The following is a 114,402-nucleotide window of genomic DNA, read 5'->3' on the forward strand; positions in this document are numbered from 1 at the left end:
GCAAGCCGATCTTCCGACCGTAGGCGGTGGTACCCGTGTCGCAGCTCTCTTCCTTTCCGCGTCCATTGGGCACGGACGTGCCCGTCACGTGTGAGGTGCCGCACTTCGCTCCTGTGCGAGTGCGTGGTGGGCGATACCAGCTGCGCCGGCTCGTACGGCATCGAAGGCGGGCCTTGGCAGCGGGGCTGGCGGTGACCGCGGCAGCGCTCGTCGCGGCGGGGCCGAGGGATACGGTCGCACGGGACACAGGGCCGCCGCGGGCCCGACCAGTGGTCGATCCGGTGCGGGAGCGGCGGCCGGTCGAGATGGTGACGGCTCCGGTGCGGATCGCCGACGGCGCGACGGTGCGGCTGCTCAGGCCCGGCGACCGGGTCGACGTCGTCGCGGCGGAGCAGTCGGCGGCGGGCCCTGGCGACGCGCACGTGGTCGCGCGTGGGGCGCGGGTGACGAAGGTGCCCGAATCCCTGGACGGCGTGTCCGAGGGCGGGGCGCTGGTCGTCCTGTCCGTGCCACGCCGGACGGCGACGCGGCTGGCCGGGGCGGGTGCGACCTCACGACTGGCGGTGACACTGTGCTGAACCTGGTCAAGATGGTCACCATCAGGGTGTCAAGTCCCTCGTTGGAGATGGGGCATTGGACAGGGCTGCCACGCCCTGCCGTAGGTTGCGGAGCTGTTCGTTCCACAGTTTGTGCGGCTGAAGAGGGGCTCCCTGGTGAGCGAGAAGAAGAAGGATCCGGGCGTCTGGGAGGGCTTCAAGGTCTTTCTGATGCGTGGGAACGTCGTCGATCTGGCTGTCGCGGTGGTCATCGGCGCCGCCTTCACCAACATCGTCAACTCCATGGTGAAGGGCGTGATCAACCCACTGGTCGGCGCCTTCGGCACCAAGGACCTCGACAGGTACAGCTCGTGCCTGAAGGACCCCTGCAGGTTCGACGAGGCGACGGGAACCGCGACGAGCGGTATCCCGATCATGTGGGGCACTGTCCTCAGCGCGATGCTGACCTTCGTGATCACCGCGGCCGTCGTCTACTTCCTGATGGTGCTGCCGATGTCCAAGTACCTCGCCAGGCAGGCGGCCCGCCAGAAGGCGAAGGAGGGTGCGCACGAGGTGATCGAGGTGACCGAGCTGGCGGTCCTGAAGGAGATCCGCGACGCCCTGGTGGCACAGCGCGGCTCGGGGCACAACGAACAGTAGGGGTCGTTACGGCGGCCGCTGTCGTCGTCTGCTGGGTTCGCGGGGCGACCGCCGTCTGTTGGGCTCGCACGGCGGCTGTCGTCCGTCGAGCCAGTGCGGTTCGAGGGCCGCGCGTGGCTCGGGCGTGGGCCAGGGCTCAGATGTGGTGGGGCGGTTTCTCGTCGAGGAAGCGGGCCAGGTCCGCGGCGCTGTCGCCGGCGGGTCGCTCGCCCCATCCGCGGTCCGTGTCGTCCGCGGACGGCTGGCTCAGCGGGTCGTCGAAGACCAGCGCGGCCTTGGGGTCACGCGGTTCGGCGTCGGGGGCAGGGGCGGTGCTCATGCGTCCAGGGTACGGGCACGGGGGCAGGCCGGATTCGGAACGCGGTGCGGGTGTCGCTCGACCGGCGGCGGGGACTTGGCATCCCGCACCCGGCACCGCGCGGTCGACGGTCACGGCCCGGCGCCCGGCCGGCGGGACCGCACGGCCGACAGCTCTCCGATCCGTACCGCCGCGCCTGCCCTTCCCGCTTCGTCTGACCTGGCCCTTCTCACTGCCTGTCGGGCCTCCGTATGCTTCTGATTTTTCGGCTGATTTCTGCTGTGCTTGGCCGTATGACGTCCAGTCCCGCTTCCGAATCAGCTCCGCGCCCCTCCGGAGCCCCCGCCGCCCATCGCCCGCTGCGCAGGATGACCGCGCGCAGTCGCGACGAGAAACACCGGGCCGCATCACCCCTGGAGCTCTTCTTCGATCTGTGTTTCGTCGTGGCCATCGCCCAGGCGGGAGTGCAGTTGGTGCACTCCGTCGCGGAGGCGCACGCGGCCGAGGGCATCGTGAGCTACGCGATGGTGTTCTTCGCCATCTGGTGGGCGTGGATGAACTTCACCTGGTTCGCGTCGGCGTACGACAACGACGACGTGCTGTACCGGGTCGTCACACTGGTCCAGATCGCCGGGGTGCTGGTGCTGGCCGCCGGGGTGTCCCGGGCGTTCGAGGACCACGAGTTCCTGGTCGTCGTGGCGGGGTACGTGATCATGCGACTGGCGCTGACCGCCCAGTGGCTGCGGGCGGCCCGGACGGCCGAGGACGCCGAGCGGCGGATGACGCTGAGGTACGCGGGCGGGGTGCTGCTCTGCCAGGTCGGCTGGCTGGGGCTGCTGTTCCTGCCGGAGTCGGTCCGGCCCTGGGTGTTCCTGGTGATGGCGATCGCCGAGATGTGCGTGCCGGTGCTCGCGGAGAAGGAGATCAACACGTCCTGGCATCCGCACCACATCTCCGAGCGGTACGGGCTGTTCACCATCATCGTTCTCGGCGAGACGATCGCCGCGGCGACGATCGCGGTGAAGTCGGGCGTCGACGAGAACGACGCGTTGGGCGAGCTCCTCCCGATCGCCTCGGGCGGGCTGCTGATCATCTTCGCGGCCTGGTGGATCTACTTCGCCGTGCCGATCCACGGTCATCTGCGCTCCAACAAGCAGGCGTTCCTGTGGGGGTACGGCCACTACCTGATCTTCGCGTCGGCGGCGGCGATCGGGGCCGGCCTGGAGGTCGCGGTGGAGCAGGCGGTCGGCAAGGCGCACATCTCCACGCTGTCGGCTTCGGCCGCGGTGACGCTGCCGACAGCGTTGTTCCTCCTCACGGTCTGGGCGTTGCACGCCCGTCACTTCAAGGTGGGCACGGGGCAGCAACTGGTGCTGCCGACCGCGGCGTTGGCGGTGATCCTGTGCACGTTCCTGGGTGACTGGGCGGTGCTGACGACGGGGATCGTGTCGGCGCTGGGGGTGGCAGTGGGGGTGACGCTGACCGCCCGGATGGTCGCTCAGGAGGAGCGGGAGAAGGTGGCGGGCGCATCGGCCGTGTGAGCCGGGTCGACACTGGGCGTATGACAGTTGACGCTCTGACGGATGTGGCCGGACTGCGCGTGGGGCACGCCACGCGGATCGGCGACGGTTGGCTCACCGGTACCACGGTCGTCCTCGCCCCGGAGGGCGGCGCGGTCGCGGCCGTGGACGTGCGCGGCGGCGGGCCCGGCACCAAGGAGACCGACGCGCTCGATCCGCGCAACGTGGTGCGGAAGTTCGAGGCGCTCGTGCTGACCGGGGGCAGCGCGTACGGGCTGGACTCGGCGGCCGGCGTGATGGCCTGGTTGGAGGAGCGCGGGCGCGGGGTGCGGGTCGGGCCCGATCCGCGGCATGTGGTGCCGGTCGTGCCCGCGGCCTGCGTCTTCGATCTCGGCCGCGGCGGTGACTTCCGGGCCCGGCCGGACGCGATGCTCGGCCGCGAGGCGGTGGAGGCCGCGGCGGCGAGCGAGCCGGGCTCGCCGGTTGAGGAGGGGTGCGTGGGCGCCGGTACGGGGGCGGCGGTCGGACGGATGAAGGGAGGGGTGGGCAGCGCGAGTGTCGTACTCGACTCGGGGTTCACGGTGGCGGCGCTCGTGGTGGCCAACGCGGCGGGGTCGGCGGTGGATCCGCTGACGGGGGCGTTGTACGGGGAGTTGCTCCAGGGGCGGATCACGTATCCGGCGGCTGAGGTGCACGAGGTGGCCCAGGCTCGGCTGGCCGAGGCCGCGGCGAAGAGCAGCACTCCCCCGCTGAACACCACCCTCGCCGTGGTCGCCACCGACGCGGAGTTGTCCAAGGCGCAGGCGCAGAAGCTGGCGGGGACGGCACACGACGGGATCGCACGTGCCGTACGGCCGGTCCATCTGCTCAACGACGGGGACACGGTGTTCGCCCTCGCCACGGGTGCGCGTCAGCTGGCGGAGGACAACCCTCTCGCGCTCAACGAGATCCTGGCGGCCGGCGCGGACGCGGTGACCCGGGCGATCGTACGGGCGGTGCGGGCCGCCGAGTCGGTGGAGGGGCCTGGCGGGGTGTGGCCGGCGTACGGGGAGTTGTACGGCGACCGGTAGGCCGGGGGCGCCGGCTCTGTGAGCGATTGTCCCGACTCTGTCACGTGATGCTGTGCAGGGCGGGCTGCGGGAACCCAGGCGGTCGTTGTTTCCCTCCTTGTCCATGGACCTTCTCCACGGACCGGAGCGGATCGCCCACAATCGCGAGAATCTGGAGCAGCCCGTGACAACGCCGGACACAGCAGCGAGGCGCGCGCTGGTGGCCTGTGCCGCCCTGATCGTCGGCGCCCTGACCCTCACCGCGTGCGGCGGCGACGCCAGCGCCGACAACAAGTCCGACGACAAGGACGGCGGAACCAAGAACTCCACGGCGGAGATCGTCATCTCGGCGAAGGACGGTTCGACGGGGGCGTCGATCAACTCGACCGGGGTGAAGGTCAGTGACGGGAAGCTGACCGAGGTGAGGATGACGGAGTCGGCGACGGGGGCGGCCGTACCGGGGGCGATCACGGCGGACGGGAAGAGCTGGAAGCCGAAGGAGCAGTTGGAGCGGGGGACGAAGTACCAGATATCCGCCACCGCGAAGGGTGAGAACGGGAAGCCCGCGGCGGCCAACTCCATCTTCACGACGGTGTCCACGGACAACAGCTTCATCGGGACGTACACGCCCGACGGCGGTACGACGGTCGGGGTCGGGATGCCGGTGTCCTTCACGTTCGACAAGGCGATCAGCGACAAGAAGGCCGTGCAGTCGCACATCGAGGTCACGTCGAGCAGCGGGCAGAAGGTGGTCGGGCACTGGTTCGGCACGCAGCGGCTGGACTTCCGGCCCGAGGCGTACTGGAAGTCCGGTTCCAAGGTCACGATGAAGATCGACCTGGACGGGGTCGAGGGCGCGAACGGTGTCTACGGGGTGCAGGACAAGACGGTCACCTTCACGGTCGGCCGCTCCCAGGTGTCCACGGTCGACGTCAACACGCAGACGATGACGGTCGTACGCGACGGGAAGACCGTCAAGACGATCCCGATCTCGGCGGGCAGCCCGGAGAACAGTACGTACAACGGGCAGATGGTGATCTCGGAGAAGTTCACGCAGACGCGGATGAACGGGTCGACGGTGGGCTACGGCGGCGAGTACGACATCGCGGATGTGCCGAACGCGATGCGGCTGACGACGTCGGGGACGTTCATCCACGGCAACTACTGGTACGACAAGGGCAATCCGCCCTTCGGGAAGCAGGGCACCAGCCACGGCTGCGTCGGGCTCGCGGACGTGCAGGGCGCGAAGGGGGACACGACCGCCAAGTGGTTCTTCGACAACTCGCTCGTCGGGGACGTCGTGACGGTCAAGAACTCCCCCGACAAGACAGTCGCGCCGGACAACGGTCTCAACGGCTGGAACATGGCATGGAGTGCCTGGACCGCGGGAAGTGCCCTCTGACCAAAGGTTTTTGAGGATTCGCAGGGGCCGTGCGGGAACATCTCACACGGCCCCTGCGTTTTCTGTGCGTACGTTTTCTCGGTTCCCGGACATGATGTCCGACCGAGGGGCTACGGTATGCACCCACAAGGTGACATGCAGCAACGCCGGGAGAAGCCTTGAGCGTTCCGTACGAGACGGCAGCGTACGAGCCACCCGAGTCGCCCGAGTCTCCGGAGGAGCATCTCGCGCGACTCCTCGGCCGTGCCCTGAACTCCTTCGAGCTGCCGGACGAGACGATACGGCGGCTCGACCTGGCGCTGGCCCACGACAGTTCGCTGCACTCCGCGCACCACAGCGCGGGGCTGCACCGCGAGACGTACCGGCACACGTGGCTGCTCGCCGATGGGAGCGCGCTCACGCTCTGGGAGCTCGTCCACAACACCGCGCCGGGCGGCGACACACAGCACGAGGTGTACGAGGACCAGGAGGAGCTGCGCATCGCGACCGCGCGCCTGCCGCTGCCGGCGGACGCGCCCGACTTCGAACTGCCCGTTCTGATGCGGGTGTCGGCCGTCCCCGAGCCGCTGCACGCCTACGTTCTTGAAGACTCGGCGGACCACGGGCGGCGGCTGCTGCGCCGCGCGGAGAACTCGGACCGGCCGGGCGAGGACATGGCCGGGCTGCTGCGGACGGCGTTCGCGCACCAGATCACACAGGCCTTCGGGCGGCCGTGCCGGGCCGGCGACAGGGCGCTGTGCTTCTCGCTCTACGAGCACGCGTTCCTGCTCCACGACGGTCGCGAGCTGTCCCTCTGGGAGGTCGAGCACACGGCCACGGCTGATGGGCGCCACATGTGCGAGGTGTATTCCTCGGAGGAGGATGCTCGCGAAGCCATGGAGCGGCGGGCCTCCGGTGAGTAGGCGGGATTCGGCCGGTTCGTAGTCTGCGGGTTCGTTGTGGCTGGTCGCGCCCGCGCGGCGGAGCCGCATATGTCACAGCCCCGCGCCCCTAGAGGGGCGCGACTGTGGGCCGGGACTTGGAGTCCCGGCCCACAGTGTTTGTCGCTCTGTTTGTCGCTCTCAGCGGAGCGTTCAGGCCGCTATCGGCTCCTTCGGCTGCGTTGCCGTCGGGGCCTCGGGGGCCTTGTCCGTGCCGCCCTCGGGGGTGGTCTTGCGCATGCCCTTCAGGACGATGACCAGGCCGGCCGTGACCGCCGTACCGACCGCGATGGCCAGCAGGTAGAGGAACGGCTTGCCGATCAGGAAGGTGACCCAGATGCCGCCGTGCGGGGCGCGCAGGGTCGAGCCGAAGGACATGGTCAGCGCGCCGGTGACCGCGCCGCCCGCCATCGAGGCGGGGATGACCCGCAGCGGGTCTGCGGCCGCGAACGGGATCGCACCCTCCGAGATGAAGGACGCACCGAGGACCCAGGCGGCCTTGCCGTTCTCCCGCTCGGCCGTGGTGAACAGCTTCTTGCGGATCGTGGTGGCGAGGGCCATGCCAAGCGGCGGGACCATGCCCGCGGCCATCACGGCGGCCATGATCTTCATCGCGGAGTCGCTGGGCGCCGCGACCGAGATACCGGCCGTCGCGAAGGTGTACGCGACCTTGTTGACCGGGCCGCCCAGGTCGAAGCACATCATCAGGCCGAGCAGCACGCCGAGCAGGACGGCGTTGGTGCCGGTGAGCCCGTTCAGCCAGTCGGTCAGGGCCTCCTGGGCCTCGGCGATCGGCTTGCCGATGACCACGAACATCAGGAACCCGACCACCGCCGAGGAGATCAGCGGGATCACCACCACCGGCATGATGCCGCGCAACGGCTTGGGGATGTTCACCCGCTGGATTCCGAGCACGACGCCACCGGCGATCAGACCGGCCACCAGACCGCCGAGGAAGCCCGCGCCGATCGTGATCGAGATCGCACCGCCGACGAAGCCGGGCACGAGACCTGGCCGGTCCGCCATGCCGTACGCGATGTAGCCGGCCAGCACCGGGACGAGGAACCCGAAGGCCGCCGCGCCGATCTGGAACAGCAGCGCGCCCCAGCTGTCGACCTGGCCCCAGTCGAAGTGCTCGGTGACCGACTTGGCCTCGTTGATCTGGTAGCCGCCGATCGCGAACCCGAGGGCGATCAGCAGACCGCCCGCGGCCACGAACGGAACCATGTAACTCACGCCGGACATCAGCCACTTGCGCAGCTTCGTGCCGTAGCCCTCGCCGGGTTCTCCGGCCCGCTGCACCGGCGTACCGCCGGTACCGCCGGGCCTGGCGGCCGCGGTGACCTCGCCGCGCTCGGCCCTGCCGCGCACGTCGGCGATCAGCTCGGCGGGCTTGTTGATGCCCGCCTTCACACCGACGTCGACCGTCGGCTTGCCGGCGAACCGCTCCTTCTCCCGTACGGGCACGTCGTGGGCGAAGATCACGCCGTCCGCGGCGGCGATGACGGCCGGGTCGAGCCGGGTGAAGCCGGCCGAACCCTGTGTCTCGACGACGACCTCGACGTCACCGGCCTCGCGGCCCGCGTTCTCCAGCGACTCGGCCGCCATGTAGGTGTGCGCGATACCGGTGGGGCAGGAGGTGACGGCGACGATCCGGAAGGGCCGGCCGCCCTTCCCGGCCGCGGCACCCTCGTCCGCCGCGCCCTCGTCGTCCGTGGCGCCCGGCGCCGGGGCGGAGTCGTCCTCGACCGCGCCCGGCGCCGGGGCCGTACCGTCCGCGGCGGCGTCGGCGGAGGCCGTTCCGGACGCCGCCGCGGAGCTCTCGGAGCCGCCTGCGCTCGGCTCGGCAGCCGCAGCCGCAGCCTCAACCTCGGCCTCGGCCGCGGGCTTCTCCCCACGGATCAGGGCGGCGGCTCCCGCCGCGTCGTCCACCGACCGCAGCGCGGAGGTGAACTCGGCGTTCATCAGCTGGCGGGCCAGTGACGACAGGATCGTGAGGTGGGCATCGTCCGCGCCGGCCGGCGCGGCGATCAGGAAGATCAGGTCGGCGGGCCCGTCCGCCGCGCCGAAGTCGATCCCGGCGGCGCTGCGCCCGAAGGCCAGCGTCGGCTCGGTGACGTGTTCGCTGCGGCAGTGCGGGATCCCGATGCCGCCGTCGAGGCCGGTCGGCATCTGCGCCTCACGGGCGGCCACGTCGGCGAGGAAGCCGTCCAGGTCGGTCACCCGGCCCAGGGACACCATGCGCTGGGCGAGGGCGCGCGCCGCAGCTTCCTTCGTATCGGCGGACAGGTCGAGATCGACCAGGTCCGCGGTGATCATCTCGCTCATCGCGGGCTCCTTCGCACGCGTATCGCCCGGGGAGAGTTGTGGGCGAGGGTGGGGACGGGGGTGCTGCAGTCGGGGACTGCGGCGAGTACGGGAACTACGGGGAGTGCGGGTACTACCGGGAGGGTGGAGGCGGGGCCGGGGGAACCCCGCCTCCGGTCGCCCGCGGCTGCGGCGGGTAAGGGGAGTCCCCGCCGCATCAGGGCCGGTCCAGTGGCCGTACGGGAGGCGCCCGTACGGAGAGTCGTACGAGGCGTACGAGGCGTACGAGAAACAGTCGTGCCCGGGGAAGCGGCACGAGAGGCAGTCGTGCCCAGGGGCGTACGGAGAATCCGGCGGCACGTCATGACACCGGCTCCCTCAGTGCGCGGTCCACGGGGATCTCCGACGTGACGGTCACCGCGGACGGGTCGAGGTCCTCCGGGCTCGGCATCACGCTGCCCGGCAGCTGGACGGCGGCGGCACCGTGGGCCACGGCCGAGGCGAGGGCACGGGGCCCGCTGCCGCCGGCGATGAGGAACCCGGCGAGCGAGGAGTCGCCCGCGCCCACGTTGCTCCGTACGACGTCGACGCGTGCGCCCGCGAACCACGCGCCCTGCTCGCTGACGAGCAGTTGGCCGTCCGCGCCGAGGGAGGCGAGCACGGCACGCGCGCCCAACTCCCGGAGTTCCTCGGCGGCCTTGACGGCGTCGCCGATCGTGGCGAGGGGGCGGCCCACCGCCTCGGAGAGCTCCTCGGCGTTCGGCTTGACGACGTCGGGCCGTTCGCGGAGGGCCGCGAGCAGCGCCGGGCCCGAGGTGTCGAGCGCGATGCGGGCGCCCGCCCGGTGGGCGCGGGCGACCAGTTCGGCGTACCAGGAAGGGGCGAGGCCGCGCGGGAGGCTGCCGCAGCAGGCGATCCAGTCGGCGTCGCGGGACTGCAGGCGCACCGTCTCCAGGAGCAACTCCTCCTCCGCGGAGGAGAGTTCGGGCCCGGGTGCGTTGATCTTCGTCAGGACCCCGTCCGCCTCGGCGAGCGCGATGTTCGAGCGGGTGGCCCCGGCGACCGGGACCGGCGCGACCTCGATGCCCTGCGCGTCGAGCAGGTCGGCGACCAGCGCGCCGGGCGCTCCGCCGAGCGGCAGCACGGCGACGGTTCGCCGGCCGGCCGCGGCGACCGCCCGCGAGACGTTGACGCCCTTGCCGCCCGGGTCCATGCGTTCGCCGGTGGCCCGGATGACCTCGCCGCGGTCGAGCGACGGGACCTCGTACGTACGGTCCAGGGACGGGTTCGGAGTGACCGTGAGGATCATGCGCGCACTACTTCCGTGCCGCCGCGCTCGATCGCGGTGGCGTCTTCGGGGCTCAGCCCGCTGTCGGTGATCAGCAGGTCGACGTCGCCGAGGCCACCGAAGCGCGCGAAGTGCTCCTGGCCGTGCTTGGCCGAGTCGGCGAGCAGCACGACGCGGCGCGCGGCGGCGACGACCGCGTGCTTGACGGCGGCCTCGGCGAGGTCGGGGGTGGTCAGGCCGTGCTCGGCCGAGAAACCGTTCGTGGCGAGGAAGGCGACGTCCGCGCGGATCTCTCCGTAGGCCCGCAGCGCCCAGGCGTCGACCGCCGCACGCGTACGGTGCCGGACGCGGCCTCCGATGAGGTGGAGCTGTATGCCGGGGTGGTCGGCGAGGCGGGCCGCGATGGGCAGGCTGTGCGTCACGACGGTGAGCGTCGCCTCCAGCGGGAGGGCCCCGGCGAGGCGGGCGACCGTCGTACCCGCGTCGAGGATCATCGTGCCCTTGTCCGGCAGCTCGGCGAGGGCCGCCTTCGCAATGCGGTCCTTCTCGTCGGCCGCTGTGGTCTCGCGCTCGGCGAGGTCGGGCTCGAAGTCGAGCCGCCCGGCCGGGATGGCACCGCCGTGCACACGGCGCAGCAGACCCGCCCGGTCGAGGGCCTTCAGGTCCCGGCGGATCGTCTCCGCCGTGACCTGGAACTCCTCGGCCAGCGACACCACGTCCACACGGCCACCATCACGCGCGAGTCGGAGGATTTCTTGCTGTCGCTCCGGTGCGTACATGTCCGTTCGCCTCCGCCCTGTGCCCGAACCTGTGGTTTCAGGGTGAGGCTACGCCCAGATTTCCGCAAAGTAAACAGGTTCGGGCATGGATGTGGGCATGAACGGACATCAACTCTGTTGCGGGCGGGCACGCCTGAGGCCCGGCCCCCGAAGGGTCCGGGCCTCACGGCGTCGGATTCGGTCAACCGCCGTCGTCAGCCGACGAGTTCGGGCTCCTCGGCAGGCGCGGCCTCGGCGCTCTCCGCCCCCTCCACATGTTGGGCCGGCCGCTTCGGGAGGGCGAACATCAGCAGGAAGATGGCCGTCATCACCGCGGCGACCCAGCCCAGCGCGTGCTGGAAGGCATCGGCGAAGGCGGGGCCCACCTCGGCCGCGGGCAGGTGGTCGGACATCGTGCCGAAGAAGACGACGGAGACCAGGCCGAGACCGAGCGCGTTGCCCATCTGCATGACCGTGTTGATCAGGCCGGACGCGGAGCCGGAGTGCTCGCGGGGCACCTCGGAGAGGATCGCGTCCGTCAGCGGGGCCACGATCAGTCCCATGCCCACGCCCATGACGACCAGCGGGAGAGCCATCTGCCAGGAGGCGATGGACATGCCGTACCGCTCGGACTCCCAGATGTAGAGCAGGACACCGAGAGCCATGATCAGCGCGCCCGCCTGGAGCACCTTCCGCCCGAACCGCGGCGTCAGCTTCTGCACCGACAGACCGGCCGCCATCGACACCGCGATCGAGAAGGGGACGCCCGTCAGACCCGCCCGCAGCGGGCGCCAGCCGAGGCCGAACTGCATGTAGAGCGTCCAGACCAGGAAGAAGATCCCGAGAGCGACCCCGAAGACCGTCTGCACGGCGATGCCCGCCGCGAAGCTCTTCACCTTGAAGAGGGAGAGCTCGACGAGCGGGGAACCGTCCCGCGCGGTCTTCCTCTTCTCGTACGCCACCAGCGCCGCGAACACGACGAGCGCGCCGCCCATCGAGACGTACCCCCACATCGGCCAGCCCAGCTCGCGGCCGCGGGTGAGCGGGTAGAGCAGCATCAGCAGGCCGAGGGTGACGAGCGCGACGCCGACGAGGTCGAGCTTCAGGGCGTGCGGGGCCTTGGACTCGGTGATGAACTTACGGCCCAGGATGAGGCCCGCGATGCCGACCGGCAGGTTGATGAGGAAGATCGGCCGCCACTCCAGGCCGAACAGGTTCCACTCGGTGAGCAGCGCGCCGAGCAGCGGACCGGAGACCGCGCCCAGCCCCACGACCGCCCCGAACAGCCCGAAGACCTTGCCGCGCTCGTGTGCCGGGAACGTGGCGTGCACGATCGACAGAACCTGCGGCACCATCAGCGCGGCCATACCGCCCTGGAGGATGCGGGAGGCGACGAGCATGTCGGGGTTCGCCGCGAAGCCGCACAGTGCGGACGCGAGCGTGAATCCGCCGATGCCGATGAGGAAGAGCCGCTTGCGGCCGTAGATGTCACCGAGTCGCCCGCCGGTGATCAGGCCGGCGGCGAAGGCGAGCGCGTAACCGGCCGTTATCCACTGGATGTGGCTGAAGGACGCGCCCGCGTCCCGCTGGATCGACGGGATCGCGATGTTGACGATCGTGACGTCGACCAGGTCCATGAAGGCCGCGGTCATCACGATGGCGAGCGCGAACCAGCGCCGTCGGTCGGCCTCCGGCCGGGGGGACGTGAGGGTGCTGCTGGAAGAGGTCATGTGAAGAAGGTAGGAGGGATATAGGTCAGGTCATGTCCTAGTGGTGGGGCATCCTCGGAGAAGCCGAAAAGAATGCGGCGCGCTCGGAAAATGCGGGTTCGTTGTGGCTGGTCGCGCCCACGCGGCGGAGCCGCACATCGATACAGCCCCGCGCCCCTTTGGGGCGCACCGGGCGATCCGAGTGTTCGACGAGAGGGAGACACCCCATGAGCACCGACACCCCGGCCCGGCTCCTCCAGCTCCTCTCCCTTCTTCAGACTCCGCGCGAGTGGCCCGGTGGGGAGCTCGCCGAGCGGCTGAGCGTCTCGCGGCGGACCGTGCGGCGGGATGTCGACCGGCTGCGGGAGCTGGGATATCCGGTGCAGGCGACGAAGGGTGCGGACGGCGGTTACCGGCTGGTCGCCGGGAAGGCCATGCCGCCGCTGGTCCTCGACGACGAGGAGGCGGTGGCGATCGCGGTCGGCCTGCGGGCCGGTGCCGGGCACGCCGTCGAGGGCGTCGACGAGGCCTCCGTACGGGCCCTGGCCAAGCTCGAACAGGTCCTGCCGAGCCGCCTCCGGCACCGCGTCTCCACGCTCCAGGCCGCCACCACTCCCCTGACCAGCGGCGACGGTGCCAGCATCGCGCCCGAGACGCTGACCGTGATGGCCTCGACGATCGCGGGGCGGGAGCGGCTGCGGTTCGCGTACCGCGCGGGGGACGGGGCGGAGAGCCGGCGCCAGACCGAGCCGTACCGGCTCGTGTCGACCGGCCGCCGCTGGTACCTCGTCGCGTACGACCTCGACCGGGCGGACTGGCGTACGTTCCGCGTCGACCGGGTGGCCGATCCCTTCCCGACCGGGGCCCGGTTCGCGCCGCGTGAACTGCCTACGGGCAGTGCGGCCGAGTATCTGCGGCAGTCGATGTTCCGGCGGCAGGAGACGTACGAGTTCGAGGTGACGTTCGCCGCGCCCGCGGAGTTCATCGCGGCGCGGCTGCCCGGGTGGCTCGGGGCGCCCGAGCCGATCGACGACCACAGCTGCCGCCTGCGGAGTGCCGTCGGCGATTCCGTGGAGTGGCTGGCGGTACGGCTCGCGATGGTGGACTGCGAGTTCACGGTGCATGAGCCTGCTGAACTCGTGGGATACGTACGGGACTTGGGGGGTCGGCTGAGCCGGGCGGCGGGGCGGAAGGCGGGCGTGGCCGGGGAGGCGAGACACCGGCCGGTATCTCGGCCCCGGCCGGTATCTCGGCCCCGGCTGGTGTCCCGCCTCCCCGGCTGGCATCTCAGCCCCTCCGGCGTTTGAGGAGCGGGGGTCCAGGGGCAGAGCCCCCTGGCGGGGTCTGGGGCGGAGCCCCAGGGGACGGGAACGGGTAGGGGCGGCGGGGGCGAAAAGACCCGCCGCAGACGCCCGGAGCGTCACACGTGACGCGATGCGATGCGGGTCGGAGTCGTCGCCGGCCCGCGTCGCCGGGCGCCGGCGCCCGGCGATGCGGGCCGGGCAAGCCGGCCAACGGCAACCGTCGACAAGATCTGCCCCCGTGACACAATGTGCCACCTGGGTCACCCCGGGGTTCAGGTCCGGGGTGGCCCGGCAGCCGCGCCCGCAAGGCCGAACGGATAGAGCCGAGCCCCGGCGCCAGGGGGGGGAAGGCGCCGGAACTCGGCTCTGGGAGAGTCCCGGCGCCGGGGGGGTGCGGCGGGACTCGGCTCCGAGGGCCCTGGGGTCTTGTGCCCAGCGGCCGGTGGGTTGAAGCGGCTGTAAACGGACTTCTGTACGACCTCGTTCTCGACCGACCCGGCCACGCCGCGAGGCATGGTGGCTGGGGCGGCTCCCTGCCCGGCGCGAGCCCGTACCGCCCCCGGCGGACACGGGTCCCAGCTACCCGGCAGAGACAGCTTCCCCTGCCCGGCGGGAACCAGTCCCGCCCGGCAGGCGATGCGTGCCCGGTCGGACTCGGACTCGGACTCGGACTCGGCGGGCTCGGAGTCGGAAGTCGGAGCCGACCGAGCCCCGACCACCGACCCGCCCGGAGGGCTTACGCCGCGGCGTCGAACCCCGTCTGGCGGGCCAGCTTCTTCAGCTCCAGCAGCGCGTGCTTCTCGATCTGGCGGATGCGCTCGCGGGTGAGGCCGTGCTCCTTGCCGACCTCGGTGAGCGTGCGCTCTCGGCCGTCGTCGATGCCGTACCGCATCTTGATGATCGAGGCTGTGCGCTGGTCGAGCCGGCCGATGAGGTCGTCCAGCTCCTCGCTGCGCAGCAGCGTGAGCACGGACTGCTCGGGCGAGACGGCCGACGTGTCCTCGAGCAGGTCGCCGAACTGGGTCTCGCCCTCGTCGTCCACCGCCATGTTCAGCGAGACCGGGTCGCGGGCCCAGTCGAGCACGTCGATGACGCGCTCCGGCGTCGAGTCGAGCTCGGCGGCCACCTCCGTGGGCTCGGGATCACGCCCGTGCTTACGGTTGAACTCGCGCTGCACGCGCCGGATCCGGCCCAGCTCCTCCACCAGGTGGACGGGGAGCCGGATGGTGCGCGACTGGTCGGCGATGGACCGCGTGATGGCCTGACGGATCCACCAGGTCGCGTACGTCGAGAACTTGAAGCCCTTGCGGTAGTCGAACTTCTCGACGGCGCGGACCAGGCCGGCATTCCCCTCCTGGATCAGGTCCAGCAGGGGCAGACCGCTGCGCGGATAGCGTCGCGCGACCGCGACGACCAGGCGCAGGTTCGACCTGATGAAGATGTCCTTGGCCCGCTCGGCGTCCGCGACCAGCGCTTCGAGCTCCTCACGGGAGGCGTCCGCCTTGGCGTCGGTGACCTCGCCGTCGAGGATCTGCTGGGCGAACACACCCGCCTCGATGATCTGGGACAGCTCGACTTCCTTGGCGGCGTCGAGCAGTGGTGTGCGCGCGATCTCGTCGAGATACATGCCGACCAGGTCGCGGTCGGCGATCTCGCCGCCTACAGCGCGAACACTGCTTGCCGCGTCGTTCCCGCCGGAGGCGGACTTACGACGGGCGACGGCACGGGTTGCCATGCGTGCTCCCTTGCGTGGTGGGGTTGCGGGTCCTAGTGGTGGCTCGGACACCCTCCCGGGTGCCCTGCATCTGATGGAATCAACGGCTGGAATCCGGACAGAATTCCCAACCCGCCCCTCGATTTTTCTGATCTTGCAGTACCCTGTGCGGCCACCGAGGGAGGCGAGATGTCGTCGGAACGTACAGAGGTGCAGGTCAGGCCAGGAGTCGAGGGAGACCTCGACGCCCTCACGGACATCTACAACCACTACGTACGTGAGACGCCGATCACCTTCGACACCGCGACCTTCACGTCGGAAGAACGGCGCCCTTGGCTGCTCTCCCACCCTGAAGACGGCCCGCACAGGCTGATGGTTGCCGTGGCTGCGGACTCACAGCGGATTCTTGGATACGCGACATCGAGCGCGTTCCGGCCGAAGCCCGCGTACGAGACGTCCGTGGAGGTGACGATCTACCTCGCCCCGGACGCCGGCGCGCGGGGCGTCGGCACCCTGCTCTACAAGGCCCTGTTCGAGACCCTCGCGGGCGAGGACCTCCATCGAGCGTACGCGGGAATCGCCCAGCCGAACGAGGCCTCCGCGCGACTGCACGAACGCTTCGGGTTCCGGCACGTCGGTACGTATCGCGAGGTGGGGCGGAAGTTCGGGCGCTACTGGGATGTGGCCTGGTACGAGAAGGAACTCTGACCGCCGGCCCGTCAGCCGAACTGCACCGACCTCTTCGCCAGCCCCAGCCAGAACCCGTCGATCACCGACCGCTGGGCGTCCAGTTCGCCGGAGGCGTCCGCCGCGCCCATCGTCACGAAGAGTGGGGCGAAGTGCTCGGTGCGCGGGTGAGCCAGCTGTCCCGCCGGGGCCTTGTGGAGGAAGTCCAGGAGGCCGTCCACGTCGCCGGATTCGAGCGCCTGGTGGCCCCACTGGTCGAACTCGGCCGACCAGCCGGGAATCCCCGCCTGGCGGAGGGCCGCGAGGTTGTGGGTGAAGAAGCCGGAGCCGACGATGAGGACGCCCTCGTCGCGGAGGGGGGCCAGCTTGCGGCCGATGTCCATGAGGCGTACGGGATCGAGCGTGGGCATCGAGACCTGCAGGACCGGGATGTCGGCCGCGGGGAACATCTCGACGAGCGGGACGTACGCGCCGTGGTCGAGGCCGCGGTCCGGGATGTCCTGGACGGGCATGCCGGGGGCGCGCAGCAACTTGCGGACGGACTCGGCGAGTTCGGGGGCGCCGGGAGCCTCGTACCGCACCCGGTAGTAGTGCTCGGGGAAGCCCCAGAAGTCGTAGACCAGGGGGACGGTCTCGGTGGCGCCGAGGGCGAGCGGGGCCTCCTCCCAGTGCGCGGAGACCATGAGGATCGCCTTGGGGCGCGGCAGGTCGGCGGACCAGGCGGCGAGCTGGCCGGGCCAGACGGGGTCGTCGGCCAGCGGCGGGGCGCCGTGCGAGAGATAGAGGGCGGGCATGCGCTCTACGACGGCACGTTCCTCGGTGGCGGCGGACATGGCGGCGGCTCCCTGGGTGACTGACTCGAGCGGCTCGGCTCGATTGGTCTCGGTGTGGTTCGAACCTCGATTGCTTGAAGTATCAAGCTCTATGAAGTGAGCTTACTCCCCATTTGTTTAATATTCAAGGAGGGGCCTCGTACAGTAGATGTATGAACACGGCATCCGCTGACGAGCCGCGCTGGCTCAGTGATGAGGAACAGCGCGTCTGGCGTGCGTATTTGCATGCCACCACCCTCCTTGACGACCATCTCGACCGCCAGCTGCAGCGTGACGCGGGCATGCCGCACATCTATTACGGCCTGCTCGTCGCGCTCGACGAAGCGCCGCACCGGCGGCTGCGGATGACCGAGCTGGCGATGAAGGCGAAGATCACCAGGTCCCGGCTCTCACACGCCATCGCCCGGCTGGAGAAGAACGGCTGGGTGCGGCGCGAGGACTGCGACTCGGACAAGCGCGGGCAGTTCGCGGTCCTGACGGACGAGGGGCACGAGGTCCTTCGGCGGACGGCTCCCGGTCATGTGGCCGCCGTGCGGCAGGCCGTCTTCGACCGGCTCTCGCCCGACCAGCAGAAAGCCCTCGGCGAGGCGATGCGTCTCATCGCGGAGGGGCTTCAGCCGAAGGAGGCCGGGGCGGACTTGCCCTGGCTGCGGTAGCGCTCCACTGGGTTTGGCCGGGCAACTACCGTCGTTCGTCGACTGCGGGCCGGTTGTGGCTGGTCGCGCAGTTCCCCGCGCCCCTTACGGGGCGCGGCCACGCGGCGGAGCCGCAAATGTCAGAGCCCCGCGCCCGCTGACAAGGCATGGATCTGCCCCGGCTCCACCGCTCTCGGAGCCGGGGCAGATCCCGGGTTCGTGCGTACGAAGGCGTCCCCACCCCCGCGTACGCACGAAGGTCAGTGGGTGACCCCGTGGGGCCCGGTGCCGTCAGTGGGCGATGACCGGGACCTTCAGGTCGTCCTCGACGTCGTCGCCGAAGCCGGGGGCCGAGGACATGTCCGGCTTGCCGACGTTGATGAAGGTGAAGGCGATCGCGGCGGCCAGGACGAGGATGCCGACAGCGAACCAGATCGCGTTGGTGTAGCCGTGCACCTGGCCCTGCAGCTGGACGAGCTGCTGCTGGGACTGGCTGCCGGCCCCGGCGATGTGGTCCTTGATGTAGGACGTGGTGGCCGACGCGGCGATCGTGTTCAGCAGAGCCGTACCGATCGCGCCGCCCACCTGCTGCGAGGTGTTGACCATCGCGGAGGCGACACCCGCGTCACGCGGCTCGACACCCGTGGTGGCCAGCGACATGGCGGGCATGAAGGCCGTACCCATGCCGAGACCGAGCAGCACCATCGACGGCAGGATCGTGCTGACGTACGAGGAGCCGATCTCCAGCTGGGTCAGGAGCAGCATGCCGGCGCCGGCGACCAGGAAGCCCGGAGCCATCAGCAGGCGCGGCGCGACCCGGGTCATCAGGCGCGTGCCGATCTGCGTGGAGCCCACGATCATGCCCGCGATCATCGGCAGGAAGGCGAAGCCGGTCTTGACCGGCGAGTAGCCCTTCACCAGCTGCAGGTAGTAGGTGAGGAAGAGGAACAGGCCGAACATCGCGATGATCGCGAGGCCGAGGGAGAGGTAGACGCCGCCGCGGTTGCGCTCGGTGATGACGCGCAGCGGCAGGAGCGGGGCCTTGACCTTGGACTCGACGAACACGAAGGCCGCGAGCAGGACCGCCGACGCGACGAACATGCCGACCGTCACGGAGTCGCCCCAGCCGTCGGACTCGGCGCGCGTGAAGCCGTAGACCAGCGAGACCAGACCGAGGGTGGACAGGACGACACCCGGGATGTCGAGCGGCGAGCGGTTGCGGCCCTCGGCCGGCTCACGGATGACGAAGTACGCACCGGCGGCGGCGACGATCGCGAACGGGATGTTCACGAAGAACGTCCAGCGCCAGTCCATGTACTCGGTGAGGACACCGCCGAGGATGAAGCCGACGGCGCCACCGCCACCGGCGATCGCACCGTAGATGCCGAACGCCTTGGCGCGCTCCTTGGCGTCGGTGAACATCACCGCGAGCAGGGAGAGCGCGGCGGGCGCGAGGAGGGCGCCGAAGGCACCCTGCAGGGCGCGGGCGCCGAGCATCATCGCCTCGTTGGTGGCCGCGCCGCCGAGGGCGGACGCGCCGGCGAAGCCGATCAGGCCTGCGACGAAGGCGCGCTTGCGGCCCCAGAGGTCGGCGATCCGGCCGCCGAAGAGGAGGAGTCCGCCGAAGGCGAGGGCGTAAGCCGTGATGACCCACTGCCGGTTGCCGTCCGATATCCCCAGGTCCTGCTGGGCCGAGGGAAGCGCGATGTTCACGATGGTCGCGTCGAGCACAACCATCAGCTGGGCGAGCGCGATGAAGGTCAGCGCTTTCCAGCGGTTGGAGTCGGGAGCCGGCGCCTTGGCGGCGGCAGCCTGGACTGATTCAGACATGGGGGTACCCACTTCGGGACTTCGTGACGGAAAAAGGTGTCGGAAAGGGACGGCTCCCCGGCGGTGACGTCCCCGTCGACGTCTTCGCCGGTGGCGGCCGGAAGCTTGGTGCTGTGTGGACTGGCTTGGGGCGCCGAACTAATCGGTCGGAACTAATCGGTCAGGCTCGTCGCAGGTCCTCCATGGTCGCGGCCGTGCCCGGCAGTTCGGAGCGGGCCGGCGCCCGCAGACCGTCGAGGAACAGCTGCAGGTGTCGGTGGACGAAACGGTCATGGCTCAGGCATCCGGTGCCGGCCGGGGGCCTGCTGAGCTGGGCCACGGCGATCATGATGTCGCCGACGCCCACGTCGGGGCGGAGCTGCCCGGCCTCACGGGCACGCTCCATCAAGCGGTCGGTCAGGTCCTCGATGCGCCGGCGCGCGGCTTCCAGATCCGGGTGGTGCTGGTCGAAGGTGCTGGAGACCATCGGGCAGAGCGCGCTGATCCGCTCGTCGGCGGCGGCGTGCACGAAGCGCGACAGCGCCTCGAAGGCGTCGCCGGTCTCGCCGAGCGCGAGCTCGGCCGCCTCCGACGTACGGTCCATGACCGAGCAGACGACCTCCCGCACCAGCGCGTCCCGGTCCGGGAAGTTCCGGTACACCGTGGCGTTGCCGACGCCGGCCCGGCGGGCGATCTCGTCGAGCGGCACGTCGGGGCCGAACTCCACGAACATCTCGCGGGCGGCGGTGACGATCCGCTCCCGGTTGCGCAGGGCATCGGCGCGCGGCCGAGTCACCTTGCGCTGCACGCGGATTGCGGTCTCCACGGCGTACTCCTTGAGTCAGTGAGTGCGATCCGGGGAGCGACTCCCCGTTTCGCTCGGACACATGGCTAAACGGGGAAACGATCCCCGGTTATTTCCCGACCTCGAAGAGATTTAATGTGACCTGAGTCACATACCCCAGGGGCTCCCTGGACCAGGAAACCCACGATCGGTCTCCTCCAACGCGCGCCCGCGCATCTGGCGGCACAGGGTGATCGAACAGGGTGCAGCCAGAAACGGCCGGCTGCCTGGAGCGAAAGGCCCCTGCATGCAGCCGAGCCGTCGGATACCCCCGCGCCGCCGCGCCGCAGCCCTCGTGTCGGTCACCGCTCTCACCCTGGCGGTCAGCACCTCGGCCGGGACCGGACACCTGACGGCAGGCTCGACGACGGCGGCGGGACCCATCGCGCCGGCCCACTCCTCCCCCCTCGGCCCCTGCATGATCAGCGGCTCGATGGGCGTGGAGATGTCGGAGGGCATCCCCACCCCGGAGGGCTACTCGCGCTCCACCGGCACGGTCCGGTCCCTGAACCTGATGATCGACTTCTCCGACGCGCCCGGTCAGGGCAGCGCGCTCGACCGTTACGGCGAGTTCTTCCCGCAGACCACCGACTGGTTCCGCACCAGCTCGTACGGCCGCCTCGACTACCGCCCCGAGGCCCCCATAGGCCGCTGGCTGCGCATGCCCAAGCCCTTCAGGGCGTACGGGATAGAGCGCGGCGCGCCCTTCGATCCCGGCTACCGCGAGCTGGTCCAGGACATCGTGGCCGCCGCCGACCCGACGGTGGACTTCCGGGAGTACGACCTGCTGAACGTCCTGATCACCCCGAACGCGGGACCCTCCGCCCTGGACACGGTCCTGTCGGTCACCTTCGCCGGCAACACGGAGGCACCGGTCGCGGACGGGGTGCCCGTCGCCAACGCGTCCTTCGTCTACAGCCGCCAGGACGACGGCTCCGGTTCGTACGACGAGACCGGCTACCGCGTACTCCCCCACGAGAACGGCCACGCCTTCGGGCTGCCCGACCTCTACACCCAGGACGGGGGCGGCGCGGTCGGGCACTGGGACATCATGAGCGAGGACTGGGGGGCCGACAACGACCTGCTGGGCTGGCACAAGTGGAAGCTCGGCTGGCTGGACGACTCCCAGGTCGGCTGCGCGGCCTCGCCCGGCACGACCGAGCACCTCCTGACCCCGCTGACCGAGCCCGGCACGGGCGGCAAGCTCGTCTTCGTGCCGGTCGACTCCAAGACCGGGTACGCGGTCGAACTGCGCACCCAGGCGGGCAACGACGAGGCGGTCTGCAAGGCGGGCGTGCTCATCTACAAGGTCGACGCGGACGTCGACACCGGCCACGGCCCGATCAAGGTCGTCGACTCCACGAAGGACAGCGGCGGCTGCACCCGCAGCCCGAACGTCCAGGCCGAGCTCTCCGACGCCCCCTTCGCCCCCGGCCAGTACTTCAAGGACCTCGCCACCGGCATCCGCGTCACGGTCGCGGGGGCGGACTCGGCGGGGAACCACCGGGTGTACGTGACGCGCGGGGGGCTCCGTTAGGGGGGAGCTCCCGTTAGGTGGCGCCCCTTTAGGTGGCGCACCTTTAGGGGCGCGGGGAACTGCGCGACCAGCCACGGACGACCCGCAGCTTCTGTACGACCCTTCCCCCGTATTCATTACCGTGTTCAGGACACCGTAACGGGGAGCCCATGTCATCGACCCACCTCACACCGGCCAAGCCCGACGCAGTCGCCCCCCTCATGCGCGGCATCACCGTGCTGCGCCGGCTCACCGAGGCGGGCGGCACGTCGAGTCTCAGCGGCCTGGAGAAAACCACGGGGCTCGCCAGGTCCACGGTGGACCGGATCGCGGCGACGCTGGCCCGCATGGGATACGTACGCCTCGACGGCCGGGACGCCGTGCTCGCGCCGAGGCTGATGGAACTGGGCAACGCGTATCTGGCCGCGCTGCGACTGCCCCGGCTGCTGGACGGCCGGGCCGACGCGCTCGCGGACGAGCTGGACGAGTCGGTGTCGCTGGCGGTCCGCGACCGGGACGGTATCCGCTTCATCCACCAGGCGACCCGGCGCCGCGCCATGTCCCTGAGCTTCCGCATCGGCGACCCGCTGCCGGCCGAACGGACCGCACCGGGCCCGCTGTTCGCCACGGAGTGGACACCCGAGGACTGGGCGCGCTGGCGCGAGCGGCGGTCCGCCGACCCGGAGGACCGCGGGTTTCCGGCCGTTCCGCCCCGCGAACACCCCGTCGGGGACGAGGAGTTCGAGAAGCGGACCCGGGAGGCCGGTGCCCAGGGGTGGGCTCTCGACGATCAGTTGATCGAGCCGGGGCTCGTCGCCCTCTCCATGCCCGTACGGGAGCACGGTGGGCGCATCGCCTGTGTGGTGAGCGTGGTCAGCCACACCAGCCGGCACACCGCGGACTCGCTGCGGGACACGTTGCTGCCCCGGCTGCGGGCGACCGTACGCGCCATGGAACGGGATCTGCGCGAGGCCCCCGACCGGCCGCCCGCCGCACCCGCCGGGCTCGCCACCTGGACCGGGGCCTCGAAGCAGGAGCTGGGCCGGGAGTTCATCGAGTCGCTGGCCCGCGGGCTGACCGTGATCACGGCGTTCGGGGAGGGCCGGGCCGAGCTGACGCTCACCGAGGTCGCCCAGGCCACGGGTCTCGCGCGGGCGACGGCCCGGCGGGCGCTGATCACCCTGGAGCATCTGGGCTACGTCGCGGCACACGGACGCGCCTTCACCCTGACGCCGCGCGTCCTCGCCCTCGGCTTCCCCCCTCTCTCCCGTACGACGCTCCCCCAGATCGCGGCCCCGCATCTCGCCGAACTCGCGGACCGGCTGCACGACTCGGCGTCCCTGGCGGTCCTCACCGGCGACGAGATCCAGTACACGGCCCGCGTCGCCACCAGCCGCATCATGAGCGTCAACATCACGGTCGGCACGCGGCTGCCCGCGTACGCGACGTCTCTGGGGCGGGTGATGCTCGCGGACCTGGCCCCGGCCGAGCGTCACCTGCCCGAGCTGCGTGCCCTGACCCCGCACACGGTCACGGATCCTGCGCTTCTCGCGGCCACTCTGGACCGCGTAAGGGAAGCCGGATACGCCCTGGTCGATGGGGAGTTGGAGGAGGGGCTGCGGTCGATCGCGGTCCCTGTGCGTGATCGTACGGGGCGGGTCGTGGCGGCCGTGAACGTGGCGATGCACAGTTCACGGCGGACGGTGGCGCAGTGTGTGGGTGAGGTGTTGCCGGAGCTGCGCGAGACGGTGGGGCGGATCGAGGCGGACCTTCGCGTGGCGGGGCGGTTCACTCGGGTGCCGGTCGCCTGACCGGCGGGGCGACGGTGACGCGGGGCGGGTACGAGGTCGGCCGGAGCCGTTCTCGTACCCGCCCCGCGGTGGAGCGCTTCGCGCGATGGGTTGTGTCGATCGTGCGGGTTCGTGGGGGCTGGTCGCGCAGTTCCCCGCGCCCCTAAAGGGGCGCCCCGGCGAGCTCAGTCGGAGTGGGCTCGTCCGTCGTGTCCCCGGAAGTCGCCACTGTGGCCGTGTCCTTGCCGCCCCTCATCAGGAAGAAGGCCAGGACCGCCGCGCCCACCACCCCCGCCGCGCCCACCATGAAGCTGGCGGACATCGCGCTGGTGAAGGCGTCGTGCGTGGCCGTCAGCAGGCCGGCGTCCTTGGTGCCGTCGGCCACCGCGAGGGCGTCGCCGATCGAGTGGCGGGCGGTTTCGGGGGCGTCGGCCGGCATGTTCTTCGTGAAGGTGCTGGAGAGGACGGCGCCGAGGATGGCGACGCCGAGGGCGGCACCGGCCTGCTGGACGGTGTCGTTGAGCGCGGAGCCGACGCCGGCGTGCTCGTCGGGGATGGCACCCATCATGGCCGACATCGCCGCGGGCATCGCGAAACCGCCGCCCGCGCCCATCAGGCACATCGCACCGGCGAGGACACCCCAGCCGCTCTCCGTGCTCAGCGTGGACAGCAGGCCGAACCCGGCGGCGATGACGAGGAGTCCGAAGACCGCCATGGCGCGGTTGCCGGTCCTGGTGAGCAGGGCGGCACCGACGCTGTTGAAGACCAGCGTGGCGACGGCCAGCGGCATGAAGGCGAGGCCTGCCTCGGTGGCGCTGTAGCCGGGGACGAACTGCAGGTACTGCGTGAGGACCAGCATCAGGCCGCCGTTGGCGAGGGTCAGCAGGACGAGCGAGAAGCTGGCGCCGGTGAACACGCGGTTCTTGAAGAGCTGGACGGGGACCATCGGGGACTTGGAGCGCGCCTCCCAGACGGCGAACGTCACCAGGCTCAGCACGGTCACGGCCAGCGAGATCTGCGCGTTCAGGTGGCCGAGGCCGCCCTTGGGCAGCTCGACGATCGTCCAGACGAGCGCGGTCATGCCGACCATCGAGAGGACCATGCCGACCGGGTCGGCCTTGCGCCAGGGGCCCTTGGACTCCGGCATCAGGATGAGTGCGGCCACGATGGCGAGAATCGCGATGGGGATGTTGATGAGGAACACGACGCCCCACCAGAACTCGGCGAGCAGGGCGCCGCCGAGCACCGGGCCGCCGACCAGACCGACCATCGCGACGGCGCTCCACGCGGCGATCGCCTTCGGCCGCTCCTCGTCGTCGAAGACCGTGATGAGGATCGACAGCGTGCTGGGCATCACCAGGGCGCCACCGACGCCCATCAACACCCTTCCCAGGATGAGCAGTTCGGGTGTGGTGGCCTCCATCGCCACCACTGAGGCGGCTCCGAAGAGCGCCAGCCCGATGACCATGACCTTCCGGCGCCCGAACTTGTCGGACAGGCTCCCCGCGGTCAGCAGCAGACCGGCGAAGACCAGCATGTACGAGTCGAGGATCCACTGCAGATCCGACGCGCTCGCCTTCAGGTCCTCGGCGATCGTCGGGATCGCGACGGTGAGAACCATGTTGTCGATGACCAGCACCAAGGTGCTGAGGCACAACACGATCAGGATGAGCCAGCGGCGCGGGTGACGGTCCATCTTCCAGCCTTTCGAGCGGTACGGGCCTGACGGGGCGTGGATCACGGATGAGGCATGCACGGCGTCCTGGACGGGACGCCGTGCGCTCACATGGAACAACGTACCCCGATGCGAACAGCGTGCGCAACGGGGAACGATGTACCCAGCGGCCTGCACCTCCGCCCTACGTCCGCGGCCTACGCCTGCGACCTACGCCTTAGGTACCGCTGACACTGGGCCGTCGGCCCGATCCCCTTGGCGCGAAGGGAAGTTAGCGTCGCGGCATGCGTATAGGGATTCTCGGCACGGGCAATGTGGCCCGTGCGCTGGCAGCCGGCTGGTCCGCCGCGGGGCACGACGTCGCGCTCGGGTCACGCAGGCCGAAGGAACGTACCGATGTGACGGACGCGGGCTTCGCGGTCGTGGGGCTCGACGAGGCGGTCGCGGACGCGGAGGTGGTGGTCAACGCGACTCCCGGCACCGTGTCCGTGGACGTGCTGCGCTCGGTCGGAGCGGCGGCCCTCGCCGGGAAGACGCTGGTCGACGTGGGCGTCGGGCTGTCCGACGACTTCACCGAGCTGGCGCACCCCAACAGCAGCCTGGGAGAGCTGATCCAGGAGGCGTTCCCCGAGACCGCGGTCGTCAAGACGCTGTGCACGATGGACGCGTCCGTGATGGTGGAGCCGGGCACGCTGGACGGTCCCAGCACCGTCTTCCTGTCCGGCGACAGCGACGCGGCCAAGCAGCTCACCGGCCGGCTGCTCGGCGACCTGGGCTGGCCCTCGTCATCACAGCTGGACATCGGCGGCATCGGCACCGCGCGCGGTCAGGAGCACTTCGCCCTGTTCTTCACCGGCATCGCGGGCGGCCTGGGCACCCACGTCTTCAACATCAACGTCGTTACGCGCCCTTCCTCGCCGTGACGCGGGAGGGCGGGGGCGCATGCTCGGCCCCCGCCCTTCCCTCCCGCCGACCCGAAGCCACCAGCCCTTTCAGCGCCACCTCCGTGGCCAGTCTCGGCAACAGCAGCGCCCAGAAGCGGGTCAGCATGGACCGCGACAGCCACTGCGCGTTCCGGCTGCCCAGTGCCCCGAAGCCCACGGTGGCCGCGACCACGGCGTGGGCCGCGTCCTGCGGCGACACGTCCCGCGCCAGCGCGCCCTCCCGGGCGGCCTCGGCCAGTACGCCCTCCACCCAGGTCTGCCACCGCCACCGCAGATCCGCCGCGGCCGCGACGGGCACGGGGCTCTCGCTCAAGTCGAACCCGGCCCGCAGGATCACGTCGTGCCGGAGCCCGCGGAGTAGTGCGTGCGTGGCGTCCACCAGCACTTGCAGGGCCCCGCCGGTCTCCGCCGATCCGCCCTCACCCCTGCCCGCGGCCCCTCCCCCGGCCCGGCCTTCGACCGTGATCTGCCGCAGCCGCTGCGCCGCCGCCTCCCACACCGCCGCGGCCAGCGCCGCCTTGCTGGCGAAGTGGAAGTGCAGCGCGCCGTTGCTGACCCCGGCGCGCGTACTGATCGTGGACAGGGAGACGACGTCGAAGCCGTCCCTACTGAAGAGCTCAGCCGCCGACTCGATCAACGCGTTGCGCGTACGTACCGCGCGTTCCTGTTGGGCCATCAGAGCGCTCCGTTGCTGCGGGGTGGCATGCCCAGAGAGGCAGATCCAAAGTAACAAACCGCGCGTGCGGTTTCCATCCCGATGCACATACCAATGAGTCGTAGTCATTGAAGTGGAACGGTGTTCGCAGGTCTTGGATGGCGTACGCTTGATGCGTAAGGTGTACGCAGCATTCGTAAGCGCCCGGCCACCGTCCGACCACAGAGCAGGAGCGATGTCTGCCATGCCCACTCAGAAGCAGCCCATCCAGTCGGTGTGGACCAGGCCGCACGGCAAGCGGGAACAGCCCGCCCTGAGCCGGGAACAGATCGTCGCGCAAGCCGTCCAACTGCTCGACACGGAAGGCATCGACGCGTTGAGCATGCGCAAGCTGGGCAACCGACTCGGCGCGGGCGCCACGTCCCTCTACCGGCACGTGGCCAACAAGGACGAGCTGATCGAGCTGGCCGTCGACGAGATCTACGGCGAGATCGAGGTCCCGGACTCCGCGGACCCGGCCCGCTGGCGCGCCGACGTGGCCCACTGCGCGCGGAGTCTGCGCGCGACGATGCTGCGCCATCCCTGGATCGCCTCCGTGCTCGGCGAGATGGGCATGTCCTATCTCGGGCCGAACGCGATGCGGATGTCCGAGACCCTGCTCACCGTTCTCACCCGGGCCGGCTTTCCTTCCGCCGAGGCCGATCTCGCGGGGGCGACGGTTGTCTCGTACGTCACCGGTATGGCCAGCAGTGAGGCCGCCTGGCTGAACGTGCTGGCGCGCAGTGGGCAGACCGAGCGGGAGTATGTGGAGAGTCTCTGGCCTGCCGCCGAGGCGGCCGCCCAGGCATATCCCCGTCTGCGTGAGGAGTACGCCGGGCAGCGGGACCAGGATCCGGGGGCTACGCGGGAGAAGGGGTTCCAGTACGGGTTGGATCGGGTGCTGGATGGTTTGGAGACGCGGGTCACTCGGTGACGCCCCCGGGGAGGGTCGTTGTGCGTCTGCGGGTCGTGGGGGCTGGTCGCGCAGTTCCCCGCGCCCCTGAAAGGTGGGCGGTTGCCGATGCCCCAAGAAAGAAGGGCGCGGCGCCTTCTTCTAGCGGACCAGGCAAGGGCGCTTCGCATCGAACTGCCAGCCAGGGATGAGGTATTGCATGCCTGCTGCGTCGTCCCTCGCGCCCAGGGCCTTCTCCTTGTAGAGGTCGTGGGCGGCCAAGAGGCGGTCCATGTCCAACTGGATGCCCAGGCCTGGGGTGTTCGGGACGGCGATCTCTCCGTCGGTGATCCGGGGCGGGGTGACCGTCAGCCGTTCCAGGCCCTCCTGCCAGATCCAGTGGGTGTCAAGGGCGTTGTAGTCGCCGGGGGCCGCGGCTCCGCAGTGGGTGACCATGGCGAGTGAGATGTCGAAGTGGTTGTTGGAGTGGCAGCCCCAGGTCAGGCCCATCGCGTTGCACAGCTGGGCCACGCGTACCGAGCCCTGCATGGTCCAGAAGTGCGGGTCGGCGAGCGGGATGGAGACCGACTGCAGGGCCAGGGCGTGGGTCAGCTGCCGCCAGTCCGTGGCGATCATGTTGGTCGCCGTGGGCAGGCCGGTGGCTCGGCGGAACTCGGCCAGGATCTCCCGGCCGGAGTAACCGCCCTCGGCTCCGCACGGGTCCTCCGCGTAGGCGAGGGTGCCCAGCAGCGGCGCACACAGCTCGACCGCCTCGCGCAGCGACCAGGCGCCGTTCGGGTCGAGGGTGATCCGTGCCTCGGGGAAACGGTCCTTGAGCGCCCGTACGGCCTTGACCTCCTCGGCGCCCGCCAGGACTCCGCCCTTGAGCTTGAAGTCCCGGAAGCCGTACAGGTCGTAGGCCGCCTCGGCCTGCCGGACGATCGCCTCGGGCGTCAGTGCCTCCTCGTGCCGGACGCGGTACCAGTCGATGTCCGAGTCGGGCTCGCGGACGTACTCCAGGTCGGTGCGGTCGGGGTCGCCGACGTAGAAGAGATAGCCCAACACCCGTACGGAATCCCGCTGTTGGCCGTCGCCGAGGAGGGCCGCGACCGGTACGTCGAGGTGCTGGCCCAGGAGGTCGAGCAGCGCCGACTCGACGGCCGTGACGGCGTGCACGGTGGTCCGCAGGTCGAAGGTCTGGGCGCCGCGGCCGCCGGAGTCCCGGTCCGCGAACCGGCCGCCGATCTCGCGCAGGACGCGCTTGTAGTCGCCCACCTTCGCGCCGACGACCAGGGATTCGGCGTCCCGGAGGGTCTGCGTGATCTTCTCGCCGCCTGGCACCTCCCCCAGTCCCGTACGGCCCTCGGAGTCCTGGAGGACGACGATGTTGCGGGTGAAGTAGGGGCCGTGCGCGCCGGAGAGGTTCAGCTCCATGCAGTCGCGGCCGGCGACGGGGTAGACGGCGAAGCGGGTGACGGTCGGCTGGCTCATGATGGTCGAAGTCCTTGTGTATGAGGGGGAGTCGGGGCTGGGGTCAGCGGCTTCAGAGGCTGAGTACGTCCAGGGCCCACTCCAGCGCCAGGACGCCGCCCAGGCCGAGGATCGCGAGCACCGTCGTGTAGGTGGTACGGACCTTGATCGCCTCGATGACCGACAGGTTGAAGTACTCCTTGAAGAGCCAGAATCCCGGGTCGTTGACGTGGGAGAAGGCGATCGACCCGCAGGACACGGCCAGCACCATGATCTCGGGGTGGACGCCGCTGCCCGCGAGGAGCGGCAGCACTACGCCGGAGGCCGTGACGACGGCGACCGTCGCCGAACCGAGGGCCACGCGGAGGATGACCGCGATGAGCCAGGCGAGGACGATCGGCGAGATGGACCAGCTGTCGGTGGCGTCCTTGATGTAGTCGGAGATCCCGCCTTCGACGAGAACGTTCTTGAAGGCGCCGCCCGCGCCGATCACCAGGAGGATCATCGCCATCGCCTGGGCCGCCGAGGTGCAGGACGCGCTGACGTCCGCCATGCTGCGGCCGATCCGCGGTCCGAACGCCCAGATCGCCAGCAGCAGGGTCAGCATGAGCGCGATCGGTGCCGAGCCGATGAAGGCGACGAAGTGCAGGAGCGGGCTCTCGCCGGAGGTGGCCATGTCGGTCACCGCGGCGCCCGCGATCAGCACCACGGGGAACAGGGCCACGAACAGCGACCAGCCCAGGCCGGGCATCTCCTCGTCGGCGAACTCGCGCTCGCTGACCAGGCCCTTGGGGACGGCGGGGTTCATCCGCCTGATGAACGACAGGCGCGGCCACACGAGCGCGATGAGCGCACCGGCCGGTACGGCGATGAAGAGGCCGTAGAAGAGGGTGTGGCCGACGGAGGCGTGGAAGGTGGCGGCCACGGCGGTGGGGCCGGGGTGCGGCGGCAGGAAGCTGTGCATGGTCGACAGGGCGATCGACATCGGCAGCCCGACCCACAGCAGTTTCGCCCCGGTGACCCTCACCAGGGTGAACGCGATCGGCACGATGATGATGAAGGCGACCTCGTAGAACATGGTCACGCCGATGAGCATGGACGTGACCACCATGGCCACCTGGACCCAGCGCGGGCCGAACGCGTCGAGCAGCTTGCCCGCTATGCGCTGTGCGGCGCCCGAGTCCCCCATGACCCGGCCGACCATGGCGCCGAGTCCGATGGTGAGCATCGTGTCGCCGATCTGGCCCCCGATGCCCTCCGAGAGGACGTCCGGGATGTCGGCCACCGGAATGCCGCGGACGAGTGCGACGCCGATCGCGACGAGGAGGAGGGCGGCGAAGCCGTTGAGTTTCAGGCGGGTCATGAGGAACAGCAGGATCAGGACGCTGATCCCTACTACGAGGAGAGGCATGGCAGTTCCCCTTTGAACTGTTGGCTCTTGTGCGGGTGGCTCCGCCGGTTGGCGAGGGTGGGGGGCTTGGGCGGATTGCCGGGTGCGGGTTGGTGGGGGCTGGTCGCGCAGTTCCCCGCGCCCCTAAAGGAGCAGGAGGCGCCCCTAGCTCGTCGGGTGCGGTTGGTGAGGGCTGAGCGCGCCCACGCGGCGGAGCCGCATATGTCACAGCCCCGCGCCCCCTGACGGGGGCTCTGTCAGCGGTGGCGTTCCGCGGAGACCAAGCCCAAGCCCGTGTCGAGGATCTTCTCCAGGTCCGCGAGGTCGGGCGGGCTCGGGTCCGTGAGGGGGGCGCGTACGGGGCCGACCGGGAGGCCGCGTAGGCGGGCGGCGGCCTTGACCAGGGAGACGGCGTAGCCCGGCACGCGGTCGCGCAGTTCGACCAGCGGGACGTAGAAGTCGCGCAGGAGCTTGTTCATCGTTGTGTCGTCGCCGTCCCGGAAGGCCGTGAAGAAGGCGTTCGCGATCTCCGGGGCGAAGGCGTGGACGGCCGACGAGTAGGCGGGGACGCCGACGGTGGCGTACGCGCGGGCCTGGATCTCGGCGGTGGCGGCGCCGTTGAAGAAGAGGAAGCCGTCGGGTGCGGCGAGGGTGAGGCGCTGGAGCCGGTCGAGGTCGCTGTGCCCGTCCTTGAGGCCGATGACGGTCGGGATCCCGGCGATCTGCTTGAGGCCGTCCACCGTGAAGGCGACCTGGCCGCGCTGGTACGCGATCAGCGGCAGCCGCGTCCCGGCGGCGATCCGGCGCAGCTGCTCGACCAGACCGTCCTGCGGGGCCCCGACCAGGTAGTGGGGCAGCACCAGCAGGGCGTCCGCGCCCGCCTCCTCCGCGATGCGGGCGAACCGCAGCGCCTGCGCCCAGCCGTAGCCGATGCCCGCGACCACCGGCAGTCGGCCGGCGGCGATCTCGACGGTGGCCTCGACGACCGCGCGGTATTCGTCCTCGTCCAGCGCGGTGAACTCACCGGTTCCGCAGGCGGGGAACACCGCGCCCGGGGCGACCGTGCCCGGAGCGGCGGCCAACTGGGCGGTCAGGTACGTCCGGTACGACTCCAGGTCGAGGCCGCCGTCCTCCCGGAAGCTCGTGAGAGGGAAGGACAGCACCCCGCCCGCCATGCCCTCGCGCAGCCGCTGGGCAACGCCTTCGGTCTCCGCACTGAACCGCATCACTGAATCTCATCCCTATATGCAGATGACGTACACGTATGAGAACGGAGGTTAGGTTGGTGAACGGGGAGCGGTCAATGGGTGCGGCGCCGCGGATTTACGATGAGGCCCATGCCGGAGAGCAGCGGGGTCCGCGGAGTGAAGTCGGCGGCCCGTACCGTCGCGTTGCTGGAACTGCTCGCCGCGCGGGGCGATCGCCCGGCCCGCCTTGACGAACTCGCCGAAGAGTTGGGCGTACCGCGCAGCAGCATGTACCAGCTGCTGCAGACCCTCGTGGACTGTGGCTGGGTGCGCTCGGACACGACCGGTTCGCTGTACGGCATCGGGATCCGCGCGCTGCTCACGGGCACGAGCTATCTCGACAGCGACCCGCACGTACGCGTGGTCCGGCCCTATCTCGACGAGGCCTCGGACGCGCTCGGCGAGACGATCCATCTGGCCCGGCTCGACGGCCCGAACGTCGTCTACCTCGCGACCCGCGAGTCCCACGAGTACCTGCGCACCATCAGCCGGGTCGGCCGCCGGATCCCGGCCCATGCCGGCGCCCTCGGCAAGGCGCTGCTCGCCGAGCGCCCCGATGACGAACTCCCGCTCCCCGAGGGCCCGTTGGCCGCCCTCACGGAGAACACGCACACCGAGCGCGTCACGCTGCTCGCCGACCTCGCGAGAGTGCGTGCGCGCGGCTACTCCATCGACCGCGAGGAGACGGTGACCGGCATCGCGGGCTTCGGCTTCGCCCTGCGGTACGACTCACCGGCCACCGACGCCATCAGCTGCTCGGTGCCGGTGGCCCGGCTCAGCGAGGAGCACGAGGCCCGGATCGTCGCGGTCATGCGGGGGATGCGGACGAAGATCGAGGGTCTGCTGTCGCCCGCCTCAGGCGCTCCCGACTGGCGCTGACCCGCCGCCGTCCTCTCCCGAGTCCTTTTCCAAGTCATCGGGGCTCAGCGGCAGTTCGGCGACGACTTCGAACCCGCCCTCGGGGCGGTGACACGCCCGGAAGCGACCGCCGACGGACTGGGCGCGTTCGCGCATGCCGATGAGCCCGAAGCCGGTGCCGGGTGACGGTGCGGAGGGTGAGGTACTGCCTCCGTGACCTCCGGGACCTCCATCGCCTCCATCGTCGGTGACCGTGATGATCAGCCGGTCGCCGGAGTGCGCGAGCCGGACCCGCGCCTCCTGCCTGGCGGCGTGCTTGACGACGTTGGTGAGCGCCTACTGCACGCCGCCGGGCTCGCGAAGCTGCCCTCGGCGCGCTGAGGTCAGACCCTCTCCCGGGGCGGGGAGCCGTCGGCTTCCGATCCGAGATCAACGATCCCGTCGGTGGCTCGCCGCCACGAGAGAGCGCACTCCCGAACCGTGGTGTAGCGGGCTACACCGCCAAGACGCTGGTCTGCTCTGCCGCGTGGGCCCCTTCGGGCTGCCTAGCCTGACGAGCATGAGGAAGACGACGCGGCAGCCGGCCCGGGCCACGGTCCAGTTGGCCAGGACCGCGGCCCTGGCCTTCGGCACGACGCTCTTCCTCACGGTCCTGCTGATCACGGCCACGGCCGCCCTCGCGGTGGTCGGCGCGGGCCTGCTGCCCGAGACGGTGCTGCTGGTACGCCGGATCGCCGGCGCCAAGCGCCGCCACGTGGCCGAGTGGACGGGCCGGACGATCCCCGAGGCGTACCTCCCTCTCGACCTGCCTCTCGACCTCAAGCACCCGCTCCGCGTACGCCTGCGCACGGCGGTCCACGACCCCGGCACGCTACGGGACCTGCGCTGGATGTTCGCCCACTACGCCTACGGCTGGCTGGTGATCCTGGCGTTGCCGCTGTGGCCGGCGGGCCTGCAAGCAGCGGCCTGGACGTCACCGTGCACACGGCCGACCTGGAGACGGGCCCCAGGGCCCCGGCGGCCGTCGAGGCAGCCGCGTACTTCACGGTGGCGGAGGCCCTGACGAACGCCGTCAAGCACAGCGACTCGGACCACGCCTCGGTCCAACTCACCCGCGCCCCGACGGGTTTGACCGTGACCGTACGCGACGAGGGCCGCGGCGGCGCTGACGAAACATCCGCCTCCGGCCTCCTCGGAATGCGCCGCCGCATCGCGGCCCTCGACGGCACGATCCGTCCGACGAGCCCTGCGGGCGGACCGACGGTGATCGAGGCGGGCTTGCCGTGCGTGTGGTGAGAACCAGTGCGGCTTGTCGGCGAGGACCACCGGGCGCGTTGCCGCCAACCACCACGCCCCCGCACCGAGAACCACCGAAGGCCCAGCCCCACCACCGCCCCGCCCCCGATCCGGTACGCTGAGGACCGAGCGCCCTGGCATGATCCAGCTCGCTCACACCTTCGCCTTCGTGGGGCTTGTGCGAAAGTCGTCCACCGCAGGTCAGAGCCTGGACGCTCACCGCGGCCAAAACGCACCTAGGGTGATCTGGGAACGCCTAACGCGTTTGCGCAGGCCAAGCCCTGTTGCGTCGTCAGCGGCCTGACGCGGGTACGGTTGGGGGCCCTCCTCTTTCTTCAACCGCATGCCTCGTCGGAAGAGAGCCTGCTCTCTCGAGCAGACCACTGTCATTCATCGCGAAGGCGATGCATCGTGGGTGTCCCGCAGCCACCTTAGTTCAGCGAATCGACTCACCTCTATCGGCTTCATTCGCTTGCAACTCAGCGCAGGCATGCCCATCAACACCGAGGGACTCTCAACGCATGAGAATCCTTCTGTCGAGGAAATCAGCCTCTACCGTGCTGGCCGCGATCGACCACCAGGAGCGCGTGCTGCTGTGCCGGATTCACGGCGATTCCACTTGGCGGCCGGTCAGCGCAAGAGTGATCCGTGTCTGGCCGACCAGGTTCTCGCTCATTCGAGTTCTGGACCCGCTCTTCTCTCATTGGTTCCTTGCCACCACTCCAGTGATCGGCAGGTTCAATCCCGTGGCAGAGCAAGCCGGCCAAGCCGACTCGATGCGCATCTTCGTCGTCCGTCACCACAAGATGCGTCCGATCAGTCTTCGCGTCCGTACCCATTCCTTTCCGGATGCCGACTATGCCTGGCAGACGCTCACCGATGTCGAGGACGGGGAATTGGAAGTGTGCCCACGTGAACTCGGGCCCTTTCTGCGTGGATACCTCGAGGGCTGGATCCCTGATGGCGTCATCACGCTCGTCGAGTGACCACGCATAGCCACAGGTTGGCATCAGCCGCCACCGCAGTGGATCCGCCGCTCTTTTCGACGCTTGACGCCCCCTCGCCAAGGAGAACCCCCAGTGACCAGTGCTCAGCACCGACGACGCCCCCCACATCGCGGTCCATTGGGACTGGAAATCAGGACGCTTCTGGCAGCCACCGGATTACCCGAAGCAGACGACAACGACCGCTATCGCGCACACGGTGTCGTAGTGACCGATCTCGGCGAATCGGTCAGCGTGGAATGGTTCGTTTCTCGTAGTCTGCGCCGCACCGCCGCCGACGAGCAGCTGCGGGGCTTGCCCATGGCCGTGGCGGACCGCGCGCACGAAGCTGCTCGACGCCACCTGCACGCGGCCCTGTTCGGCATCCTGTCGGAAGTCGGGTACCTGGTGGAGACCGACCCGGCGGGCACCACGAGCGCGCTGTCCGTCCGCGCCGGCCGAGTTTCCATGCCCACGACTCTGGTCGCGGACATCAAACGGATCCTGGCCGACCTCCATGACTCACAAGAGGGCACGGAAGGTTCTGGCCCGTCGCCTTGAGGCCATCCACCGCCCGAGGTCGACACGGCGCGCCTGAAAGCCGATAACGCAACACAGTTGGGCCCTCACCCCCTAAAGTGGTGTGTACTTGCACCAACGCGGAGGTGTGTGCCGACTCGCACGGCACGGAGGGACGGGACCCATGGGGACGTGGGATCATCTCGGCATGCCCCGGAGCAACAACGACCAACTGCCGGCGACCTATGTCGCGTCCGGCAATTGGCCGTATGCCCGGCTCGTCGAGGACGCTCCTGTCAGCGCGCACTACGGCCAGGCGTTCGCGCGGAACCTGGCAGAGGCGATGGAGACGTCTGAGGTCGGACTAAGGGCCCTGGGGGACAAAGCGGGGGTCTCGCACGCAACCATCAGCCGACTGCTACGCGGGATGGTCCTGCCCGACTTGGGGACTCTCGCCCGCCTGGAAGTGGCCCTGGGGACCAGTCTCTGGCCCGGCCTGCCAGCATGGACCGAGCGCGAACACGTCTAAACTTGAGCTTGCCCGCTGGTTGCCGTATTCGAGGCGGGAGTTGAGGACCGGTTCGGTGTGGGTACGTCGCCGTGGATCAGCAGGATGAGCTGTGGGGGCGTCGGCGCCGTTTCTGCCATTGTGAGCGGCGCTTGCCCCAACGAGGAAATGCACTACGCCAACCAGTCAACGGCCGAGCCAGTGGACCTGAAACCACGTCAACCCGCCCTGAAGCGGCGGCAACATCATGCAGCGCACCCGGTGCACGTACTTTCGCGACGTGACGGCCGCCTGCAACAAGCCTGAGCCCGGCTCGGGTTGCGCCGCGCTGGAGGGCTTCAACCGCACGCACGCGATCCTCGGCACCTCCGACTCCTGCGTGGCCACCCACCCCTCCGACGTCGCTGTGGCTTTCGCGGCACTGGAGTCGCGGTTGCGCCTGCTCGGCCCGGACGGCGAGCGCACCGTCCTCGGCCGCACCCTCTGCGTCACCGGCGACGACAACGCGCGCCACGGAACTCTGGGACGCGAGGACCGGGACCGGACGGTGGCAGCGCAGGCCCGCGCACTGCTGCGCACGGGCCGTACCGGTCTGGTCGAGGTCGGCGGGTAGGCGAGGAAGTCACCTGTCTCCGGGTATGACTGCAACACCTCGAAGGCCGCGCGCAGTGACCCGCCACGCGCGATGCGTTCCCCCACGTCCGTGGTCATCATCAACTTCAGCAGCCGCAGGTGATTGCTGTGCTTGCGGGCTGATCCCACCCTCGGCGGAGGAATCATGTAGCTTGCGGCCTGCGGCAAAGGCACGGGTCAGCCCCGGCATGTCCTGCGCTCCGGCGTAGGAGACGTGGCGAATGAGGAACTGACTGACCCGATCCGCAGCCCGGTAGCAATTGGTGAACCGGTGACGCAGCGGGATTGGATCATCGGTCCAGGGACCGGGCCTGCGCTCAAGCCGAACCTGATAGATCGCGTGCCGGCGTGCTGCGAACCGCCAGTACGTGTCGAATACGGGCGTCGGATGGAGCAGACGCCCGGCGATCCGGATGGGAGACGGTGCAGGCTGCTCGTTCAGCGGCGCCACACGCTCCGCAGGCAGTGCCAGATCCAGCCCGCCTTGGAGGCCGTTGAGGGTGGCGCCAGAAGCCATCGCAGGACACCTCCGCATCTAGAGTGACGCGATTCATGTGGCGGGCGGCACTGACCTGGAGGGCCTGTGCGCCTATCTCGACCGCTGGCTGCCCAATGAGTGAGGGTCTTGGGCGGGGGGACTCGCTCCCTGGCCATGACGTCACTGTCTGCATGTACGCCCCTCGGCCTGGGCCCTCAGCCAGTACGGTGAAGACGAGGTCTATCGGTTGAGCTGTGCCTTGTCTGCGCGAGTCGGTTGGAGGAAGCGATGGGCGGGGAACGGCGCGGGGGCCCCGAGCAACACCTGCCCAAGCTGCGCCTGGACGAGCTGCTGGGTGAGCTCCAGGTGCGCATCGATGCCGTGCGCGGCACCCGGGACAGGCTGCACAGCCTGCTGGAGGCGGTGCTCTCGGTCGGACGGGAGCTGGATCTCCCGCAGGTGCTGCGGAGCATTGTCGAGGCCGCCGTGGTCCTGGTGGACGCCGAGTACGGGGCGCTGGGCGTGATCGGTGACGATCGGAAGCTGTCCGAGTTCCTGACCGTCGGCATCGGTGACGAGCAGCGGGCGGAGATCGGCGCGTTGCCCAGCGGGCACGGAATTCTGGGCGAGCTGATCCGGCATCCGGAGCCGCTGCGGCTGCCCGAACTCTCGGAGCACCCGGCCTCGTACGGCTTTCCGGCGAACCACCCGCCGATGCACTCCTTCCTGGGCGTGCCCATCCGGGTCCGCGACGAGGTGTTCGGGAACCTGTACCTCACCGAGAAGCGCAGCGGCAAGGAGTTCGACGCGGAGGACGAGGCGGTCCTGTCCACGCTGGCGGTGGCCGCGGGGGTCGCCATCGAGAACGCGCGGTTGTACGAGGGGGCCATGCGCCGGGAGCGCTGGATCCTGGCCAGCGGAGAGGTCACCAGCACTCTCCTGACGGGGGCGCCGAGCGCCGAGGTGCTGGAACTGATCGTCGGGAAGGCCCGGGAGATCGCCTCGGCGGACGTGGGGATGATCGCGGAGCGGGTGCCGGGCGAGGGCACGCTGCGACCGATGCTCGCGGTCGGTCTGGGCGCCGAACGTCGCAGCGGGCTGGTGCTGTCCGGGCAGGACGGACTCGTCGAGGCCGCGTTGAGCACGGCGGAGCCTGTGGTCAGCGCCGACATTCAGCAGGACTCGCGTACCGGTCCGAGCGAACCGCAGTGGACCGGGCTCGGGCCCGTGGTCGTGGTACCGCTCGGCACCAGCGGAAAGCCGCGCGGTGTGCTGCTCCTGGGGCGTGCGGCGGGACGTACTCCGTTCGGCGACGCGGACACGGAGCCGCTGCTCGGGTTCGCCGGCCAGGCGGCGCTGGCGCTGGAACTCGCCGAGCGACGGCGGGACGCGGAACAGATCGCACTGCTCCAGGACCGCGACCGCATCGCGCGCGACCTGCACGATCTCGCCATTCAGCGCCTCTTCGCGGCGGGTATGACGCTGCAGAGCACCCAGCGTTTCGTGGAGCACCCGGAGGCGATGGAGCGGCTGTCGCGGACGGTCGACGACCTCGATGACACCATCAAGATCATTCGTTCGACCATCTTCGGACTGCGCACGCACGGCGGGGGCACCCGCGAGGACAGCGGCCTGCGCGGACGGGTGTCCGAGGCGGTGAAGACCTCGGGCGCCGCGCTCGGCTTCTCTCCCGCCCTGCGGATCGAAGGGCTCGTCGACACCGACGTATCCGGCGACATCGCGGATCACGCGGTCGCGGTGCTCGGCGAAGCGCTCAGCAACGCGGCCCGGCACTCCGGCGCTCAGTCCGTGGACGTCCGACTCCAGTGCGCCGGGGGCGAGTTGACGCTCACGGTGACGGACGATGGGTGCGGTGTGCCCGGTGGCGTGGTGCGCAGCGGGCTGAAGAACATGGAAGAACGTGCCGTCGTTCTGGGCGGAGCGCTGACCATCGGTGAACGGCCGGAGGGCGGCGGCACCCGGCTGGAGTGGCGGGTACCCGTGCGCCGGGACGCCGGTTCAGTGGGGAAGTGAGGGCGCGCTCCACCTCGGCGACAGTGCGGTAGGCGTTGTTGGCGTCGATCGCCAGGCGAACACCCTCATCCAGAACCTCGGTGGCGGTGCCGCGCCTGTCCTGCCGCAGGCGAGAGGAGGGGCCGTACGGCCTCTGGGCGCGGTCAGGAGGACCTATCGGGAGGGGTGATCGGTGGGCTCGTGCGGTTCGAGGTGGCTGGCCAGGACCGCGGCCTGGACGCGGCGCTGGACACCGAGCTTGGCCAGCAGCCGGGAGATGTGGTTCTTCACCGTCTTCTCCGACAGATAGAGCTTCTTGCCGATCTCCCGGTTGGTGAGCCCGTCCCCGATCAGCGCGAGGATGTCCCGCTCGCGCGGCGACAGGCTCGCCAGCTCGGGCGCCATGGCCGGTTCCTCGGCGGGGTCCGCGCGCAGTGAGCGCATCAGTCGGGCGGTCGTCGTGGGATCCAGCATCGACTGGCCCGAGGCGACGGTGCGTACCGCGGCGATGAGGTCGGAGCCCTTGATCTGCTTGAGCACGTATCCGGCCGCTCCGGCCATGATCGCGTCGAGCAGTGCTTCCTCGTCGTCGAACGACGTCAGCATCAGACAGGCCAGCTCCGGCATCTGGCTGCGCAGCTCCCGGCAGACGCTGATCCCGTCGCCGTCCGGCAGGCGCACGTCGAGCACGGCCACGTCCGGGCGCAGCGCCGGGCCGCGCGCGAGGGCGTGCATGACGTTGTCCGCGTCGCCGATCACGGAGATGTCCGGTTCGGCGTCCAGGAGGTCGGTGAGACCGCGTCGCACGACCTCGTGGTCGTCGACCAGGAAGACCCGGATCGGATCCTGCTCGGTGAAGGTACGTGCCTCCGTCATGTCGACCTCTCGATTCGCGGCTGGACTGTTGACCACACGCCGGCTGTGACGACGATCATCGCCTTCCGGGCCCCGACGCACTAGGGCCGACCGGCCCCACTCACACCGGCGACCCACCCCGATCGGCCCGCTCGTCGCGGACCACCGGCCCCTCCCGACGGCGGGCACTGGATGCCACCTTTTCGACAGTACTCGTGCTCGTGGTGCCCGTGAGGGGGTGTGACCGATGCGGAAGATCAAACGCACGAAGGTCCGAGGCTGGAGATGGCGGCGCAATGCGCTCCGGCGGCACAGCGACGCCGTGGAGGCGCGGATCGTGCTGGGGACCTGGGTGCTGGTGGTGATCGGGGGAACTGTGGCCGGTGTCGTCGGCGCCAGCGCCATGGATGACACGGTCGAGCGACAACGGGCGCAACTGCGGCCCGTCTCCGCGGTGGTGGCGGCCGATGCGCCGAGCGGCGCGCACGACGTGGCCACCGGCGCGGTGTACGACCGTGTGCTCGCGAACGTCCGTTGGACCGATGGCGACGGGACTGTCCGGACGGACAGAGCGAAGGTGAGGTCGGGTGCCACGGTCGGAGCGATGGTCCAGGTGTGGGCGGACCGGTACGACCACCTGGTGTCCGAGCCCCTCAGCCCCGCGGAGGCGGTGACCCGGATCGTGCTGGCGGGCACGGGCGCGGCTGCAGCCGGGGGTTCGTTCGTCCTGGTGGGCGGGCGCCTGGCACGGTGGCGGGTGGAGCGCCGGGCCACGGAGCGTTGGGGCGAGGAGTGGGACCGGGTCGGGCCGAAGTGGGCGCGCAAGACCGGTTGACGTCCTGAAGAGCTGTTCGGGGGGTGCGGGTAGCGGGCATGGGAGCCGGTACCCGCACCGGGCCCGCGTGTTCCGTCGGCGGACGGACACGCGGGCCCCTTTGCGTGAATAGCCAGTAGGAGCGTCAGGTCTGACGAGCCGGACCCACGAGCTCGAACTCCACGTCCACGACGCCCTCGACGGCACGGATGAGGCGCGCGGCCACGGGGACCAGAGAGGTGTCCCGGATGCGGCCGGTGAGCGTCACCACGCCGTCGCGGACCCCGACACGGATGGGGGACAGGGGCGCGGGGAAGAGGTACGACACCACCTCCCGGCGGACTTCCTCGGCGAGGTCCTCGTCGGCCCGCAGGAACACCTTGAGCAGGTCGGCGCGGCTGACGATGCCCTCCAGCATGCCGTGGTCGTCGACGACAGGGAGCCGCTTGACCCTGGCCTGCGCCATCGCCCGTGCGGCCTGGGCGAGAGTGGTGTCCGGGCGCACGGTCAGGGCAGGCGCGGTCATCAGTTCCCCGGCGGTCACCGCGCCGGCCTTGGCCAGATCGGAGAGGCGCCGCAGCTGGGTATACCGGTCCGGGTCGCTGTCCCGGAACTCCTCCTTGGGCAGCAGGTCTGCCTCGGAGACGACTCCGACGACACGGCCCTCGCCCTCCAGGACGGGCAGGGCGCTGACCCGCCACTCCTGCATCATCCGCACGATCTCCTTGAAGTTCGCTCCGCGGCCGATGGCGGCGACCGTGTGGGTCATCACATCGCTCACGATGTGCGGGGTGCCGTGCATGGTGACTCCTTCGACGGTTCGGTCCGAGGGCGCGGTCATCGCGGACCGCCGCTGCCGTACGGGGCGTACAGGTCCAGCAGCCGGGTCCGGGCCGACCGCAGCCGGTGGGCGAGGATGTCGCCCACCCACTGGGTCACCGTCAGGCCCAGTGCGGGATCGTCGTGGCACATCGCCCGGACCGCCGTGGCGTCGAATTCGTAGGCGCGTACGGGAGTGGTCGCCTCGGCGCCCATATGCCACGCGTGCGGCGTGAACAGCCAGGACCAGCCGACGAGTTCGTTGTGCCCGACGGTCTGGATGACGGCCGCGCGGCGCCCGGGCACATGCATGTCGAGAGCCACCGTGCCGGTCCGGATGATCCAGAACCGGTCCGCGCGCCCGCCCTCTTCGAAGAGGCGCGTTCCCTGGGGGAACGACACCTCCCGGGCGATACGCATCAGCCGCTCGCGGTGCTCGGCGGGCAGCGCACGCAGCATGCTGAATGTGGCGGAAGTGTTCATGACGCTGCTTCTTCCTGGAGAACGTGGACCGCTTCGTGAGTTCGACGAGCACGATTCCGCCGGGCCGCGGGCCAAGTGAAGGCGGTCGGCGAGCAGCGCGCCCTGTGGGGTGGTGTGTGCCATTCCTCCCCCAGACGGGAGTACGGACTTACCGACTCCAGCGTCTTCCGGTGGGCCCGCTCTCACCATGGGCCACCCGGCCCAGAGACCGGTCCGGACGGCACCGAACCGGTATGGGCTGCCGTGCTCCGGAGCTGAACCGCATCGCCCGGGCCGCGTAATGCCCGCACTCCGGCCTCAGGACGAGGCGGCCACTGAGGTGGGGCCGAAGGGCCTTCGGTAGGGCCTGGGCGGCCCCTGCTCACGAACTCGTTCCCGAACGAGGCTCGGCGGGAGGACAGATACACATCCAGGAGGTGCGGATCATGCTTCGACACGTCGCCGCGGGGATCGACGGCTCGCCCGAGAGCCTCGCCGCCGCGCACTGGGCGGCCCGGGACGCGCTTCGGCGTGGCGTCGCACTACGCCTGGTGCATGCCTGGGAGTGGCATCCGCGGCCCGCCGCGTCCGTGCCGATGGGCATGTCCGAGCGTGACTGGGCGGGGAAGAACCTGGTTCGGGCGTCGAACAGCGTCCGCGCCGCTCACCCCGGGCTGCGCATCATCGACGAGCCGGTGCAGGAATCGCCGGTCGCCGCGTTGCTCGCGGCCGCCGAGCGTGCCGAGCTGCTGGTCGTCGGTGCCCGTGGCCTCAGCGGTGTCGCGGGCTTCCTGGTCGGTTCCGTGTCCCAGCGGGTCGTCGCCAGGTCGACGTGTCCGGTGGTGCTCGTACGGGCGGGGGAGAGCTCCGCGGACGAGCACTTCTCGGCCCCGGGCGGAGTCTCGCCGGACGAGATCTCCGAGACGCCGTACCGCGACATCGTTCTCGGACTCGACACCGACCGGCCCTGTGACGAACTGATCGCGTTCGCCTTCGAGACGGCCCGGCGCTGTCGTGCGTCCCTGCGGGTGATCCACGTCTTCAGCGCTCCGCCGGCCCATGCGGTCGCCGACCGGCTCGTTCCGCAGTCCGGCCCCGAGCTGCTCGCGGAACACGAACACGCCGTGGTCGCGACACTGCGCCCGTGGTGCGAGAAGTTCCCCGAGGTCACCGTCGTCGAGACGGTCGTCGAAGGCCGTGCGACCAATGAGTTGATGCGTGCCACCTCGGGAGCGGCCCTCGCCGTCGTCGGACGGCGAACGCGAGAAGCCCGGCTCGGTACGCACATCGGTTCCGTCGCGCACGCGGTGCTGCACCACGCCGGGTGCCCCGTCGCCGTAGTCCCGCATTCCTGAATCAGCCCCGAGCTGACCTCGCGAACCGGGCGGACGGCAGGTCCGCCGCTACCCGGGAATCATCGACCCGACAAGGAGGGACGGACATGACCACTCGCCATGTGACCGTCGGAGTGGACGGCTCACTCATCGCCGTACGGGCGCTGGACCGGGCCGCCGATGAGGCGGCAAGGCGCGGCACCGCTCTGGAGATCGTGTACGCCGTGCCCGACATCGACGAGGCCGAACCGATCCTGGCGTCTGCGACGTTACGCGTCCATGACCGTCACCCCGGCCTGCCGGTCACGACGCGGGCGGCCCAGGGCAGCCCGGTACAGGCGCTGCTGCGGCACGGGCAGGACGCGGCACTCACAGTGGTCGGCACCCGCGGCCTCGACCGCTTCGCCGGCCTGCTGTTCGGCTCGGTGAGCCTGCGCCTGGCCGCGCACACGCACAGCCCGCTGCTCGTCGTACGAGGGGACCACCAGCCGACAGGCCGTGGAGAGGTGCTGCTCGGTCTGGAGAGCGACGCCGACGCCGACGCGGCCGCGTACGCCTTCGAAGAGGCCGAACGCCGAGGAGCCGAGCTGTGCATCCTGCGCGCGTGGACGTATCGGCACCTCACGCCCGAGCAGCCGGAACCAGTGCCCACACACCGGGTACAGAACGATCTCGTCCAGCAGACACGGACCGAACAGGCGGTGCCCCGCTTCACGGTCGCCGTCCTGCGGGAGCAGCACCCCGGGGTCGAGGTGGAGACCCGCGCGGTTCGTTCGGGTCCGGCGCACGCGCTGCTGGAGGCCACCCGCGAGGCCGCCGTCGTGGTCATCGGCGCCCACCATCGTCCGAACCGGCTCGGCCCGCAACTGGGCCCGGTCACCCACGCCCTGCTGCACCACTCCCACTGCCCGGTGGTGGTCGTCCCCGTGGGGCAGGGAGGGACCACCACCAGCTGAGCGGCTGCACGGTACGGCGTCGAGGGAGCTTGCCGGCGGGGTCGCCGGACGCCTTTCCGCCCCAGGCAGCCGGCCCGGACGCGAGCTGGGGACCATCCACGACAGCCGCCGACCGGACCGTCAGGCAGGGCCGGATCGAGCGTCGGTATGGGCCGACCGGCCCTGTTGACGGTCCGTCGGGCGGGCCGAGGGTGGAAGGCAGTACGCACCGGCACGTGACTTCGACCCGGAAGGGAATCCACCATGCGTGACGTCCCACAGCAGGCGCCCGCCCCGATCACGGACGACGAACTGCGGGCTCTGGACGCCCACTGGCGTGCCGCGAACTACCTGGCCGTCGGTCAGATCTACCTCATGTCCAACCCCCTGCTGACCGAACCGCTGCGTCCGGAGCACGTCAAGCCGCGGCTACTCGGCCACTGGGGCACGTCACCCGGTCTGAACCTGGTGCACACCCACCTCAACCGCGTCATCAAGGCCCGCGGCCAGGACGCCCTGTGCATCTGGGGACCCGGCCACGGCGGGCCCGCCGTCCTGGCCAACTCCTGGCTGGAGGGCACCTATTCGCAGACGTACCCGGACATCGGCCGGGACGGCGAGGGCATGGCCAGGCTCTTCCGGCAGTTCTCCTTCCCCGGCGGCGTACCCAGCCACGTCGCGCCCGAGACGCCCGGCTCCATCCACGAGGGAGGCGAACTCGGCTACTCCCTCTCGCACGCCTACGGCGCCGCGCTGGACAACCCGGACCTGCTGGTCGCCTGTGTGATCGGCGACGGCGAGGCCGAGACCGGGCCGCTGGCTGCCTCCTGGCACTCGAACAAGTTCCTCGACCCGGTCCACGACGGGGCCGTGCTGCCGATCCTGCACCTGAACGGCTACAAGATCGCCAATCCGGCGGTGCTGGCCCGGCTGCCCGAGCCCGAACTCGACGCACTGCTGCGGGGATACGGCCACGCCCCGATCCACGTCACCGGCGACGACCCGATGAGCGTGCACCGTGCCATGGCGGCGGCCATGGACGACGCCCTGGACCGGATCGCGCTCCTTCAGCGCACTGCCCGCGATGGGGGCGTGACCGAGCGGGCCCACTGGCCGGTGATCGTGCTGCGCACCCCGAAGGGCTGGACCGGGCCCGCCGAGGTCGACGGCCTCCGGGTGGAGGGGACTTGGCGTGCCCATCAGGTCCCGCTGTCAGCCGTCCGCGACAACCCCGAGCACCTGCGACAGCTGGAGACCTGGCTGCGCTCGTACAAGCCCGAAGAGCTCTTCGACGAGCACGGCCGCCCCCGCGAGCAGGTGCTGGCCTGCGTCCCCGAGGGCGCCCGGCACCTGGGCGCCACCCCGCACGCCAACGGCGGACTGCTGTTGCGCGAACTGCCCCTCCCGGATCTTGACCGGTACGCCGTCGCGGTCGACAAGCCCGGCGCGACGCTGCACGAGCCCACCCGGGTCCTCGGCGATCTGCTGGAGCACGTCATGCACCACACCGGCGGCCGCCGCGACTTTCGGATCGTCGGCCCCGACGAGACCGCCTCCAACCGGCTCCAGGCCGTCTTCGACGCGAGCGGCAAGGCCTGGCAGGCGCAGACCCTCACGGTCGACGAGCACCTGGACCGGCACGGCCGGGTGATGGAGATCCTCTCCGAACACACCTGCCAGGGCTGGCTGGAGGGCTATCTGCTGACCGGCCGGCACGGGCTGTTCTCCTGCTACGAGGCGTTCGTCCACATCGTCGACTCCATGGTCAACCAGCACATCAAATGGCTGCGCGTCACCCGCCGGCTGCCCTGGCGCGCCCCCATCGCCTCCCTCAACTACCTCCTGACCTCCCACGTCTGGCGCCAGGATCACAACGGCTTCTCGCACCAGAACCCGGGCTTCGTCGACCACGTCCTCAACAAGAGTCCGGAGGTCGTACGGGTCTATCTGCCGCCGGACGCCAACACCCTGCTGTCGGTCGCCGACCACGTGCTGCGCAGCCGCGATTACGTCAACGTCGTGGTCGCCGGCAAGCAGCCGTGCTTCGACTGGCTCACCATGGACCAGGCGCGGGCCCACTGCGCCCGCGGCGCCGGGATCTGGAACTGGGCCGGTACCGAAGACGGCACCCGCGAACCCGACGTAGTGCTCGCCGCCGCCGGCGACGTCCCCACTCAGGAGGTGCTGGCCGCCGCGCAGTTGCTCCGACAGCACCTGCCGGACTTGGCCGTCCGTGTGGTCAACGTCGTCGACCTGGCCAGGCTGCTGCCCCAGGAGGAACACCCGCACGGCATGCCGGGACCGGAGTACGACGCGCTGTTCACCCGCGACAAGCAGGTGATCTTCGCCTACCACGGCTACCCCTGGCTGATCCACCGCCTGGCCTACCGGCGCACCGGCCACCCGAATCTCCATGTCCGTGGCTACAAGGAGATCGGCACCACCACCACGCCCTTCGACATGGTCGTCCGCAACGACCTCGACCGCTACCGGCTGGTGATGGACGTGATCGACCGCGTTCCCGGACTGGCCGTACGCGCGGCCCCCGTACGGCAGTTGATGGAAGACACCCGGCTGCGCCACCACGACTGGATCCGCGAACACGGGACCGACCTGCCCGAGGTCGCCGACTGGACCTGGAGCGGCTGAAGCGGTGACCGGCGAAGGATGTTCGGACATGCCCCGCACCGTCACCGTCGGCCTGGACGGCTCGCCCGAGAGCCTTGCCGCCGCGGACTGGGCCGCCCGCGAAACCCTGACTCGTGCACGCCTGAGGATGGGAGCCGTACACGTATGCACCGCTGGCTGGAGTAAGCGTGCCGCCGCCCACGAGCGGCCGTCAGCGCGACTGGGCCGAGCGAAGTCGTGGGCCACCGTACCCGCCACGCGCAGGCCGGCACCCACATCGGCCCGGTGACCCACGCGGCCCTGCAACACGCCGCCGCGCCGGTAGCGGTGATCCCCCGCACGACTGACCACGCGATCCGAGCCGCTCCCAGCAGGAGTGGAGGGCGTCGGTCGGCAGGTGATCAGGACGAGGCCTGGCCCTCATCCGTGCTCTCGTCGACGCCTGGGCGTCCGCAACAGGCGACGAGGGCACACGACGTGGTTCACGCTCGGGCTGTAGGGCTTGCCACCGATGTGCCCGAAGCTCGGAGCCCGGACCGGCGGTCTGCGCGGTCGGTTCAGTAGAGGGACGCGGGCCAGGTGCCGGCCACGGCGACGATGACACCCACGTCGAGCAGTACCCCGAGGCTGAGCCACGGATCGAACCAGATCGCCTTGAGGGCAAGCCCCATTGAGGCCGCCACGACCGCCGTGGCGGGCCACCAGCCGCTTCCGGCGGCCACCCCCGCCCCGGCAACGGCGTACACCAGGGCGACGTACCAGGCGAGTGCCAGCGACGCGGCCCTGGCCGGTGCGGCCGAGACGTGGGCCGCGGCGAGAGCCCACGAGTGCCCGGGGTCGAAGGCGAGCGGCTTGCCGGGCTGCGCAGGCGTCGTCCAGACGCCGGGGTGCAGCAGCCCGTGCGCGATCAAGAACGCCGTCACGAGGACGGTGATCATGACAGCTCCTCCGTATCGATCGGTTCGGTGCCGCCCATGTCGAGCCGGAACGGCGGGTAGGCGTCGGTCATCAGGGCGACGTACGCGGCGACGCGCAGCACCCAGCGGTTGAAACCGAGGATCAGGTCGAACAGGTCCTTCGAGTATTTCTGGGTGAAGGCCATGATCACGGCGGCGATCACCGTCAGGACGGCGATGAGTCCGCCCGACCACCAGCCGAGGCGGAAGCCACCGAGGAAGAAGCCGATGACGATGTAGTGCGGGATGGCGAGGAGCCACCACTTCACCAGCACCAGACCGCGGGAGAGCCGCCGTGGGTAGGCGATGTCCAGCCGGGCCGGATACTCGGGTTCCTCACGCAGACTGAAAGGCGGGTACCGATCGGTGGCCAGGGCGCCGTACGAGTAGTAGGCGACCCGCCAGCTCCAGCGCAGCACGCCGAGGTTGAAGTCGAACAAGGCGCGCGGATAGCGCTCGGTGAACAGGATGGCGAAGAACGCGATCACGCTCACCACGGTGAAGGCGATCCAGAGGAAGAACAGCACCACGTAGTGCGGAATGACCAGGATCCACTTCACCAGCCACAGCCACCGGGACAGCGGCGCGTCGAGCTCCGCGTTCACCCGGACCGGACGGGCCGGGAATCCGACGAGGGTCGTCATGGCGATCAGCTCCTTCGTCCTGCGCCGGCCGCAGTGCATCACCGGCACATGACCAGCGTCACCGCGCGCGGATGTGGCCGCGAGGGCTGTGTGGGGCTGTCCCGTTGGGCCTGTCGGCCCTTCAACGGCTCAGTTCGCCTCCGGCACGACAGCGTGCAGGATCAAGCGGCGTGGATCAGTCCGACGGGCCGTGAACTGTGCCCGTTCCGGGCGTCCCGGGCGCGAGGGCCCTGGCTCCGTCCGGCTCGGGTGCGGGAGTGAGACGGATGCCGGTGATTAGATCGGGGCGGATACGGACCGTGTAGTCCATGGCCCGGTTCACCCAAGGGCGCAGCATTGTCTGGTAGCGGTCCACCTCGGTGGCGTCGGTGACCAGGTGAGCGTATCCGGTGACGACGACGCTCCAGCCGAGATGGGTCTCCGGGTTGATGGCGTCGGCTTCGTAGGCCACGACAACGCCCTCACCATCTGCGTGCCGCGTGTGCGCGGTCAGGGCGGCGCCTTCATGGGTGCGGATGATGATGTCGCCGTCGTCCAGGACGTGGTTGACCGGACGGATGGTCGGCAGCGCGTATTGAGTGAAGACGATCCTGCCCAGCGACACGCTGCCCAACAGCTTGAGGGCTTCGGCGCTGTGGAGCTCGATGCTCTGCCGGGGTCCGACGGCGGGCTGCTGGGCGTTCTCGGGTGTCATGATGAACTTCCGTACGGATTCGTCACTCACTACGTGTCTCGGCGGGTTGAGGACCTGTTGCCACGGCCACGGAGAGATACCGGGGTGCCGGCAGTGTCCGAGACCTCCATCGAACGGCGATTGATCGCGTCGTACTAGGGCCGTTCGGTCCATGCCGCCGACCGGTCGACCCTATTCGCCGGCGACGCCCCCTCCGCTGTAGTAGGCCGTGCGCATGAGCGCCTGCATGTCGTCGAGCATGGGCGTGCGTGGGTTGGCGGGTGCGCACTGGTCCTCATAGGCGTTGAGAGCCTGTTGGGGCAGGGCGTCGAGGAAGGTCTGCTCTTCGATGCCGAGGGCGTGGAACGACGGTTCGATGCGTACGGCGTCGCGCAGCCGTTCCACGGCGGCGGCCAGGGACTCGACTCCTTCGGCCGGGGTTGCGGCGGGGAGGCCGAGGGTGCGGGCGATGTCCTGGAAGCGGTCGGGAGCGCGGTAGTGCTCGTACTTGGGCCACCCGGTGAGCTTCGTCGGGACGGTGCCGTTGTAGCGGATGACGTGTGGCAGCAGGACGGCGTTGGTGCGGCCGTGGGCGATGTGGAAGGTGGCGCCGAGGGTGTGGGACATGGCGTGGACGATGCCGAGGAAGGCGTTGCCAAAGGCCATGCCGGCGATGGTGCCCGCGTTGTGCATCTTCTCCCGCGCGTCGGGTCGGGCGTCCCGGTCGTTCACGGCCGCCTCGAGGTTGTCGAAGATGAGCCGGATGGCGTGCAGGGCCGGTCCGTCGGTGAAGTCGTTGGCGTAGACGGACACGTACGCCTCGATGGCGTGGGTAAGGGCGTCGAAGCCGCTGTCGGCCGCGAGAGCCGGGGGCAGGTCGGCGGTGAGCAGCGGATCGACGATGGCCACGCTGGGGGTGAGCGCGTAGTCCGCGAGGGGGTACTTCTTGCCGGTGGCGGGGTCGGAGATCACGGCGAACGGGGTCACTTCGGCGCCGGTGCCCGAGGTGGTGGGGATGCAGACCAAGCGGGCGAGCTCGCCGAGGACGGGGAAGCGGAAGGCCCGCTTGCGGATGTCGGAGAACTTGTGGCGCATGTCGGCGAAGTCGATGTCCTTGCCGGCGGCCTGCTGCTCGTACAGCAGCCACATCACCTTGGCGGCGTCCATCGGTGAGCCGCCGCCCAGCGCGATGATGGTGTCCGGGCGGAAGTCGCCCATGAGGCGGGCGCCGCGCCGCACGGAGTCGATGCTCGGCTCCGGCTCGACATTGTCGATGATCTGCACCGTCACGGGTTCGGGGCGGCGCTGCAGGACGCGGCCGACGCGGTCCACGAAGCCGAGGCGGGTCATGGTCGCGTCGGTGACGATCGTGACGCGGTGCACGTCCGGCATGGAGGCGAGGTAGCGGATGGCCTGCGGCTCGAAGTAGATCTTCGGCGGGACCTTGAACCACTGCAGGTTGTTGTGGCGAGTGCTGACGCGCTTGATGTTCAGCAGGTTCGCGGCTGACACGTTGTTGGACACCGACGTGCTGCCCCAGGAGCCGCAGCCCAGGGTGAGTGAGGGCAGCAGGCTGTTGTAGATGCCGCCTATCGCGCCCTGCGAGGAGGGGGCGTTGACGATGACCCGTACCGTCTTCATGCGGGCGCCGTACGCCTCGGCCAGTGCCGCGTTCTCGGTGTGGATGACGGCGCTGTGCCCCTGGCCGTGGAAGGCGACCATGTCGGCGGCCAGGTCGAAGCCGTGGCGCTGTGAACCCGCGCGCAGCACGGTCAGTACCGGGCACAGCTTCTCGCGGGTCAGCGGCTCGTCCGGGCCGACACGGTCCGCCTCGACCAGGATGAGCGAGGTGTCGGCGGGCACGGTGAAACCGGCCTGCTCGGCTATCCACGCCGGGCTCTGGCCGACGGCCGCGGAGTTGACCTTGGGCTCGCAGCCGGCGCCCGCGGCCCCGGTCGGGAAGAGGAACGTCTCCAGCTTCGCCTTCTCCTCGGCGGTGGCCCGGTGCGCGTGCAGGGTGCGGAACTCGGCCAGGGCCTGGTCGTAGATCTCGGTGTCCAGGATGACGGCCTGCTCGGAGGCGCAGATCATGCCGTTGTCGAACGCCTTGGACAGCACGAGGTCATTGACGGCGCGGCGCAGCTTGGCGCTCTTGTGGACGTAGGCGGGGACGTTGCCGGCGCCGACGCCGAGCGCGGGCTTTCCGGCCGAGTAGGCGGCCTTGACCATGGCGTTGCCGCCGGTGGCGAGGATCAGCGAGATGCCCGGGTGGTGCATCAGCGTGCCGGTCGCCTCGATGGAGGGAGTCTCGATCCACTGCACGCAGTGCTCCGGCGCGCCCGCGGCGACGGCCGCGTCCCGGACGATACGGGCGGCCTCCGCGCTGCAGCGCTGCGCGGAAGGGTGGAAGGCGAAGACGATCGGGTTGCGGGTCTTCAGCGCTATGAGGGCCTTGAAGAGCGTGGTGGAGGTCGGGTTGGTGACGGGCGTGATGGCGCACAGCACGCCGACCGGTTCGGCGATCTCGACCATGTCGTCGATGTCGTCGCGGGCGATGACCCCGACGGTCTTCATTCGGCCCATGCTGTGGGTGACGTGCTCGCACGCGAACATGTTCTTGGCTGCCTTGTCCTCGAAGACGCCGCGGCCGGTCTCCTCCACCGCGAGGCGGGCCAGTCCGGTGTGCTGGTCCAGGGCGGCGACCGACGCCTTCTTGACGATGTGGTCGATCTGCTCCTGGTCCAGGGACTCGTAGTCGGCGAGCGCCTTGAGCCCGTCGGTGACCAGCCGGTCTACAGCGATGGCGATGTCCGAAGGCGCGCCGTCGACTGAAGCGGTGTCGACTGAAGCGGTTCGGGGCCGGTTGTCGTCATGCCGGGTCATGGGATCTGCCTCCGTCGTCGAAGTCTGCGGCTCAAGTCGAGGGTGGGGACGTGTGTGGCTCAAGCGAGGGTGGGACCGGCACCGCGGGGGGTCGGTACCGCTCCCACCACCACCGTCTCCCAGCCCCAACGCCGTCCCCCAGATGCCGATGGGTCCCCTGCCGGGGCCGACTGGCCCTGGTCCGGTACGGACCCCATGGCCCCGGGGGCCTGGGCTCGGGCCGTTGTGTGGGTACGCCCCATCCACCGCGGACGTCCGCCACCGGTGAACGCCGGGCGTTACCGCTCCGGCAGCCAGTGGTGGTCGATCCTGTGGGACGGGTGCCTCTCGGACGGGTGGGTGTCATCAATGCGGAAGGTCAGGCTGTTCATCACGCCGACGACTCCGTCCACCCGCCAGGTCAGCCGGATCGTGAGCGGAATGTCGCTGCGGCGCTCCAGCCGTCCTTCCAGGGTGATCATCCCGTCGTTGACCGAGACGAACACGGTCTGGGGCGGCAGGAGCATGGCGTGGGTCAGGACTTCGTCGATCACCTCCTGCCGGATCTCGTCGTCCGTTCGCAGGAAGACGCGCAGGAGATCGCGGCGCGTGGCGATGCCGATCAGGCGGTCCTCCTCGTCCACCACGGGGAGCCGCTCGATGTGGTGGCGCTCCATCACGCGTGCGGCGTCCGCGACGCGCTGTTCCGGGTGCACGGTGATCGCGGGCGTCGACATCAGCTCCTCCGCGGTCAAGGCGGTCGCCTTGGTGGCCGAAGCCCAGGCCGCACGCCGCAGCGTCGGTATCCGGAAGCGGCGCTCCTGGCCGTGGTCGGCTCGGAACGCCTGCCGGTGTATCAGATCGGTCTCGGAGATCACTCCCAGGACCTTGTCGTCGTCATCCACGACTGGCAGCCCACTGATGCGGTGCCCGTCCAGCAGCCGTGCCACGTCCTTGAACGACGTCTCCGGGCGGGCTTCGACGACCTCGCTGGTCATCACCTCGCCGACGGTGCGGGTCTTCACGGCATTTCCTCCTCTACCGGTACAGGAGAGCGGCTGAATCTGAGTCGCACACCTGTGGGTGGCGCCGGGCTCCGCCGGGCGCTGTCGCCCCGTGGCGGGTGTCCGGGGACCGGAAGCGCGGGCTCGAGCGGCGAGACCGGCCGGTGCCGTCTGTTCGGACCGTCTCGGGAGCCGCCCCCGGTGCCTCTTCAGCATCTCGCTCAGCCGCTGGCCGGGACAGGGGCCGCCTGTCCCCTGACCGGGGGCTGAACCGACCTGCCAACTGACCTGCCGGACCCACCTGCGGGACCGGCGCCTGGCTCTCGTCACTTGCTCTCGTCGTTGCCCGCAGTCCCGGTGAGCGCGGCCCGTCCGGCCTCCAGCCGGGCGACCGGGACGCGGAAGGGGGAGCAGGAGACGTAGTCGAGGCCGGCGGTGTGGAAGAAGTGGACCGACTCGGGGTCGCCTCCGTGTTCGCCGCAGACGCCGATCTTCAGGCCGGGGCGTGCGGCGCGGCCCTCGGCGACAGCGATCTCTACCAGGCGGCCGACGCCTTCCCGGTCGATTGTCTCGAACGGGGACACCTTGAAGATGCCTTTGTCGAGGTAGGCGGAGAAGAACGCCGCCTCCACGTCGTCGCGCGAGAAGCCCCAGGTGGTCTGGGTCAGATCGTTGGTGCCGAAGGAGAAGAACTCGGCCTCCTGCGCGATCGAGCCCGCCGTCAGGGCGGCCCTCGGCAGCTCGATCATCGTGCCCACGGGGCACTGGACGGGGACGCCCGATGCCCTGGAGACCTCGGCGAGTACCTGTTCCACTTCCTTGCGTACGAGCCGCAGTTCCTCGACCGTGTCGATGAGCGGCACCATGATCTCCGCCCGGGGATCTCCGCCCGCACGCTTGCGCTCCACGACCGCCTCGGCGACGGCCCGTACCTGCATGGCGACCAGGCCCGGCGCCACCAGGCCCAGGCGTACGCCGCGCAGACCGAGCATCGGGTTCTCCTCGTGCATGCGGTTGACGGCCTCGAGCAGCTCGGAGTCGTGCGCGCTCGGCGGGCTGCCGTGCGCCTCGGCGGCGGCGAGCCGTACGGCGAGTTCGGTGCGGTCGGGCAGGAACTCGTGCAGCGGCGGGTCGAGGAGGCGGATGGTGACCGGCAGGCCGTCCATCGCCTCCAGGATGCCGACGAAGTCCTGTCGCTGCAGGGGCAGCAGCGCGTCCAGCGCACGGTCGCGTTCGGCGTCGGTGCGGGCCAGGATCATCGCCTCGACCAGCTGCCGGCGGTCGCCGAGGAACATATGCTCGGTGCGGCACAGGCCGATGCCCTCGGCGCCGAACCGGCGGGCCCGGGCCGCGTCCTCGGGGGTGTCGGCGTTCGCCCGTACGCCCATCCGTCGTACGCCGTCCGCCTGCTGCATGGCGCGAGCCACTGCGTCGACCAGTCCGGCCGAGCGTTCGCCGGTCTCGAAGTACCGCATCACCAACGAGTCGACGAGCGGGGCGGCACCGAGGAACACGGCGCCCTCGGAGCCGTCCACCGAGATGACCGTGCCCTCCTCGACGGTGGTGTCGCCCGCGGTGAAGCGGCGTCCCTGCGTGTCCACGCCGAGTTCTTCGGCCCCGCACACGCAGACCTTGCCCATGCCGCGGGCGACCACGGCCGCGTGGCTGGTCTTGCCGCCGCGACTGGTCAGCACGGCCTGGGCGGCGATCATGCCGGGCAGGTCGTCGGGGGTGGTCTCCTGGCGTACGAGGACCACCTTCTCCCCGGCCGCGGCGCGGCGGACGGCCTCGGCGGAGTCGAAGACCGCCGCGCCCACGGCCGCCCCGGGCGAGGCCGGGATGCCGTGCGCGAGTGCCCGTCCGACCTTCGTGATGTCGAAGCGGGGGAACATCAGCCGGGACAGTCCGTCTCCGCCGACCCGTGCCAGACCCTCGTCCGCGGTGATCAGGTTCTCGTCGACCAGCGCGGAGGCGATGGCGAACGCGGCCTCCGCGGTGCGCTTGCCGACCCGCGTCTGCAGCATCCACAGCTTGCCGCGCTCGATGGTGAACTCGATGTCGCACAGGTCGCGGTAGTGGGTCTCCAACGTCCGCAAGTGATCGCGCAGTTGGGCGTAGGAGGCCGGGTCCAGGTCCTTCAGGCCGTCGAGCGGGATGGTGTTGCGGATGCCCGCGACGACGTCCTCGCCCTGGGCGTTGGGCAGGTAGTCGCCGTACACGCCCGGGGCGCCCGTGGCCGGGTCGCGGGTGAAGGCGACGCCGCTGCCCGAGTCGGGGCCGAGGTTGCCGAAGACCATGGTCTGTACGTTGACAGCCGTGCCGAGGTCGTCGGGGATGTGCTCGCGTTGGCGGTAGAGCCGGGCGCGTTCACCGTTCCAGGACTCGAAGACGGCGAGAACCGCGCGCCGCAGCTGCTCGGCCGGGAGCTGCGGGAAGTCCTCGCCGGTCTCCTGGTGGATCAGGTCCTTGTAGGCCTCGACGAGCCCGGCGAGGTCGGTCGCGTCCAGGTGCAGGTCGTCGGCCGCGCCACGCATGTCCTTGAGACGGCCCATGATGTCTTCGAACAGCGCGCTGTCGACACCCATGACGGTGCTGCCGAACATCTGCACAAGGCGGCGGTAGGAGTCCCAGGCGAAGCGCTCGCTGCCGGAGGACTTCGCCAGGCCGAGCACGGAGTCGTCATTGAGGCCGACGTCGAGGATCGTTTCCATCATGCCGGGCATGGAGAAGCGGCCCCCGGAACGGACGGACAGGAGCAGTGGGTCGTCCGGCTGCCCCAGCTGCCGTCCGGCGGCCTGTTCCAGGGCGGTCAGGTGCCGGGAGACCTCGCGGGTCAGTCCCTCCGGCTCGCTGCCGGTGGCGAGGAAGGCGCGGCAGGCCTCGGTGCTGACGGTGAACCCGGGCGGCACGGGCAGGCCCATGCGGGTCATCTCGGCAAGGTTGGCGCCCTTGCCGCCGAGCAGGTCGGCCATGTCACGGCCGCCCTCGGTGAACTTGTACACGTAGTGGGCCATGGCGGTGTGCTCTTCCTTCGGATTCCGGGAGTTGCCGGATGTGGTGTCCGCTCTCCGTGAGGGATGTGAGGGACTGGGGTTTCTCCGCTCCGTACATGGGGCCGTAGGGGTCCGTACGGGCTCTCGCACGGCGGCCGGCCCCGGACGTTCACGAGGCCGGTGGACCGGTCGGCCGTCAGTCGTGCGGGACGACCACGACGGGGGCGGCGACGTGGTGGAGCACGGCGTGCGCGACCGGGCCGATGCGCATGCCGAGCGCGGGCCTGTGCACCCGGCGGCCGACGACCACGAGCCCGGCATGCGCCGCGGCCTGCAGCAGGACTCCCGAGACGAAGGCGAGGTCGACCGTCTCAACCACTGTGACCTGGGGGAACTTTTCCCGCCACGGCTGCAGCGCGTCGGACAGTGCCTTCTCCTGCTGTTCGGCCAGGCCACCTGGCTTGACCGCCGCCTGCCCGGCCTCGGGACCGCGTCCGTACAGCGGCGGCAGATCCCAGGCGTGCACGGCATGCAGCGTCGCCCCGCGGGCGGCTGCCGCACGGAACGCGAACTCCAGGAGCGGACCGGCCTGTGCGCCCAGATCCTGGAGCCCGACGACCACTTCTCCGCTGTCCCCCTCGGCCGCGGACCGCGTGTTCGCCCGCACCATCACCACCGGGCGCTTCGCCCTGGCCAGCACGTGCTGGCCGACGGAGCCGAGCAGGAAGCCTGCCATGGCACCGTGCCCGCTGGAGCCCAGCACCAGCATCTCGGCCTTCTCTGCCTGGCCCAGCAGAACCTCGGTGGCCGGATCGGAGACCTGCTCGGTGTCGATCGTCAGCCCTGGGTACCGGTCACGCAGATCCTGTTCGGACTCGCGCAGCACGCCCAGGGCCCAGCGTTTCTGGGTCTCCAGCTCCTCGGCGACGGGCACCTCGTGCGGCTGCCAGATCCAGGCGTGCACCAGGCGCAGCGGCAATCCGCGACGCTGTGTCTCACGGGCGGCCCAGTCGGCTGCGGCCAGGCTCTCGGGGGAACCGTCCAGGCCGACGGTGATGGGGCGAAGCATGGGAGATACCTCCGGGTCCGATACGACGGGCAGCGACAGCGGCCGCTACTCACCCGAGATTCGTGCCGACGAGGACACGTCCTCCATGGGCCGGTGGTCCCGAACTCCGGCCACCCGGTCCCGGTTTCGCGCACCGCCCGTCCACTCTCCGCTTGCCGCCGCCGAGCGTTGGCCCCGTCGTTCGGCCGCGGGATCTCTGAGAAGAGAGCGGCTGATTGCCGGTAGGGGCCTTCGACCCGATCCCGGACGCGGGGCCGAACGTCCCCCGCCTCGTCCCCGTACGGCCCATGCCCCGTCCGACGCGGGCCCCGCAGGCTGGCAACGCACACCAGACACCGATCGGGGAGGACGACGGACATGACCGTGCGTGTAGGGATCAACGGCTTCGGGCGTATCGGGCGCAACTACCTGCGCTGCGTGCTGGCGCGCGCCGAGACAGGGGCCGGTTGTGCTGTCGAGGTGGTGGCGGTCAACGACCTCACCTCGCCGACGGCGCTGGCCCATCTGCTGGAGTACGACTCGACCTACGGGCGGCTGCGCCGCAGTGTCGAGCACGATGACATGTCGCTCACGGTGGACGGGCACCGCATCACGGTGACGGCCGAGCGTGACCCCGCCGCCTTGCCGTGGGGTGAGCTGGGCGTTGACGTGGTCATCGAGTCGACCGGCCGCTTCCGCAGCCGCGAGGAGGCCGGGCTGCACCTGAGGGCCGGCGCGCGCAAGGTATTGCTGTCCGTGCCGGGCAAGGGAGTCGACGCGACCCTTGTCGTGGGGGTCAACGAAGGCGTATACGACCCGGAGCGGGACCACGTGGTGTCCAACGCCTCGTGCACGACCAACTGCGTGGCGCCAATGGTGAAAGTGCTGGATGAGCACTTCGGCCTGGTCAAGGGCCTGATGACCACTATCCACGGCTACACCAACGACCAGGTGGTCCTGGACGGTCCGCACAAGGACCCGCGTCGTGGCCGCACCGCGGCGGTCAACATCATTCCGACCAGTACCGGAGCCGCCCGCGCAGTCGGCCTCGTCCTGCCGGAGCTGGCGGGCACCCTGGACGGCATCGCCGTGCGGGTGCCGGTCGAGGACGGCTCGCTGACGGACCTGAGCGTGGTGCTCGACCGGCCCGTGACCGCGGACGAGGTCAACGCCGCGTTCCGCGAGGCCGCCGACGGGCCGCTGAAGGGAATCCTGCGGGTGTCCGACGCCCCGCTCGTCTCCCGCGACATCGTCGGCGACCCCGCTTCGTGCGTGCTCGACACACCGCTGACCCAGGCGCACGGCGACCTGGTGAAGGTCTTCGGCTGGTACGACAACGAGTGGGGCTACACCAACCGCCTGCTCGACCTCACCGAGTACGTCGCCGCCCGACTCCCGCAGAGGTGAGAAGCAGCCACGTCCGCACCTGCGCGAGGAGTGGCCGGACGACCGGCTGACAGGGCCGACCGGGTCTGTTGCGGGCCGGTCGGCCCACACGGATACCGGCCCGGTCGCGACTCCGGGAGCAGCGAACGAGAAAGGCAGGGCCGGCTACCGCTGCCCGACCTGTTCGGCTGGGGCGAGGCCGGGTTCCCCGGTATGCGCGCCATTCCGAGGCTGCACGGCATCCGTATGGGAGAGCACCAGGCGGACGGGGCGCGGCTCCGTGTCCGTGAGCCAGCCGTCCTGGGCCAGGCGCTCGATCTCGTCCGCGCCGTCGGCCAGCTGCCGGTCCTGGGGCGGCGCGGTCAAGGCGGGCTTCGTCACGCGCGTGAGGAGGAATTTCACCGGAGCGCGCGCGGATTTCGGCGCGGGTCGAGTGAAGGTAGCCCGCTCCGCGCGGGTGAGGGCGTCCAAGTAAGAGCGGACCGGCCGCACACACGTGGTGCGGCTCAGCGCGCACTCGCGCTCAGGGGTACCACAACGCGATGGCCCTGGTGTCCGCCTTCGTCTCCGGCACCGGGACCGTGACCGGACGCGGGGCACCGCGCCCGACGCCGGCCTGCCGGACGGGCAGGGCGGCTGAGCACGGCCGACGGCAGGGCGCGACGGGACTGCCGAATCGCCCCCGGTCGGCACGACGGCTCGGGCCGGTGTTCACGCCGTACCACTCGACCAAATCCGACAGGCGGTCATCCGGCCGTGGCGGACAGGGCGCCGCCCCTGCGCGGCGTATGGGCGAGAGCGTCGGAAAGGCGCGGGTACACGTCGAAGACGCGAGTCAGATCGGTCAGGCGCAGCAACCGGAGGATGCGCGTGCTGCTCGTCACGAGCCGCAGTCGGCCACCCCGCTCTTTCGTGCGGTTCCGGGCCCGGCACAGTGCGCCCAGACCGCTGCAGTCGATGAACGTCACGAATCGCAGGTCCAGTACCAGCTCGGGACTTGGGCCGGCGGTCAGGACATCGAGGCGCACGGACAGGGGCGCCGCGGTCAGGATGTCGATCTCGCCGCGCAGCCGCACGACGGTGGTGCCGCCGACGACACGCATGCGCAGGCAAGGCACTGGCTGGATGCGGGGTTCGTTCATGGCAACAGGAAAGCCCGGACGGTGAGGCGATGGGTAGGGCCGGTTGGTCCCCTCGAGCGGCCTTTGGCCACTGTTCCCAAAGGGAGAGGGCGCACGGATCGGGAAACCGTCGCAGCGCCGTGCCGCGTGCCGTTTCCCGGTCCATCAGGGCGACAGCTCAGCACGTCGAGAGGTACCGGTGTGCGAGGCGGTGTCGTCGACCCTGTGATCCAGGTGTTCGGAGACCTCGACCACGCCGTCCACGCTGCGGCACAGCCGCACGACAACGGGAACGGTGCTCCTGCGCTCAACGGTTCCGCGCAGGGTGACCCGGCCGTCGACGACGTGCACGGTCACCGCGGTGGGCGGGATGCCCAGCGTGCGCACGAGTACGTCCCCGCTGATCTCCTCGCGGATGGCGCGGTCCCCACGCAGGAACACCCGCAGCAGGTCGGCGCGGCTGATCACGCCGATCAGCCGGCCGCTCCCGTCCACGACCGGCAGTCGCTTGACTCGGTTCCGTTCCATGGCTCGGGCGGCCTCGACCGCCGTCCATTCCGGGCGGGCGGTGACGGCCGGGCTGGTCATCAGACCACCGGCCGTGGTCGCCTCGGCCTTGGCCCGTGCGGCGGACTGCGGGTCGGGGCCGGGCAATGATCCCGTCGCATCCAGGCGGCCCGCCTCCTTGCGCAGCAGGTCTGCCTCGGACACCACGCCGACGGGGCGGTCGCTGTCGTCCACGACCGGAACGGCCGTGATGTCGTGCTCCGCGAGCAGTTTGGCGATCTCCGTGAAGGCCGCGTCCTGCCGCACGCTCACGACCCCTGTTGTCATCAGTTCGCTCACGATCCGGTGCCGCATGGCCCCTGCCTCCTTCGACATGGTTCTCAGCGCTCTCCCTGTCACTCTCCGGTACCTGGGGACGGCTCTGCAGGGGCTGATGGGCCCCGCCTGCCGCCGAACGGCCCTGCCAGTCGTCCGGCGGTGGGGACCGGCCAGCCCATGCGGGCGGCATTCGTCCCGGTCAGGCTAGATACGTGAGGCCGCACCGCCCACGACCGGGGCCTCGCAACGAAACGGTCGCCACGACCGACCGGAACACCGAGGAAAGGGATCGTCATGAAGGCACTCGTCTTCCACGGCCCCGGACAGTCCGCCTGGGAGGACGTCGCGGACCCGGGCATCCAGGGCGCCACCGACGCGGTCGTCCGCGTCGACTCCGTCACCATCTGCGGTACGGACCTGCACATCCTCAAGGGCGACGTACCTGAGGTACGCCCAGGGACGGTCCTCGGCCATGAGGCCGTCGGCGAGATCGTCGAAGTCGGCAGCGACGTACGCACCGTCCGTCCCGGCGACCGGGTACTGGTCTCGTGCATCACGGCGTGCGGCCGCTGCCGCTTCTGCCGGGAGGGATCGTACGGTCAGTGCCGCGGCGGCGGAGGCTGGATCCTCGGCCACCTGATCAACGGCACACAGGCCGAGTACGTCCGCGTGCCCCACGCCGATCTGTCCACGCACCTCTTGCCGGGCGCGGTGGACAGCAAGGACGCCGTACTGCTGGCCGACATCTTCCCCACCGCCTACGAAGTGGGTGTGCTGAACGGCCGCGTACGGCCCGGAGACACCGTCGCCGTCGTCGGTGCCGGTCCCATCGGCCTCGCCGCGATCGCCACCGCCCGGTTGTACACACCAGAGGAGATCATCGCCGTGGATCTCGCCCCGGCCCGGCTCGAGGCGGCCAAGCACCTCGGTGCCGACGCCGTCGCCCTCGCGGGCGAGGCCGAATCGCTGGTCACCGACCTCACCGAAGGCCTCGGGGCCGACGTGGTCGTCGAAGCGGTCGGAGTCCCGGAAACCTTCGAGACGTGCACGCGCATGGTGCGACCCGGCGGCCACGTGGCCAACGTCGGCGTGCACGGCAAGCCCGCCGCGCTGCACCTCGAAGACCTGTGGATCAAGAACGTCACGATCACCACCGGGCTGGTCGACACGTACTCCACCCCGACCCTGCTGCGCATGATGGCCGGAGGCCGCCTGCCCGCCTCGTCGATGGTCACCCACACCTTCCCGCTGGACCACATGGAGGAGGCGTACGACGTCTTCTCCCGGGCCGCCCAGACCGGCGCGCTCAAGGTCGTCCTCGGCGGGCAGCCGCACGACGTCCTGACGGTCAGGGCGTCCTGACGCGAGGAAGTGATCGGCGATGTCCGAACACACACCACCGAACGCGGCATCCGCGGCAGCGGGCGGCGCACGGGGCGACATCGGGCGCCGCATCGCCCAACGCCGCGAGGAACTCGGCCTGACACGGCAGGAAACCGCCGAGCGGGCGGGCACGGTCCCCAGCTACCTCCAGTACCTGGAGGAACAGTCCACCGCCACGCCCGGCACCGGCGTCCTCATCCGACTCGCCGACACCCTGGAGACCACGGTGGCGGCCCTGCGCGGCGGTGGAGCCGATCTGCCGCCGGGTATCGGCCGGGCCGCCGGTCACCCGGAGCTGGTGGAGCTGAACGCCGAGGAGTGCCGAGCACGGCTGTCGACGCACGGCGTTGGAAGAATCGCCGTGTCCACTCCCGCAGGCCCGGTCGTGGTCCCGGTGAACTACAGCGTCGTCGACGATGCGGTCGCCTTCCGGACCGCACCCGACGCGACGCCCGCGGCAGCCGCCGGAACCCAGGTCGCCTTCGAGGTCGACCACATCGACGAGGCACTCAGCCGAGGCTGGAGCGTGCTCGTACGCGGCCCCGCCCGTGAGGTGACCGACCCCGACGCCGTACGCCAGCTGGAGGAGCGGGCGTACAGCGGTCCGTGGCCGGGAGGCGAGCGGGGCATGTGGGTGTGCATCGATCCCGCAGACATCACCGGGCGATCGATCTCGGTGCGCTGATGCCGCGCGCGGTGTGAACGGCGACGCGGCCGGTAACGGCCGACCCGTCGTGGGCGGAGCCCAGGCGCGCCCCCGCCGCCCCGGCGGAACGCTCAGGCGCGCCTGTGGGCGACACCGTCGGGGCCACTCTCCGACCGTGGTGGACCGGTGGGCTCTCGCCCCTGCCACCACCGGCGCACAGCATGGGACGTACACCGCTGTACCGCGTGAGAGCTGGAGCGCCTGTTGTACCCCAACGACGGTTTCCGCGAACTCGACCGGCAGGAGTGCCTGCGCCTGCTGGCCGGGGCACCCGTCGGCCGTATCGTCCACACCCGTCACGCCCTGCCCGCGGTCCTGCCGGTCAACTTCTGCCTGGACGATGATTCCGCCGTACTGCTGCGCACCGCGGCGGAATCGGAACTGTCCCGGGCGATCGACGGTGTGGTGGTCGCGTTCGAAGCGGACGAGGTCGATGCCGTCGCGCACTCCGGCTGGAGCGTCGTCGTCACCGGCCGCGCCACCGTGGTCACCGATGCCGCCGAGCACAGGCGGCTCTCCCGGACCGGTCCACGCTCCTGGGTCGCCGCGCCCGAGGAAGTCTTCGTACGCATCGAGGCCGAGCTGGTCACCGGTCGTGAACTCGTCGGTGGGCGCACGATCTACGGGGTGGACCTCTCCTCCTGAACGCTCCGCGCCCGGGAGGTCGTCGACCAGCTCCAGAACCGGCTGCGCCGCCGCGCACGCCTACCGCCGTCGGCCGCAAGGGCTGGATCGATGGCGGCTCGCCGACCAAGGGCTTCCTCAACGACGTGGCCCGCCGCGTAGGCAATCTGCCGGGACGCCAGGTCCCTGAGTTCGGGGCCCGCAGGACGAGCTGTTGCTGTCACCGGTCCGGGCCCGTTCGGATTGTGGCCGAACGGGCCCGGATGTCAGGTCCGTTCGGCACTCTTCGAACAGGACCGGCTCCCCGATGCTGGGGGGCAGAAGGCACGGGGAAAAGACCGAGCCCAAAATGACCTGTACGGAGGCCATCCCATGACCCGCGCAATCACCGCAGGAGTGGACGGATCCCCGGAAAGCCTGGCCGCGGCGGAGTGGGCAGCCGGTGAAGCCACCCTCCGAGGGGTGCCGCTGCGTATCGTGCACGCCTGGCTCTGGCAGCCCTTGGACGTACCTGTCGTCCAGGACAGGGAAGCGCAGGCCAAGTCCGCCCACTCCGTATTGCGGGAAGCCGAGACACACGTGGCCGGCCGGTTCCCGGATCTTCGTGTCACGTCCGAAGTGGTGCCCGACACGGCCGTTTCCGCTCTCCTGAGTGAGGCGGAGCAGTCCGACTTCCTGGTGCTCGGTTCACGCGGGCACGGTGCGCTCGTCGGCTTCCTGCTCGGCTCGTACGGTCAGCAGGTGATCGCTGCCGCTCGGCGGCCCGTCGTGTCCGTGCGGGCCCCCGACGGGGTGATGAGCGAGCCAGAAGGCAGCGAGGTTGTCGTGGGCCAGCAGGGCCAGGCGGAAGACAGTGACGCAGTACTGCGGTTCGCCTTCGAGGCCGCGGCCGTACGAGGGACACCCGTGCGAGCGGTCAGGGCCTGGAGCGTCCCGTCCATCTATGCGTACAGCCCAGGTTCGATGCGCCTCGCTGACGAGGCGGGAGGGCTTGAGCCGTTCGAGAACAAGGAATTGGAGCAGGCGCTCGCTCCGTGGCGTGAGCGGTTTCCCAACGTGCCGGTGGTCGAGCATGTCGAATTGGGAAGCGCGGGACAGGTACTGCTGTCGGCTGCTTCCCGTGCGCAGCTGCTCGTGGTCGGCCGCCGGGTGCGCCGTTCACCTGTCGGTACCCGCATCGGGTCCGTCGCCCATGCCACTCTGCACCATGCGGCCTGCCCCGTCGCGGTTGTGCCGCACACCTGAGAGCCGATCGGCTCCGGGTTTCGGGACGACTCAGCGCATGTGCTTCTACGCCCGACGCGCAATGTGAGCGTGGAGCGGGCAGCCCTTCGGCTGGGCCCTTGTTTCGCGTCGCCGGTGACTCCGAGTTCTGTGTCATGCCCTCGCGCCGAGACGCATACGTAGATTGCGAAGTTGGCGGGTCTGCATCACCAGGTGAGTGGGCTCCCAGAACAGCACGTCCATGGGCCTGGTCAGCAGACGCGGCCGGCTGCGGGATCGGGTGCGGACCACGAGGCGGGTTCCGCCACCGGCGTCCGGGTCAAGGTGGAATCCCCAGATCGAATCCACGTACGCGCTTGGTTCCGTACCCGACGACGGGTCGAAGGGGTGGCCGAAGGGCAGTGTCAGGGATGAGCGCAGCACCAGAGTCCTCTGCGGATCGAGAACCGCCACAGTGAACCAGGCGTCACCGCTTGGCACCGCATCCAGCCGCTGTCCCACCTCCAGGCTTTGCCAGGCCCTGACAATGCGGTCGGCGCTGGGCTGTCCGCCGTTGTCCAACCGGTCCCAGCTGTACCAGCCTCCGCGGTTGCAGCCCATTTGCAGCAGCCACGGCCAAGCCTCCGCCGGCGGCGCGGGCAGCGTCGTGGCCATGGTCGACGAGCCATCCGCGTTCGGCACCAGCTCGTCGCCCGGGTAAGCGCGTGCCACCTCATCGCTCGACGCCCCCCAGGTCAGCAACCGAGGCCGGATGAAGGTGATGAGGGCCGCTAGCGATGTCGCGGCCACCAGTCCCAGGGTTCGCCCTGGGGCGAAGCCGTTTCTGCGCATGCGCAGAGAATCGCTCCAGCAACGCCGCCACGCCACCGGACACGAGAGTGCCTACCTCACCATGTTCGCGTCCCTATGCCGGATCCTGGATCCGGCATAGGGAAGGCACAGCCGTTGCAGGGACCAGTCGGCTTTCCCCTGACCTGACCGCGCGGGACCTGAAGGAGCAGGACACGCGCCGTCGGCCGAACCAGCCCGATGCGACCGGCCACGCGCGGCCGGGTCTGGGCTGTCCGACCTGGCCACGCCCGGCGACGCAGGGTCAGTGGTGCTCCATCGCGGAGCCGGTGAGTTCGGCCGCGATGCCGTGCGCCCAACCCTGGATCTGTTCGCGGTCGCGGAAGTCACCTCCCTTGCCCTGGTTGAGGATTTGACGGGCGATGAATCCCTTGGCGCCTTCGACGAGCCGACCGCCGAATGTGGCGTGGCCGCGGGCGTCGAGCCGGGTGACGATACGGGCCACGCCGGGGGCGGGCGGGATGTCTCGTTCGGCGGCCGAGGCGTCGAGCGGTCCGCTGCTGAACAGCCAGACGGGCCGCCGACCGAGAGCGTCGCGGTGGCGGCGGGCGAAGCGGGACGCGTCACGCTGCCAGCGTCCGGCGTAGAGACCGCCGCCGAGTATCACGGCGTCGTAGGGGGCGAGGTCGTCGACCTGGGCGGCGGGCCGGACATCGGCCTCCACGTGCCGCTCGAGCATGGCCTGAGCCATCCACTCGGCAATCTCGGCCGTGGAGCCGTTCTTCGTGCCATAGGCGACCAGCACGCGGGGTGCGGCGGTCATCACGGATCACCTCGATTTCTCTGATGGCAGCGGCTCTGGTCCGTGCTGAAGCACTTCGAGCCGCCGGTGGTATTAGTCGTCGATCTCGCCGCAAGCGAGCCCCTTCCGTGAGCAGTTGCTTTGGCGACGCGTCCCGCCCCCCGGAGCCGGCCGCTGGACGGCGCGGCAGCGCCGCCACGGCAACCGCCACCAGGGCCCAGACAGCGAGCATGCCAAGCGTCATGAGGGTGGAGCCCCAGCCGTTGGTGCCGTCGTGGTCGTACCAGGTCACGGTCCGGCCCCCTTTTTTCAGAGCCTGCGAAGCCAGTCCTCGCCAACGCCGTGCACGGCGGGCTCCTCCGGCCGCAAATGTGAATCGTCGTACTCGTGGTCGAGGCGGTTCATGACGGCCACCACACCGTCCACCTGGCCGCTCATCCGCACCGCGACGGCGACTTCGCTGCTGCGCTCCAGGCGCCCTTTCAGTGTGACCACGCCCTCGGTGACCGTCACATCGATCGCCTGCGGGGCCAGCCACAGGGAACGGACCAGTACCTCGTCGATGATCTCGGCGCGGATGTCGCTGTCCGGGCGCAGGAAGACCTGGAGCAGATCGCGTCGGGTGACGATGCCGACCAGCCGGTCCTCCTCGTCCACCACAGGCAGCCGCTTGACGCGGTGCTCCGCCATGGTGCGGGCGGCCTGGGCGATGGAGTCGGTGGCGTGGACGGTGATCGCCGGGCTGCTCATGAGCTGTTCCACGATGCGGGCGCGGGCCTTGGTCTCGGCCCTGCGGGCGGCGCGGGTCCGCGGTCGCCACTTGCGCGGTCCGGCTCCGGCCTCCTCATGACGTGCCTGCCGGAGCATCAGGTCGGTCTCGGAGATAACCCCGATGACCTTCTCCTCGGCGTCCACCACGGGGAGTCCGCTGATGCGGTGCTCGGCGAGCAGCACCGCGACTTTCTTGAACGGCGTGGCGACGGGCACTCGGACGACATCGCTCGTCATCACTGTGGCGATGTGGCGGTGCTTCATCGTTCTCTCCTCCTCGGTTCAGCGCAGCCGGCGCAGATACGGGTCGCGGGCGCGACGGGGAAGCACGCGGATCCGGACATCGAGGGCGGTGACCGCGTCTGGCCGGGCCACGACCGGATTGAGATCGGCCTCGGCGAGCTGCGGGAGATCGCAGGCCAGCCGCGACAGCCGCAGCAGCAGCCGCTCCAGGCCCTCCAGGTCGACCGGGCCGCCTCCGCGGTAGCCGAACAGCAGCGGGGCGCAGCGCGGGGCCGTGATCAGGTCATGCACGTCGCGGTCGGTGAGCGGGGCCAGGCGTGCCGCGTGGTCGGCGAGCACTTCGGTGGCGGTGCCACCGAGGCCGAACAGCACCAGCGGGCCGAACACCTCGTCCTGCACGACTCCGGCGACCAGTTCCGTTCCGCGTCCGGCCATCGGCTGTACGAGCACACCCGTCATCACCTCGCCGAAGCGGGTGACGAAGTCGCGGTGGGCGGCCCGTACCTGCTCCTCCCCGTCAAGGTCGAGCAGCACCGCGCCCTGGTCGGACTTGTGCAGCAGGCCCGGCCAGTACGCCTTGAGTACGACCCTCCCGTTCGGTCCGGCCAGACGGGCGGCGGCGTCCACCGCCGACTGCTCGTCCTCGGCCCACGCCCAGGGCAGCTGCGGGATGCCGTAGTGGTCGAGCAGTTCGGCGCAGGTGCGCGGGTCGAGCCAGCCACCCTCGGGGTGGTCGGCGAGGAAGCTGTCCACCAGGGCGCGGGCCGCGGTGGTGCCGACATCGGGCAGTTCGGGGACGGTGCCGGGCGGCCTGGCGAGCCAGCGAGTGCGCTCCGCCGCGTGGGCCAGGGCGCGGGCGGCGGCCTGTGGGTCGGCGTACGCGGGCAGGGCCCCGGCACCGCAGTGCAGGAGCCGTACCGACTCGGCCTGGTCCAGCAGGACCGCCGCGACCGGGCGCGGGTGTTGCCCGGTCAGCGCGCGGAGGGGATCATCGCCGGTCGCCGCGGCCAGTGCCGTGGGCACAAGCGCCACCATCACCGCGTCCACGGCGCCGTGCTCGGCCAGCCGGTCCACACATGCGCGCAGGGCTTCCCCGCCCGCGGCGGCTGTGGTGTCGACCGGGTTGGCGGCGCTCGCCCCTTCGGGAAGCAGCTCAAGAAGTTCCGTGATGAGTTCGGAAGGCAGTTCCGGGACGCTCAGGCCCGCTTCGGCGCAGGCGTCGGCGGCCAGCACACCGGCCCCGCCCGCGTTCGACACCACGGCCACCCGCGAGCCGGTGGGCAGCGGCTGGGAGTGCAACAGGGCGGCGGTGTCGAGGAGCTCGCCGATGGTGCGGGTGGCGATGACGCCGGCCTGGGTGAACAGGGCCTGGCGGGTCATGGTCGGGGTCGCGGCCGCCGCGGTGTGCGAGGCGGCGGCCCGCCGCCCGGCGTCGGAGCGGCCCGCGTCAACGGTCAGTACCGGCATCCGCCGGGCGACCCGGCGGGCGGTGCGGGAAAACGCACGCGGATTGCCGAAGGACTCCAGATGCAGCAGGGCCAGCTCGGTGGTGCCGTCGGCCTCCCACCACTGGAGCAGGTCGTTGCCGCTGACGTCGTACTTGTCGCCCAGCGAAACAAAGCTGGATACCCCGATGCCGAGCCGCGTCAGGCCGCCGAGCAGCGCGATACCGACGCCGCCGGACTGCACGGCGACCCCGGCGGTGCCGGGGAGCGGCCGGTGCGCGGCGAACGTCGCGTCGAGCCGTACGGCCTCCTCGGTGTTGGCGATGCCCAAGCAATTCGGGCCGACCAGCCGCATGCCGTGACGGCGGACGGTGGCCAGCAGAGCCGCCACCTGTTTGGCGTCGAGCCCGGAGGTCAGCACGACCAGTGCCCGGACCCCGGCCTTGCCGCACTGCTCGGCCACCTCGGGCACCGCGCGGGCGGGCACCGCCAGTACGGCCAGTTCGGGCGGCGGGGCCAGGGCGGTCACCGACGGGAAGCACGGGGTGCCCTCAATGGTGTCCGCGTGTGGGTTCACTGCCATCAGACGGCCGCTGAACCCGGCGCGCCGGATGTTCTTCAGCACCGCCCGCCCCACCGAGCCGGGCCTGGTGCCAGCCCCGACCACGGCGATGGAGGAGGGGCGCAGCAGGGGCCGCAGACTCGCCGTGTCGGCGGTGCGGCCGCGCTCGTCGAGGGCCGTCAGATAGTGCTCGTCCTGTTCCAGCCGTACGGTGCAGTGGATCTCGCCGCCGTCGAACCGGCGGGCCGTGGTGAGGCCGAGGTCGGCGAAGACCTTCACCACCGCGTGGTTGTCGGCGAGTGCGTCGGCGGTGAATGTCGTGATGCCCGCCTGGCGCGCAGCGTGCACCAGGTGTTCCAGGAGCAGGGTGCCCACGCCACGGTTGTGCAAGCCGTCGGCCACCACCAGGGCGATCTCGGCAGAGGTGGGATCGGGGTCGGTCTCGTACTCGGCGACACCGATGATCCGGCCGTCGAGAAGGGCGATAAGCCCGCGGTGGCCCTGCTCCGGCGGCGCGCAGAGCCGGTCGGCGGCCATCCGGCCGGACCGGCGGCTCACTCCGAAGAACCGCAGCCGCAGATTTTCCACCGACATGCCGTCATACAGCCCCAGAACCTGGTGATGATCCTCCGGCCGCGCAGACCGGATCTCCACCGTGCTGCCGTCGGCCAGCAGCGCGTGGGTCCCCCGTACCTGGTGTGCGGTCTGCGTCATGACGGCTTCCTCTCCCTGGTTTTCCGCTTCCACGGTCCGGCACCCGCGGGTCGGCCCACAGGGGCTGTCCGGGGCCTGGTCGAGGGCCGTTCGGCCCCGATTCGCCGTGCCAGGTCCGCGCTGGCCATGCTGCGCACCTCTGCCGCCTCGGAACTCACCCGTGCTATCGACGGCACGGTGGTCGCCTGCGAGATTGGCCGAGATGCAGGTCTATGCCTCCACGCGCTCAGGCTGGAGCGTCGTCACCGGCCGGGCTCGCGTAGTGAGCGACCGCGTCGAACACTGCCTACGCTCGGGACGAAACCGAACCAATGGAGGCCGCGCGTGGAGATCGTCGCCTACGGAGTTCTCGCCGACGAAAGGCCGCTCCTCGCCGACGCGATCGACCGGACTTTCCATGGCCGTCACCGGATGCGAGGGCTGGAGCTGTTCCTGGACCGGGACACCGTCCCGACCGGCGTCGGCCACGAGATCGTCCTCAGCAGCGTCAACGACACTCTCGACGCGGACGTCCTGCGCACCCTCGCCGAGGGCGGCACACGGATGATCGCCCAGCGTGCCACCGGCTACAACAACATCGATCTGACGGCCGCCGCGACGCTCGGGCTCACGGTCGCCCGAGTCTCGTCCTACTCGCCGTACTCGGTCGCCGAGTTCGCCTGGACGCTCGCGCTCGCCGTCAACCGCAGGATCGTCCGAGCGGCGCACCGCACCCGCGAGTTCGACTTCAGACTCGACGGCCTGATGGGCCGTGACTTCCACGGCCGCACCGCCGGCATCCTGGGCACCGGCAAGATCGGCACGGCGTTCGCCCGCATCGCTCACGGCTTCGGGATGCGCCTGCTCGGCCGGGACATCGCGCCCAGCCCCGAGTGCGTCGAGCTTGGCATGGAGTACGTCGGACGCGACCGGCTCTTCGCCGAGTCCGACTTGATCAGCCTGCACGTGCCACTCCTGCCCGACACCCATCATCTGGTCGATCCCAAGGCCCTGGCACTGATGAAGGACGACGCGATCCTCGTCAACACCAGCCGCGGCGGCCTGGTCGACACCGACGCGCTGCTGGAGACCCTGCGGGCCGGGCGGCTGAGCGGCGTGGGACTGGATGTGTACGAGGAGGAGGCGGGGGTCTTCTTCCTCGACAAGTCCCTCGAGGTGATGACGGACGAACGGCTCGCCCGGCTGATGACCTTCTCCAACGTGCTTGTCACCTCCCACCAGGCGTACTTCACCCGCGACGCGGTCGCGCAGATCGCCGAGACCACCGCGCGCAACGTCGAGGACTACCTGGCGGGCCGCACCAGCGAGAACACACTCACCGCTCCCTGACCGGCGACGGCTACGGCCGCGCCGAGCGCTGGGCCCCGCTGGTCTGGTTGCCGCGGTGAACATCCCGTCGAGCAGTCCCGGCCGGTCGCGCTTCCGTCTTTTCCCGCTGTTCGGACCCCTTGGGCGAAGGAGGGCCGAACGGCCTCATCGGGTCGGGAACATCGGCCCCGGAACCGCTCGGCGAGAAGGGCCGGACGGTACGGCACCGGGCTCCCGTCGGCCCTGTCCCGAGGTCCGGCGGTGGACGAGCGTGGTGAACGGAGACGTCCGCGGCAGGCTGCGGACGGCATCGTGAACGATCCCGGAGGCAGTGATGACGGCGGTGGCCCCGACAAACGTGAAGGCACCCGAACCAGCGTCGGAGGCGTGGCACGGTTTCTCAGGCGGGCGCTGGCGCGACCGCATCGACGTGCGCGACTTCATCCAGGCCAACTACACCCCGTACGAAGGGAACCCGGCCTTCCTGACGGGCCCGACGGAGCGCACCCGCGCCGTGTGGAACAAGGTCAGCGCCCTGTTCCCGGAGGAGCGGCGGCGGGGGATCCTGGCCGTCGACCCCGCGACCCCGTCGACGATCACCTCGCACGTGCCCGGGTACATCGACCGTGAGAGGGAGCTGATCGTCGGCCTGCAGACCGACTCCCCGCTGAAGCGGGCGATCATGCCCAACGGCGGTCTGCGCATGGTCGAGAACAGTCTGCGCGCGTACGGCTACGAGCCCGACCCCTTTGTCACGAGGGTCTTCGGCAGCTACCGCAGGACCCACAACGACGGTGTTTTCGACGCGTACACCCCCGAGATGCGCGCGGCCCGCAAAGCCGGAATCATCACCGGGCTGCCCGACGCCTACGGGCGCGGCCGAATCATCGGTGACTACCGGCGCGTTGCCCTGTACGGCACCGCCCGCCTGAGCGAGGCCAAGCGGGACGAACGCGCCCTGCTGGACGCCCGCCCCTCCACCTCCGAGGTCATCCGTGACCGTGAGGAACTCGCCGAGCAGATGCGGGCACTGGGCGAGCTGACCGAGATGGCAGCCTCGTACGGATGTGACGTCTCCCGCCCCGCCGCCACCGCTCACGAAGCCGTCCAGTGGCTCTACCTCGGGTATCTGGCCGCGGTGAAGGAGCAGAACGGCGCCGCGATGTCGCTGGGCCGCACCTCGACGTTCCTGGACGTCTACCTCCAGCGTGACCTGGAAGAGGGCCACATCGACGAGATCCGGGCCCAGGAGCTGATCGACGACTTCGTGATCAAGCTGCGGATCGTACGGTTCCTGCGCACCCCCGAGTACGACGCCCTGTTCTCCGGCGACCCGACCTGGGTGACCGAGTCCATCGGCGGCATCGGCGCCGACGGACGCCCCCTCGTCACCCGTACCTCCTTCCGCTTCCTACAGACGCTCTACAACCTCGGCCCGGCGCCCGAACCGAACCTCACCGTGCTCTGGTCGCCCCAACTGCCCGAGGGCTTCAAGCAGTTCTGCGCGAAGGTCTCCATCGACACCAGCGCCGTCCAGTACGAGTCCGACGACCTGATGCGCCCGCGCACCGGCGACGACACCGCGATCGCCTGCTGTGTCTCGGCGATGGCGGTCGGCAGGCAGATGCAGTTCTTCGGCGCGCGGGTCAACATGGCCAAGGCCCTGCTGTACGCGATCAACGGCGGCCGGGACGAGATGACCGGCGAGCAGATCGCCCCCGAGGCGCCTTCGCTGGCCGGCGAGTACCTGGAGTACGCCGAGCTGAAGGCGGCGTACGACCGGATGCTGGACTGGCTGGCCGCCACCTACGTCAACACGCTCAACGTCATCCACTTCATGCACGACAAGTACGCCTACGAGCGCATCGAGATGGCGCTGCACGACCACCCCGTGCACCGCTTCATGGCCTGCGGCATCGCAGGGCTCTCGGTGGCGGCCGACAGCCTGTCCGCCGTGAAGTACGCCCGGGTGAAGGTGGAGCGGGACGACACCGGGCTGGCCGTCGACTACGAGATCGAGGGCGACTACCCGGCCTACGGCAACAACGACGACCGTGTCGATGCCATCGCCGTCGACCTGGTGAAGTCCTTTATGGCGAAGGTGCGCGAACATCCCACCTACCGGAACGCGGAGCACACACAGTCGGTGCTGACCATCACCTCCAACGTGGTGTACGGCCAGCACACCGGGAACACCCCCGACGGCCGCCGCACCGGACAGCCCTTCGCCCCCGGCGCGAACCCTATGAACGGCCGGGACCGGCACGGCGTGGCCGCCTCCGCGCTCTCGGTCGCCAAGCTCCCGTACGAACAGGCCCGCGACGGCATCTCGCTGACCACGACGATCACCCCGGAAGGGCTGGGGCATGCGCCCGCCGAGCGCGTCGGCCATCTGGTCGGCATCCTCGACGCGTACACGGCCTCCGGCGGCTTCCACATGAACGTCAACGTCCTGGACCGGGCCACGCTGGAGGACGCCATGGAGCACCCGGAGAAGTACCCGGAGCTGACCATCCGGGTCTCCGGCTACGCCGTCAACTTCGTCCGCCTGACGCGCGAGCAGCAGCTCGACGTGATCAGCCGCACCTTCCACGGAACGCTGTGAGAACGGTGAAGACGATGACCACCGGCCGGATCCACTCCTGGGACCTGTCCACCGGCGTGGACGGTCCAGGGACCCGGTTCGTCCTCTTCGTCAACGGCTGCCCGCTGCGCTGCCTGTACTGCGCCAACCCCGACACCTGGCACATGCGGGACGGACGAGAGGCCACGGTCGACGAGGTGATGACGGAGATCGAGAAGTACCGGACCTTCGTCACCACGGCCGGGGGAGGGGTGACCGTCACCGGCGGCGAGCCGCTGCTCCAGCCCACCTTCACCGCCGCGGTCCTGCGCCGCTGCAAGGAAGCCGGACTGCACACCGCGCTCGACACCTCCGGCTTCCTCGGCCGGCGCGCCACCGACGAACTCCTCGCCGACACCGACCTGGTGCTCCTGGACATCAAGGCCTTCGAGATCGCCACGTACCGGAAGCTGACCGGCGGTGAACTCGCTCCCACGCTCAATTTCGCCACTCGCCTCGACCGCCTCGGCATCCCCGTGTGGATCCGCTACGTCCTCGTCCCCGGCTGGAACGACGACCCCGAAGCGGTCGACGGGCTCGCCCGCTTCGTCGCCGGCCTCGGCAACGTCGACCGGGTGGACGTCCTGCCGTTCCACAAGCTCGGCGCCTCGAAGTACGAAGGCCTCGGCATCCCCTTCCCGCTGCGCGACAACCCCGTCCCCGAACCGGCGTTGACCGAGCGGGTCCGCGAGCAGTTCAGGGAGCACGGACTCGTGGCGTACTGAGCGTCGCCGTGGCATGGAGCTCCTCTCGCCGTCCGGCCTTCGGGGTCCACGAGTGACCGCACGGACGCGATGGGCCTTACCGGCCCGGACGCGCCCCGGTACCGGGCGGCCACGCCCTCTTCGGAACCGAGCGCCAGACATCCAACTAGCCCTGTCGAAGGGGCCGTTCGGCCCCACCGCTGCGGACCTTCGGCATCCGGCGAAGCCCCTCCCGCACCACAAGAGTGAGGGGTGTCAGAGACCGACCCCGACATCATCCGATTCCCGAAGGGATCACCACCATGGCCGTGCACGAGCACCCTCACCGGCGACCGGGGTTCCACCTGCCCTCCTGGCGGGGGCACCGGACCGCACCCACCTCTGAGTCCGCAGTGTCGGCGAGGACCGACACGGCCACCCTGCGGGCCTACGCCTTCGCGTCGCTGCGGCTGCTGACCGGGTTCGCCTTCCTGTGGGCCTTCCTCGACAAGACCTTCGGCTTCGGCTACGCCACCCCGTCAGGCAAGGGCTGGATCGACGACGGCTCGCCCACCAAGGGCTTCCTGAGCGGCGTCGCGGCGGGGCCGATGGAGTCCACCTTCCACTCCTGGGCCGGCGACACCTGGGCCGACTGGCTGTTCATGGCCGGTCTGCTCGGCGTCGGGCTCGCCCTGATCGGGGGAATCGCCCTGCGTCTGGCCGCCCTTGCCGGCACCGCGATGATGGCACTGATGTGGATCGCCGAATGGCCGCCCGCCCAGCACCTCTCCGACGGAGCGCCCAGCATGTCCACGAACCCGTTCGTGGACTACCACGTCATCTACGCCGTCGCCCTGATCGCCCTCGCCCTGGCCTCGGCCGGCGATACGTGGGGAGTCGGCAAGCTCTGGGCCCGGCTGCCGTTCGTGCGCCACAACGGCTGGCTGCGCTGACCGCTGTGGGGGCCGCGGGGAACCCCGCGGCCCCCACCGGCCGCCACCAGGCCCATGCGTGCACAGAGCCGACCGGCCCCCCGCCGAGGACCTGCGGCCCCTGCACCACGACCACTTCCTGCCACGACGCTGGAATCAGATCCCCTCTCCAGGAGGTATCACCATGTCCCGCACCGTCACCGTCGGCCTCGACGGTTCCCCCGAGAGCCGCGCCGCCGCAGAATGGGCGGCCCGCGAGGCAAAGCTCTGCGGACTGCCGCTGAAGCTGGTCAACGTCTGGGAGGCGGTACCGGATCCCATCGCGCAGGCCCCGCTTCTCGGCGCCGAGACACAGCAGCACTGGACCGAGCGGATTCCTCGTGAGGCGGCCGACGGCATCCGGCTGCGCCACCCCGGGTTGGACGTCACCGTGGAGCAGCTGAACGGTCGGCCCAGCGAGGTGCTGCTGGACGCCGCCAAAGACACCGAACTGCTGGTGCTCGGTTCCCGGGGCCTGAGTGGGATCGGCGGATTCATGGTCGGTTCCGTCGGCCTGGCCGTCGTCGCCCACACCGAGCGCCCGGTCGTCCTCGTACGGGCCGGGGAACAGGCCGCCGACGAGCACACGATGGATCCGGCGGGGATTCCCTCCGCCGCGGCCCCGTACCGTCCCGTCGTCCTGGGGCTCGACGTCGAAAGCCCCGACGACTCGGTGATCGAGTTCGCCTTCGAGGCGGCCGCACGCCGTGCCACCGCCCTGCGCGTCGTCCACAGCTGGAATCTGCCGCCCTACTTCGCCTACGGACTGCCCGCCGACCCCGGGCTCAACGCCGAACTCGCCAAGCAGGACGCCACAGCCCTCACCGAGGCGCTGCGCCCCTGGCGGCAGAAGTACCCGGCCGTCGAGGTCGTCGAGCGGTCCCGGTCCGGCAGGGCGGCCGACCACTTGGTGGACGCTGCCCGCGAAGCCTCCCTGGTCGTCGTCGGACGCCGGATCCGCCGTTCACCGTTCGGTGCCCACGTGGGGCCGATCACTCACGCCGTCCTCCACCACGCCATCGCCCCCGTCGCCGTCGTCCCGCACGACTGACCACCGACAACCCGAGGAGAGACAGACCATGAAGGCAGCAGTCGTACGAGCCTTCGGCGAGCCCCTGGTCATCGAGGACCGCCCCGATCCCAAGCCCGGCCCCGGCCAGGTCCGCATCCGCATCGAGGCCTCCGGGCTGTGCCACACCGACATCCACGCCGCGCACGGCGACTGGCCCGTCAAGCCGAACCCGCCGTTCGTCCCCGGCCACGAAGGCGTCGGCATAGTGGAGGCGCTGGGAGACGGCGTCACGCATCTGACCGTCGGTACACGCGTCGCCGTCCCCTGGCTCGGCAAGGCCTGCGGGCGCTGCGAGCACTGCCTCTCGGGCTGGGAGACGCTGTGCGAGCAGCAGATCAACACCGGCTACGGATGCGACGGTGGTTACGCCGAGAAGATGCTCGCCTGGGCCGACTTCGCCCAGCCGGTGCCCGAGGGCATCTCCCCGCGTGACGCCGCGCCGCTGACCTGCGCCGGTGTCACCACATACAAGGCACTCAAGGTCGCCCAGGTCCGCCCCGCCCAACTCGTGGCGATCTCCGGCGTCGGCGGCCTCGGTCATCTCGCCGTTCAGTACGCCAAGATCGCCGGTGCGACCGTGGCCGCCATCGACGTCACGGACGCCAAGCTGGAACTCGCCCGCGAACTCGGCGCGGACATCCTGATCGACGCCCGCAAGGAGGACCCGGCCGAGGTGCTCCAGCGGCACGGTGGCGCGCACGCCGTGCTGGCCTGCGCCGTCAACGAGGCCGCGTTCGCCGCCGCGTACGGCGGGCTGCGGCGCGGCGGCAGGCTCGTCATGGTCGCGCTCCCGGCGGGCGGCACCATCCAGCTGCCGATCTTCGACACCGTACTCAAGGGCGTCAGCGTCATCGGCTCCATCGTCGGTACACGGCAGGACCTGGACGAGGTGTTCCGGCTGCACGCCGCCGGCCGCACTCGGGTGATCTCCGCTTCCCGCCCGCTGGCCTCGGTCAACGAGTCCTTCGAGGACGTCCTGCACGGCCAGGTCGACGCCCGGATCGTCTTCGAGTTCCCCGAAGGAAGGTGAGGACGATGGAGCTGCCCCTGGTCGTGGGCGTCGACGGATCGGAGCCCAGCCTGCGCGCCGTGGCCTGGGCAGCGGACGAGGCCGCCCTGCGCGGGGTTCCCCTGCGCATCGTGTACGCCTCACTGTGGGAGCGCTACGAAGGGGCCGCGCTCGCCGAGGGCCTTGGCAGATCCTCGGAACAGGTGCTGGACGACAAGATCGTCGAGGCGGCCGCGGAGCGCGCCCACCGTCGCGAGGTGGACTTGAAGGTTTCCACCGAGGTGCTGCCCGACGGGCCCGTCCGCGCCCTGCTGCGCGAGGGACGGAACGCCTCCGCGCTGGTCGTCGGGTCGCGTGGCCGCAGCGGCATCGCGGAGCTGCTGCTCGGTTCGGTCAGCCTCGCGGTCGCCGCCGGCGCCGACTGCCCAGTGATCGTGCTGCGCGGCAGCCACCACAACCAGGCCAGGCCCGGGATCGACCAGCGCATCGTGCTGGGCGTCGGCGAGGACCAGCAGAACGCGGCGGCCGTTGACTTCGCCTTCCAGGAGGCGGCCGACCGGTACGCCACTCTGCGGGCCGTACGAGCCTGGAGGTGTCCCGCGCACGAGCCCCTTGACCATCCTCCCCCAGACTCCGTCCGGGGGTGCCCCCAACTGACCGGAGACCCCGCCCACCACTACGAGCAGCTGGCCACGGAGACTCTGGAGGCCGCGCTGCGTGACGCCGCGCGGAACCACCCCTCCGTGCAGGTGCGTCGGCGGACCGTCGAGGGTCCCGCCGGCAGGGTGCTGGTGGACGCCTCGGCCACCGCCGATCTGCTGGTGGTCGGCGCCCAGCGTCGTCACGGGCACTTCGGACTCCAGCTCGGCCGGGTCGCCCACGCGGTCCTGCACCACTCCGCCTGCCCGGTCGCCGTCGTACCGCAGCGCGTGTGAACCTCGTGACCGGCTCAGAGGCTCGCCGAGTGGTCCGGGACGTATGTCTGTAGGTCACGCGGCGGGCGCTGGTAGCCGGTCGACGGCGGCCGCTGCGGCAGCTCCAGCACCGGCGGCGGCACCTCGTGATACGGAACCGAGCCCAGTAGATGGGCGATCATGTTCAGCCGCGCCCGGCGCTTGTCGTCACTCTCGACGACGAACCACGGCGCCTCCGAGATGTCCGTGTGCACCAGCATCTCGTCCTTCGCCCGGGAGTACGCCTCCCAGCGGGTGATCGACTCCAGGTCCATCGGCGACAGCTTCCAGCGTCGCGTCGGATCCTTCAGCCGTCGCCGGAACCGTTCCTGCTGCACCGCGTCACTCACCGAGAACCAGTACTTGCGCAGCAGGATCCCCTCCTCCACCAGCATCCGCTCGAAAATCGGGCACTGGCGCAGGAACAGTTGATACTCCTCCTTCGTGCAGAAACCCATCACGTGCTCGACACCGGCGCGGTTGTACCAGCTTCGGTCGAACAGCACGATCTCCCCGGCGGCGGGCAGATGCTCGACATACCGCTGGAAGTACCACTGCGTGCGCTCGCGCTCGGTCGGCTTGGGCAGCGCCACGGTCCGCGCGACACGCGGATTGAGATGCTCGGAGGCCCGCTTGATGGTGCCGCCCTTGCCCGCCGCGTCCCGTCCTTCGAAAACCACGACAAGCCTCGCGCCCTCGGTTCGCACCCACTCCTGGAGCTTCACCAGTTCCGTCTGTAGACGGAGCAGTTCCTGCTCGTACGTCTTGCGCGGCAACGACGTCGCCTTCTCGTCGGCCATGTTGTCTCCTCCGCTCCCGGCGCCCGGCGCCCCCGTACGTCCCGGCGCGTCCCCGCCGCATACCGGTGCTCACGGTTGACTCCACGTTTCACCGCAAGTGAGGCAAGCGTGACAATGGAGTCTCGCAGATTTGTTCCTGACCCTCGTCCTGGACGGAGGTGGGATCATGAACAGTTCCCGCGGAGTGCCCAAGCCTGACCAGCCCGGGTCACAACCGGCGATCATGGAACGGTTGAGCCCGCAGGATCTCATGATGCTGTGGCCGGATGATCTCGGCTGGCCCGAGGTCATAGGAGTCCTCGCCGTCCTCGATGGCACCAGGCTGCTCGATCCGGACGGTCGCTTCCGGGTCGAGACGGTGCGTGATGTGATCGGAAGCCGTCTGCCTTTGGTCCCCCGGTTCCGCCAGCTGCTCTACACACCTCGGCGGGGGCTGGGCCGGCCACTGTGGGTCGATGCTCGATCCTTCGATCTCACCGAGCACGTACGGGTCTTCCCACTCGCCGCTCCCCCGGATGAGGCGCGGCTTCTTCGCACTGTCGAGCAGCTGCGCGCTCTCCCGCTGGATCGGTCACGGCCGCTGTGGGAGATGTGGTTCCTGCCCGGCCTGGCGAGTGATCAGGTAGCCATGTTCATCAAGGTGCACCACACCATCGCCGACGGCGCGGCGGGCGTGGCTCTGCTCGGCACGTTCCTCGATCCGAGCGCCGATGCGCCCACGATCGATGCCGGCCCTTGGACCCCGGCGCCTATGCCGTCCAGCCGCGACCTGTTCGAGGACAACCTTCGTCGGCGCGTTCAGGCGGCCGAAGGCACGGCGTCAAAGCTTCGCCGGCTCCCCGCCACATGGCACCGGGTCCGGGAGAGGTGGCCAGCGGTACGGGAGAGCTACCTCAAGAAGCGGGCTCCCCGAACCAGCTTCAATATCCCGATCGGCCCGCACCGTAGGCTGGCGATCATCCGAAACAGCCTCGACGCCGCCAAGCAGATCGCTCACAACCACGAAGTGAAACTCAACGATGTCCTGCTGTCGGCCACGGCCGGAGGCCTGCGCGAGCTGCTGCGCAGCCGTGAGGAACGCGTCGAGGATCTGGTCCTGCGGGCCTTTGTGCCCGTCTCACTCCACCAGGAGAAGCCTGGCCAGGTGCGAGGCAACCAGGACGGGATGATGTTTGTGCCGCTCCCGATCGGTGAGGCCGATCCTGTTCGCAGGCTCCAGCTGATCGCCGCGGCGAGCGCCGAACGGAAGAAGTACGTCGTTCGTCCGTCCGAAGGCATCGTCACGCGTAACGGTGTCCTCCAACGGGCCATGTGGCGCAGTCTCGCCCGCCAACGCTGGGCGAACGTGTACGTCGGCGACATCTTCGGCCCCCCGATGCCCCTCTACCTCGCGGGGGCACGGGTGACCGGGATGTTCCCCGTGGTGCCGATCACCGGGAACTTCACGCTTGCCGTCGCCGCGCTCACCTACGCCGGGCAGTTCAACATCACCGTCGTCGCCGACGCGAACGCCTGCCCCGACGTCGAGGTCTTCGCCGAGGGCGTGCGGAACTCTCTGCAGGCACTGCGGCCGTCCGGAGCTCGTGCTGACGCGCGGTGATAGCCGGGGACGCATCGGCGGGCACCTCGCGACTGGCCACCTCCGGTGAAGGTGAACCGGTCGGCGGTGTCGCGTACGACGCCGTGCACGCAGCGGCAGCAGCACGAGCCGACCGAGCGCGGTGGCGGGGAAGCGCGCGGACCGGATTTGCTGCACGGTGGTCAGCGCCGCGGTGATCTCGGGGACGCGCAGGCGTAGCGGCCCGCCTCTGTCCGGCCACAAGGGCCGTCCGGCACGGGATTGCGCACCGTTCGGCTCAAGTGCCCTGCTTCACAGCGGAGTTGGATGAAAGCGAAGGAACTTTTCGATGCTTTTCCCCACAGGAGGTGAGAGCAGTGCGTACGACTCTCACGCCGGAGTTCTATCGGCTGTTCGCCGTACTGCTCATCGCGGCCATGGCTGTGACGTTCGTCGTGGCCGCAGTGGCGGACGCGGTTCTCGTGCGGCTGCTGCGTCGTCTGCCCACTCGTCGGCAGCCGGACCGCGAAACAGTGCCGAACGGCCCCGACAAGGGTCGAACCGCCCCTCCTACCGACCGGACGCCGGTGCGACGGTGAACGTGGTCCCCCCGACCGGGGCGGGATGTCCGAGGCCGAACTGAAGGCGGTGGCGATGATGGAACTTCCCCTGGTCGTGGGTGTCGACGGATCGGAGTCCAGCCTCCGCGCGACGGACTGGGCGGTGGACGAGGCGGCCCGCCACGGCCTGCCGCTCCGGCTGGTGCACGCTTTTCTCTGGGAGCGCTACGAAGGCGTCGAGCTCGGGAGCGACCTCGGTCGGCCCTCCGGGCAGGTCCTCGCCGAGAACATCGTCGGATCCGCGATGGAACGCGCCCGGCGGCGCAACCCTGCCGTGAAGGTCTCCACCGAGCTGGTGCCCGAAGAAGCGGTGTCCGCGTTGTTGCTGGAGGGCCGCAACGCCGCGGCGCTGGTGACGGGCTCGCGTGGCCGCGGCGAGCTGACGGGACTGCTCCTCGGTTCGGTCGGCTTGGCTGTGGCGGCCCGGGCCCACTGCCCGGTGATTGTGGTCCGCGGCGACAAGGTCGCCGTGGAGGGCACGCACGAGCGGATTCTGCTCGGCGCCGGGGACCCCGACGTGAGCGGTGAGGCGGTGCGTTTCGCGTTCCGTGAGGCCGCGGCCCGTGCGTGCACGCTCGATGTCGTGCGAGCCTGGCGCTGCCCCGCGCACGAGACCACGGACCATCCGACGCTGGCCGACGAACCGGCGCGGTACCACGAGGAGCGGGCTTCGGCCCTGCTGGACGCGGTACTCCACGACGCCGTCGCGGACCATCCGGACATGCGGGTGTGCCGCACGACGGTCGAGGGACCGGCCCGCAAGGTTCTGCTGCACCGCTCCGCCGCCGCTGACCTGGTGGTCCTCGGGGCCCGGCGCAGGCACGGCCACTTCGGTCTCCAGCTCGGCCGGGTGGGCCACACGCTGCTGCATCACGCGGACTGCCCGGTGGCGATCGTGCCGCAACCGGTGTGACGGTGGAAAACGCCCCCGTACACACCTCGTCTCTACTCCTCAGGAGTTATCCATGGCTGTCCGAGTGGGCATCACCGGATTCGGCCGCATCGGCCGCAACTACCTGCGTGGGGCGCTGGACCGGGCCGAGACCGGCAGCCGGCAGGTCGAGGCGGTGGCCACCGACATGGCCCCGCCCCGCGCGCTCGCCCATCTCCTCGAGTACGACTCGCTGTACGGGCGGATCAGCCTGAAGGTCGAGTACGACGACACGTCGATCACCGTCGACGGACAGCGCATCGCCGTCACGGCGGAGCGCGACCATGCCGCCCTCGGCTGGAGCGAGCACGCCGGGGACGTCGTCATGGAATCGACGGGCCACTTCCGCGACCGCGACTCCGCTGCCCCGCATCTGAAGGCGGGCGGCCGCAACGTGCTGATCTCGGTCCCAGGCAAGGGAGGCGACGTGACTGTGGTCATGGGCGTCAACGAGGATGCTTACGACTCGGCCCCGATCGTCTCCCGCGACGTGATCGGCGATTCCGCCTCCTGCGTCTTCGACGCGGCCCTGACTCAGGCGCACGGCGACCTGGTGAAGGTCTTCGGCTGGTACGACAACGAGTGGGGCTCCAGCAACCGGCTGCCCGACCTCACCCGCTACGTGGCGGAACGGCTGTGACCCCCCCGCCCGCCCGTTCCGGGAAGTCCGGGAAGTCCCTGGGCGCGATCGCACCCGCGCTGCGGCACGTCCGGGCCGTTGTCCTCGACACCGACGGAGTGATCACCGACTCGGCGAAGGTGCACGCGGCCGCGTGGAAGACCGCCTTCGACGCCTTCCTGCGCGACCATCCGCCCGAGGATCCCAACCAGCGGCGCCCGTTCGACACGGGAGACGACTATCTGAGGTACGTGGACGGCAAGTCCCGCCTCGACGGCGCCGCGGCCTTCCTCGCCTCGCGCGGTCTCGATCTGCCCGCCGAGACGGTGCGTGACGTCGCCGCCGACAAGGAGCGACTGTTCACCGAGCGGCTGCGCGGGCAGGGCATCGACGCCTACCCGGGGACGGTGCAGCTGCTGCACGCCCTGAGGCGCGAGGCGATGCCCCTCGCGGCGGCCTCCGCATCGCGCCACGCCCGTGAACTCCTCACCAGGGCCGACGTACTCCACCTCTTCGACGCGCTGGTCGACGGCGGCGAGGCGGCCCGGCTCGGCTTGCCGGGCAAACCGCAGCCCGACCTCTTCCTGGAAGCGGTCCGCCGGCTCGGCGTTCCCCCCGACCGCGCGGCCGTCGTCGAGGACGCCCTGGCAGGGGTGGAGGCGGGCCGGCGGGGCGGCTTCGCTCTGGTCATCGGCGTGGATCGCACGGCCGGTCCGGGTACTCGGGACAGGCTCCTGCGGCACGGCGCCCACATCGTCGTACGTGACCTGGGAGAACTGATCGAGGCAGGAGCACCGACGTGACAGGCTGGACATGGGACTACGAGGGTTACGACCCTGCGGACGAGAGACTCAGGGAGTCCCTGTGCACGCTGGGCAACGGTTACTTCGCCACCCGCGGAGCCATCCCCGAGTGCACGGCCGACGACGTGCACTACCCGGGCACGTATGCGGCGGGTTGCTACAACCGGCTCACCTCCGACGTGGCGGGACGCCGGGTCGAGAACGAGGACATGGTCAACCTGCCCAACTGGCTGCCACTCCGCTTCCGCCTGCGCGGCGACCAAGGCCCGGGACCGTGGCTCACTCCGGACACCGCGAGGCTCCTCCAACACCGCCAGACCCTCCACCTGTCCTCCGGCATGCTGGAGCGCCGAACGCGGTACTCCGACGACGAGGGCCGCACCCTGGCCGTGCGCCAACTGCGCATCGTGCACATGGCCGACCCTCACCTGGCGGCCCTGCGCACCGAGTTCACGGCGGAGAACTTCTACGGGGAACTCGACGTCGAGGTGGCCCTCGACGGCACCGTCACCAACGCCGGGGTGCCGCGCTACTGGGACCTGGACGGCCGCCACCTCACCCACGTGCATACCGACACCGCCGCCCCGGACACGGTGTGGCTGCGCTGCCGTACCCGTACCTCCGACATCCGCATCGGCATGGCGGCCCGTCTCACCGCGGACGCGTCGGTCACGACCCGGCACGGGCCGCTGCGAGCCACCCAGCGGACACGGGTCCACCTGACTGCGGGCCGTACTGTCACCGTCGACAAGACCGTCGCCCTGCACACCTCGCACGACCCGGCGATCAGCGACCCGCTGCGCGCGGCGATCGACCGGGTGATCGGGGCGCCCGGCTTCGACGACCTGCTGGAATCGCACATCACGGCATGGGACCAGCTCTGGCGCCGGGCCGACCTGGAGGTGCCCAACGAGGCGGGCAGCATCCTGCGGCTGCACCTCTTCCACGTGCTCCAGACGCTCTCCCCGCACACCGCCGACCTCGACGTGGGCGTACCGGCCAGGGGGCTGCACGGCGAGGCGTACCGCGGGCATGTCTTCTGGGACGAGCTGTTCGTGCTGCCGTATCTCAACCTGCACTTTCCCGAGGTGTCCCGCGCCCTGCTCCACTACCGCCACCGGCGCCTGGAACAAGCCTGCTCCGCCGCTCGCGCCATCGGGCGCACCGGTGCGCTCTACCCCTGGCAGAGTGGCAGCGACGGCCGCGAGGAGACCCAGGAGCTGCACCTCAACCCGCGCTCCGGGCGCTGGCTGCCCGACCACTCCCGCCTCCAGCACCACGTCGGCTCGGCCGTCGCCTACAACGTGTGGCAGTACTGCGAGGCGAGCGGAGACACCGAGTTCCTGCACACCAAGGGCGCCGAGATGCTCTTGCAGATCGCCCGCTTCTGGGCGGACTCGGCGACGTACGACGAGAGCCTCGGGCGGCACCGCATCCGCGGCGTGGTCGGACCCGACGAGTACCACGACGCCTACCCCGGTGCGGAGAAGCCCGGCCTCGACGACAACGCGTACACGAACGTCACGGCCGCCTGGGTACTGGCCCGCACGCTCGACGTGCTCCGGACTCTGCCCGAACCGCGCCGACGGGAACTCGTCGAGCGGACGGCTCTGGACGGCGGCGAGCTCGAACTGTGGGAGGACGTGTCCCGCACGCTCCACGTGCCCTTCCACGACGACGTCATCAGCCAGTTCGAGGGCTACGGCGACCTGGCAGAACTCGACTGGGAGGGTTACCGCGAGCAGTACGGCGACATCCGGCGCCTGGACCGGATCCTGGAGGCGGAGGGCGACACGGTCAACCGCTACCAGGCGTCCAAGCAGGCCGACGTCCTCATGCTCGGCTACCTCTTCTCACACGCCGAACTCCAGGGCCTCTTCCGCCGGCTGGGCCACCGCCTCGACGAGGACACCTGGCGGCGCACCGTCGACTACTACCTGCACCGCACCAGCCACGGCTCCACCCTCAGCGGCCTGGTACACGGCTGGGTACTGGCCCGGGCCCGGCGCGCAGAGGCGTGGACGTTCTGCCAGGAGGCACTCAAGGGCGACATCGCCGACCTCCAGGGAGGGACCACGGGCGAGGGAATCCACCTGGGCGCCATGGCGGGCACCCTCGACCTCGTCCAGCGCGGACTCACCGGGCTCGAGACGCGCCAGGGCGCTCTGTGGCTGGACCCGGTTCCGCTGCCGGAGCTGTCCTCCTACGGGTTCGCGCTTCGCTACCAGGGGCACTGGGGCGTGCGGCTGCGCATGGAGCGAGAGAGTCTGGAGATCGCGGTGCCCTCGTCCGACCTGTTGCCCATCGACGTCCGGCTGCCCGACCGTGCGGTCTCCGTGCAGCCGGGGGAGACGTGCCAACTGGTCCTGCCCGACTAGACCCGGACTTCGCAGGTCACCGATTCAGGTTGTGGGCCAGCGGGTTCGTGTGATGCCGGTGTCGAGGAGGTGGAGTTGGACAGCCCTCGCCCAGCAGCGGAGCCTCATTCTGCTGCGGCTACCCCATTGGTGCCTGCGGCAGCTGCGCCAAGGAGTCCGGCTTCACCGTCGTTCCGGTGAGATGGACGGTGCACCAATGGCCACTCCTGGCCGCCCGCGAGCGGCCAGGATCGTACGACACACGTATTGTCACTCGCCCACGGTGACGGCTGTTGACCATCATTGTTGTGAACCGACTATCTGCCGGAACGCTCGCTTATCCGTAAGCTGTCGCGGTGGAGACCAAGCAGGTGCGCGCGGGCCGGGACACGATCCTCGGGTATGTGGAGCGTGCCAGCCCGGTCGACATCCTTGCTGAATTGATCTGGAACGCTCTCGATGCCGAGGCGATGAACATCGAGACGACCGTGGCGATCGGCGCCATGGGTGCCCCCGAAGAGATCGTTGTCCGTGACGACGGGCACGGGATGTCTCACGACCAGGTTCCCGACCTGTTCCTGACGCACGGCGAGTCGTGGAAGCGTGCGTCTGGCTTCTCCCAGAACATCAACCGGCCGCTGCACGGTCAGCTGGGGCGGGGTCGATTCCTTGCCTACGGCATCGCCGAGCGCGTCGAGTGGCGGTCGATCTCGGTCAACGGCGACGCGCTCACTGAGACCGTGATCCACGGAAATCGCGGCGCGCCGAACGAGTTCAGCTTCGATGGACCCTGGCCATCAACCGGGCCGACCGGCACGACCGTTCGCATGGAGACCCGCCAGACCTCACGTGTGGCCAGCATCGCGGACGGCAACATCCACCTGCCGTTGACTGCGCGGCTGGCTGCGTCGCTCTTGGCCCTGCCCGAGGTCAAGGTGCACTACCGCGGGCAACCGCTCAGCCCTCAGGCCCACATCACGCATGACGTCGACCTTGATCTGGACCTTGACCCGGCGACGTTGCACGGCAAGTCCCGGCCTCGGCTCCGCGTCGTCGAATGGTCGGCGGACATGCGATCCAAGACCCTGTACCTGTGCGACGAGCTGGGTGGGGTCGTCACCGATCACAAACTCGGCCGGATGCCACCAGCACCCGTCCACTGGACGGCCTATCTGCAGTGGGAAGGATTCCGGGATCCAGGTCTGATGGGGCCGGCGGATCTCCACGTTCCCGACATCCGGCACGGCGAACTCCTCGCGGTCGCGCAACGAGCGCTCGTCGACTACCTGAATCGTCGCCTGGACGAGGAGAAGGGCAACATTCTCGCCGAGTGGAAAGCCGAGGGGGTCTACCCCTACCAGGGCGAGCCGCGCAGTGCCACCGAAGAGGTGGAGCGGGAGATCTTCGACATCGTCGCGGTGGTGGCGAGCCCAGCCATCGGTCGCGACGTCAAGCAGAAGAAGCTGTCGTTGCGGCTGCTCCAGGAGGCCACCCGCGCAGAGCCCTCTCGCACGAACCGTGTCCTGAACGCGGTGCTCGACCTGACCGATGGCGAACAAGAAGTCCTGTTGGACCTGTTGGAGCGCACCAAGCTCGCCTCTATCGTCCGGGCCGCCCAGACGATAGCGGACCGCTCCGACTTCCTGCAGGGGTTGCGGGGGCTGCTCTACGCCGACGGCACCAAGACCGTGTTCCGTGAGGTCGACCAACTCCACCCGATGCTCGTGAACGAGCCGTGGATTTTCGGCGACGAATGGAATCTGGCCCTGTCGGAAAGTGGGTTGACCCGTGTCGTGCGCACGCTGATCACCCAACGCGACGACGTGGAGTTCGCATCGAGCCCGGTGATCCTGCCTTCCGGCAAACGCGGGCGCGTGGACATGGTCTTCTCCCGCCACCTGCCCGAAAGCGAACGCACCCGACACCTAGTAGTCGAGCTCAAGCGCCCGATGCGTCTGACGATGACCGAGTTCGGCCAGATCAATAATTACGCCTCCGCCATCACCGGTCATCCTGAGGTCCTGGGCACACCGCACGACTGGGAGTTCTGGCTCGTGGGTACCGAAATCGACGACGTCGTGCGCAATCAGTACAGCGACCCCGCCCGCCCTGGCCTCACGACCAATAATCCCCGCTACCGAATCTGGGTCATGACCTGGGGGCAACTGCTCGATCAGGCTGAACGCCGAGTGCAGGCATTCCGCTCCGCGCTTGAACTGGTCTCAACGGACCAGACCAGCCGCGACTACCTCCAGCGTAAACACGCAGAATTCATCCCCCCTCTGACTGCTGGAGGAGGAACCTGACAGCGCGGGGCAGCTCCCTGGAGACGCACAAGGATTCATTGCACGTCCCGTAGACCACCGTGCCGCTCTCGGACTTCCCGTCCTGCGTGTGAAGTTGTACTCCACCGCTACTTCGTTGGCTTGCGTCGTTGCCGGGGCTGTACCGCCTTCCTCGCGGCTTCCTCAGTCCTCTTGCTGAATTCCTCTTCGGTGATTTCCCCACTCCACAGCGCCTGCGACAACTCGATCATCGGCCGTGCCATCTCACCGAGGTCGATACCAAAGAGCATGTGCGAGAAGCCTGTTGGCGCGAGGGCTCGATCCTCTTCGGGCCCGTACCACTCTCGCCTCACATCGTCCCCAGATGGCGGCATGAAAACGACACTGCAAGCACGACTCACCAATCGCGCTCCAGGATGTCCGCTCTCGGCTGCACGCCGATTTACGTCACCGAGCAGTCTCATGAACTCCTCCGGACGGCGCGGCTTGTGACCGCTGACTCGGTGAAGCAGTTCGCGGTCCGCTTGGACAATGGCATCGCGGCCAGAACCTGCGGCAAACACAACCGGCTCATCGGCGGGCATCGCCGTCGTCTCGAAGGCCGACTGGATTCGGCCGGACGAAGGGCCCGCAGGTGATCCCATATTCGTGATGACAACGGCCCACGGGCGTTCTTTGAGGAAGGCACCTGCGAGAAAAGCATGCTGTATGTTGAGGCTCTTTGCTTGTGCGCCGATTCGGGCAGTTGCCTGTTCTCGGAGGTCGATGAGCGTCCCGTCAACCGTGCGGGACTCCCCGCGCAATACCTCGCGCATCCAGGCCGACACATCGAGTGCGCCCACCCGTCCGAGCCCCGTGTAAGAGACGAGAGCTGCACCGTCAGAACCTCGAACAATTACGTGCTTGACACTGCTGTCCGTGATCACTTTTCCACCCGGGTGCTGGGTTAACCGGTGATCTGTGCTCGCCCAGACCCCGTTCGGCGTTACCAGTGTGATTACCAATGTCATCTCGTCACCTTCCTGCTTTATGTCTCGGAGCACGAAACGATGATGCCGGTACCCCCGCGCCTCAGCGCCTGAGGCACGGGGAGGACTGTTGTGGTGGCCGAAGACGAAGCGCCCGGTGCCAATCGGCTGGAGATTTCCCGACACCAGTACGGTCACGGAGGCGGCGACGTCAGGTCCCTCGGACGATGAGGATGGTGTTCAGAGCAACTCACATGAGTCCCACGATGACAACGAACACGACCCACGTGCCCACTGCAGGCGTGGTGGACTGCGGGCTGATGGGTTCGGGCATCGCGGAACTCCGTGCTCGCAGGGGCCAAGGTCGCAGAGGCCAGCCGTGACGCGGCGCTGAAACTGCGCGTCTTCGCCGGACTGGACAAGGCCATGACGCGCTCCTGGCGTCGGACACCTCGTCCATCCCTGCCACGAAACTCGCCACTGCCACCAGCCGCCCGGGCCAGGTGATGGGCCTGCAATTCTTCAACCCCGTGCTGCTTCTCAACCTGGTCGAAGTGGTGCCTGCGCTGGTGACCGCCGAAGCGACGCTCGACCGGATAAGCGCCTTCACCACCGACGTACTGGGCCGGCACGTGATCGTGGCCCGGGACCGGGCCGGATTCGTCGTCAACTCCCGGCTGTTCCCCTTCATCGTCTCGGCGATCCGCATGTTCGCGTCGGGCCTCGTGGAGGCCGCCGAAGTCAGCGAGGGCATGGTCCGCGGCTGCGCCCGCCCGAGGAGCCTGCTGCGGCTGGCCTAGCACACCACCCTCGCTGTGGCCGAGTCCCTCTACGCCGAGTCCGCGAACCCCACCTGGCTCCGCACTGTTGTCACGGACGGTCCAGACGGGCCACCTCGGCCGCAAGACCGGCATCGGCTTCTACACGTTCCCTGCCACAGCGAGGCACTGACGCCCGTTCGGCTTGCCCACTCGATCAAGGTTCAGGAATCGAGGTCCGCCGGTCTCGCAGCTCCCACCAGCCGCCCGCACCAAGTGCTCTGGGGCTGCGCAGCCGAGAGCACACCCAGGTCGCACCGCAACGCGTCTCTCCGCAGCACGAGGTGCACTTCAGGTGCGAGCACCTTCGTCTTCCCTGGTCAGCGTAGGTGCACCCGCAGCACACACTCGCAGTGCACCTGCGAGTGAATGCGCATCCAACAGACTTGAAGACAGGGCGAGTTGTTGTTGTCTATGCTGTCGCCGCAGATCATGAACGCCGTGACCCGCGTCGACAGGAAGGGCGAGGTGGCAGTGGCCGATATCAATGTCTCCACTCACCACTTTCTCGCTCAACTCGCCAGCCAGGCAGAAGAGTTGAGGCAGGGAGCCGAAGCCGCTCGGCGTGCGCGCGACGAAGCGGCAGCGCGCCTCGCGGACTTCGAGAAGCGGCTGGCGGACAGTACGGCAGCGCTGCGCGCCCTGCGGATCTACACGGGCGAGGCCTCGAAGTCCCCCACGGGTGACGGAGGTGCCGGCACCGCGAGCGGCCCGGAGAGCACTCACGCTCTGTCGATCGAGGAAGCCATCCTCCATGTGCTGCGCGGAGAAGGTGGCCTGCCCCCTTTGGAGATTGCGCGGAGGATCGAGGCGCTCGGCGTGAGCAGTTCCGCGTCGAGCATCCGGGCTCGGCTCAGCAAGTCGGTCAAGCAGGGGACGCTCCGGCGTGACGGCAAGTCCAGGTACTCACTCGCCGTAGTGGGATCGGAGGGCACCCAGGCCTCGTAAAGATGCACAAGACACAGATCGGCCGCCGCAAGTTGCGAGCCCACGGCGGCCGTTGGCGTATGCCTCCAGACAAGGGTTCACACACCGGCGGCCAGCCTAGGCCATCCGGCGAGACCGACGTGAGCCCTTTCCGAAACAATCGCCGATCTTCGCGGCGACCAATGGAACAAGGACCCATGTAATGAGTGCTTCCTCGTCCGGACCAGCCGGACGCTCCTCCAGCCGGCGCGCACCACGCGGCCACGGAGCGAAGGCGACTTCCGACACCAAGCCCACGTCTTACCGCATGCCGGCCGTCGGGATCCAGGCTGACCGGCAGATGGATCTCCTGGCCGCCGCGGTCACCACATGCGCAACCGGCCGCCTGGCGGTCAAGATCCGCGACTTCGTCCGGGAGACCGGGCTGGAACGACGCGACATCACCCCCGCGCTACGTTTCCTGACCGACACCGGACTACTGACGTCGGGCCCGGCCGGATGGACGCCCACGGTCTCCGGCGTGCGCGTCGGGCAGTCATGGGCCACCAACCGTGAAACGGCCAGGACTGTCTTCGGTGACGCCTGGCGTGACTCCTGGGTGTACCGGCTCCTGTCCGACTCCGTACAGCCGGGTGTCGCATACAGCGCCGAGGACATCGCCAGGGCCATGAAGCCCTACCCGACATCCACCCTGTCACCGTGGGTGCACCTGGTGGACTGGCTCGAGCTCGCACGCTATGTCGAACGCGACGCCGACGGAAGGCTCCGCCTGTCGAAGGTGGTCGGAGCCGAGGAGGCGACTCAAGGCAAGACGGAGGACCAATCGCAGGGCCCGGCCGCCGATCCGTCCGCACCGCAGGTCGGACTCGTGCTCCCGTTGAGCATGGACCAGCTTCTGCATCTGACCGCCGAGGACTACGGCGCGGTGATGCGGTCGCTCGCGACGATCTACGACGTGTTGTCCCGCCAGCGGGCCTGACACCCCGTCGCTGAACCCGGCGCCTTCCGCCACCCTCTTCACCTTTTCGCGCGCGAGCGTTTGCGCACAGAGGGCTCCCCTCCCAAGGCTGGTGTGAACTTGCACCATTTTGGGAGGTAGTCACCCATGCCCGCCCCGCGCGCACCCAGACCCCACCAAACGCTGCCCGACGGTCCCAGCACGCCCGCGGTCATCTCTGCGGACGTGACGCTGGCGCATGCCGTCGAGCAGACGATCACTCTCTGGACTGACATGACTTCGCAGGGACAGATGTCCCCACAGACCAGCCGTTCCTTCGGGCAACTGCTGGAGCGCTACCAGCGCTATGCACAGGCCCGTGGGATTCTCCTCGTCGACGAGGTCACCGTCGACTTCGCAGAGGACTTCATTTTCGCCCAGGGACGCACCCGGCACGGGCTGATCGGTGAATCGGCCACCGCGACCCTGCACCAGCGCCGTGCCGTCCTGCGCTCCTTCTACCGGAGCCTGCGCGAGCTGGGCCTCACCGACACCGACCCCACCCGGGACATCGGCTTGCCCGAGCGCACCAGGACCCTGGTCCGCCCTCTGGACGAGGACGAAGCCATCGCCCTGCGGCACGCCGCAGAGTATGTGAGCAGGCCCAGCCGGCACGCCGCAGCAGCAGCCCTGGCCCTCTCGGGCGGGCACACCGGCGAGATCGGTCACACCCGCGTCCGTGACCTCGACGAGGACGCCGCGGCCGTCTGGATGCACGGCTCCACCCGGACCGATCCACGGTGGTGCCCTCTCGACCCGTGGGCGCTGCGCGTGCTCCAGGCGAGGGCCGCCTTCGTCAGCCGACAGCAGCGCATCCGGGAGACGGCACCGAACGCTCGGCTCGCCGTCTCCTCGGCCCCCGCCCCGGACGAACAACTACAGGCCCGGGCCTGTGTCGCGCTCTCCGACCTCATCCGCCGCATCGGCCTGAGTGCCGACCCACGCGTCAAACCGGCCTCGCTGACCGCATACGCCGCTGTACGGATCTTCGATGAAACCGGAAAGATCGAGACCGTCGCACGCGGACTAGGACTGCGCTCCCTGGACAGAGCCGCCGACCTCGTGGGCTACGACTGGGCGCACCGTGCGCCGGAGAGGCAGGTCGGCGGTGCCTGAGGACATCTTCGGAGACGCCGTCCCACCGGCCCGACGCGCGCCACGCAAGCGGGCCTTCACCGACAGGGACCGCCGCACCCTCCATGAGCGCCTCGTCGACTGCGCGCACAACCCCGATCTCTACGAGCTGGCCGAGACGCTCCCGCCACCCGGCAGGACCGGCAGGCCCCGCGACTACCCCGATGTCGCGTTCCTGTTCTTCCTGGCAGCCCGCAGCGTGCTGGCCTCCGCCCGCCGCGCCGCCGCGCACCTCGAAGACCCGGAGGTGTGGGCCATCTTGAAGGCCGGGGTACGGGCAGAGCTCGGGGCCGTGGCCGCCGCCGGCTTCCCCGAAACGGGACCGACCCGGTCCCAGTGGCTCCGTGCCCAGCAACGGCTACGCGAGTATTCGCACGACCTGTGGGACACGTACCGGGTGCTGGCCCTCGATCAGGCACTTGAGCAAGGGATCTTCCCCGAAAACGAGGCCCGATCCTGGAGCAGACCACAGCGACACCAGCTGATAGCCGCTGACGGAACCGTCCTCAAATCCCCGACCCTGGCCCGGGCCGACCAAAGCGTGGACATGACGACCGGCGAAATCCGATATCACCGTGTCGACCCCGCCTCGGTCCCTCAGACGGAAGGCGGCGGAACCGAGGTCTACGGCCCGAAATACGTCTTCTTCTCCGCCCGAAAAGACGAGAACTACCTGTCACGAGTCTTTCTGGACTCGCGCTACGTACCCCACCTTCACCCGGGCGGAGAGGCCGCCGTCGCCGTCGAAGGCGTCATCGACATCATGTCCGCGGCGCCCGGCTGCATGGGAGTCCTGTACGACGGCGCGTTCCGCGGCATACACCGCGATGCCATTGCCCGATACGGCGGCCTCGTCATCAACAAACAGCACAAGGGAAACGAACCACAATTCTATGAATCACTGCGCCCCGGTCGTTGCATCCACGAACTGTGGGCGGCCGACGGACGTATCGCTGAGAAAGTCCACTTCGCCGACGGCACCGCGGAACTCGTCCCCGTTCCCATCAAGCGACTGGAGCGACGCGGAATCCAGACGTTCCGCTGGTATCACCTCCTGGCCATTCCCTGCCGCCACGGCGTCCACGAACACAGAGTCGCTGTCGGGACGACGAGCCGAAAGGGCGAGCGGCCACCCGGCGAAAGTGACGAGGAACGCGGCTTCCACCGTGCCGAGCATCTGCAACAGATACCGGAGCTCACCCGCACCCATCAGCTTGTTTACCCCTACCGAAGCGACGCCGAGTCGGGCCACTCACAACTCGACGCCTCCCTGTGGAACGGACGCCTCATCTCCTACGGAGTCGAAGCCCAGCAACTCCTGACCCTCGGCTTCGTCCTCGCCCAGAACTCGACCAGCCGCGCACTGTATGAGGAGGCGGCACTCATGTTCAGCCACACGGCCTGACCATCCCCTCCGCTCCGAGACACCAGCGCCCGTCCGAGCCTCGATCCGGTACCCTGTGGATCGAGCGCCCCGGCGGGCGCTGCGGCGTGTCATGCGGGCTCCGCCCACCTCCTCGCCGCAGTTACTGCCTCAGGTCGCTCAGGGCTTGACCGAGAGACCTGGACACGACTCGTACACCGAGTTCCGCGCAAGGTTTCGCACAAGCCCCGCCTTCGTAGCTCAGGGGATAGAGCACCGCTCTCCTAAAGCGGGTGTCGCAGGTTCGAATCCTGCCGGGGGCACAACGCATTAGCCGCTGACCTGCGGTTTCTCGCCCAGGGAGGCGTTCCACTCGGCCTCGGACTCATCGTCCGGGGCCGTTTGCGTGAGCGGGAGGACGTCACCGTCACGGTGGGCCGAAGGCTCGGCCGAGCCGAGTTGGGGCGACAGGCCATAGACACCTGGCACCCACACGTATTCCGGCATGCTCAGGAGGACCACGCCGCGAGGAGTTCCGCCGGTCCGTACGCAGCGTCGAGCCCCGCACAGTCGGTCCCGCTGCGTGAGACAGCGATCACCGGCACGGGAGCAGTCGTGAGCGCGGCGCGGTGTCGGTGCAGCGCCGCGAGATCGTGCCGGTCGAAAGGGGAGTTCTCCAGCCACTTCACCGAGCCGACGAACAACAGTTCCTTGGCGATCGGCGCGCGGTCCACTCCCACGACGTCGATCTCCACATCGTTGGTACGGGTCCAGTAACCGCCGATGGCGGGGGCAGCGGGGAGGTTCGCGTCGGGCAGCAGCCGTGCCAGCGCCTCGCGCACCAGAGGTTCAACGGCCCTGCCACGCCAGCTGGTCCAGTTTTCGCGGATGCGCCGCAGTGTCAGGTCACCCCGGCCCCGCTCGATCTCCTGCATCGCCGGACCCAGGAGCTTCAGCCAGAAGCGGAGGTATGGATCCGCGACCCGGTAGCGGCGATCCTTCGAGGGCCGCGTGGACACGGGCAGCTCCGCCGCGATCACCCGCTTGTCCGCGAGGATCCCCAGCGACCGCTGGAGCGGGGTCGCCCCGATCCCGCCGGCGGCGCGGGCAATGTTGGAGAACGTCCGCTCACCGCTGCCGATCGCCGAGAGGACGGTGCGGGCTTGGACCTGCTGGGGGAACTCTGCAGCAAGCGAGCGCTCCGCCGACACCAGCAAGGCCGAAACCGGATCGCTGAGCGCCGCCTGCAGGAACTCCCACATCCCAGCGCCGTGCGTCCACTCTGCACAGATCAGAGGCAGTCCACCGGTGATCAAGGACGCATCGAAGGCCGAGGCGGGATCGAGGCCGAGCATCTCGCCCACCTCCGCCGGGTTGAGCGGACCCAGCACCATCTCCCGTCCGCGCTGGTGGAACGGGCGTCCATAGCTGTTCAACGACTCCATCATCGACAGGTCGGAACCGATGAGAACCAGCAGAACCGGCTTCTTCTCAAGCACTCGGTCCCAGGCCCGCTGAAGCATGCCCTCGAAGGCGCCCTCCGCGTCCATCAAATAGGGCACCTCGTCCATGACCACCACGCTCGCCCGGTCGTACGGCAGTGCCGCCGCCAGTACGTCGAAGGCGGCATCCCAACTCGCCGGGCGGGCCGCGGACAGCAGATTCGCCAGCGGAAGGCTGGACGACTGCGCATCCTGGCTGAGCCGCTCCAGGTCCGCCCCGTGCGACGCCTCCGTGGCGGCATAGAAGAGGAACGGCGCTCCGGACCTCTCGGCGAACCGCTCCACCAATCGCGACTTACCCACCCGGCGGCGCCCTCGAAGCATCACGCACCGCCCGGGCCGCTCCCCACCGATGCCCGCCGTCACCTTGCCCAGCTCGCGATCCAGCGTCTCGAGCTCGTGCCGCCTGCCCACGAAATCTGCCATGTCACCGCTCCCCGATGCCGCCTAATGCCACAGATACTAACATCACAGTTAGCAACATTGCTGTTAGTGACAGGATGGGCTTGCGCGGCCGGGGCGACAACCCGCACGGCCGTCTCAGTCCCGCGCCGCCCCGGCCAGGGACAGGTCCCAGTACGCGGCGTACCGGCCGGCGCGCCGCAGCAGCTCCTCGTGGCTGCCCTGTTCGACCACCCGCCCGGCGTCCAGGAAGGTGACGCGGTCGGCCCGGCGCACGGTCCCCATGCGGTGCGCCACCAGCACCACGGTCCGGCCCGCCATCAGCTCCTCGATGCCGGCGTGCACGGCCGCCTCGTTCACCGGGTCCAGGGCCGAAGTGACCTCGTCGAGCAGCACGATCGGCGCGTCCTTCAGCAGCGCGCGGGCGATGGAGACGCGCTGCCGCTCGCCGCCCGACAGCAGCGCCCCGCCCTCGCCCACGTCCGTCGACCAGCCGCTGGGCAGCCTCTCGATCACCTCGTCGAGACGGGCCGCGGCAGCCGCGGCCCGTACCTCGGCGTCGGTGGCGTCCGGGCGGCCGAGGCGCACGTTCTCCTCGATCGTGCCGTCGAAGAGATAGACGTCCTGGAAGACGATGGCGATCCGCGCCATCAGCGCCGCGGTGTCCATCTCCCGTACGTCCACGCCGCCGATCCGCACCGCGCCCGCGTCGACGTCGTAGAAGCGGGCGAGTAGCTGCAGCAGCGTCGTCTTGCCTGCGCCCGACGGCCCGACGACGGCGAGCCGCCGGCCCTCGGGTACGGACAGCGTCACTCCGTCGGCGACCGCGCGGTCTCCATGCCGGAAGGTGACGGCGTCGAACACGACGTCGTGACCGGCCGGTTCGCGCGGCGCGCAAGGCTCCGGCAGCGGCTTGGTGTTCAGGACGTCGTCGAGGCGGGTGAGTTCGGCGCGGGCGGCGCGGATGCCGCCACTCATCTCGGCGAGGGACAGCAGCGGGTCGGCGCAGCGGGCAGCGAGCACCAGGACTGCAAGCACCTCGGCCGGGCCGATGTCCCCGCCGAGGGCGAGGTACGCACCGAGCGCGAACAGCGCGGTGAACACCGCCTGCACGGTGACCGCAAGACCCAGCACACCTGGCAGCGCCGAAATAGTGGAGCGACGCGAGGCGCGGCGCAGTTCCTTCAGGGAGTCGTCCAGCAAACCGAATCGCTCGCCGGTGCGGCCGCCGGCGCGCAGCACCGGCTGGGCCTGGAGGTACTCGATGACGCGGCCGGTAGCCGCGCGCTCGCGTTCCACGCGCTCCGCGTCGGTCGCCGTCGTCGCGCGGGCCGTACGCACCTGGACCGCGGCTACCAACGGCACAGCGGCCAGGCCGGCAAGCCCCAGCTGCCAGTTGAAGGCGAGCATCACGGCGACGATCGTCAGCGGCGTCACACAGGCGGAGACAAACGGCGCCAACAGGTGCGCGATCACGCTCATCGCCTGCAACACGCCCTGGCTGGCGAGGACGGACACCTCGCCGGTGCGGCCGGGTTGATACCAGCCGATGGGCAACCGGGCGAGGTGTTCGCCGAGGCGCTCGTACATGCCGTGCAGCATCGTCGTGCCCACGCGGAAACCGGAGCGGTCGCTGATGTACCGCAGCACCGCATAGACCGCCACCGCCGCGCCGAAGGCGGCCAGCCAGGGCCGGGCGTCCTCGGGTGTGCTGCCGAAGAGGGCGCGCAGCACGGGTACCAGCAGGGCGTACGACAGTCCCTCGGCGAGGGCGGTCGCCGTCATCAGGGCGACGGTGCGGCGCACCGGCCCGGCGTACTCGTGGCCGAGCACACGCAGCAGTGTGCTGATCATCGGGCCTCTTCCCCTTTCATGGCACCGGCTTCCACGGGACCGGCTTCCATGGCACCGGCGTGGATCTTCCAGAATTCGGCGAATGCGCCGTTCAGCGCGAGGAGTTCCGCGGTCGTGCCCCGCTCCACGATCTCGCCGTCGCGCAGCATCACGACGGTGTCGGCGTCGGCGATCGTCTCCAGGCGGTGGGCGATGACCAGCGTCGTCCGCTTCTCCCGGGTCTGCGCAAGCACATCGCGCACCGCCTGCTCGGTCTGCGGGTCGGCGAAGGCGGTGGCCTCGTCGAGGACCAGGACGGGGGCGTCCGCGAGCAGGGCACGGGCGATCGAGACGCGCTGCGCCTCGCCGCCGGAGAGGCGGGCGTCCTCGCCGATCACCGAGTCGTAGCCGCGGGGCAGTTCGAGAATGCGGTCGTGGATGCTCGCCCGGCGGGCGGCGCGGACAACGGCGTCGCGGTCGGCGTGCGGGACGGCGAGGGCGATGTTGTCCGCGACCGAGGCACGCAGCAGCCGGACGTCCTGGAAGACGAAGGACACCCGCCGGTACAGCTCCTGGCTGCCCACCTCACGCAGGTCGACGCCGCCGAGGAGCACGGAGCCGTGCGTCGGGTCGTAGAACCGCGGCAGCAGCTGCACCAGCGTGGACTTGCCGCTGCCGGACGGCCCGACCACGGCCGTGATCGTCCCCGGCTCCAGCACCAGGTCGATACCGCGCAGCACCTCGCGCCCGGCCGCGGCACCCTCGTACCCGAAGCGGACGTCCCGCAGCTCCACCCGGTGTCCCTCGGGCGCCACCGGCCGTACGGGCTCGGGCAGCGACGGCTCGGCGAGTACGTTCCGGATGCGACCGACGGCGCGCCGCGCGGCCTGCAGGTCGTCGAAGCCGTGCCCGAGCGCGGCCACGGGCGCGGTCAGCCCGAGGCCGAGGAGCAGGAAAGGCAGCAGGTCCGCCGGGGCGAGCCCGCCCCCGGTGATCCGGTACGCGCCGCCGACCAGCACCGCCAGCAGCACGAACGGCGGCGACAGCGCCACCTGCATCCCGGCGGCGACCCCGGAAAGACCGCGCACCATCCGGTAGAAGCTCCGGGTGAAGTCGCCCACCGCGGTACGGAACTTGCCGTGCGCCCGCTCCGACCCGCCGAACGCCTTCACCACCGCGATGCCCTGCACGAACTCGACCACCGACGCCGAGATCCGCCCCATCGCGGCGTCGAACTCCTTCTGCTCGCGCAGCCGCGTAGGGGTCATCATCAGCGGCACCAGCGCGACCGCCAGCAGCACGGGGATCAGCGTGATCAGCGTCAGCCGCCAGTCCACGGTGAGGAGGTAGCCGAGCGAGACCGGCGGCACCACGAAGGCGGAGACCAGCTCGCCCGGCGTGTGCGCGATGAGCGGGTGCACGGCGCTGACGTCCTCACCCACCAGCTTCGCCAGCTCCCCGTTGCGCCGCCGCGCCAGCCAGCCGATCGGCACCCGCCCGAGCCGCGCGGCGAGTTGCCGGCGCAGTGACAGCTGCACCCGGGTGTCGAGGAGGTGTCCGACGCCGGACGAGGCGGCCGTGAACAGCAGCCGTACGAGCAGCCCTGCCGCGCCCGCGAGCACGACGTTGCGCACGTGCCCGTCGTCGGCCGGCCCCGGCGCCAGCAGCGTACGGCCGAGCTCGACGACCGCGAACAGCGGCGCCAGGCCGGCGACAGCGCCGATGACCTGCAGGACGACGACGACGGCGAAGCCGCCCGCGTACGGGCGCAACAGACGGGCCACGCCCGGTGGTGGCGGCGCGGTGGTTCCGGTGGAAGTCATGCGCTCACCTTCGCCGCGGCCGCGGCCCGCTGGATTGAAGAAATGTTCCGTCCGGGCGGGCCCGTAGCATGGACACATGTCAACTGCCGTGCGCCAGCGCGTCGCTGCCCCCGTGTGGCAGGTCACGCGCCCGGCCCGGCCCAGCCGCGTACCCGGCGTCGTCCTGGCGGGGCTGCGCGACCGCGGCCCGGCTCCGGTCGACCACCGGCTCGACCCGCACCCCGTGCTGACGCTGGCGCTGGCCTGCGGTGAGGCGGCGCTCGGCATCGACGAGTCGACGGGGCGGCAGCACCGCGGCAGCCTCGTCACCGGGCTCGGGTTCGGTGTCGGCGGTGCGGCGCGGGTGCGGGCCGCGAACGTCGAGTGGATGCAGGTGCGCCTGTCCCCCGCCATCGCGCGCGCCGTGCTGAGCGTGAACCCTGCTGAGCTGGAGAGCTCCGTGGTGGCCGTGGACGACCTGTGGGGAGAGCGGCCGGCGGCCCGGCTGCGCGAGCAGCTGGCCCAGGCCGCCTCGTGGGAGGAACGCTTCGCGCTCGTCGAAGCGTTCCTCGCCCGGCTGTCCGCCGCGGGGCCCGCCATCGAGCCGGAGCTGGCCTGGGCCTGGGACCGTATCGTCGCCGGGCACGGCCAGGTGCGGGTCGAGGGGCTGGCCGACGAGCTGGGCTGGAGCCGCAAGCGCCTGTGGTCCCGCTTCCACGCGCAGCTCGGCCTGCCGCCCAAACGCGCCGTGAAGCTCGTCCGCTACGACTGGGCCGCCACCCGCCTGGCCGGGGGCCAGGAGGCGGCCAGGGTCGCGGCCGACTGCGGCTACGCCGACCAGTCGCATCTGCACCGGGACGTCGTGGCGTTCACCGGTGTGACCCCCGCAACCATGGCCGGCCAGTCGCTCATCGCGACGGCCGACATGGCGTGGGTGGACCACGTGCCACGCCTCTAGGCCCTGTCTCCCCGAGACAGGACCTAGGCACGAGGGGGCAATGCCCCAGCCTCCCGTTTCGACGGGCCGCACCGGCCACCGCCGCCAACCGGCGGAGATACCCGAGGTGGACGAGTTCCCGGGCGGAGTACGGATGTACGGCCCCGTCACCGGCGCCGGCAGCCCGCTCGCGCCGCCGATGCGGGTGACTCCGGCTGACGGCGGCTTCGTGGGGCGGTGCGATCGGGGCATCGCGCACGAAGGACCACCCCGGCTACGGCCACGGCGGCATCAGCGCCATGCTCCTCGACGAACTGACGGGGTAGGCATGCGGCGCGGCCGGCAACCCGGGCATGCCCATCTCACTCCGGATGCGCTACCACGGGCCGGTGCCCCTTGCAGACCCCCTTGCGGGCGATCGCTCGAGTCACGGGAACCGACGACCGCAAGATCTTGGTGACGGGCTCCATCGCCCAGCGCCCCTACGTCGAAATAGCGCGCTCTTCTCTCCACGCGTGAGCGATGCGTGAGCGGACGGTGGAACACGAGCCACCATCGGAGATCGCTCCCCGTCGTAGGCGGCGCGTGACGTCGTCGAGCTGCGCCGTCGTGACGCGAACTCGCCGACACCACCCGGGAGTTTCGTCGGTGCCCCTGGTTCAGCGCCGAATGGCCCACGCCGCCTCGCGCTCGCGGCGCGGCCACCCGGGTGGTCCGGCGCGGAGCGCCTACGCCCGCGTTCGGCCTCGTAATGCCTTGACGGCACAGGGAACTTGAGCCGGCCGCCGAGCCGACGCCCGCGCTCGTTGATCAGACGATCCGGCGTGCCGACGAGTCAATTTCGGACATTTGCTTATTAACCTCTCGCCATCTTATGACGTGGTGGATCGCATACGCGTCCGCTTCAACGCTCGGAGAAGACATGCGCAAGACTCTCAAGACGGCTGTCGTAGCCGTCCTCCTCGGCACCGTCGGCTTCCTCGGCACCGGCACCGCCTACGCCCACGGGAACGGGCACGAAAAAGGGCACGGGCACGGGAAAGAACACGGGAAAGGGCACGGGAAAGGGAAAGGGCACAAGCACCGCGGCGCGGAGAGCAAGACGCTCGTCATCACCCAGAGCACCTCATGCAGTACGACCGACGAGAACACCGACGTACAGGGCCAGTCCGCGTACGGCAACTGGTCCAACGGCAAGGTCTCACCTGGCCCGCAAACCACCAACATCGGCTCACGCCTGGGGTGCAACAACACCCTCGTCCTCGGCAAGTAGCTCACTCGGGTCCCCGCGCCGAGCCACCCGCCCGGCTCCTCGAGAACATCGCCATCGACGAGCCTGCCCGGGTGTCGACTGCAGTTGCTTCGCTCCGTATCGGGGCTGGCGCTGTCCAGAGAGCAAGCGATAGAAGAGCCCGGCTCGGCAGCCAGCGGCTCGGAGCCTCCTTCACAGCGCCGGGCCGGAACGGATCCAGCACACATGAGGCCGGGAAACCCCGTGAACACAGGGCCCTTCCGTCCAGCGGACGGAAGGGCCCCTGCGCTTGCAGCACACATATGGCAAGTACGCCCCAGCTCTCATCGCCCTGGCCGACGTCGGCGTGTCGAGCACCTAGGCGTCGCGTACGCGTAGCAGCAGGCCGCCGGCCACGAGCGTGGCGGCGGCCCACCCGGCGGTGACGCCGAGACCGGCCCAGGGGCTGAGGGGCAGGCTGTGGAGATTCGTTGTGGCCTGGATGGCGAGCCCGGCGCTCATCGGTCCGATCTGCTGGAGCAGGCGCTGCCCGTGCGGATTGCCGATCACCTGGGAGAGGATGGGGAGAAGGTAGAGCAGGCCGAGGATGATCCCGATGCTGGTCGCGGAGTCCCGCACGATGGCGGCGATGCCGAGGCTGAGCAGGGCGATCAGGGTCAGGTAGAGGATCGACCCGGCGGTCGCGCGTAGCGTTGGCCCGTCGGACAGGGACAGGGCCGGGTGGCCGGGGGCGGCTGTGAAGCCGTGGCGGTGCAGGATGAGCCGCCCAGCCAGCAACGACCCGAGCACCGCGGTGGTTCCGGCGACGGCCACGACGCCGGTGAGAGTGATGGCCTTGGCCGCGAAGGCGGTGGCCCGATGCGGCATCGCCGTCAGGGTGGTACGGATCATGCCCGAGCTGTACTCGCCGCTGATGACCAGCACGGCCAGGATGGCGACCATCGCCTGGCCGAGCTGGACGCCCGTGAGGCTGAGCCTGGTCACGTCGCCGCCGCAGTCGGCGGACGTGCATGTGACCACCGAGGTCGCCCCGGCGCTCAGGGCCACTGTCGCCGCGATCATGCCGAGCAGCAGCCACAGGGGGCCGGCGACGGTCCGTAGCTTCGTCCATTCCGCGTGCAGGGCCGGTCTCATGCGTCCCTCCTGCGGAGAAGGGCGGCTGCTACGGCCAGGCTTACCGTCGCGTAGCCGGCCAGGACGGCGAGCCCGGCCCACGGTGCCAGCGGGTAGTAGCCGTTGTAGGGCGTATAGATGCTCGTGACCTGGTGATACGGCACAAGCGTCTGCTGGACGGCGAAGGCCGCGGCCGGCGTCACCCGGGTCAGCCAGTCCGACACGCTCGCGGGCATGAACGGGTTGGCGATCAGAAGGTAGGGCAGCACGATGGCCACGATGACGGTGGTGACCGCGCCGGCGCTGTGCCGGAAGATGGTGCCGACGGCGAGGGCCAGGATCGAGGCGGTCGCGAGCAGTGCCCCGGTCCCGAGCGCCACCCGCAGTTCGGTCGAGGACGCCACCGGGAAGACGTACACGCCGTTGGCGCGGGCGAGCCACGTGCCGAGCGGAGCCGCGACGACCGCTCCCGCCAGCCCGGCGACGAAGGTGACGACTCCCAGCACGACCGCCTTGGCCACCAGCACCCGGCTCCGCCTCGGGGCTGCGGCCAGGGTGAGGTGGATCAGGTTCTTCCGGTATTCCGTGGTGATGTACAGCGCCCCCACGACGATCACCGCGATCAGCGCGGCGAACGTGCCGGTGAGGATGTCTTTGAGGGTGCCGCCGGTTGGCAGAGTCTCGCGAACGGCGGGCGCTATGTCGCCGGCGCCGGTCACCGTGAAGCTGCCGTCGGATCCCGTGAACGAACCCGATGTGTTCTGCGGGTAGCCCGCGAAGCTGGGGGATTTGCGTCCCACCTGATCGCCTGTCCAGATGCCACCGGCCCAGCGTCCGTGAGTACGAAGATCTTCGAAGACGGCCGTGGACACACTGCCGCGCGTGCCCATGCCATGCACGGAAGGCGGAGACGCGACGAACAGCCCGCCTTGCGCGGTCGGTCCGAGCCCTCTCACGTGCACGGTGCCCACCTTGGTCCAGTGCCTGCCGTCGGCGGAGGCATAGCCGGTGATCGCGTCGCCCGAGCGGTCCAGCCGCAGCCGGCGAACAGACGCGGCGGAGACAGAGCCGGGGAGGCCGGCCGTGTCGTGGACGTAGTTGTCCTGCATCCGCACACCGTGGCTGCCGGTAACCATGATCGCCGCGTAGGGAGATCCCTGGCGGGTGCTCTGCTTGATGATGAGCCCGGCCTTCGCCCACGGCACGATGCCAGGCCGCAGGTCCGCGGGACCCGTGGGGATGCTGCTCCTGAGCGCGGGCACGGAGACAGTGATGCTGCCGTTTCCGGCCAGCGGCTGGTGCACGAAGTAGAAGCTGTCGGTAACCGGCTCACCGCCCGGTCCGATCGGAACGGGCGGTGAGCCCTTCTGATTGCTGCTGACCCCGGCGAGCAGGGCGACCAGCACCACCATCAGTGCCGCCACCACCACGCCGGTCACCCAACCCGGAACCGTCCGGAACTTGGTCCATTCCGCGTGCAGCAACTGGAAGAAGCCGTCCCGCCCGACCGGTCGGCCGGATCGGTAAGGCGTAACGGTTGGGGTCACCGCGGTACCTCCGTGGGCGTCGCGGCGCGGAACTCGACTGCCTCGCGGGTGAGTTCCTGATAGACGTCCTCAAGGGTGGCGCGGTGTGCTGATACCTCGGAGAACGGCACCGCGCTCTCGCTGAGCAGCATCACGATCCGATCCGCGGGCAGGCCGGAGACGGTGATGGTGTCGCGGCCGGTGGCCGCCACGGTCGCGCCGGCATGCGCGAGCACCCTCATCGCGTGCGCGCCGGCCGTGGTCCTGAGGGCCACCCGGCCCCCGGAGGCGGCCGCGATCAGGTCGGCCACGCCGGCGTCGGCGATGGCCTTTCCGCGCCCGGCCACGACGAGATGCGCGGCGGTGTCCTGCACCTCGCTCATCAGGTGGCTGGACACCAGGACGGCGCGGCCCTGAGCGGCCAGCGACCGCAGGAAGCCGCGCATCCAGATGATGCCGTCGGGGTCCATTCCGTTGAACGGCTCATCGAGCATGATGACCGGCGGGTCGCCCAGCAAGGCCGCGGCGATCCCGAGCCGCTGCCGCATGCCGAGCGAGTAGCCGCCGGCCTTGCGCCGGGCCGCCGACGTCAGGCCGACCTGCTCGATCACCTGGTCCACCCGCCGCGCGGCCAGGCCCTGTGAATGCGCCAGCCAGAGCAGGTGGTTACGAGCACTCCGGCTGGGATGCAGCGCCGCCGCGTCCAGCAGTGAACCGACGTGGCTCAGCGGGTGCCGAAGGCTGTGATACGGCTTCCCCTCGATCAGCGCGGTGCCCTCATCGACGGCATCCAGGCCCAGGATCACCCGCATCGTGGTGGACTTCCCTGCCCCGTTCGGCCCCACGAAGCCGGTCACCACACCCGGGCGGACGGTAAAGGACATGCCGTCGAGGGCCAGGGTGGCCCCATACCGCTTGCGCAGTCCGGCGACGACGATCCCTGGGGCGCTCATCGCAGCGACCTCACGGTTGGAGATGGGTTCATGCCGACGGTTGTACGCGGCACCCGGTTCCAGCTGGGTCGCAGCGGCTGCGACCCAGCTGGAACCGGCGATCTGGCATCGTTGACGGCATGCCACCTCGACCCGACGGCCGGTTCGGCCGCCCCGCCCACACGACGACCGGCGGTGAGTGGCGGTGAGGGTCCTGGTAGTCGAGGACTTCGAGGTCCTCGCCCGCTCCATCGGCACCGGGCTGCGCCACGAGGGCATGGCCGTCGACGTCGTCCTGGATGGAACCGCCGCCCTCGACCGACTGGCCGTCACCCGCTACGAGGTGGTGATCCTCGACCGCGACCTGCCCGGCGTCCACGGGGACGAGATCTGCCGACGACTCGCCAACGACCGCTCCCATCCCCGCGTGCTGATGCTGACCGCCGCCGACACGATCGAAGACCGCGTCGACGGGCTCAGTCTCGGCGCGGACGACTACCTGCCCAAGCCGTTCGCCTTCGCCGAACTGGTCGCCCGTGTCCGTGCCCTGGCCCGCCGGGCCACCCCGCCGCTTCCTCCCACGCTCTCCTGCGAGGACATCACCCTGGACCCGGCTCGCCGGGTGGCGTTCCGTGCGGGCCGGCGTCTCGAACTCAGCCCGAAGGAATTCGCGCTCCTTGAGTGCCTGCTGGGCTCGCCCGGCTTGGTCCTGCCCGCCGAGGAACTACTCGAACGGGTCTGGGACGAAGCGGCCGACCCCTTCACCTCCGCGGTCAAGCACACCATGCACCGGCTGCGGGCCAAACTCGGCGACCCGCCAGTGATCGAGACCATCCGCGAAGGCGGCTATCGGATCGGGCCACCATGACCGACCCGCGGCCACTCGCCAGACGGTCCTTGCAGGCCCGGCTCGCGCTCTTCTACGCCGCGGGCATCTTCGTCGCCGGGATCGTGGTCCTCGCCATCGTCACCATCCCCCTGGCCGGCATCCAGTCAACCGTTCCCGCCGACAACTCGGCGCCAGGCAGGATCACCGGTACCGGGCAGGGGATCGGCCCGCACCAACTTCTCGTCGGCTCCGCCGTCGCGCTCGCCGTCCTCATCCCCATCGCCCTCGCTGTCGGCTGGTTCGTCGCCGGCCGTTTCCTCAGGCCCTTGCGGGCCATCACCGCCACCGCCACCGCCATCTCCGCCGGAAACCTCCACCAGCGTCTCAACCTCGGCGAACCCGCCGACGAGCTGACTGAGTTGGGCTGCATTCTCGACGACCTCTTCGCCCGTCTCCAAGCGTCTTTCGATGCTCAACGACACTTCGTCGCCAACGCCTCCCACGAGCTGCGCACCCCTCTCGCCGGCCTGCGCACCCTCCTCGAAGTCGCCCTCGCCGACCCCGACGCCGACGCCGACACCCTGCGCTCCGCCTGCCAGGAGGCTCTCGACCTCGGCGGACACCAAGAACGGCTCGTCCAAGCGCTGCTCGCCCTGGCCACCAGCGAGCGCGGCGTCACCCGCTGCGACACCCTCGACCTCGCGCAAGTCGTCCGAGGGGTGCTCGCCTCCCGCCGCGACCGAGCAACAGCTAGGGGCATCGACCTCGCCGAACACCTGGCGTCCGCAGTGACGGCCGGGGACCCGAGGCTGATCGAAAGCCTCATCGCCAACCTCATCGACAACGCCATCCGCCACAACCACCCGGACGGGCACGTACAGATCACCACTCAGACCTCTGCCTCGCAGGCGACCCTGACGATCACCAACAGCGGGCCAGTCGTCCCCGATGACCAGATCCAGCGCCTCTACCAGCCCTTCCAGAGACTGGCGCCCGACCGTCACAGCCGCCGCGACGGCTACGGGCTCGGCCTCGCCATCGTCAACGCCGTCGCCCAGGCCCACCACGCCACCCTCACCACCAGCGCACGCCCCGAAGGCGGCCTGGCCATCACCGTACGGTTCGCACACCCACCTCACTCCAACCCCCGGCATCAGGGGGACAACTACGCGGAACCCGCGACCTGTCCGACGTCACCACCGATCCCACGCCGAATGGTTCAGTAGGCACCTCGGCCCGGGAGTGGGTGGCGGCGTCGCTGGGGGCGGCGACGCCGTCGCCGAGAGCACCGATGGAGCCGTACGCGTGGAAAAGAGCCCGCGCCGCGCCCCGCCGGTCACACCGGAACTGGCACGCCGGATGTCGCCGTTCCTAGACTTGGAGTGGAAGCCCGGCCCGGCGGTGTGTCCGGTACGGGGAGGCGGTGACGCTGTATGCCGTACGTCGCTGTGAGTGCGCTGAGTCATCCGGGGCTGCTCCGCGACCGGAACGAGGACAGCCTCGTGATCGGCCCGTGGACCCTGTGCGCCACCGTGACGGAGAATCCGCAGACCCTGGTCCTCCCGCTCGGAACACCCCATGTCGTCGCCGTCGCCGACGGGCTCGGCGGGCATCCCGGTGGCGAGGTGGCCAGCGCCCTGGTCGTCCGCCGGCTCGCGGCGATCGGCCCCGCCCTGAGCAGCGAGGACGCCGTCCGCGACGCCCTGCAGGACTGCAATCGCGCGGTGTACGAGGCCGCCGGCGCCGTTGACGGGAGCGAGCTCGCCACCATGGGGACGACGGTCGCCGGCGTCGTCGTACAGCCCGGCTCGCTGCTGGCGTTCAACGTGGGCGACAGCCGGGTCTTCGCGGCCTCCGGCGAGGGGCTGCGCCAGGTGAGCGTCGATGACAGCCCTCCGCTCGAGCCGGGCCGGCGCACCACGTCCCTAGTCACCCAGTGTCTGGGCGGTTCCCCCGGCTACCGCGCCATCCACCCCCATGTGACGGCCGCCTCCCTGTCGCCCGGCGACCGCTACCTCGTCTGCACGGACGGTCTGACCGACCCGCTGACCACGGACGTGCTCGACGAGGTGATGCGGGAGCACGACGACGGCAGGGCGGTCTTCGAGCTGTGGAAGGCCGCCATCACCGCGGGCGGCCCCGACAACATCACGCTGGCGGTCGTACGCGTCGGGGACGAGTAGGATCGCCGGAGACTGATCCCACCTCCTGCCGCTCACCGCCCCTGTTCCACGTACTCCTTGAACTGATCCAGATCGCTGCGGACGAGCCGTTCGATCGCGGTCGCCTGGGCGAATCCCTTCGGCCCGCCGAAGGTCTCCCTGAGGGTGTCGGGGTCGTACTCGAGTCGTGCCTGGACCCGGGTGTGGTTCTGGTCGATCGGCTGCAGGGAGAAGGAACCCATCAGGTCGGGAGCGCCGGTGGTCTGCCAATCCATCACGCGTTCCCCTCCGCGGTCGGAGAAGTCGGCGTCGACTTCCCGGACCTGACCGCCGGTCTCGACATCCAGATGCGCTCGCCCCTGCGCCTCCGTGCGGGCATCGCGCACTCCTGCCACGAAGCGCGGATAGTTCTCCACCCGATGAAGGCTGTCCCAGGCCTTGTCGATCGGGACTCCGACGTCGACGTGTTCTTCGAGGGTGCTCATGGCTCACCTCCACGTTCGGCTCATGACACATGGCCGTTTGCTTCCAGTGTGCGCCCGGCACCCGGAGTGCAGGGGCAGTCACCCTTGGTGCCACTGTGACGGTTGCGGCACTCAATCCGATGTGTGACTCGTGGGGAAGATGCGTACGGATGATGCAGCCGTTGCAGATGATGCGAACGATACGGCGGCCAATGTGACGACCTTCACCCCGTTGTGGCTGAAAGTGATGAATTCCTTACGCAAGGAGTGCGTAAGGGACTGTACGCAGTCAACGTGCGACCTTGGAGGTTCGAGTGCGACCGTTCACCCTCAACTACGCCTTCCCCAGAGGGCTTACGAACGTGGTGACGCCGTACAGCTTCGACGCGGCACGTCAACTGAACGTGCTTCCCGACGGCCGGCCGGCCGTCAGCGACCCGGACCTCCTCCTGGCGGTCGGCACGACGACGTCCACCGCCGGTTCCCAGACTCACTTCGACGACTGACGACCCGTGACCGAATGACCGTACTGATTCTCACGTCCGAGGAGGACGTGACCGCCGACATGGTGGTGGCCAAGCTGCACGAGGCGGGGACGCCCATGATGCGGCTGGACCCGGCCGACCTGCCGGGCAAGGCCGTGCTGTCCGCCGAATACGCCCACGGCGACTTCGACGGCCACCTGTCGGTGAACGGGCATGTGCTCAGCATGGGGGGCCTGCGCTCCGTATGGGTACGAAGACCCGGCGAACCGGCCGCGCATGCGCCGCACCCCTCACCGTGGCTGGCCGCCGAGACCCGTCAGGCGCTGTACGGAATGCTCCACTCCGCCGCCACGCGATGGATGAACCATCCACACAACGCCGAGCAGGCCCGCCTGAAACCCTGGCAGTTGAGGGTCGCCCACCTCAGCGGCTTCGCCGTGCCGCCGACCGTCTTCACCACCGCCCCGCGCCTGGCACAGCAGTTCGCCGAGGAGTACCGGGACGTGGTGGTGAAGTCCGCCTCGGGACCGCCGCCCGGTGACCCCGGTCTTGCCCTGCCCACCACCCTGATCGGACCCGACGCGGACTTCTCCGCCGTCGCGGCCGGTCCCGCGCTGCTGCAGCGGTACATACCCAAGCGTGCCGACATTCGTCTGACCTGTGTCGGCACCCGGCTGTTCGCCGCGCGGAAGACGGCCGAGCCCGGCCAGGTCGACGGCCGCTACGGCGAAACTGGGCACGCCTGGGAGGCGGTCCCGGTGCCCGAACGCGTCGGCAGGTCGGTGCGCGACTACGTCGCCTTTGCCGGACTGGCGTACGCCGCCTTCGACTTCGCCGAGGACGAGGAGGGCATCTGGTGGTTCCTGGAGTGCAATCAGGGCGGCCAGTTCGGCTTCGTCGAGTTGGAGACCGGGCAGCCGATCTCGGAGGCGGTCGCTCTGTGGCTGTCACAGCGCAAGGCGGATCGCCGTGTTCCCGCGAGGCACTGGTGACGCGGTCCCCGGCGAGTCGACCCGGCTACGCGCGTGGCGTCCGGAGAACGTCGCCGACGACCGCGGCGGCCTGAACCGCCGCCGGACCGCGGCCGGAGACCGAGGCCAAGTCCGGGGCCGAGCCCGACTCCGAGGCCGAGTCCGAGTCCGACTCCGAGCCCGACTCCGACCGGATCGTGCCGCGAACCGGATCGTGCCGCGTACCGCGGTCTTCGACGGTCCGGCCGAAGAGATGCGCGGCTACCATGATTGACGTGCTGTCACCTTCCGGTTCGAGTCGGCAACTGGCACTCTTCTGCGCGCAGTTGCCCCGCTTGCGCAGTCTGCACCGAGGCCCGGTGGGTGCCGAGAAGCGCATGGTGATCGACAGCGCGGTGCGTGCCGCCCGCGCGGGTGAACCGGTCGACGGATACCTCGAGCGGCTGGGCGTCGGAGCCGCGCGTACGGCGGGCGTTCCGGTCGGCGCTGACGAGGGCGAGGACACCTCGCGGAACCCGACCCGTCCGCCCCGGGTGTCGGACGGCGCCCCGCACGCTCTCCTCGGTTACCACATCTGCCCCCGGGAGATGTGTGAGCGCCGGGAGCACCGGACGGCCGACGGGGAGCGGCCGGTGTGCGGCGTGTTCGATCTGGCGCTGCGCTTCGTCGCCGAGCTCTGAGCGGCTGCTCGTGCTCACCGGACTCGTCACCGACATCGGCCGGAGGCTGGCCGACCGCTGGGCCGCCACGATGGTCATGCCCGGTCTTGTGTTCACCACGGTCGCGGCCGTCGCCCTGACCCTGCGCCAGAGCCACTGGTCGGACGTCCGCATGCTGCGGAGCGAGCTGGCCACCCTCACCGCGGCGGGTTCGGGATCGACGCGTACGGCGGTGCTGCTGCTCGTGGTGCTGGCCGCGTCCTTCGCCGCCGCGCTGCTGGCCGAGGGGCTCGCCGGAGCCTATGAGCAGCTGCTTCTCGGCCGTTGGCCGGTCCCCCTGCGGCGGTCGGCCGCCGCGCTCACCGAGCGGCGGCGCAGGGCGTGGCGGGAGCGGGACGACGCCTGCCGCCGCGCCCGGCTCGAGCTGGAGCGGGCCGCGGACGCGGCGGACGCGGCGGGTGGCGACGCAGGCACGGCCGAAGGGCGGGTCCGGGTCGCCGAACTCGCCTCTCGGCTGGGGGAGTTGGAGGCACGCCGGAACGAGCTGGCGCTGAGTCCGCCGCAATGCCCGACGTGGATCGGTGACCGGTTGTCCTCCCCGACCGACCGGGTCCGGCGCGACTACCGGCTGGAACTGGCGGACGCCTGGCCCCGGTTGTGGCTGCTGCTTCCCGACACCACGCGGCAACCGCTCACCGAGTCCCGCCAGCGCCTCGACGAGGCGATGCGGCTCGGCGGCTGGGCGGCGCTCTATCTCCTGCTCGGAGCGGTGTGGTGGCCGAGCGTCGTGGCCGGGGCGGGCGCGGCCCTGGTGGCCTGGCGGCGCGGCCGCGACCGGGCGGAGGAGTACGCCGAGCTCGTCGAGTCGGCCGTCGACGTCCATGTCCAGGAACTGTTCGAGCGGTTCGACGAGGAGGTCCGGCCGATCCGGCCGAGCCTTGGTCCTGCCGTCACCGAGCGGTTCCGCAAGGGCGCCGGACCACGGCGCCCCTGACCATCGGATCAGCACGCAGGACAACCGGATCAGTACGAGCACGGGGGTGCACCGAAGATGACCGATCCGCACGTCTCACCCGGGGGCGACCGGCCGGCCGAGCGGGACCGCCTGCTGCGGGCGGTACAAGAACGCCTCGACGCGCTGAGCGGGCCCGCGGGCACCGCCCCTCTGCACACGGAGGAGGCGGGCGCGGAAGCAGAACAGCTGCTGCGTCACCTCCCCCTCGTCCCCGCCGACGGCACCGCCGCTTCCGGGGCCGACGCCGAAGTGGCGTACACCCTGGGGGTGTTGTACCTGTGCCGCGCAGACGACCGGCCCGACGCCCCCTCCGGAGAACAGGAGGCGCGGCTCGGCCTGCTGCTGCTCGCCCCCTTCTACTACAACCCGCCGGGCGAGCCGGACATCCTGCCCCCGCAGCTGCGCGCCGGGATCGACCAGATCGTCGGCCCCGAGGCCCGGCGGCCCGACAGTCCTGAGGACGCCGTGCAGGCCCACGCCGAGGCCCTCGGCAACCTGGCATCGCTGCTCATCGAACTGGCCGTCACCTCGCCCGACCCGGCGGCCGCGTCGGCCGCGGCCGCGCTCCTGCGCACGTGCCTGCCGTACCTGGCGCCCGAGGGCCCGGACCGCGCCCTGGCCGGCTGCAACCTCGGCTATGCGCTGCTCATCGGCGGCCCCGGTCCCGAAGAGGTCGCCTTGGCCGTCGCCGAGCTGCGTACCGCCTTCGCGGCGACCCCGCGCGAGCACCCCAACCACGCCCGCTGCGCCAACGGCCTAGGGCTCGCGCTGCTCACCGCCGCCGCGCACGCCGAGGACCGCGCCCAACTGGCCGAAGCCGCCGCGATGTTCCGCATCGCCACCCGCACCGCCACCGAGGTCGACGAGAACATCGCGCAGATGTACGCGGACCTGGGCTACACCCTCACCGTGTACGCCCAGTCCGCCGGTGAGGGCGAGGAGGCGGGGCCGGAGATCCGCGAGGAGGCGGGGCCGGAGATCCGCGAGGAGGCCGTCCAGGCACTCAGGCACTCGGTGGAACTCACCTCCGCCCAGGACGGGGAAGCACTGCGCACCCGCCTTGTCCGGCTCGCCGACGCCGTGCTGATCGGCGCCTCCTCGGACGACCGGCCGCGGGCCGCCGCGAAGGCCGAGGAAACCGTCGAGCCGTTGCGGCGCCTGCTCGGCCTCACCCCCGCGGACCACCCGGACCACGCCGACGTACTCCTGCGGCTGGCCGCGAACCTGGTGGCGGCGCAGCACCCGCGGGAAGCCACGGACCTGCTGGTGGACAACGCGACGGCGTTCGCCGGGGACGCGGAGCGACTGCGGGCCGTCGAGTTGCTGGTGGTCCAGGCGGCCGTGCTCAAGGGGGAACTCGACGCCCTGTCGGACCAGACCCCCGAAGAGCGGGAGGACTGGCAGGCCATCGACGACATGCTGCGCCCGGCGCTCTCGGGAGAGTCGACCGACCACCCGCTGGGCGCCGTCCTGAAGCTGATCGGCCTCGGCCCGCAGACCGGCCGGAGCCGCAACGCGGAAGTGATGGAGTTCAGCAATCTGGTCATGGGCTATCCGGACCGGGCGAGCGTGGGCGACGTCTTCGCCAAGGCGCTGGAGCTGGAGGCCCGCCGCATCGCCCGGCTGCCCGAACAGGAACGGGGCCAGGCGCTCGCCGCGTTCCTGGAGGAGGGCGGCGACTCGGCACCGGCGAGCCCGTGGCCGGACGAGGAAGTGGAGGTGGACACCAGCGGCATCGACGAACTCCTCGAAGTCCATGAGCGCATGCAGCCGCGGATTCCGCCCGACTCCCACGAGTACCGCTCTCTCAGGGCCATGCGCACCTTGCTGCTCATGATGAAGGCCATGCACGCACCGGGCGACGAGGAGACCCGCCTGCGAGCGATGCGGCAGACGCTGCCGCTGCTGCGGGAGGCCA

Annotated in this window: 100 protein-coding genes, 1 tRNA gene and 4 pseudogenes (1 of these 105 cut by a window edge); 61 read left to right on the plus strand and 44 right to left on the minus strand. The window is 70.0% G+C overall.

Translation table 11 applies throughout. The annotated features are described in order from the left end of the window. Window positions 1-26 precede the first annotated feature (26 nt). Window positions 27-578 carry a hypothetical protein gene (locus GAS53_RS15960; RefSeq protein WP_404829231.1) on the plus strand — a complete coding sequence of 184 codons (552 nt, stop codon included), beginning with the start codon at window positions 27-29 and terminating at the stop codon, window positions 576-578. Window positions 579-713: 135 nt separating this feature from the next. Beyond that, window positions 714-1,196: a large conductance mechanosensitive channel protein MscL gene (mscL, locus tag GAS53_RS15965; RefSeq protein WP_151478253.1), complete on the plus strand. Its 483-nt coding sequence runs from the start codon at window positions 714-716 to the stop codon at window positions 1,194-1,196. Window positions 1,197-1,332: 136 nt separating this feature from the next. On the opposite strand, the gene GAS53_RS15970 is transcribed toward mscL, so the two are convergent. Then, on the minus strand, window positions 1,333-1,515 hold the full coding sequence (locus tag GAS53_RS15970) for a hypothetical protein (protein WP_151478254.1): 183 nt from the start codon (window positions 1,513-1,515) through the stop codon (window positions 1,333-1,335). A gap of 272 nt (window positions 1,516-1,787) precedes the next feature. On the opposite strand from GAS53_RS15970, the gene GAS53_RS15975 reads away from it, so the two are divergent. The 4 genes from GAS53_RS15975 (at window position 1,788) to GAS53_RS15990 (ending at window position 6,367) form a co-directional block, all read left to right on the plus strand. After that, window positions 1,788-3,035: a low temperature requirement protein A gene (locus tag GAS53_RS15975; RefSeq protein WP_151478255.1), complete on the plus strand. Its 1,248-nt coding sequence runs from the start codon at window positions 1,788-1,790 to the stop codon at window positions 3,033-3,035. Window positions 3,036-3,055: 20 nt separating this feature from the next. Further along, window positions 3,056-4,084, plus strand: a complete 1,029-nt coding sequence (locus GAS53_RS15980) for a P1 family peptidase (RefSeq protein ID WP_151478256.1) — start codon at window positions 3,056-3,058, stop codon at window positions 4,082-4,084. A gap of 163 nt (window positions 4,085-4,247) precedes the next feature. Then, the gene (locus GAS53_RS15985; RefSeq protein WP_151478353.1) at window positions 4,248-5,465 is read left to right on the plus strand and encodes a L,D-transpeptidase; all 1,218 of its coding nucleotides are present in this window, start codon (window positions 4,248-4,250) and stop codon (window positions 5,463-5,465) included. Between the two features lie 158 nt (window positions 5,466-5,623). Further along, window positions 5,624-6,367: a DUF6227 family protein gene (locus GAS53_RS15990; RefSeq protein ID WP_151478257.1), complete on the plus strand. Its 744-nt coding sequence runs from the start codon at window positions 5,624-5,626 to the stop codon at window positions 6,365-6,367. 171 nt (window positions 6,368-6,538) lie between these two features. On the opposite strand, the gene GAS53_RS15995 is transcribed toward GAS53_RS15990, so the two are convergent. From GAS53_RS15995 to GAS53_RS16010, 4 genes are all read right to left on the minus strand, one after another. Continuing rightward, window positions 6,539-8,713, minus strand: coding sequence for a PTS fructose transporter subunit IIABC (locus GAS53_RS15995; RefSeq protein ID WP_151478258.1), 2,175 nt, complete (start codon window positions 8,711-8,713; stop codon window positions 6,539-6,541). A 340-nt stretch (window positions 8,714-9,053) separates the two neighbouring features. Further along, the gene (gene pfkB / locus GAS53_RS16000) at window positions 9,054-10,001 is read right to left on the minus strand and encodes a 1-phosphofructokinase (protein WP_151478259.1); all 948 of its coding nucleotides are present in this window, start codon (window positions 9,999-10,001) and stop codon (window positions 9,054-9,056) included. Further along, on the minus strand, window positions 9,998-10,759 hold the full coding sequence (locus GAS53_RS16005) for a DeoR/GlpR family DNA-binding transcription regulator (RefSeq protein WP_151478260.1): 762 nt from the start codon (window positions 10,757-10,759) through the stop codon (window positions 9,998-10,000). Before GAS53_RS16005 ends, pfkB begins: the two co-directional genes overlap by 4 nt. Before the next feature lie 194 nt (window positions 10,760-10,953). Next, a complete protein-coding gene (locus tag GAS53_RS16010) occupies window positions 10,954-12,468 on the minus strand; it encodes an MFS transporter (RefSeq protein WP_151478261.1) in 1,515 nt (504 codons plus the stop codon). Between the two features lie 206 nt (window positions 12,469-12,674). Here GAS53_RS16010 and GAS53_RS16015 point away from each other — a divergent pair, with 206 nt between their 5' ends. After that, window positions 12,675-13,754 carry a helix-turn-helix transcriptional regulator gene (locus GAS53_RS16015; RefSeq protein WP_151478262.1) on the plus strand — a complete coding sequence of 360 codons (1,080 nt, stop codon included), beginning with the start codon at window positions 12,675-12,677 and terminating at the stop codon, window positions 13,752-13,754. 733 nt (window positions 13,755-14,487) lie between these two features. Here GAS53_RS16015 and GAS53_RS16020 read toward each other — a convergent pair. After that, complete coding sequence (locus tag GAS53_RS16020) at window positions 14,488-15,486, minus strand: sigma-70 family RNA polymerase sigma factor (RefSeq protein WP_151478263.1); 999 nt, start codon at window positions 15,484-15,486, stop codon at window positions 14,488-14,490. Between the two features lie 168 nt (window positions 15,487-15,654). Here GAS53_RS16020 and GAS53_RS16025 point away from each other — a divergent pair, with 168 nt between their 5' ends. Continuing rightward, on the plus strand, window positions 15,655-16,173 hold the full coding sequence (locus GAS53_RS16025; RefSeq protein ID WP_151478264.1) for a GNAT family N-acetyltransferase: 519 nt from the start codon (window positions 15,655-15,657) through the stop codon (window positions 16,171-16,173). A gap of 11 nt (window positions 16,174-16,184) precedes the next feature. Here GAS53_RS16025 and GAS53_RS16030 read toward each other — a convergent pair whose 3' ends face one another. Beyond that, window positions 16,185-16,985 (minus strand): dioxygenase family protein, encoded by an 801-nt coding sequence (locus GAS53_RS16030; protein ID WP_192583129.1) that lies wholly within the window; start codon window positions 16,983-16,985, stop codon window positions 16,185-16,187. A 152-nt stretch (window positions 16,986-17,137) separates the two neighbouring features. Here GAS53_RS16030 and GAS53_RS16035 point away from each other — a divergent pair, with 152 nt between their 5' ends. Next, a complete protein-coding gene (locus tag GAS53_RS16035) occupies window positions 17,138-17,641 on the plus strand; it encodes a MarR family winged helix-turn-helix transcriptional regulator (RefSeq protein ID WP_151478265.1) in 504 nt (167 codons plus the stop codon). A gap of 270 nt (window positions 17,642-17,911) precedes the next feature. Here GAS53_RS16035 and GAS53_RS16040 read toward each other — a convergent pair whose 3' ends face one another. Beyond that, window positions 17,912-19,450, minus strand: a complete 1,539-nt coding sequence (locus tag GAS53_RS16040; RefSeq protein WP_151478266.1) for an MFS transporter — start codon at window positions 19,448-19,450, stop codon at window positions 17,912-17,914. A gap of 160 nt (window positions 19,451-19,610) precedes the next feature. Beyond that, entirely contained in the window at window positions 19,611-20,255 is a 645-nt protein-coding gene (locus GAS53_RS16045) for a TetR/AcrR family transcriptional regulator (RefSeq protein WP_151478267.1), read from the minus strand. Window positions 20,256-20,520: 265 nt separating this feature from the next. On the opposite strand from GAS53_RS16045, the gene GAS53_RS16050 reads away from it, so the two are divergent. Then, a complete protein-coding gene (locus tag GAS53_RS16050) occupies window positions 20,521-21,810 on the plus strand; it encodes a M6 family metalloprotease domain-containing protein (RefSeq protein ID WP_151478268.1) in 1,290 nt (429 codons plus the stop codon). Window positions 21,811-21,959: 149 nt separating this feature from the next. Further along, window positions 21,960-23,600: an IclR family transcriptional regulator domain-containing protein gene (locus GAS53_RS16055; protein ID WP_225858945.1), complete on the plus strand. Its 1,641-nt coding sequence runs from the start codon at window positions 21,960-21,962 to the stop codon at window positions 23,598-23,600. Between the two features lie 142 nt (window positions 23,601-23,742). On the opposite strand, the gene GAS53_RS16060 is transcribed toward GAS53_RS16055, so the two are convergent. Further along, entirely contained in the window at window positions 23,743-25,275 is a 1,533-nt protein-coding gene (locus GAS53_RS16060; RefSeq protein ID WP_151478356.1) for an MFS transporter, read from the minus strand. 263 nt (window positions 25,276-25,538) lie between these two features. On the opposite strand from GAS53_RS16060, the gene GAS53_RS16065 reads away from it, so the two are divergent. Beyond that, entirely contained in the window at window positions 25,539-26,177 is a 639-nt protein-coding gene (locus GAS53_RS16065) for an NADPH-dependent F420 reductase (protein ID WP_151478269.1), read from the plus strand. Here the strand turns inward: GAS53_RS16065 and GAS53_RS16070 are convergent. Next, the gene (locus GAS53_RS16070; RefSeq protein ID WP_151478270.1) at window positions 26,155-26,874 is read right to left on the minus strand and encodes a ScbR family autoregulator-binding transcription factor; all 720 of its coding nucleotides are present in this window, start codon (window positions 26,872-26,874) and stop codon (window positions 26,155-26,157) included. The genes GAS53_RS16065 and GAS53_RS16070 overlap by 23 nt on opposite strands. A 223-nt stretch (window positions 26,875-27,097) precedes the next feature. On the opposite strand from GAS53_RS16070, the gene GAS53_RS16075 reads away from it, so the two are divergent. Then, on the plus strand, window positions 27,098-27,826 hold the full coding sequence (locus tag GAS53_RS16075; protein WP_151478271.1) for a TetR/AcrR family transcriptional regulator: 729 nt from the start codon (window positions 27,098-27,100) through the stop codon (window positions 27,824-27,826). 120 nt (window positions 27,827-27,946) lie between these two features. On the opposite strand, the gene GAS53_RS16080 is transcribed toward GAS53_RS16075, so the two are convergent. The 3 genes from GAS53_RS16080 to GAS53_RS16090 form a co-directional block, all read right to left on the minus strand. Further along, complete coding sequence (locus GAS53_RS16080) at window positions 27,947-29,275, minus strand: enolase C-terminal domain-like protein (RefSeq protein ID WP_151478272.1); 1,329 nt, start codon at window positions 29,273-29,275, stop codon at window positions 27,947-27,949. Window positions 29,276-29,327: 52 nt separating this feature from the next. Continuing rightward, window positions 29,328-30,776 (minus strand): gluconate:H+ symporter, encoded by a 1,449-nt coding sequence (locus GAS53_RS16085; RefSeq protein ID WP_404829237.1) that lies wholly within the window; start codon window positions 30,774-30,776, stop codon window positions 29,328-29,330. Window positions 30,777-30,901: 125 nt separating this feature from the next. Continuing rightward, on the minus strand, window positions 30,902-31,870 hold the full coding sequence (locus tag GAS53_RS16090) for a 5-dehydro-4-deoxyglucarate dehydratase (protein ID WP_151478274.1): 969 nt from the start codon (window positions 31,868-31,870) through the stop codon (window positions 30,902-30,904). A gap of 111 nt (window positions 31,871-31,981) precedes the next feature. Between GAS53_RS16090 and GAS53_RS16095 the strand changes: the two genes are divergently transcribed. Next, window positions 31,982-32,770, plus strand: a complete 789-nt coding sequence (locus GAS53_RS16095) for an IclR family transcriptional regulator (RefSeq protein WP_151478275.1) — start codon at window positions 31,982-31,984, stop codon at window positions 32,768-32,770. Here GAS53_RS16095 and GAS53_RS16100 read toward each other — a convergent pair. After that, a pseudogene (locus tag GAS53_RS16100) lies at window positions 32,747-33,025 on the minus strand (ATP-binding protein); the annotation flags it as partial. The gene GAS53_RS16095 and the pseudogene GAS53_RS16100 sit on opposite strands and share 24 nt — an antisense overlap. On the opposite strand from GAS53_RS16100, the gene GAS53_RS57995 reads away from it, so the two are divergent. From GAS53_RS57995 to GAS53_RS58330, 7 genes and pseudogenes are all read left to right on the plus strand, one after another. Further along, window positions 32,963-33,130, plus strand: a complete 168-nt coding sequence (locus GAS53_RS57995; protein WP_318722511.1) for a hypothetical protein — start codon at window positions 32,963-32,965, stop codon at window positions 33,128-33,130. The pseudogene GAS53_RS16100 and the gene GAS53_RS57995 sit on opposite strands and share 63 nt — an antisense overlap. A gap of 178 nt (window positions 33,131-33,308) precedes the next feature. Further along, window positions 33,309-33,812 (plus strand): sensor domain-containing protein, encoded by a 504-nt coding sequence (locus tag GAS53_RS16105; protein WP_404829233.1) that lies wholly within the window; start codon window positions 33,309-33,311, stop codon window positions 33,810-33,812. Further along, window positions 33,797-34,045, plus strand: a complete 249-nt coding sequence (locus GAS53_RS58325) for a sensor histidine kinase (protein WP_404829234.1) — start codon at window positions 33,797-33,799, stop codon at window positions 34,043-34,045. Before GAS53_RS16105 ends, GAS53_RS58325 begins: the two co-directional genes overlap by 16 nt. Window positions 34,046-34,566: 521 nt before the next feature. Continuing rightward, on the plus strand, window positions 34,567-35,031 hold the full coding sequence (locus GAS53_RS16110; protein WP_151478276.1) for a hypothetical protein: 465 nt from the start codon (window positions 34,567-34,569) through the stop codon (window positions 35,029-35,031). A gap of 138 nt (window positions 35,032-35,169) precedes the next feature. Then, window positions 35,170-35,589 (plus strand): hypothetical protein, encoded by a 420-nt coding sequence (locus GAS53_RS16115; RefSeq protein ID WP_151478277.1) that lies wholly within the window; start codon window positions 35,170-35,172, stop codon window positions 35,587-35,589. Between the two features lie 166 nt (window positions 35,590-35,755). Then, on the plus strand, window positions 35,756-36,076 hold the full coding sequence (locus GAS53_RS16120) for a helix-turn-helix domain-containing protein (protein ID WP_151478278.1): 321 nt from the start codon (window positions 35,756-35,758) through the stop codon (window positions 36,074-36,076). Window positions 36,077-36,290: 214 nt separating this feature from the next. After that, window positions 36,291-36,524: pseudogene (locus GAS53_RS58330) on the plus strand (FAD binding domain-containing protein); the annotation flags it as partial. A 200-nt stretch (window positions 36,525-36,724) separates the two neighbouring features. Here the strand turns inward: GAS53_RS58330 and GAS53_RS58335 are convergent. Both GAS53_RS58335 and GAS53_RS58340 read right to left on the minus strand, forming a co-directional pair. Next, window positions 36,725-36,835, minus strand: a pseudogene (locus GAS53_RS58335) (hypothetical protein); the annotation flags it as partial. Window positions 36,836-36,884: 49 nt separating this feature from the next. Beyond that, window positions 36,885-37,223: pseudogene (locus tag GAS53_RS58340) on the minus strand (nucleotide kinase domain-containing protein); the annotation flags it as partial. Window positions 37,224-37,454: 231 nt separating this feature from the next. On the opposite strand from GAS53_RS58340, the gene GAS53_RS16135 reads away from it, so the two are divergent. After that, complete coding sequence (locus tag GAS53_RS16135; protein WP_192583130.1) at window positions 37,455-39,200, plus strand: sensor histidine kinase; 1,746 nt, start codon at window positions 37,455-37,457, stop codon at window positions 39,198-39,200. A 153-nt stretch (window positions 39,201-39,353) separates the two neighbouring features. Here GAS53_RS16135 and GAS53_RS16140 read toward each other — a convergent pair whose 3' ends face one another. After that, a complete protein-coding gene (locus GAS53_RS16140) occupies window positions 39,354-40,055 on the minus strand; it encodes a response regulator (protein WP_151478280.1) in 702 nt (233 codons plus the stop codon). A 226-nt stretch (window positions 40,056-40,281) separates the two neighbouring features. Between GAS53_RS16140 and GAS53_RS16145 the strand changes: the two genes are divergently transcribed. Beyond that, window positions 40,282-40,869, plus strand: a complete 588-nt coding sequence (locus GAS53_RS16145) for an Rv1733c family protein (RefSeq protein ID WP_151478281.1) — start codon at window positions 40,282-40,284, stop codon at window positions 40,867-40,869. Window positions 40,870-40,993: 124 nt separating this feature from the next. Here the strand turns inward: GAS53_RS16145 and GAS53_RS16150 are convergent, their stop codons facing one another. Both GAS53_RS16150 and GAS53_RS16155 read right to left on the minus strand, forming a co-directional pair. Then, on the minus strand, window positions 40,994-41,650 hold the full coding sequence (locus GAS53_RS16150; protein WP_151478282.1) for a CBS domain-containing protein: 657 nt from the start codon (window positions 41,648-41,650) through the stop codon (window positions 40,994-40,996). A gap of 35 nt (window positions 41,651-41,685) precedes the next feature. Beyond that, window positions 41,686-42,150, minus strand: a complete 465-nt coding sequence (locus GAS53_RS16155) for a Crp/Fnr family transcriptional regulator (RefSeq protein ID WP_151478283.1) — start codon at window positions 42,148-42,150, stop codon at window positions 41,686-41,688. A gap of 425 nt (window positions 42,151-42,575) precedes the next feature. Between GAS53_RS16155 and GAS53_RS16160 the strand changes: the two genes are divergently transcribed. From GAS53_RS16160 to GAS53_RS16170, 3 genes are all read left to right on the plus strand, one after another. Further along, window positions 42,576-43,484: a universal stress protein gene (locus tag GAS53_RS16160; protein WP_151478284.1), complete on the plus strand. Its 909-nt coding sequence runs from the start codon at window positions 42,576-42,578 to the stop codon at window positions 43,482-43,484. 86 nt (window positions 43,485-43,570) lie between these two features. Beyond that, window positions 43,571-44,419, plus strand: a complete 849-nt coding sequence (locus GAS53_RS16165) for a universal stress protein (RefSeq protein ID WP_192583131.1) — start codon at window positions 43,571-43,573, stop codon at window positions 44,417-44,419. A gap of 243 nt (window positions 44,420-44,662) precedes the next feature. After that, a complete protein-coding gene (locus GAS53_RS16170; protein WP_151478285.1) occupies window positions 44,663-47,047 on the plus strand; it encodes a phosphoketolase family protein in 2,385 nt (794 codons plus the stop codon). A gap of 536 nt (window positions 47,048-47,583) precedes the next feature. On the opposite strand, the gene GAS53_RS55150 is transcribed toward GAS53_RS16170, so the two are convergent. The 7 genes from GAS53_RS55150 to GAS53_RS16215 all read right to left on the minus strand — a co-directional run bounded on the left by GAS53_RS55150 (window position 47,584) and on the right by GAS53_RS16215 (window position 57,227). Further along, complete coding sequence (locus GAS53_RS55150; protein WP_192583132.1) at window positions 47,584-47,964, minus strand: hypothetical protein; 381 nt, start codon at window positions 47,962-47,964, stop codon at window positions 47,584-47,586. Further along, on the minus strand, window positions 47,961-48,626 hold the full coding sequence (locus tag GAS53_RS16190) for a DUF4389 domain-containing protein (protein ID WP_151478287.1): 666 nt from the start codon (window positions 48,624-48,626) through the stop codon (window positions 47,961-47,963). The genes GAS53_RS55150 and GAS53_RS16190 overlap by 4 nt, the downstream gene beginning before the upstream one ends. A gap of 175 nt (window positions 48,627-48,801) precedes the next feature. Further along, a complete protein-coding gene (locus tag GAS53_RS16195) occupies window positions 48,802-49,320 on the minus strand; it encodes a pyridoxamine 5'-phosphate oxidase family protein (protein WP_192583133.1) in 519 nt (172 codons plus the stop codon). 171 nt (window positions 49,321-49,491) lie between these two features. Then, a complete protein-coding gene (adhE, locus tag GAS53_RS16200) occupies window positions 49,492-52,182 on the minus strand; it encodes a bifunctional acetaldehyde-CoA/alcohol dehydrogenase (RefSeq protein WP_151478289.1) in 2,691 nt (896 codons plus the stop codon). A gap of 278 nt (window positions 52,183-52,460) precedes the next feature. Continuing rightward, complete coding sequence (locus GAS53_RS16205; RefSeq protein WP_192583134.1) at window positions 52,461-53,186, minus strand: CBS domain-containing protein; 726 nt, start codon at window positions 53,184-53,186, stop codon at window positions 52,461-52,463. A gap of 305 nt (window positions 53,187-53,491) precedes the next feature. After that, entirely contained in the window at window positions 53,492-56,179 is a 2,688-nt protein-coding gene (ppdK, locus tag GAS53_RS16210) for a pyruvate, phosphate dikinase (RefSeq protein ID WP_151478290.1), read from the minus strand. A gap of 175 nt (window positions 56,180-56,354) precedes the next feature. Then, window positions 56,355-57,227: a universal stress protein gene (locus GAS53_RS16215; protein ID WP_151478291.1), complete on the minus strand. Its 873-nt coding sequence runs from the start codon at window positions 57,225-57,227 to the stop codon at window positions 56,355-56,357. 357 nt (window positions 57,228-57,584) lie between these two features. Between GAS53_RS16215 and gap the strand changes: the two genes are divergently transcribed. Next, complete coding sequence (gene gap / locus GAS53_RS16220) at window positions 57,585-58,613, plus strand: type I glyceraldehyde-3-phosphate dehydrogenase (RefSeq protein WP_151478292.1); 1,029 nt, start codon at window positions 57,585-57,587, stop codon at window positions 58,611-58,613. A gap of 144 nt (window positions 58,614-58,757) precedes the next feature. Here the strand turns inward: gap and GAS53_RS55155 are convergent, their stop codons facing one another. The 3 genes from GAS53_RS55155 to GAS53_RS16235 form a co-directional block, all read right to left on the minus strand. Then, entirely contained in the window at window positions 58,758-58,973 is a 216-nt protein-coding gene (locus GAS53_RS55155; RefSeq protein WP_192583135.1) for a hypothetical protein, read from the minus strand. A 365-nt stretch (window positions 58,974-59,338) separates the two neighbouring features. Continuing rightward, a complete protein-coding gene (locus tag GAS53_RS16230; RefSeq protein WP_151478294.1) occupies window positions 59,339-59,734 on the minus strand; it encodes an STAS domain-containing protein in 396 nt (131 codons plus the stop codon). A gap of 144 nt (window positions 59,735-59,878) precedes the next feature. Further along, entirely contained in the window at window positions 59,879-60,574 is a 696-nt protein-coding gene (locus GAS53_RS16235; protein WP_151478295.1) for a CBS domain-containing protein, read from the minus strand. 258 nt (window positions 60,575-60,832) lie between these two features. On the opposite strand from GAS53_RS16235, the gene GAS53_RS16240 reads away from it, so the two are divergent. The 4 genes from GAS53_RS16240 to GAS53_RS16255 all read left to right on the plus strand — a co-directional run bounded on the left by GAS53_RS16240 (window position 60,833) and on the right by GAS53_RS16255 (window position 64,496). Continuing rightward, a complete protein-coding gene (locus GAS53_RS16240; RefSeq protein ID WP_151478296.1) occupies window positions 60,833-61,900 on the plus strand; it encodes a zinc-dependent alcohol dehydrogenase family protein in 1,068 nt (355 codons plus the stop codon). A gap of 19 nt (window positions 61,901-61,919) precedes the next feature. Beyond that, on the plus strand, window positions 61,920-62,606 hold the full coding sequence (locus GAS53_RS16245) for a pyridoxamine 5'-phosphate oxidase family protein (RefSeq protein ID WP_151478297.1): 687 nt from the start codon (window positions 61,920-61,922) through the stop codon (window positions 62,604-62,606). A gap of 225 nt (window positions 62,607-62,831) precedes the next feature. Continuing rightward, complete coding sequence (locus tag GAS53_RS16250) at window positions 62,832-63,272, plus strand: pyridoxamine 5'-phosphate oxidase family protein (protein WP_151478298.1); 441 nt, start codon at window positions 62,832-62,834, stop codon at window positions 63,270-63,272. A 351-nt stretch (window positions 63,273-63,623) separates the two neighbouring features. Further along, on the plus strand, window positions 63,624-64,496 hold the full coding sequence (locus tag GAS53_RS16255; RefSeq protein ID WP_151478299.1) for a universal stress protein: 873 nt from the start codon (window positions 63,624-63,626) through the stop codon (window positions 64,494-64,496). Window positions 64,497-64,628: 132 nt separating this feature from the next. On the opposite strand, the gene GAS53_RS16260 is transcribed toward GAS53_RS16255, so the two are convergent. From GAS53_RS16260 to GAS53_RS16275, 4 genes are all read right to left on the minus strand, one after another. Continuing rightward, window positions 64,629-65,264 carry a hypothetical protein gene (locus GAS53_RS16260; RefSeq protein WP_225858946.1) on the minus strand — a complete coding sequence of 212 codons (636 nt, stop codon included), beginning with the start codon at window positions 65,262-65,264 and terminating at the stop codon, window positions 64,629-64,631. Between the two features lie 304 nt (window positions 65,265-65,568). Then, window positions 65,569-66,087, minus strand: coding sequence for a flavodoxin domain-containing protein (locus GAS53_RS16265; protein WP_151478301.1), 519 nt, complete (start codon window positions 66,085-66,087; stop codon window positions 65,569-65,571). Window positions 66,088-66,375: 288 nt separating this feature from the next. Further along, on the minus strand, window positions 66,376-67,101 hold the full coding sequence (locus GAS53_RS16270; protein ID WP_151478302.1) for a CBS domain-containing protein: 726 nt from the start codon (window positions 67,099-67,101) through the stop codon (window positions 66,376-66,378). Between the two features lie 18 nt (window positions 67,102-67,119). Then, the gene (locus GAS53_RS16275; protein ID WP_151478303.1) at window positions 67,120-69,801 is read right to left on the minus strand and encodes a bifunctional acetate--CoA ligase family protein/GNAT family N-acetyltransferase; all 2,682 of its coding nucleotides are present in this window, start codon (window positions 69,799-69,801) and stop codon (window positions 67,120-67,122) included. 324 nt (window positions 69,802-70,125) lie between these two features. Here GAS53_RS16275 and GAS53_RS16280 point away from each other — a divergent pair, with 324 nt between their 5' ends. The 7 genes from GAS53_RS16280 (at window position 70,126) to GAS53_RS16310 (ending at window position 78,402) form a co-directional block, all read left to right on the plus strand. Continuing rightward, window positions 70,126-71,130 carry a 2-hydroxyacid dehydrogenase gene (locus GAS53_RS16280; RefSeq protein WP_151478304.1) on the plus strand — a complete coding sequence of 335 codons (1,005 nt, stop codon included), beginning with the start codon at window positions 70,126-70,128 and terminating at the stop codon, window positions 71,128-71,130. Window positions 71,131-71,443: 313 nt separating this feature from the next. Further along, a complete protein-coding gene (pflB, locus tag GAS53_RS16285; RefSeq protein WP_151478305.1) occupies window positions 71,444-73,714 on the plus strand; it encodes a formate C-acetyltransferase in 2,271 nt (756 codons plus the stop codon). A 14-nt stretch (window positions 73,715-73,728) separates the two neighbouring features. Continuing rightward, the gene (gene pflA, locus GAS53_RS16290) at window positions 73,729-74,457 is read left to right on the plus strand and encodes a pyruvate formate-lyase-activating protein (RefSeq protein WP_151478306.1); all 729 of its coding nucleotides are present in this window, start codon (window positions 73,729-73,731) and stop codon (window positions 74,455-74,457) included. A 281-nt stretch (window positions 74,458-74,738) separates the two neighbouring features. Continuing rightward, the gene (locus tag GAS53_RS16295) at window positions 74,739-75,368 is read left to right on the plus strand and encodes a hypothetical protein (protein ID WP_151478307.1); all 630 of its coding nucleotides are present in this window, start codon (window positions 74,739-74,741) and stop codon (window positions 75,366-75,368) included. A gap of 163 nt (window positions 75,369-75,531) precedes the next feature. Then, window positions 75,532-76,437: a universal stress protein gene (locus GAS53_RS16300; RefSeq protein ID WP_151478308.1), complete on the plus strand. Its 906-nt coding sequence runs from the start codon at window positions 75,532-75,534 to the stop codon at window positions 76,435-76,437. Between the two features lie 28 nt (window positions 76,438-76,465). Continuing rightward, window positions 76,466-77,488 (plus strand): alcohol dehydrogenase AdhP, encoded by a 1,023-nt coding sequence (gene adhP / locus GAS53_RS16305; protein WP_151478309.1) that lies wholly within the window; start codon window positions 76,466-76,468, stop codon window positions 77,486-77,488. Window positions 77,489-77,493: 5 nt separating this feature from the next. Continuing rightward, window positions 77,494-78,402 carry a universal stress protein gene (locus tag GAS53_RS16310; RefSeq protein ID WP_151478310.1) on the plus strand — a complete coding sequence of 303 codons (909 nt, stop codon included), beginning with the start codon at window positions 77,494-77,496 and terminating at the stop codon, window positions 78,400-78,402. Between the two features lie 14 nt (window positions 78,403-78,416). Here GAS53_RS16310 and ppk2 read toward each other — a convergent pair whose 3' ends face one another. Next, complete coding sequence (gene ppk2 / locus GAS53_RS16315; protein WP_151478311.1) at window positions 78,417-79,220, minus strand: polyphosphate kinase 2; 804 nt, start codon at window positions 79,218-79,220, stop codon at window positions 78,417-78,419. A 166-nt stretch (window positions 79,221-79,386) separates the two neighbouring features. On the opposite strand from ppk2, the gene GAS53_RS16320 reads away from it, so the two are divergent. The 7 genes from GAS53_RS16320 (at window position 79,387) to GAS53_RS16350 (ending at window position 88,414) form a co-directional block, all read left to right on the plus strand. Further along, window positions 79,387-80,820, plus strand: coding sequence for a wax ester/triacylglycerol synthase family O-acyltransferase (locus GAS53_RS16320; protein ID WP_225858947.1), 1,434 nt, complete (start codon window positions 79,387-79,389; stop codon window positions 80,818-80,820). Window positions 80,821-81,155: 335 nt separating this feature from the next. Then, window positions 81,156-81,377 (plus strand): hypothetical protein, encoded by a 222-nt coding sequence (locus GAS53_RS16325; RefSeq protein WP_151478312.1) that lies wholly within the window; start codon window positions 81,156-81,158, stop codon window positions 81,375-81,377. A gap of 25 nt (window positions 81,378-81,402) precedes the next feature. Next, window positions 81,403-82,311: a universal stress protein gene (locus GAS53_RS16330; protein WP_225858948.1), complete on the plus strand. Its 909-nt coding sequence runs from the start codon at window positions 81,403-81,405 to the stop codon at window positions 82,309-82,311. 52 nt (window positions 82,312-82,363) lie between these two features. Beyond that, window positions 82,364-82,969 (plus strand): glyceraldehyde 3-phosphate dehydrogenase NAD-binding domain-containing protein, encoded by a 606-nt coding sequence (locus GAS53_RS16335; protein ID WP_151478313.1) that lies wholly within the window; start codon window positions 82,364-82,366, stop codon window positions 82,967-82,969. Beyond that, the gene (locus GAS53_RS16340) at window positions 82,966-83,751 is read left to right on the plus strand and encodes an HAD family hydrolase (protein ID WP_404829236.1); all 786 of its coding nucleotides are present in this window, start codon (window positions 82,966-82,968) and stop codon (window positions 83,749-83,751) included. The genes GAS53_RS16335 and GAS53_RS16340 overlap by 4 nt, the downstream gene beginning before the upstream one ends. Continuing rightward, window positions 83,748-86,129 carry a glycoside hydrolase family 65 protein gene (locus tag GAS53_RS16345; protein ID WP_151478314.1) on the plus strand — a complete coding sequence of 794 codons (2,382 nt, stop codon included), beginning with the start codon at window positions 83,748-83,750 and terminating at the stop codon, window positions 86,127-86,129. The genes GAS53_RS16340 and GAS53_RS16345 overlap by 4 nt, the downstream gene beginning before the upstream one ends. Window positions 86,130-86,464: 335 nt before the next feature. Next, a complete protein-coding gene (locus GAS53_RS16350; RefSeq protein WP_151478315.1) occupies window positions 86,465-88,414 on the plus strand; it encodes an ATP-binding protein in 1,950 nt (649 codons plus the stop codon). Between the two features lie 107 nt (window positions 88,415-88,521). Here GAS53_RS16350 and GAS53_RS16355 read toward each other — a convergent pair whose 3' ends face one another. After that, entirely contained in the window at window positions 88,522-89,559 is a 1,038-nt protein-coding gene (locus GAS53_RS16355; protein ID WP_151478316.1) for a hypothetical protein, read from the minus strand. 260 nt (window positions 89,560-89,819) lie between these two features. Between GAS53_RS16355 and GAS53_RS56305 the strand changes: the two genes are divergently transcribed. The 6 genes from GAS53_RS56305 (at window position 89,820) to GAS53_RS16385 (ending at window position 94,923) form a co-directional block, all read left to right on the plus strand. Continuing rightward, window positions 89,820-90,161, plus strand: coding sequence for a 3-hydroxyacyl-CoA dehydrogenase NAD-binding domain-containing protein (locus GAS53_RS56305; protein ID WP_263974146.1), 342 nt, complete (start codon window positions 89,820-89,822; stop codon window positions 90,159-90,161). Between the two features lie 450 nt (window positions 90,162-90,611). Next, complete coding sequence (locus tag GAS53_RS16365; RefSeq protein ID WP_151478317.1) at window positions 90,612-91,127, plus strand: hypothetical protein; 516 nt, start codon at window positions 90,612-90,614, stop codon at window positions 91,125-91,127. A gap of 286 nt (window positions 91,128-91,413) precedes the next feature. Continuing rightward, entirely contained in the window at window positions 91,414-92,085 is a 672-nt protein-coding gene (locus GAS53_RS16370; RefSeq protein ID WP_151478318.1) for a hypothetical protein, read from the plus strand. A gap of 252 nt (window positions 92,086-92,337) precedes the next feature. Beyond that, window positions 92,338-93,219, plus strand: coding sequence for a site-specific integrase (locus GAS53_RS16375; RefSeq protein WP_192583136.1), 882 nt, complete (start codon window positions 92,338-92,340; stop codon window positions 93,217-93,219). Next, the gene (locus GAS53_RS16380; RefSeq protein WP_151478320.1) at window positions 93,212-94,642 is read left to right on the plus strand and encodes a hypothetical protein; all 1,431 of its coding nucleotides are present in this window, start codon (window positions 93,212-93,214) and stop codon (window positions 94,640-94,642) included. Before GAS53_RS16375 ends, GAS53_RS16380 begins: the two co-directional genes overlap by 8 nt. A 208-nt stretch (window positions 94,643-94,850) precedes the next feature. After that, window positions 94,851-94,923 (plus strand) — tRNA-Arg (locus GAS53_RS16385). Between the two features lie 7 nt (window positions 94,924-94,930). Here GAS53_RS16385 and GAS53_RS55160 read toward each other — a convergent pair. From GAS53_RS55160 to GAS53_RS16400, 4 genes are all read right to left on the minus strand, one after another. Further along, window positions 94,931-95,107, minus strand: a complete 177-nt coding sequence (locus tag GAS53_RS55160) for a hypothetical protein (protein ID WP_192583137.1) — start codon at window positions 95,105-95,107, stop codon at window positions 94,931-94,933. A gap of 2 nt (window positions 95,108-95,109) precedes the next feature. Further along, window positions 95,110-96,528, minus strand: a complete 1,419-nt coding sequence (locus tag GAS53_RS16390) for an ATP-binding protein (RefSeq protein WP_151478321.1) — start codon at window positions 96,526-96,528, stop codon at window positions 95,110-95,112. A gap of 114 nt (window positions 96,529-96,642) precedes the next feature. Continuing rightward, window positions 96,643-98,358: an ABC transporter ATP-binding protein gene (locus GAS53_RS16395; protein WP_151478322.1), complete on the minus strand. Its 1,716-nt coding sequence runs from the start codon at window positions 98,356-98,358 to the stop codon at window positions 96,643-96,645. Continuing rightward, window positions 98,355-100,160 carry an ABC transporter ATP-binding protein gene (locus GAS53_RS16400; RefSeq protein WP_151478323.1) on the minus strand — a complete coding sequence of 602 codons (1,806 nt, stop codon included), beginning with the start codon at window positions 100,158-100,160 and terminating at the stop codon, window positions 98,355-98,357. Before GAS53_RS16400 ends, GAS53_RS16395 begins: the two co-directional genes overlap by 4 nt. A 76-nt stretch (window positions 100,161-100,236) precedes the next feature. On the opposite strand from GAS53_RS16400, the gene GAS53_RS16405 reads away from it, so the two are divergent. Both GAS53_RS16405 and GAS53_RS16415 read left to right on the plus strand, forming a co-directional pair. Next, a complete protein-coding gene (locus GAS53_RS16405; protein WP_151478324.1) occupies window positions 100,237-101,097 on the plus strand; it encodes a helix-turn-helix domain-containing protein in 861 nt (286 codons plus the stop codon). A gap of 901 nt (window positions 101,098-101,998) precedes the next feature. After that, window positions 101,999-102,349, plus strand: a complete 351-nt coding sequence (locus GAS53_RS16415; protein ID WP_151478325.1) for a hypothetical protein — start codon at window positions 101,999-102,001, stop codon at window positions 102,347-102,349. A gap of 336 nt (window positions 102,350-102,685) precedes the next feature. Here GAS53_RS16415 and GAS53_RS16420 read toward each other — a convergent pair whose 3' ends face one another. From GAS53_RS16420 to GAS53_RS16430, 3 genes are read right to left on the minus strand one after another with little or no spacing between them, the layout of a single operon-like run. After that, a complete protein-coding gene (locus tag GAS53_RS16420) occupies window positions 102,686-103,462 on the minus strand; it encodes an ABC transporter permease (protein ID WP_151478326.1) in 777 nt (258 codons plus the stop codon). Further along, window positions 103,459-104,988 carry an ABC transporter permease subunit gene (locus tag GAS53_RS16425; protein WP_151478327.1) on the minus strand — a complete coding sequence of 510 codons (1,530 nt, stop codon included), beginning with the start codon at window positions 104,986-104,988 and terminating at the stop codon, window positions 103,459-103,461. The genes GAS53_RS16420 and GAS53_RS16425 overlap by 4 nt, the downstream gene beginning before the upstream one ends. Continuing rightward, window positions 104,985-105,920, minus strand: coding sequence for an ATP-binding cassette domain-containing protein (locus GAS53_RS16430; protein WP_151478328.1), 936 nt, complete (start codon window positions 105,918-105,920; stop codon window positions 104,985-104,987). The genes GAS53_RS16425 and GAS53_RS16430 overlap by 4 nt, the downstream gene beginning before the upstream one ends. Window positions 105,921-106,104: 184 nt before the next feature. Between GAS53_RS16430 and GAS53_RS16435 the strand changes: the two genes are divergently transcribed. The 3 genes from GAS53_RS16435 to GAS53_RS16445 all read left to right on the plus strand — a co-directional run bounded on the left by GAS53_RS16435 (window position 106,105) and on the right by GAS53_RS16445 (window position 108,911). Beyond that, on the plus strand, window positions 106,105-106,767 hold the full coding sequence (locus tag GAS53_RS16435; RefSeq protein ID WP_151478329.1) for a response regulator transcription factor: 663 nt from the start codon (window positions 106,105-106,107) through the stop codon (window positions 106,765-106,767). Next, window positions 106,764-107,954, plus strand: a complete 1,191-nt coding sequence (locus GAS53_RS16440; RefSeq protein WP_151478330.1) for a sensor histidine kinase — start codon at window positions 106,764-106,766, stop codon at window positions 107,952-107,954. Before GAS53_RS16435 ends, GAS53_RS16440 begins: the two co-directional genes overlap by 4 nt. Window positions 107,955-108,161: 207 nt before the next feature. Then, complete coding sequence (locus GAS53_RS16445; RefSeq protein ID WP_151478331.1) at window positions 108,162-108,911, plus strand: PP2C family protein-serine/threonine phosphatase; 750 nt, start codon at window positions 108,162-108,164, stop codon at window positions 108,909-108,911. Between the two features lie 32 nt (window positions 108,912-108,943). Here the strand turns inward: GAS53_RS16445 and GAS53_RS16450 are convergent, their stop codons facing one another. Then, the gene (locus GAS53_RS16450; RefSeq protein ID WP_151478332.1) at window positions 108,944-109,375 is read right to left on the minus strand and encodes an SRPBCC family protein; all 432 of its coding nucleotides are present in this window, start codon (window positions 109,373-109,375) and stop codon (window positions 108,944-108,946) included. Between the two features lie 293 nt (window positions 109,376-109,668). Between GAS53_RS16450 and tgmA the strand changes: the two genes are divergently transcribed. The 5 genes from tgmA to GAS53_RS16480 all read left to right on the plus strand — a co-directional run. Continuing rightward, entirely contained in the window at window positions 109,669-109,860 is a 192-nt protein-coding gene (gene tgmA, locus GAS53_RS16455; RefSeq protein WP_151478333.1) for a putative ATP-grasp-modified RiPP, read from the plus strand. A 14-nt stretch (window positions 109,861-109,874) separates the two neighbouring features. After that, window positions 109,875-110,831: an ATP-grasp ribosomal peptide maturase gene (gene tgmB, locus GAS53_RS16460; protein ID WP_192583138.1), complete on the plus strand. Its 957-nt coding sequence runs from the start codon at window positions 109,875-109,877 to the stop codon at window positions 110,829-110,831. 254 nt (window positions 110,832-111,085) lie between these two features. Beyond that, window positions 111,086-111,490, plus strand: coding sequence for a hypothetical protein (locus tag GAS53_RS16465; RefSeq protein ID WP_151478334.1), 405 nt, complete (start codon window positions 111,086-111,088; stop codon window positions 111,488-111,490). A 10-nt stretch (window positions 111,491-111,500) separates the two neighbouring features. Continuing rightward, window positions 111,501-112,463 carry a hypothetical protein gene (locus GAS53_RS55165; protein ID WP_192583139.1) on the plus strand — a complete coding sequence of 321 codons (963 nt, stop codon included), beginning with the start codon at window positions 111,501-111,503 and terminating at the stop codon, window positions 112,461-112,463. A 57-nt stretch (window positions 112,464-112,520) separates the two neighbouring features. Continuing rightward, window positions 112,521-114,402, plus strand: partial view of a CHAT domain-containing protein gene (locus GAS53_RS16480; protein WP_151478337.1) — the 5' portion only. The gene runs 1,850 nt beyond the window's last position; only the first 1,882 of its 3,732 coding nucleotides appear in the window; it begins with the start codon at window positions 112,521-112,523; the stop codon falls past the right edge of the window.

Origin of the sequence: Streptomyces albicerus (genome assembly GCF_008905045.1) — a bacterium.
In the GTDB taxonomy this organism is placed as follows: domain Bacteria; phylum Actinomycetota; class Actinomycetes; order Streptomycetales; family Streptomycetaceae; genus Streptomyces; species Streptomyces albicerus.

Bases quoted from the DNA above. Each gene is read 5' to 3' on its own strand.
- GAS53_RS15970 (WP_151478254.1), bottom strand. From the start codon at position 1,515: ATGAGCACCGCCCCTGCCCCCGACGCCGAACCGCGTGACCCCAAGGCC.
- GAS53_RS15975 (WP_151478255.1), top strand. From the start codon at position 1,788: ATGACGTCCAGTCCCGCTTCCGAATCAGCTCCGCGCCCCTCCGGAGCC.
- GAS53_RS15980 (WP_151478256.1), top strand. From the start codon at position 3,056: ATGACAGTTGACGCTCTGACGGATGTGGCCGGACTGCGCGTGGGGCAC.
- GAS53_RS15995 (WP_151478258.1), bottom strand. From the start codon at position 8,713: ATGAGCGAGATGATCACCGCGGACCTGGTCGATCTCGACCTGTCCGCC.
- pfkB (WP_151478259.1), bottom strand. From the start codon at position 10,001: ATGATCCTCACGGTCACTCCGAACCCGTCCCTGGACCGTACGTACGAG.
- GAS53_RS16005 (WP_151478260.1), bottom strand. From the start codon at position 10,759: ATGTACGCACCGGAGCGACAGCAAGAAATCCTCCGACTCGCGCGTGAT.
- GAS53_RS16010 (WP_151478261.1), bottom strand. From the start codon at position 12,468: ATGACCTCTTCCAGCAGCACCCTCACGTCCCCCCGGCCGGAGGCCGAC.
- GAS53_RS16015 (WP_151478262.1), top strand. From the start codon at position 12,675: ATGAGCACCGACACCCCGGCCCGGCTCCTCCAGCTCCTCTCCCTTCTT.
- GAS53_RS16020 (WP_151478263.1), bottom strand. From the start codon at position 15,486: ATGGCAACCCGTGCCGTCGCCCGTCGTAAGTCCGCCTCCGGCGGGAAC.
- GAS53_RS16025 (WP_151478264.1), top strand. From the start codon at position 15,655: ATGTCGTCGGAACGTACAGAGGTGCAGGTCAGGCCAGGAGTCGAGGGA.
- GAS53_RS16030 (WP_192583129.1), bottom strand. From the start codon at position 16,985: ATGTCCGCCGCCACCGAGGAACGTGCCGTCGTAGAGCGCATGCCCGCC.
- GAS53_RS16035 (WP_151478265.1), top strand. From the start codon at position 17,138: ATGAACACGGCATCCGCTGACGAGCCGCGCTGGCTCAGTGATGAGGAA.
- GAS53_RS16040 (WP_151478266.1), bottom strand. From the start codon at position 19,450: ATGTCTGAATCAGTCCAGGCTGCCGCCGCCAAGGCGCCGGCTCCCGAC.
- GAS53_RS16050 (WP_151478268.1), top strand. From the start codon at position 20,521: ATGCAGCCGAGCCGTCGGATACCCCCGCGCCGCCGCGCCGCAGCCCTC.
- GAS53_RS16055 (WP_225858945.1), top strand. From the start codon at position 21,960: ATGTCATCGACCCACCTCACACCGGCCAAGCCCGACGCAGTCGCCCCC.
- GAS53_RS16060 (WP_151478356.1), bottom strand. From the start codon at position 25,275: ATGGACCGTCACCCGCGCCGCTGGCTCATCCTGATCGTGTTGTGCCTC.
- GAS53_RS16065 (WP_151478269.1), top strand. From the start codon at position 25,539: ATGCGTATAGGGATTCTCGGCACGGGCAATGTGGCCCGTGCGCTGGCA.
- GAS53_RS16070 (WP_151478270.1), bottom strand. From the start codon at position 26,874: ATGGCCCAACAGGAACGCGCGGTACGTACGCGCAACGCGTTGATCGAG.
- GAS53_RS16075 (WP_151478271.1), top strand. From the start codon at position 27,098: ATGCCCACTCAGAAGCAGCCCATCCAGTCGGTGTGGACCAGGCCGCAC.
- GAS53_RS16080 (WP_151478272.1), bottom strand. From the start codon at position 29,275: ATGAGCCAGCCGACCGTCACCCGCTTCGCCGTCTACCCCGTCGCCGGC.
- GAS53_RS16090 (WP_151478274.1), bottom strand. From the start codon at position 31,870: ATGCGGTTCAGTGCGGAGACCGAAGGCGTTGCCCAGCGGCTGCGCGAG.
- GAS53_RS16095 (WP_151478275.1), top strand. From the start codon at position 31,982: ATGCCGGAGAGCAGCGGGGTCCGCGGAGTGAAGTCGGCGGCCCGTACC.
- GAS53_RS16105 (WP_404829233.1), top strand. From the start codon at position 33,309: ATGAGGAAGACGACGCGGCAGCCGGCCCGGGCCACGGTCCAGTTGGCC.
- GAS53_RS16110 (WP_151478276.1), top strand. From the start codon at position 34,567: ATGAGAATCCTTCTGTCGAGGAAATCAGCCTCTACCGTGCTGGCCGCG.
- GAS53_RS16120 (WP_151478278.1), top strand. From the start codon at position 35,756: ATGCCCCGGAGCAACAACGACCAACTGCCGGCGACCTATGTCGCGTCC.
- GAS53_RS16135 (WP_192583130.1), top strand. From the start codon at position 37,455: ATGGGCGGGGAACGGCGCGGGGGCCCCGAGCAACACCTGCCCAAGCTG.
- GAS53_RS16140 (WP_151478280.1), bottom strand. From the start codon at position 40,055: ATGACGGAGGCACGTACCTTCACCGAGCAGGATCCGATCCGGGTCTTC.
- GAS53_RS16145 (WP_151478281.1), top strand. From the start codon at position 40,282: ATGCGGAAGATCAAACGCACGAAGGTCCGAGGCTGGAGATGGCGGCGC.
- GAS53_RS16150 (WP_151478282.1), bottom strand. From the start codon at position 41,650: ATGCACGGCACCCCGCACATCGTGAGCGATGTGATGACCCACACGGTC.
- GAS53_RS16155 (WP_151478283.1), bottom strand. From the start codon at position 42,150: ATGAACACTTCCGCCACATTCAGCATGCTGCGTGCGCTGCCCGCCGAG.
- GAS53_RS16160 (WP_151478284.1), top strand. From the start codon at position 42,576: ATGCTTCGACACGTCGCCGCGGGGATCGACGGCTCGCCCGAGAGCCTC.
- GAS53_RS16165 (WP_192583131.1), top strand. From the start codon at position 43,571: ATGACCACTCGCCATGTGACCGTCGGAGTGGACGGCTCACTCATCGCC.
- GAS53_RS16170 (WP_151478285.1), top strand. From the start codon at position 44,663: ATGCGTGACGTCCCACAGCAGGCGCCCGCCCCGATCACGGACGACGAA.
- GAS53_RS55150 (WP_192583132.1), bottom strand. From the start codon at position 47,964: ATGATCACCGTCCTCGTGACGGCGTTCTTGATCGCGCACGGGCTGCTG.
- GAS53_RS16190 (WP_151478287.1), bottom strand. From the start codon at position 48,626: ATGACGACCCTCGTCGGATTCCCGGCCCGTCCGGTCCGGGTGAACGCG.
- GAS53_RS16195 (WP_192583133.1), bottom strand. From the start codon at position 49,320: ATGACACCCGAGAACGCCCAGCAGCCCGCCGTCGGACCCCGGCAGAGC.
- adhE (WP_151478289.1), bottom strand. From the start codon at position 52,182: ATGACCCGGCATGACGACAACCGGCCCCGAACCGCTTCAGTCGACACC.
- ppdK (WP_151478290.1), bottom strand. From the start codon at position 56,179: ATGGCCCACTACGTGTACAAGTTCACCGAGGGCGGCCGTGACATGGCC.
- GAS53_RS16215 (WP_151478291.1), bottom strand. From the start codon at position 57,227: ATGCTTCGCCCCATCACCGTCGGCCTGGACGGTTCCCCCGAGAGCCTG.
- gap (WP_151478292.1), top strand. From the start codon at position 57,585: ATGACCGTGCGTGTAGGGATCAACGGCTTCGGGCGTATCGGGCGCAAC.
- GAS53_RS16230 (WP_151478294.1), bottom strand. From the start codon at position 59,734: ATGAACGAACCCCGCATCCAGCCAGTGCCTTGCCTGCGCATGCGTGTC.
- GAS53_RS16235 (WP_151478295.1), bottom strand. From the start codon at position 60,574: ATGCGGCACCGGATCGTGAGCGAACTGATGACAACAGGGGTCGTGAGC.
- GAS53_RS16240 (WP_151478296.1), top strand. From the start codon at position 60,833: ATGAAGGCACTCGTCTTCCACGGCCCCGGACAGTCCGCCTGGGAGGAC.
- GAS53_RS16245 (WP_151478297.1), top strand. From the start codon at position 61,920: ATGTCCGAACACACACCACCGAACGCGGCATCCGCGGCAGCGGGCGGC.
- GAS53_RS16255 (WP_151478299.1), top strand. From the start codon at position 63,624: ATGACCCGCGCAATCACCGCAGGAGTGGACGGATCCCCGGAAAGCCTG.
- GAS53_RS16265 (WP_151478301.1), bottom strand. From the start codon at position 66,087: ATGACCGCCGCACCCCGCGTGCTGGTCGCCTATGGCACGAAGAACGGC.
- GAS53_RS16270 (WP_151478302.1), bottom strand. From the start codon at position 67,101: ATGAAGCACCGCCACATCGCCACAGTGATGACGAGCGATGTCGTCCGA.
- GAS53_RS16275 (WP_151478303.1), bottom strand. From the start codon at position 69,801: ATGACGCAGACCGCACACCAGGTACGGGGGACCCACGCGCTGCTGGCC.
- pflB (WP_151478305.1), top strand. From the start codon at position 71,444: ATGACGGCGGTGGCCCCGACAAACGTGAAGGCACCCGAACCAGCGTCG.
- pflA (WP_151478306.1), top strand. From the start codon at position 73,729: ATGACCACCGGCCGGATCCACTCCTGGGACCTGTCCACCGGCGTGGAC.
- GAS53_RS16295 (WP_151478307.1), top strand. From the start codon at position 74,739: ATGGCCGTGCACGAGCACCCTCACCGGCGACCGGGGTTCCACCTGCCC.
- GAS53_RS16300 (WP_151478308.1), top strand. From the start codon at position 75,532: ATGTCCCGCACCGTCACCGTCGGCCTCGACGGTTCCCCCGAGAGCCGC.
- adhP (WP_151478309.1), top strand. From the start codon at position 76,466: ATGAAGGCAGCAGTCGTACGAGCCTTCGGCGAGCCCCTGGTCATCGAG.
- GAS53_RS16310 (WP_151478310.1), top strand. From the start codon at position 77,494: ATGGAGCTGCCCCTGGTCGTGGGCGTCGACGGATCGGAGCCCAGCCTG.
- ppk2 (WP_151478311.1), bottom strand. From the start codon at position 79,220: ATGGCCGACGAGAAGGCGACGTCGTTGCCGCGCAAGACGTACGAGCAG.
- GAS53_RS16320 (WP_225858947.1), top strand. From the start codon at position 79,387: ATGAACAGTTCCCGCGGAGTGCCCAAGCCTGACCAGCCCGGGTCACAA.
- GAS53_RS16330 (WP_225858948.1), top strand. From the start codon at position 81,403: ATGTCCGAGGCCGAACTGAAGGCGGTGGCGATGATGGAACTTCCCCTG.
- GAS53_RS16335 (WP_151478313.1), top strand. From the start codon at position 82,364: ATGGCTGTCCGAGTGGGCATCACCGGATTCGGCCGCATCGGCCGCAAC.
- GAS53_RS16365 (WP_151478317.1), top strand. From the start codon at position 90,612: ATGAACGCCGTGACCCGCGTCGACAGGAAGGGCGAGGTGGCAGTGGCC.
- GAS53_RS16370 (WP_151478318.1), top strand. From the start codon at position 91,414: ATGCCGGCCGTCGGGATCCAGGCTGACCGGCAGATGGATCTCCTGGCC.
- GAS53_RS16375 (WP_192583136.1), top strand. From the start codon at position 92,338: ATGACTTCGCAGGGACAGATGTCCCCACAGACCAGCCGTTCCTTCGGG.
- GAS53_RS55160 (WP_192583137.1), bottom strand. From the start codon at position 95,107: ATGCCGGAATACGTGTGGGTGCCAGGTGTCTATGGCCTGTCGCCCCAA.
- GAS53_RS16390 (WP_151478321.1), bottom strand. From the start codon at position 96,528: ATGGCAGATTTCGTGGGCAGGCGGCACGAGCTCGAGACGCTGGATCGC.
- GAS53_RS16395 (WP_151478322.1), bottom strand. From the start codon at position 98,358: ATGATCAGCACACTGCTGCGTGTGCTCGGCCACGAGTACGCCGGGCCG.
- GAS53_RS16400 (WP_151478323.1), bottom strand. From the start codon at position 100,160: ATGACTTCCACCGGAACCACCGCGCCGCCACCACCGGGCGTGGCCCGT.
- GAS53_RS16405 (WP_151478324.1), top strand. From the start codon at position 100,237: ATGTCAACTGCCGTGCGCCAGCGCGTCGCTGCCCCCGTGTGGCAGGTC.
- GAS53_RS16415 (WP_151478325.1), top strand. From the start codon at position 101,999: ATGCGCAAGACTCTCAAGACGGCTGTCGTAGCCGTCCTCCTCGGCACC.
- GAS53_RS16420 (WP_151478326.1), bottom strand. From the start codon at position 103,462: ATGAGACCGGCCCTGCACGCGGAATGGACGAAGCTACGGACCGTCGCC.
- GAS53_RS16430 (WP_151478328.1), bottom strand. From the start codon at position 105,920: ATGAGCGCCCCAGGGATCGTCGTCGCCGGACTGCGCAAGCGGTATGGG.
- GAS53_RS16440 (WP_151478330.1), top strand. From the start codon at position 106,764: ATGACCGACCCGCGGCCACTCGCCAGACGGTCCTTGCAGGCCCGGCTC.
- GAS53_RS16445 (WP_151478331.1), top strand. From the start codon at position 108,162: ATGCCGTACGTCGCTGTGAGTGCGCTGAGTCATCCGGGGCTGCTCCGC.
- GAS53_RS16450 (WP_151478332.1), bottom strand. From the start codon at position 109,375: ATGAGCACCCTCGAAGAACACGTCGACGTCGGAGTCCCGATCGACAAG.
- tgmB (WP_192583138.1), top strand. From the start codon at position 109,875: ATGACCGTACTGATTCTCACGTCCGAGGAGGACGTGACCGCCGACATG.